101 protein-coding genes, 1 tRNA gene, 2 pseudogenes and 1 riboswitch (2 of these 105 only partly in view) are annotated in these 112717 nt (G+C 70.6%); of the genes and pseudogenes, 61 read left to right on the top strand and 43 right to left on the bottom strand.

Features of this window, described 5'->3' with window-relative positions; translation table 11 throughout:
* Together BLU02_RS09160 and BLU02_RS09155 are read left to right on the top strand one after the other, a co-directional pair.
* Window positions 1–75 carry the end of an HU family DNA-binding protein gene (locus BLU02_RS09160; protein WP_017203554.1) on the top strand. It extends 213 nt beyond the left edge of the window, so 75 of the gene's 288 nt are visible here — the last part of the coding sequence; its start codon lies beyond the left edge, outside the window; the stop codon is at window positions 73–75.
* Window positions 76–157: 82 nt separating this feature from the next.
* A complete protein-coding gene (locus BLU02_RS09155) occupies window positions 158–2170 on the top strand; it encodes a bifunctional copper resistance protein CopD/cytochrome c oxidase assembly protein (RefSeq protein ID WP_082750129.1) in 2013 nt (670 codons plus the stop codon).
* Between the two features lie 13 nt (window positions 2171–2183).
* Here the strand turns inward: BLU02_RS09155 and BLU02_RS09150 are convergent, their stop codons facing one another.
* Complete coding sequence (locus BLU02_RS09150; RefSeq protein ID WP_060922938.1) at window positions 2184–3254, bottom strand: hypothetical protein; 1071 nt, start codon at window positions 3252–3254, stop codon at window positions 2184–2186.
* 117 nt (window positions 3255–3371) lie between these two features.
* On the opposite strand from BLU02_RS09150, the gene BLU02_RS09145 reads away from it, so the two are divergent.
* Window positions 3372–4769, top strand: coding sequence for an ATP-dependent DNA helicase (locus tag BLU02_RS09145; RefSeq protein ID WP_060922937.1), 1398 nt, complete (start codon window positions 3372–3374; stop codon window positions 4767–4769).
* Between the two features lie 12 nt (window positions 4770–4781).
* Here the strand turns inward: BLU02_RS09145 and BLU02_RS09140 are convergent, their stop codons facing one another.
* The gene (locus BLU02_RS09140) at window positions 4782–5429 is read right to left on the bottom strand and encodes a biliverdin-producing heme oxygenase (RefSeq protein WP_060922936.1); all 648 of its coding nucleotides are present in this window, start codon (window positions 5427–5429) and stop codon (window positions 4782–4784) included.
* Window positions 5430–5486: 57 nt separating this feature from the next.
* Window positions 5487–5801: a DUF2470 domain-containing protein gene (locus tag BLU02_RS09135; RefSeq protein ID WP_060922935.1), complete on the bottom strand. Its 315-nt coding sequence runs from the start codon at window positions 5799–5801 to the stop codon at window positions 5487–5489.
* Window positions 5802–5886: 85 nt separating this feature from the next.
* On the opposite strand from BLU02_RS09135, the gene BLU02_RS09130 reads away from it, so the two are divergent.
* Together BLU02_RS09130 and corA are read left to right on the top strand one after the other, a co-directional pair.
* A complete protein-coding gene (locus BLU02_RS09130; protein WP_060922934.1) occupies window positions 5887–7167 on the top strand; it encodes a serine hydrolase domain-containing protein in 1281 nt (426 codons plus the stop codon).
* A 28-nt stretch (window positions 7168–7195) separates the two neighbouring features.
* Window positions 7196–8212, top strand: coding sequence for a magnesium/cobalt transporter CorA (gene corA / locus BLU02_RS09125; protein WP_060922933.1), 1017 nt, complete (start codon window positions 7196–7198; stop codon window positions 8210–8212).
* Between the two features lie 16 nt (window positions 8213–8228).
* Here corA and BLU02_RS09120 read toward each other — a convergent pair whose 3' ends face one another.
* Both BLU02_RS09120 and BLU02_RS09115 read right to left on the bottom strand, forming a co-directional pair.
* On the bottom strand, window positions 8229–8438 hold the full coding sequence (locus tag BLU02_RS09120; RefSeq protein ID WP_157547037.1) for a multidrug transporter: 210 nt from the start codon (window positions 8436–8438) through the stop codon (window positions 8229–8231).
* Window positions 8425–9780, bottom strand: coding sequence for an APC family permease (locus tag BLU02_RS09115; RefSeq protein ID WP_060922932.1), 1356 nt, complete (start codon window positions 9778–9780; stop codon window positions 8425–8427). Before BLU02_RS09115 ends, BLU02_RS09120 begins: the two co-directional genes overlap by 14 nt.
* 171 nt (window positions 9781–9951) lie before the next feature.
* Between BLU02_RS09115 and BLU02_RS09110 the strand changes: the two are divergent.
* Window positions 9952–10542 (top strand): annotated as a pseudogene (locus tag BLU02_RS09110) (MIP/aquaporin family protein); the annotation flags it as partial.
* A 116-nt stretch (window positions 10543–10658) separates the two neighbouring features.
* Here BLU02_RS09110 and BLU02_RS09105 read toward each other — a convergent pair.
* Complete coding sequence (locus BLU02_RS09105; protein ID WP_167627840.1) at window positions 10659–11684, bottom strand: FUSC family protein; 1026 nt, start codon at window positions 11682–11684, stop codon at window positions 10659–10661.
* Between the two features lie 50 nt (window positions 11685–11734).
* On the opposite strand from BLU02_RS09105, the gene BLU02_RS09100 reads away from it, so the two are divergent.
* The 5 genes from BLU02_RS09100 (at window position 11735) to BLU02_RS09085 (ending at window position 14941) form a co-directional block, all read left to right on the top strand.
* The gene (locus BLU02_RS09100) at window positions 11735–12544 is read left to right on the top strand and encodes a sugar nucleotide-binding protein (RefSeq protein WP_060923142.1); all 810 of its coding nucleotides are present in this window, start codon (window positions 11735–11737) and stop codon (window positions 12542–12544) included.
* Window positions 12545–12584: 40 nt separating this feature from the next.
* Window positions 12585–13199 (top strand): DUF1684 domain-containing protein, encoded by a 615-nt coding sequence (locus tag BLU02_RS09095; protein ID WP_060923143.1) that lies wholly within the window; start codon window positions 12585–12587, stop codon window positions 13197–13199.
* Window positions 13196–13768, top strand: coding sequence for a dihydrofolate reductase family protein (locus BLU02_RS09090; protein WP_060923144.1), 573 nt, complete (start codon window positions 13196–13198; stop codon window positions 13766–13768). Before BLU02_RS09095 ends, BLU02_RS09090 begins: the two co-directional genes overlap by 4 nt.
* Before the next feature lie 19 nt (window positions 13769–13787).
* Window positions 13788–13851: riboswitch (guanidine-III (ykkC-III) riboswitch) on the top strand.
* A gap of 86 nt (window positions 13852–13937) precedes the next feature.
* On the top strand, window positions 13938–14096 hold the full coding sequence (locus tag BLU02_RS17425) for a hypothetical protein (RefSeq protein WP_157547036.1): 159 nt from the start codon (window positions 13938–13940) through the stop codon (window positions 14094–14096).
* Window positions 14093–14941 carry a F510_1955 family glycosylhydrolase gene (locus tag BLU02_RS09085; RefSeq protein ID WP_060923145.1) on the top strand — a complete coding sequence of 283 codons (849 nt, stop codon included), beginning with the start codon at window positions 14093–14095 and terminating at the stop codon, window positions 14939–14941. Before BLU02_RS17425 ends, BLU02_RS09085 begins: the two co-directional genes overlap by 4 nt.
* Here the strand turns inward: BLU02_RS09085 and BLU02_RS09080 are convergent.
* A complete protein-coding gene (locus tag BLU02_RS09080) occupies window positions 14928–17006 on the bottom strand; it encodes an MMPL family transporter (protein ID WP_082750145.1) in 2079 nt (692 codons plus the stop codon). The two genes, BLU02_RS09085 and BLU02_RS09080, sit on opposite strands and share 14 nt — an antisense overlap.
* A gap of 135 nt (window positions 17007–17141) precedes the next feature.
* Window positions 17142–17215 (bottom strand) — tRNA-Gly (locus tag BLU02_RS09075).
* An 86-nt stretch (window positions 17216–17301) separates the two neighbouring features.
* Between BLU02_RS09075 and dcd the strand changes: the two genes are divergently transcribed.
* On the top strand, window positions 17302–17907 hold the full coding sequence (dcd, locus tag BLU02_RS09070) for a dCTP deaminase (RefSeq protein ID WP_025102697.1): 606 nt from the start codon (window positions 17302–17304) through the stop codon (window positions 17905–17907).
* A gap of 1 nt (window position 17908) precedes the next feature.
* Window positions 17909–18382: a hypothetical protein gene (locus BLU02_RS09065; protein WP_060923147.1), complete on the top strand. Its 474-nt coding sequence runs from the start codon at window positions 17909–17911 to the stop codon at window positions 18380–18382.
* On the opposite strand, the gene BLU02_RS09060 is transcribed toward BLU02_RS09065, so the two are convergent.
* Entirely contained in the window at window positions 18315–19316 is a 1002-nt protein-coding gene (locus BLU02_RS09060; RefSeq protein WP_060923148.1) for an alpha/beta fold hydrolase, read from the bottom strand. The two genes, BLU02_RS09065 and BLU02_RS09060, sit on opposite strands and share 68 nt — an antisense overlap.
* Before the next feature lie 72 nt (window positions 19317–19388).
* On the opposite strand from BLU02_RS09060, the gene BLU02_RS09055 reads away from it, so the two are divergent.
* Window positions 19389–20036, top strand: a complete 648-nt coding sequence (locus BLU02_RS09055) for a TetR/AcrR family transcriptional regulator (RefSeq protein WP_060923149.1) — start codon at window positions 19389–19391, stop codon at window positions 20034–20036.
* A gap of 589 nt (window positions 20037–20625) precedes the next feature.
* Here BLU02_RS09055 and BLU02_RS09050 read toward each other — a convergent pair.
* Window positions 20626–21336 (bottom strand): MarR family winged helix-turn-helix transcriptional regulator, encoded by a 711-nt coding sequence (locus BLU02_RS09050; RefSeq protein WP_060923150.1) that lies wholly within the window; start codon window positions 21334–21336, stop codon window positions 20626–20628.
* Between the two features lie 125 nt (window positions 21337–21461).
* Between BLU02_RS09050 and BLU02_RS09045 the strand changes: the two genes are divergently transcribed.
* Window positions 21462–22019, top strand: coding sequence for a MarR family winged helix-turn-helix transcriptional regulator (locus BLU02_RS09045; RefSeq protein WP_231919533.1), 558 nt, complete (start codon window positions 21462–21464; stop codon window positions 22017–22019).
* A gap of 6 nt (window positions 22020–22025) precedes the next feature.
* Here BLU02_RS09045 and BLU02_RS09040 read toward each other — a convergent pair whose 3' ends face one another.
* The 5 genes from BLU02_RS09040 to BLU02_RS09020 form a co-directional block, all read right to left on the bottom strand.
* Window positions 22026–22943 (bottom strand): cation diffusion facilitator family transporter, encoded by a 918-nt coding sequence (locus BLU02_RS09040; protein WP_060921574.1) that lies wholly within the window; start codon window positions 22941–22943, stop codon window positions 22026–22028.
* A 46-nt stretch (window positions 22944–22989) separates the two neighbouring features.
* On the bottom strand, window positions 22990–24396 hold the full coding sequence (locus BLU02_RS09035) for an MFS transporter (RefSeq protein WP_060921575.1): 1407 nt from the start codon (window positions 24394–24396) through the stop codon (window positions 22990–22992).
* A 70-nt stretch (window positions 24397–24466) separates the two neighbouring features.
* A complete protein-coding gene (locus BLU02_RS09030; protein ID WP_060921576.1) occupies window positions 24467–24955 on the bottom strand; it encodes a DUF3253 domain-containing protein in 489 nt (162 codons plus the stop codon).
* Between the two features lie 63 nt (window positions 24956–25018).
* Window positions 25019–26194, bottom strand: a complete 1176-nt coding sequence (locus BLU02_RS09025; RefSeq protein ID WP_060921577.1) for an exo-beta-N-acetylmuramidase NamZ family protein — start codon at window positions 26192–26194, stop codon at window positions 25019–25021.
* 2 nt (window positions 26195–26196) lie between these two features.
* Complete coding sequence (locus tag BLU02_RS09020) at window positions 26197–27063, bottom strand: MurR/RpiR family transcriptional regulator (protein WP_060921606.1); 867 nt, start codon at window positions 27061–27063, stop codon at window positions 26197–26199.
* 137 nt (window positions 27064–27200) lie between these two features.
* Here BLU02_RS09020 and BLU02_RS09015 point away from each other — a divergent pair, with 137 nt between their 5' ends.
* The 4 genes from BLU02_RS09015 to BLU02_RS09000 are packed head-to-tail and all read left to right on the top strand — an operon-like array spanning window position 27201 to window position 31410.
* On the top strand, window positions 27201–28484 hold the full coding sequence (locus BLU02_RS09015) for an ABC transporter substrate-binding protein (RefSeq protein ID WP_025102685.1): 1284 nt from the start codon (window positions 27201–27203) through the stop codon (window positions 28482–28484).
* A 55-nt stretch (window positions 28485–28539) separates the two neighbouring features.
* Window positions 28540–29496, top strand: a complete 957-nt coding sequence (locus BLU02_RS09010; protein WP_060921578.1) for a carbohydrate ABC transporter permease — start codon at window positions 28540–28542, stop codon at window positions 29494–29496.
* The gene (locus tag BLU02_RS09005) at window positions 29496–30413 is read left to right on the top strand and encodes a carbohydrate ABC transporter permease (RefSeq protein WP_060921579.1); all 918 of its coding nucleotides are present in this window, start codon (window positions 29496–29498) and stop codon (window positions 30411–30413) included. The genes BLU02_RS09010 and BLU02_RS09005 overlap by 1 nt, the downstream gene beginning before the upstream one ends.
* 16 nt (window positions 30414–30429) lie before the next feature.
* The gene (locus BLU02_RS09000; RefSeq protein WP_060921580.1) at window positions 30430–31410 is read left to right on the top strand and encodes a serine hydrolase domain-containing protein; all 981 of its coding nucleotides are present in this window, start codon (window positions 30430–30432) and stop codon (window positions 31408–31410) included.
* 341 nt (window positions 31411–31751) lie between these two features.
* Here the strand turns inward: BLU02_RS09000 and BLU02_RS08995 are convergent, their stop codons facing one another.
* On the bottom strand, window positions 31752–32648 hold the full coding sequence (locus tag BLU02_RS08995; protein WP_060921581.1) for an Lrp/AsnC family transcriptional regulator: 897 nt from the start codon (window positions 32646–32648) through the stop codon (window positions 31752–31754).
* A gap of 218 nt (window positions 32649–32866) precedes the next feature.
* On the opposite strand from BLU02_RS08995, the gene BLU02_RS08990 reads away from it, so the two are divergent.
* From BLU02_RS08990 to speB, 4 genes are read left to right on the top strand one after another with little or no spacing between them, the layout of a single operon-like run.
* Complete coding sequence (locus tag BLU02_RS08990; protein ID WP_060921582.1) at window positions 32867–34210, top strand: MFS transporter; 1344 nt, start codon at window positions 32867–32869, stop codon at window positions 34208–34210.
* A gap of 42 nt (window positions 34211–34252) precedes the next feature.
* On the top strand, window positions 34253–35920 hold the full coding sequence (locus BLU02_RS08985) for an amidohydrolase (RefSeq protein ID WP_060921583.1): 1668 nt from the start codon (window positions 34253–34255) through the stop codon (window positions 35918–35920).
* Between the two features lie 10 nt (window positions 35921–35930).
* A complete protein-coding gene (locus tag BLU02_RS08980) occupies window positions 35931–37547 on the top strand; it encodes a thiamine pyrophosphate-binding protein (RefSeq protein WP_060921584.1) in 1617 nt (538 codons plus the stop codon).
* Window positions 37548–37579: 32 nt separating this feature from the next.
* On the top strand, window positions 37580–38527 hold the full coding sequence (speB, locus tag BLU02_RS08975) for an agmatinase (protein ID WP_025102677.1): 948 nt from the start codon (window positions 37580–37582) through the stop codon (window positions 38525–38527).
* Between the two features lie 9 nt (window positions 38528–38536).
* Here speB and BLU02_RS08970 read toward each other — a convergent pair whose 3' ends face one another.
* Window positions 38537–39409, bottom strand: a complete 873-nt coding sequence (locus BLU02_RS08970) for a serine protein kinase RIO (protein WP_060921585.1) — start codon at window positions 39407–39409, stop codon at window positions 38537–38539.
* A 249-nt stretch (window positions 39410–39658) separates the two neighbouring features.
* Here BLU02_RS08970 and BLU02_RS08965 point away from each other — a divergent pair, with 249 nt between their 5' ends.
* Window positions 39659–40855, top strand: coding sequence for an MFS transporter (locus BLU02_RS08965; RefSeq protein ID WP_060921586.1), 1197 nt, complete (start codon window positions 39659–39661; stop codon window positions 40853–40855).
* Between the two features lie 127 nt (window positions 40856–40982).
* Here BLU02_RS08965 and BLU02_RS08960 read toward each other — a convergent pair whose 3' ends face one another.
* Entirely contained in the window at window positions 40983–41948 is a 966-nt protein-coding gene (locus tag BLU02_RS08960) for a helix-turn-helix transcriptional regulator (protein ID WP_231919532.1), read from the bottom strand.
* An 84-nt stretch (window positions 41949–42032) separates the two neighbouring features.
* On the opposite strand from BLU02_RS08960, the gene BLU02_RS08955 reads away from it, so the two are divergent.
* Complete coding sequence (locus BLU02_RS08955; RefSeq protein ID WP_060921588.1) at window positions 42033–42494, top strand: DUF3817 domain-containing protein; 462 nt, start codon at window positions 42033–42035, stop codon at window positions 42492–42494.
* A 33-nt stretch (window positions 42495–42527) separates the two neighbouring features.
* Here BLU02_RS08955 and BLU02_RS08950 read toward each other — a convergent pair whose 3' ends face one another.
* Complete coding sequence (locus BLU02_RS08950; protein WP_060921589.1) at window positions 42528–43331, bottom strand: MerR family transcriptional regulator; 804 nt, start codon at window positions 43329–43331, stop codon at window positions 42528–42530.
* Window positions 43332–43542: 211 nt separating this feature from the next.
* Here BLU02_RS08950 and dnaK point away from each other — a divergent pair, with 211 nt between their 5' ends.
* The 6 genes from dnaK to BLU02_RS08920 all read left to right on the top strand — a co-directional run bounded on the left by dnaK (window position 43543) and on the right by BLU02_RS08920 (window position 48828).
* Window positions 43543–45405: a molecular chaperone DnaK gene (gene dnaK, locus BLU02_RS08945; protein ID WP_060921590.1), complete on the top strand. Its 1863-nt coding sequence runs from the start codon at window positions 43543–43545 to the stop codon at window positions 45403–45405.
* Window positions 45406–45407: 2 nt separating this feature from the next.
* Window positions 45408–46052 (top strand): nucleotide exchange factor GrpE, encoded by a 645-nt coding sequence (grpE, locus tag BLU02_RS08940; RefSeq protein ID WP_060921591.1) that lies wholly within the window; start codon window positions 45408–45410, stop codon window positions 46050–46052.
* A gap of 7 nt (window positions 46053–46059) precedes the next feature.
* The gene (locus BLU02_RS08935) at window positions 46060–47043 is read left to right on the top strand and encodes a DnaJ C-terminal domain-containing protein (RefSeq protein WP_060921592.1); all 984 of its coding nucleotides are present in this window, start codon (window positions 46060–46062) and stop codon (window positions 47041–47043) included.
* A 94-nt stretch (window positions 47044–47137) separates the two neighbouring features.
* Window positions 47138–47551: a heat shock protein transcriptional repressor HspR gene (locus BLU02_RS08930; protein WP_060921593.1), complete on the top strand. Its 414-nt coding sequence runs from the start codon at window positions 47138–47140 to the stop codon at window positions 47549–47551.
* A gap of 47 nt (window positions 47552–47598) precedes the next feature.
* Window positions 47599–48258 carry a GntR family transcriptional regulator gene (locus tag BLU02_RS08925; protein WP_025102667.1) on the top strand — a complete coding sequence of 220 codons (660 nt, stop codon included), beginning with the start codon at window positions 47599–47601 and terminating at the stop codon, window positions 48256–48258.
* 126 nt (window positions 48259–48384) lie between these two features.
* The gene (locus tag BLU02_RS08920) at window positions 48385–48828 is read left to right on the top strand and encodes a DoxX family protein (protein WP_060921594.1); all 444 of its coding nucleotides are present in this window, start codon (window positions 48385–48387) and stop codon (window positions 48826–48828) included.
* Between the two features lie 4 nt (window positions 48829–48832).
* Here BLU02_RS08920 and BLU02_RS08915 read toward each other — a convergent pair whose 3' ends face one another.
* The 4 genes from BLU02_RS08915 to BLU02_RS08900 are packed head-to-tail and all read right to left on the bottom strand — an operon-like array spanning window position 48833 to window position 52685.
* Window positions 48833–49264 carry an ATP-binding protein gene (locus BLU02_RS08915; protein ID WP_060921595.1) on the bottom strand — a complete coding sequence of 144 codons (432 nt, stop codon included), beginning with the start codon at window positions 49262–49264 and terminating at the stop codon, window positions 48833–48835.
* Window positions 49254–49586: an STAS domain-containing protein gene (locus BLU02_RS08910; protein ID WP_025102664.1), complete on the bottom strand. Its 333-nt coding sequence runs from the start codon at window positions 49584–49586 to the stop codon at window positions 49254–49256. Before BLU02_RS08910 ends, BLU02_RS08915 begins: the two co-directional genes overlap by 11 nt.
* Window positions 49570–51534, bottom strand: a complete 1965-nt coding sequence (locus BLU02_RS08905) for a glycosyltransferase family 2 protein (protein WP_060921596.1) — start codon at window positions 51532–51534, stop codon at window positions 49570–49572. The genes BLU02_RS08910 and BLU02_RS08905 overlap by 17 nt, the downstream gene beginning before the upstream one ends.
* Window positions 51531–52685, bottom strand: a complete 1155-nt coding sequence (locus BLU02_RS08900) for a PP2C family protein-serine/threonine phosphatase (protein ID WP_082749981.1) — start codon at window positions 52683–52685, stop codon at window positions 51531–51533. The genes BLU02_RS08905 and BLU02_RS08900 overlap by 4 nt, the downstream gene beginning before the upstream one ends.
* A 199-nt stretch (window positions 52686–52884) precedes the next feature.
* Between BLU02_RS08900 and BLU02_RS08895 the strand changes: the two genes are divergently transcribed.
* The 16 genes from BLU02_RS08895 to BLU02_RS08820 all read left to right on the top strand — a co-directional run bounded on the left by BLU02_RS08895 (window position 52885) and on the right by BLU02_RS08820 (window position 69158).
* Window positions 52885–53805 (top strand): carbohydrate ABC transporter permease, encoded by a 921-nt coding sequence (locus BLU02_RS08895; protein WP_060921597.1) that lies wholly within the window; start codon window positions 52885–52887, stop codon window positions 53803–53805.
* Window positions 53805–54758: a carbohydrate ABC transporter permease gene (locus BLU02_RS08890; protein ID WP_060921598.1), complete on the top strand. Its 954-nt coding sequence runs from the start codon at window positions 53805–53807 to the stop codon at window positions 54756–54758. The genes BLU02_RS08895 and BLU02_RS08890 overlap by 1 nt, the downstream gene beginning before the upstream one ends.
* A gap of 26 nt (window positions 54759–54784) precedes the next feature.
* The gene (locus tag BLU02_RS08885; RefSeq protein ID WP_060921599.1) at window positions 54785–56149 is read left to right on the top strand and encodes an extracellular solute-binding protein; all 1365 of its coding nucleotides are present in this window, start codon (window positions 54785–54787) and stop codon (window positions 56147–56149) included.
* Between the two features lie 106 nt (window positions 56150–56255).
* Complete coding sequence (locus BLU02_RS08880) at window positions 56256–57041, top strand: class I SAM-dependent methyltransferase (protein ID WP_060921600.1); 786 nt, start codon at window positions 56256–56258, stop codon at window positions 57039–57041.
* 85 nt (window positions 57042–57126) lie between these two features.
* Entirely contained in the window at window positions 57127–58095 is a 969-nt protein-coding gene (locus tag BLU02_RS08875; protein ID WP_025102657.1) for a tripartite tricarboxylate transporter substrate binding protein, read from the top strand.
* A gap of 59 nt (window positions 58096–58154) precedes the next feature.
* Entirely contained in the window at window positions 58155–58694 is a 540-nt protein-coding gene (locus tag BLU02_RS08870; RefSeq protein ID WP_060921601.1) for a tripartite tricarboxylate transporter TctB family protein, read from the top strand.
* Window positions 58691–60361, top strand: a complete 1671-nt coding sequence (locus BLU02_RS08865; protein ID WP_060921602.1) for a tripartite tricarboxylate transporter permease — start codon at window positions 58691–58693, stop codon at window positions 60359–60361. Before BLU02_RS08870 ends, BLU02_RS08865 begins: the two co-directional genes overlap by 4 nt.
* Window positions 60358–61227, top strand: coding sequence for a dihydrodipicolinate synthase family protein (locus BLU02_RS08860; protein ID WP_060921603.1), 870 nt, complete (start codon window positions 60358–60360; stop codon window positions 61225–61227). The genes BLU02_RS08865 and BLU02_RS08860 overlap by 4 nt, the downstream gene beginning before the upstream one ends.
* A gap of 184 nt (window positions 61228–61411) precedes the next feature.
* Entirely contained in the window at window positions 61412–62128 is a 717-nt protein-coding gene (locus tag BLU02_RS08855) for a FadR/GntR family transcriptional regulator (protein WP_060921604.1), read from the top strand.
* Window positions 62129–62214: 86 nt separating this feature from the next.
* Window positions 62215–63462 carry an ABC transporter substrate-binding protein gene (locus BLU02_RS08850; RefSeq protein WP_060921605.1) on the top strand — a complete coding sequence of 416 codons (1248 nt, stop codon included), beginning with the start codon at window positions 62215–62217 and terminating at the stop codon, window positions 63460–63462.
* 8 nt (window positions 63463–63470) lie between these two features.
* The gene (locus tag BLU02_RS08845; RefSeq protein WP_083370946.1) at window positions 63471–64424 is read left to right on the top strand and encodes a carbohydrate ABC transporter permease; all 954 of its coding nucleotides are present in this window, start codon (window positions 63471–63473) and stop codon (window positions 64422–64424) included.
* The gene (locus BLU02_RS08840; RefSeq protein ID WP_060923454.1) at window positions 64421–65275 is read left to right on the top strand and encodes a carbohydrate ABC transporter permease; all 855 of its coding nucleotides are present in this window, start codon (window positions 64421–64423) and stop codon (window positions 65273–65275) included. The genes BLU02_RS08845 and BLU02_RS08840 overlap by 4 nt, the downstream gene beginning before the upstream one ends.
* A 39-nt stretch (window positions 65276–65314) precedes the next feature.
* Window positions 65315–66400 carry a mandelate racemase/muconate lactonizing enzyme family protein gene (locus BLU02_RS08835; RefSeq protein ID WP_060923453.1) on the top strand — a complete coding sequence of 362 codons (1086 nt, stop codon included), beginning with the start codon at window positions 65315–65317 and terminating at the stop codon, window positions 66398–66400.
* 14 nt (window positions 66401–66414) lie between these two features.
* Complete coding sequence (locus BLU02_RS08830; RefSeq protein WP_060923452.1) at window positions 66415–67242, top strand: SDR family oxidoreductase; 828 nt, start codon at window positions 66415–66417, stop codon at window positions 67240–67242.
* A complete protein-coding gene (locus BLU02_RS08825; protein WP_082750167.1) occupies window positions 67236–68147 on the top strand; it encodes a dihydrodipicolinate synthase family protein in 912 nt (303 codons plus the stop codon). Before BLU02_RS08830 ends, BLU02_RS08825 begins: the two co-directional genes overlap by 7 nt.
* Window positions 68148–68174: 27 nt before the next feature.
* Entirely contained in the window at window positions 68175–69158 is a 984-nt protein-coding gene (locus tag BLU02_RS08820; protein WP_060923450.1) for a LacI family DNA-binding transcriptional regulator, read from the top strand.
* Window positions 69159–69169: 11 nt separating this feature from the next.
* Here BLU02_RS08820 and BLU02_RS08815 read toward each other — a convergent pair whose 3' ends face one another.
* A complete protein-coding gene (locus BLU02_RS08815) occupies window positions 69170–69991 on the bottom strand; it encodes a DUF1640 domain-containing protein (RefSeq protein ID WP_083370945.1) in 822 nt (273 codons plus the stop codon).
* Window positions 69992–70194: 203 nt separating this feature from the next.
* Here BLU02_RS08815 and BLU02_RS08810 point away from each other — a divergent pair, with 203 nt between their 5' ends.
* On the top strand, window positions 70195–71712 hold the full coding sequence (locus BLU02_RS08810) for an FGGY-family carbohydrate kinase (protein ID WP_060922292.1): 1518 nt from the start codon (window positions 70195–70197) through the stop codon (window positions 71710–71712).
* Window positions 71709–73343 carry a fucose isomerase gene (locus tag BLU02_RS08805; protein ID WP_060922291.1) on the top strand — a complete coding sequence of 545 codons (1635 nt, stop codon included), beginning with the start codon at window positions 71709–71711 and terminating at the stop codon, window positions 73341–73343. The genes BLU02_RS08810 and BLU02_RS08805 overlap by 4 nt, the downstream gene beginning before the upstream one ends.
* A 13-nt stretch (window positions 73344–73356) precedes the next feature.
* On the opposite strand, the gene BLU02_RS08800 is transcribed toward BLU02_RS08805, so the two are convergent.
* Together BLU02_RS08800 and BLU02_RS08795 are read right to left on the bottom strand one after the other, a co-directional pair.
* Window positions 73357–73635 (bottom strand): hypothetical protein, encoded by a 279-nt coding sequence (locus BLU02_RS08800; protein WP_060922290.1) that lies wholly within the window; start codon window positions 73633–73635, stop codon window positions 73357–73359.
* Between the two features lie 31 nt (window positions 73636–73666).
* Window positions 73667–75535: a heavy metal translocating P-type ATPase gene (locus BLU02_RS08795; protein ID WP_060922296.1), complete on the bottom strand. Its 1869-nt coding sequence runs from the start codon at window positions 75533–75535 to the stop codon at window positions 73667–73669.
* 135 nt (window positions 75536–75670) lie between these two features.
* On the opposite strand from BLU02_RS08795, the gene BLU02_RS08790 reads away from it, so the two are divergent.
* Window positions 75671–76603, top strand: a complete 933-nt coding sequence (locus BLU02_RS08790; protein ID WP_060922289.1) for an endo-beta-N-acetylglucosaminidase H — start codon at window positions 75671–75673, stop codon at window positions 76601–76603.
* Window position 76604: 1 nt separating this feature from the next.
* On the opposite strand, the gene BLU02_RS08785 is transcribed toward BLU02_RS08790, so the two are convergent.
* The 4 genes from BLU02_RS08785 to BLU02_RS08770 are packed head-to-tail and all read right to left on the bottom strand — an operon-like array spanning window position 76605 to window position 82973.
* Window positions 76605–79817 (bottom strand): GH92 family glycosyl hydrolase, encoded by a 3213-nt coding sequence (locus BLU02_RS08785; RefSeq protein WP_060922288.1) that lies wholly within the window; start codon window positions 79815–79817, stop codon window positions 76605–76607.
* Window positions 79814–80746, bottom strand: coding sequence for a carbohydrate ABC transporter permease (locus tag BLU02_RS08780; RefSeq protein WP_060922287.1), 933 nt, complete (start codon window positions 80744–80746; stop codon window positions 79814–79816). Before BLU02_RS08780 ends, BLU02_RS08785 begins: the two co-directional genes overlap by 4 nt.
* A complete protein-coding gene (locus BLU02_RS08775; protein ID WP_060922295.1) occupies window positions 80743–81630 on the bottom strand; it encodes a carbohydrate ABC transporter permease in 888 nt (295 codons plus the stop codon). Before BLU02_RS08775 ends, BLU02_RS08780 begins: the two co-directional genes overlap by 4 nt.
* Window positions 81631–81671: 41 nt before the next feature.
* Entirely contained in the window at window positions 81672–82973 is a 1302-nt protein-coding gene (locus tag BLU02_RS08770) for an ABC transporter substrate-binding protein (RefSeq protein ID WP_060922286.1), read from the bottom strand.
* Window positions 82974–83151: 178 nt separating this feature from the next.
* Between BLU02_RS08770 and BLU02_RS08765 the strand changes: the two genes are divergently transcribed.
* Window positions 83152–84456 carry a glycoside hydrolase 5 family protein gene (locus BLU02_RS08765; RefSeq protein ID WP_060922285.1) on the top strand — a complete coding sequence of 435 codons (1305 nt, stop codon included), beginning with the start codon at window positions 83152–83154 and terminating at the stop codon, window positions 84454–84456.
* A gap of 78 nt (window positions 84457–84534) precedes the next feature.
* Here the strand turns inward: BLU02_RS08765 and BLU02_RS08760 are convergent, their stop codons facing one another.
* Entirely contained in the window at window positions 84535–85560 is a 1026-nt protein-coding gene (locus BLU02_RS08760) for a LacI family DNA-binding transcriptional regulator (RefSeq protein WP_060922284.1), read from the bottom strand.
* Between the two features lie 134 nt (window positions 85561–85694).
* Between BLU02_RS08760 and BLU02_RS08755 the strand changes: the two genes are divergently transcribed.
* Window positions 85695–88709 (top strand): alpha-mannosidase, encoded by a 3015-nt coding sequence (locus tag BLU02_RS08755; protein ID WP_060922283.1) that lies wholly within the window; start codon window positions 85695–85697, stop codon window positions 88707–88709.
* 77 nt (window positions 88710–88786) lie between these two features.
* Here the strand turns inward: BLU02_RS08755 and BLU02_RS08750 are convergent, their stop codons facing one another.
* Window positions 88787–89554: a hypothetical protein gene (locus BLU02_RS08750; RefSeq protein WP_157547035.1), complete on the bottom strand. Its 768-nt coding sequence runs from the start codon at window positions 89552–89554 to the stop codon at window positions 88787–88789.
* A gap of 18 nt (window positions 89555–89572) precedes the next feature.
* Complete coding sequence (locus BLU02_RS08745; RefSeq protein WP_025102630.1) at window positions 89573–90160, bottom strand: hypothetical protein; 588 nt, start codon at window positions 90158–90160, stop codon at window positions 89573–89575.
* 121 nt (window positions 90161–90281) lie between these two features.
* On the opposite strand from BLU02_RS08745, the gene BLU02_RS08740 reads away from it, so the two are divergent.
* Both BLU02_RS08740 and BLU02_RS08735 read left to right on the top strand, forming a co-directional pair.
* Window positions 90282–91511: a glycosyltransferase gene (locus BLU02_RS08740; protein WP_060922294.1), complete on the top strand. Its 1230-nt coding sequence runs from the start codon at window positions 90282–90284 to the stop codon at window positions 91509–91511.
* Between the two features lie 5 nt (window positions 91512–91516).
* Window positions 91517–92743, top strand: coding sequence for a glycosyltransferase (locus BLU02_RS08735; protein WP_083371077.1), 1227 nt, complete (start codon window positions 91517–91519; stop codon window positions 92741–92743).
* 4 nt (window positions 92744–92747) lie between these two features.
* On the opposite strand, the gene BLU02_RS08730 is transcribed toward BLU02_RS08735, so the two are convergent.
* Both BLU02_RS08730 and BLU02_RS17585 read right to left on the bottom strand, forming a co-directional pair.
* Window positions 92748–93338 (bottom strand): hypothetical protein, encoded by a 591-nt coding sequence (locus BLU02_RS08730; RefSeq protein WP_060923595.1) that lies wholly within the window; start codon window positions 93336–93338, stop codon window positions 92748–92750.
* Between the two features lie 37 nt (window positions 93339–93375).
* Window positions 93376–93537: a hypothetical protein gene (locus tag BLU02_RS17585; protein ID WP_167627839.1), complete on the bottom strand. Its 162-nt coding sequence runs from the start codon at window positions 93535–93537 to the stop codon at window positions 93376–93378.
* Between the two features lie 86 nt (window positions 93538–93623).
* Between BLU02_RS17585 and BLU02_RS08725 the strand changes: the two genes are divergently transcribed.
* Window positions 93624–94592 (top strand): GlxA family transcriptional regulator, encoded by a 969-nt coding sequence (locus tag BLU02_RS08725; RefSeq protein WP_060923594.1) that lies wholly within the window; start codon window positions 93624–93626, stop codon window positions 94590–94592.
* A 564-nt stretch (window positions 94593–95156) separates the two neighbouring features.
* Here the strand turns inward: BLU02_RS08725 and BLU02_RS08720 are convergent.
* Entirely contained in the window at window positions 95157–95855 is a 699-nt protein-coding gene (locus BLU02_RS08720) for an NRDE family protein (protein WP_060923593.1), read from the bottom strand.
* 87 nt (window positions 95856–95942) lie between these two features.
* Here BLU02_RS08720 and coaBC point away from each other — a divergent pair, with 87 nt between their 5' ends.
* On the top strand, window positions 95943–97142 hold the full coding sequence (gene coaBC, locus BLU02_RS08715) for a bifunctional phosphopantothenoylcysteine decarboxylase/phosphopantothenate--cysteine ligase CoaBC (RefSeq protein WP_083370944.1): 1200 nt from the start codon (window positions 95943–95945) through the stop codon (window positions 97140–97142).
* Window positions 97143–97227: 85 nt separating this feature from the next.
* On the top strand, window positions 97228–99441 hold the full coding sequence (locus BLU02_RS08710) for an ATP-dependent Clp protease ATP-binding subunit (RefSeq protein WP_082750120.1): 2214 nt from the start codon (window positions 97228–97230) through the stop codon (window positions 99439–99441).
* 68 nt (window positions 99442–99509) lie between these two features.
* On the opposite strand, the gene BLU02_RS08705 is transcribed toward BLU02_RS08710, so the two are convergent.
* Complete coding sequence (locus BLU02_RS08705) at window positions 99510–100097, bottom strand: nitroreductase family protein (protein ID WP_025104923.1); 588 nt, start codon at window positions 100095–100097, stop codon at window positions 99510–99512.
* 99 nt (window positions 100098–100196) lie between these two features.
* On the bottom strand, window positions 100197–101105 hold the full coding sequence (locus BLU02_RS08700) for a LysR substrate-binding domain-containing protein (protein ID WP_025104922.1): 909 nt from the start codon (window positions 101103–101105) through the stop codon (window positions 100197–100199).
* A gap of 137 nt (window positions 101106–101242) precedes the next feature.
* Here BLU02_RS08700 and BLU02_RS08695 point away from each other — a divergent pair, with 137 nt between their 5' ends.
* Entirely contained in the window at window positions 101243–104761 is a 3519-nt protein-coding gene (locus BLU02_RS08695) for a bifunctional proline dehydrogenase/L-glutamate gamma-semialdehyde dehydrogenase (protein WP_060922888.1), read from the top strand.
* An 84-nt stretch (window positions 104762–104845) separates the two neighbouring features.
* On the opposite strand, the gene BLU02_RS08690 is transcribed toward BLU02_RS08695, so the two are convergent.
* The 3 genes and pseudogenes from BLU02_RS08690 to BLU02_RS17955 all read right to left on the bottom strand — a co-directional run.
* Window positions 104846–105928: an ABC transporter permease gene (locus BLU02_RS08690; protein WP_060922887.1), complete on the bottom strand. Its 1083-nt coding sequence runs from the start codon at window positions 105926–105928 to the stop codon at window positions 104846–104848.
* Window positions 105925–106680, bottom strand: coding sequence for an ABC transporter ATP-binding protein (locus BLU02_RS08685; protein WP_231919677.1), 756 nt, complete (start codon window positions 106678–106680; stop codon window positions 105925–105927). Before BLU02_RS08685 ends, BLU02_RS08690 begins: the two co-directional genes overlap by 4 nt.
* A 46-nt stretch (window positions 106681–106726) precedes the next feature.
* Window positions 106727–107416 (bottom strand): annotated as a pseudogene (locus BLU02_RS17955) (histidine kinase dimerization/phosphoacceptor domain-containing protein); the annotation flags it as partial.
* Window positions 107417–107607: 191 nt separating this feature from the next.
* On the opposite strand from BLU02_RS17955, the gene BLU02_RS08675 reads away from it, so the two are divergent.
* Entirely contained in the window at window positions 107608–109620 is a 2013-nt protein-coding gene (locus tag BLU02_RS08675; protein WP_167627838.1) for a carboxypeptidase-like regulatory domain-containing protein, read from the top strand.
* Window positions 109621–109651: 31 nt separating this feature from the next.
* Window positions 109652–110839: an MFS transporter gene (locus BLU02_RS08670; RefSeq protein WP_060922885.1), complete on the top strand. Its 1188-nt coding sequence runs from the start codon at window positions 109652–109654 to the stop codon at window positions 110837–110839.
* 15 nt (window positions 110840–110854) lie between these two features.
* Here BLU02_RS08670 and BLU02_RS08665 read toward each other — a convergent pair whose 3' ends face one another.
* Together BLU02_RS08665 and BLU02_RS08660 are read right to left on the bottom strand one after the other, a co-directional pair.
* Window positions 110855–111721 carry an HAD family hydrolase gene (locus BLU02_RS08665; RefSeq protein ID WP_083370943.1) on the bottom strand — a complete coding sequence of 289 codons (867 nt, stop codon included), beginning with the start codon at window positions 111719–111721 and terminating at the stop codon, window positions 110855–110857.
* Window positions 111722–111768: 47 nt separating this feature from the next.
* On the bottom strand, window positions 111769–112614 hold the full coding sequence (locus BLU02_RS08660; protein WP_060923663.1) for an exodeoxyribonuclease III: 846 nt from the start codon (window positions 112612–112614) through the stop codon (window positions 111769–111771).
* A gap of 37 nt (window positions 112615–112651) precedes the next feature.
* Between BLU02_RS08660 and pyrE the strand changes: the two genes are divergently transcribed.
* Window positions 112652–112717: the start of an orotate phosphoribosyltransferase gene (gene pyrE, locus BLU02_RS08655; RefSeq protein ID WP_060923662.1), read on the top strand. The gene runs 495 nt beyond the window's last position; only the first 66 of its 561 coding nucleotides appear in the window; it begins with the start codon at window positions 112652–112654; its stop codon lies beyond the right edge, outside the window.

Raw genomic sequence — 112717 nt, 5'->3', positions numbered from 1 at the left:
GCCGAGATCAAGATCCCGGCCGGCAAGCGCGTCAAGGTGACCGCCGGTTCCAAGCTCAAGGCTGCCGTCAAGTAAGACCGCACCCTTTCGAAGGCCGCCCCCGCTCCGGGGGCGGCCTTCGTGCATCCTCCCTGCTGGGCGCGCCTAGGCTGGAGGGGTGAGTTCCCGCACCGAGACGCCGCGCTCGACGTCGGCGTACCGTCTCGCCGGCATCGTCATCCTCCTCGCCGCCGCCGGCGTCGCCCTCGTCTGGGCGCTGCTCGTCGGAGGAGGGGCGAACCCGCCGCTGCTGCAGGACCCCGGACCCGTGGTGCTGTGGGGCACACCGCTCGCGAAGCTCGTCATGAACCTCGCCGGCGCACTCATGCTCGGATCGCTGGTGCTCGCCCTGTTCGGACTGCGAGCGGGAGAGCGCACGTTCGACACGGCCCTGAACATCGCCTCGGTCGGCGCCGCCGTCTTCACGGTTGCCGCGGGACTCGCCGGGTTCTTCTCCTTCATGGCCGCCTTCAACCCGCAGCTCAGCATCGAGCGCGAGTTCGGCTCGCAGCTCGGGCGCTTCCTGCTCGAGCTCCCGCTGGGGCAGTCCTGGCTGATCACGACGATCCTGGGCGCGGTCATCACGGTGCTCGCGTTCGCCTGGCGCACCTGGACGCCCACGCTGCTCACCGCCCTGCTGGCCGCGGTGTCGTTCCTGCCGCTCGCGACGCAGGGGCACGCAGGCGACCTCGACGGGCACAACATGGCCGTCAACTCGATCCTCCTGCACACGATCGGCGCGGCGGTGTGGCTGGGCGGGCTGCTCCTCCTCGTGCTCCTCCGCGGGCAGCAGGGCCTCGATCTGCCCACGCTCGTCCGCCGGTACTCCTCCCTCGCGATCGCGGCCTTCGCGGTCGTCGCGGTCTCCGGCTTCACCCGGTCGATCGTTGCTGTCGGGAGCTGGGAGGCCGTGTGGACGACCCCCTACGGGCTCATCGTCGTCGTCAAGGCCATCCTGCTCGTCGGAATGGGGCTGCTCGGCGCCTGGTACCGCGCACGTCTCATTCCGAAGCTGAGCGGAGTGCGCGCGTCCCGCTGGTTCTGGGCCCTGGTCCTCGGCGAGGTGACGCTGATGGGACTCGCCTCCGGTGCCGCGGCCGCGCTCGCGCGCACGCCCCCGCCCACCGGCGAGGTCGCGGCGTTCGCGCAGACCCCGGCGCAGATCCTCACGGGATCGCTGCTGCCGCCCGAGCTCACGCTGGAGCGCTGGTTCACGGCCTGGGACATCGACGTGCTGTGGCTCGTCGCGGCGGGCTTCGGACTCTTCTTCTATCTCGCGGGTGTGCGCCGACTCCGGCTGCGCGGCGACCGCTGGCCGATCCACCGCACCGTTTTTTGGGTGCTCGGCCTGCTGCTGCTGGTGTGGGTGACCGGCGGTCCCATCAACGCGTACCAGGAGTACCTCTTCAGCGTGCACATGCTCGGGCACATGATGCTCTCGATGGCGATCCCGCTGCTGCTCGTCTCCGGGGCGCCGATCACCCTCGCCCTACGCGCCATCCACAAACGCGACGACGGCACGCGCGGCGGTCGCGAATGGATCATGTGGGCCGTCCACTCGCCGTTCGCGCGGGTGGTCACGCACCCGATCGTGGCGGCGGCGATCTTCATCCTCTCGCTCTGGGCGTTCTACTTCACCGACCTCGTGCGCTGGTCGATGTTCGAGCACCTCGGGCACGAGTGGATGGTCGCCCACTTCCTGATCTCGGGCTACCTGTTCGTGATGAGTCTGATCGGCGCCGACCCGGTGCCCTACCGTCTGCCGTATCCCGGCCGGCTCATCACCCTCATCGCCGTGATGGCCATGCACGCGTTCTTCGGGATGGCGATCATGATGCAGGAGGGGCTCATGGTCGCCGACTGGTTCGGCGCGATGGGTCGCGACTGGGGTGCCGACCCGATGACCGACCAGTACGTGGGCGGTGGCATCGCGTGGTCGATCGGAGAGATCCCGACCCTCATCCTGGCCATCACCGTCGCGATCCAGTGGAGCCGGAGCGACACCAAGCTCCAGCGACGCCGAGACCGGCACGCCGATCGCACCGGCGATGCCGAGCTGGAGGAGTACAACGCGCGGCTCGCCGACCTCGCCGCCCGGGATCAGCGCGCGGCGGAGCGCCAGCGCCGCTGACCCGCCCCCGGGCTCACTGCACCGGGTCGTCCGGGGAGCCGACCCGGATCGAGGCCGAGCCGTCCGGGAGGATGGCGATGGAGCCGTTGACCCGGAAGGGCACGTCTTCGGAGACCGGCTCCACGGACCCGTCGAAGAGAGACTGGATCTCGACCTCGACGTGCGCCATGGCTGCGGTGGTCGGGATCTGCCAGTGGCCGTCGTCGGACGGCGCGACCATGATCTCCGGCTGCTGGGCGATGGACCATCTCGGTGGCGCAGCGATCCTGTTCTCGACACGCAGGCCGAACGGACACGCGGTGGGCTGCAGGACCTCCTGCGTGGTGCACGCGGTGAGGAACTCCTCGACCCGCTCCTGGACGACGTCGACGAACTCCTCCGTCGGCTCGGCCTGCACATCGAGAGGGGTCACGGCGAGCGGCTCGTCGGCGAGCACGCCGTGCCCGGAGGATTCCGCGATCGCGGTGTCGACCGTGACGGAGTAGAGCCCGGGGGTGAAGACCAGCAGGGGCAGAGGTTCGAGGGGTTGCGCCGCGGCCCCGGCGGCGGAGATCTGGCGGCGGTCGACCTCGAACCCGTTCACGGCGAACCGGTCGGCCCCGCGCACCGTGAGCTCGACGACCGCGAGCGGGCTGGTCGTGAACCGCCAGTTCGGTGTGATGCCGGCCCAGCCGTCCTGCGCGACGTGGAAGGTGCTCGTGCCGGAGTGGCCGCCGGCGCGGTAGCTGACGGTCACCGCTGTGCCGTCGCCGGAGGGCTCCTCCGATTCGACCTCGACGTCGCTGAGCGGACCGAGGGCCGAGCGTCGCAGCATCGCCTCCGACGCGGCGGGGTCGATGCCCGCCTCATCAAGGGTCTCCCGGTCGATCGCGACGCCGGGCACGCGGAGGGCATCGGCGGCCCGCCCCTCAGCGAGCAGATCGAGATAACGGACCACGAACGCCGACGGGCCGTAGAACTGCCGGTAGAGGGTCGCACCTCCCGCGCCGATCGCGGCCAGGAGGAGGACGCCGATGAGCCCGAGGATCGCCAGATCGGCGCCCAGGCGCGACCGCCGGGGCGCGCGCGTCCCGGCCCGCTCCATGCCGGTCAGTCTAGGAGGGCGTCCTGGGGGGACGCCGAGCGTCGGCGGACCCGTGCCCGACGGGGCACGTAGCATGGGGGAGCATCCCGTGTCCGCCCCGCCAGCCCTGTGAGAACCGTGTCCCTTCCCGCCCTGTCCGAGGAGCAGCAGGAGCTGTTCCGGCTCATCGAGGACACCGCGGAGCACGTCTTCATCACCGGACGCGCGGGCACCGGCAAATCCACGCTGCTGCAGCATTTCGCCTGGAACACGAAGAAGCAGATCGCGATCTGCGCCCCTACCGGCGTGGCCGCGCTGAACGTGGAGGGGCAGACGATCCACTCCCTGTTCCGCCTCCCGATCGGGCTCATCGGGGACGGCGACATCGATCAGAACGACGCGACCCGCCGCATCCTCAACGCCATCGAGACTCTCGTCATCGATGAGATCTCGATGGTCAACGCCGACCTCATGGACGCCATCGACCGGTCGCTGCGCCAAGCGCGCGGGCGGCGGGGCGAGCCGTTCGGCGGCGTGCAGATCGTCATGTTCGGCGACCCGTACCAGCTGGCTCCGGTCCCTCCGCGCGGGGATGAGGCACGGTACGTGAAGGACCACTACCGGTCGTTCTGGTTCTTCGATGCGAAGGTGTGGGCAGGCCCTTCGACAGGCTCAGGGGCCCAAGGGGGCGAAGGGGCGCTGTTCGAGGTCGACACCCGGGCCGAGCTGCACGTGCGGGAGCTCGTGCAGATCCACCGCCAGTCGGACGACGGCTTCAAGTCCATGCTCAACGCCGTCCGCTATGGACGCGTCACGGCGGAGATCGCCGGGATCCTCAACGCTCAGGGCGCGCGCACCCCTCCGGACCCCGAGCCGGGCGAGGTGCCGATGATCACCCTCGCCACCCGCAACGACATCGTCAACAGCATCAACAGCCGGCATCTCGCCGCGCTTCCGGGCAAGGAGCAGACGGCACGCGCGGAGGTCAACGGCGACTTCGGCCGCGGCGAGGCCTCCCTTCCGGCCGAGTCCGAGCTGAAGCTCAAGGTGGGTGCGCAGGTGATGTTCCTGCGCAACGACACGGCGATGACCGGAGAGCCGCCGCGCTGGGTGAACGGCACCATCGGCACGGTGACCCGCATCCTCGGGGGGACAGTGCGCGTGGAGATCGACGGCGAGGAGGTCGACGTCGAGCCGGCCGTCTGGGAGCGGTTCCGGTACGCCTACGACCCGAACACGAAGAAGCTCTCCCGTGATGTCGTCGCCGAGTTCACCCAGTTCCCGCTGCGGCTGGCCTGGGCCGTGACGATCCACAAGTCGCAGGGCAAGACCTACGATCGAGCGGTGATCGACCTGGGCTCCGGGGCGTTCGCGCCGGGGCAGACCTACGTCGCGCTGAGCCGCCTCACGTCGCTGGACGGCTTGTACCTCTCGCGTCCGCTGCGGCCGAGCGACATCCGCGTGGACGAGGACGTGCGGCGGTTCATGCGCGATGCGTGGCTCGCCGCCTCGACGCCTGAGCTGCCGAGGGCCTGAGGTGCTACCGCGTCAGGCGGCGGCGCGGGCGCGGTCGAGGTCTTCGAACAGCTCGGTGTTGAAGCGGTACGCGAGGAGCACCTCGTCGATGACGCGCTCGCGTTCGGCCTCGTCCCACGGGGCGGCGTCGAGCTGCTCGCGATAGACGTCCTTGAAGGCGGAGGGGTCGGCGATGTCGTCGAACAGGTAGAAGCCGATGCCGTTCGTCTCGAAGCCGAAGCGCCGCGCCATCACCCGACCGATGAAGATGCCGCCGGAGAGGTCGCCGAGGTAGCGCGTGTAGTGGTGCGCCACGAAGCCGCCCGCCCAGGTCGCGCCGACCTGACGGATGCGGTCGACATAGCGCTGGGTGGTGGGCAGCGGGGCGATCCGCTCGCGCCACTCGGGCCCGAGGAGGAAGGCGAGGTCGGCCTCGAGCGCGGGGAGGCGCGTGAGCTTGTCGCTGAGGAACACGGAAGCCACCGGGTCCTGACGCATGCGCTCGCCGGCGCCCTCGAGCGCGTCGTAGATGAAATAGTGCTGCGCGACCAGCGCGATGTAGTCCTCGCGCGACCCCTCGCCCTTGAGGAGATCGGACATGAAGCCCGCCGTCTCGCTGCGGGAATGCGAACCGGAGGAGCGCTCGCGGAGGGCGGCGGAGAAGGACAGGATCTCGGGCATGGCTTCAGTGTAAGGGCAGCCTAACCTTCGATGGAAGCCCGAGCTCCGCAGGGCGACTCAGTCGTGCGGCCGCGGTTCGACGCCCAGACGCTCGCAGGCCGCGTCGTACAGCGCCACGACCTCGCGGCGCACTTCGCGGCGCTCGGTGATCGGGCCGCCGGGCCACGGGACACGGAGCTCTGACGTCATCCCGCCACGGGAGATCTCCCAGACCCCGACCTCTCCGTCGAAGCCGGTCATCACGGACGCGTTGATCGCCTCCGCGGACGGTCCGGCGAAGGCGCGCGCGATGAGGAGGTTGTCGTCGGTGTGGTCGCCGTTCATGTGGCGGAGGACGGCGGTAATCACATCGGCATCGAAATCATGGGGCACAGGGACACCCTACGATGCCGCGCGGGGCCGACTTTCAGCATCCGCGTTCTAGACTCAGGAGACACGTCTTCGGGGGTTCCCACACATGCAGCTTCTCTCGTCGCGCCGGTGGCGCGCCGCAGCGGCCACGGCGGCCGTTCTCGGTCTCGTCCTCACCGGATGCTCCTCCGAGGGCTCCTTCAGCTATACGCCGCCCGCGCAGGTCGACGCCACGCTTCCCGACGACACGGTCACGGCGCTGCAGGGCGCGGTCGACAACGCGCTCGCCGCCTCCGGGGCCAGCGGGGCGATCGTCGGGGTCTGGGTGCCGTGGAGCGGCACCTGGGTCGCCGCCACGGGCACGCAGGACAAGGCGGAGGGTGGCGAGCTCTCGACCGACATGTCCTTCCGCATCGCGGACATCACGCGACTGATGACCTGCGACGTCCTCTACTCGCTCGCGGATGAGGGCACCGTCGAGCTCGACGCGACGGTGCCGGAGTACGTCTCGGGTGTCGCCGACATGTCCGACGTCACCCTGCTCGACCTGTGCAACGGCACCAGTGGCGCCGGCTCCTCCGAGGCGACGGTCAAGAGCGCGTGGCTGAACACCCCGGAGCGGGTCTGGGCGCCCCTCGAACTCGCGGGTTACGGTCTCGGCCGCTCGCGCATCGCTCCGCAGACCACGTTCCGCGACTCCGACGCCGGTTACCTTCTCCTCGGCCTCGCGTTGGAACGCGCCTCGGGGATGAGTGCGCGCGAGCTGATCGCCGAGTACGTCACCGAGCCGCTGGAGCTCGCCGACACCTCGCTGCCGTCGCCCGCCGCGACGCCGCCGTCGGAGGGGTCGTCGCTCAGCGGGCACTACATGGGAGCGGTCGAGGGCGGCTTCAACTGCGCAGCGCCTGTCGACATCACGACGATGTCCTCCAGCACCGGGTTCACCGACTCGGGAGCGGTGTCGACGATCACCGACCTCGGCCGGTACATGCAGGCCGAGGCCAAGCAGGTGCTGCGCACCAAGGACGAGCCGGATCGATTCGGGGCGCCGCTGCCCGCCTACGACAAGGCGCCGTCGTGGTACCAGGCGACCGGTGGTGCCTACATCGTCGGTTCGATGATCGGTCAGCATGGCTGGACGCCCGGCTACGCGACGGCGGCATACTCGGACCCGACGACCGGTTTCACCGTGGCCGTCGTGCTGAACGACTCCACCGGTGGGTCGCGCTTCGCCCAGCATCTCGCCTGGGAGCTGGCGGCGATCGCGTCCAAGGCTCCCGCGGCATCCGGCGAGACGGCCCCGGAGTTCGGTCTGCCCTACACGGCCGAGCAGTATCACAAGGCCACCACGGACGCCGCGCTCGTGTGCGTCCCTCCGGCCGGCTGAGCGGAGCCCGGACGAGCAGGAGGGCCGTATGGCGATCGTGGACAACGCCGTCTACGTCGGCGGCGTGCGCGCCGACGATCCCGACAGCCTGAACGACACGTTCGAGCGGATCCGGGAGCGACAGGGCATGGGGTGGATCGGCCTCTACCGGCCGAGCGCCGAGGAGGTCAGGGCCGTGGCCGACGAGTTCGGCATCCACGAGCTTGTCGTCGAGGATGCACTCTCCGGGCATCAGCGCGCCAAGCTGGAGCGATACGGCGACATCCTGTTCATGGTCCTCCGGCCCGCCCGCTACCTCGACGAGCGCGAGGAGGTCGAGTTCGGCGAAGTGCACGTCCTGGTCGGTCCGGATTTCGTCGTGACGATCCGTCATGCGGAGTCACCCGACCTCGGCCGCGTGCGTCGCCGGCTGGAGGCCGATCCCGCTCTGCTCGCCCATGGCCCCGAGGCGGTGCTCTACGCGATCCTCGACGAGGTGGTCGATGAGTACTCCCCGGTCCTGGCCGGCCTCGAGAACGACATCGACGAGATCGAGGGTCAGCTCTTCGAGGAGGACGCCGACGCGACCCAGCGGATCTACGACCTCGGCCGCGAGGTGATCGACTTCCAACGGGCGACCCAGCCGCTGGCCGGCATGCTGGAGGCATTGCTGCGCGGATCCGAGAAGTACCGCGTGAGCGAGGAGCTCCAGCGGTACCTGCGGGATGTCCTCGACCACACGCTGCGCGTGAGCGACAAGGCGGCCACCTTCCGGTCCGTGCTCGACAACGCCCTCACGGTCGAGTCGACCATCGTCGCGCGGCGGCAGAACGACGAGATGCGCCGGATGACGGAGCTGAGCATCCGCCAGAACGACGAGGTGAAGAAGATTTCCGGCTGGGCGGCGATCCTGTTCGCCCCGACACTGGTCGGCACGGTCTACGGCATGAACTTCGACCACATGCCCGAGCTCCACTGGGCGTTCGGGTATCCGATGGCGGTGCTGCTCATGGTCGCGATGGGGGTCGGGCTGTACGCGGCCTTCAAGCGCAAGGGCTGGCTGTAGCGCCCGACGGCGACGGTCAGCCCTCGCCGTCGGCCTCGGGCATGCCGGGCCCGGGCCCCGGACGCACCTCGGCGTCGTCCCGGATGTCGATGCGCGTGTTGCCGTCGTGCTCCGAGACGTCCACGCGCGGCGCGGCGTCGGCCTTCGTGGCATCGGGTGCCGAGGTCAGCTGGTCGTGACGGTTCTCCTCGAACGTCTCGTCGGCGGTGTCGTCAGGCGTGCTCATGGCTCTCCTTCGTGTCGGCGGTCTTCGAGCGGTTGCGGGTCCACCGGGCGACAGCGTAGAGCACGCCGCCGACGGCGAGCAGGATGGCGCCGAACAGCCACACCTGCGGGCGCTGCTGGGTGAGCAGCAGGATGCACGACGCGATGCCGAGCACCGGGACGAACGTCCACACGCGGAAGTGGTCGTGCTCGACCTTGTCGCGGCGCAGGACCAGCACCGAGATGTTGACGCTGAGGAACACGACGAGCAGCAGCAGCACGACGGTCTCGGCGAGGGTCGCGAGGTCTCCGACCAGCGTGAGGCCCATCGCCACGAGTGTCGTGGTGAGGATCGCCACCCACGGGGTCTTCCGCTTCGGCAGCACGCGCCCGAGCACCGACGGGAGGAGGTTCTGCTCGGCCATGCCGTAGGTGAGGCGGCTGACCATGATCATCGTCAGCAGGGCTCCGTTGGCGACGGCGATGAGCGCGATGAGGCTGAACAGCCAGGACGGGACGCTGACCCCGGTGGCCTCGACGACCGCGAGCAGCGGACCGCTGGACTCCTGCAGCTCGGATGCCGGCAGGGCGACGGCGCTGGCGATGCCGACGAGCACGTACACGACACCGGCGGTGAGGAGCGCGCCGAACAATGCGCGCGGGTAGGTCCGCCGCGGGTTCTTGACCTCTTCGATCATGTTGGCTGAGGTCTCGAAGCCGACGAACGAGTAGTACGCGATCACCGCGCCGGAGAGCACCGCCAGGGCGACGTTGGCCCCCTCCGGCACCTGCGTCGCCCGGGACAGGTCGCCGCCCCCGCCGCCGACGAACACCGCGACGACGACGATCACGATGACGAGGCCGCTGAGCTCGATCGCCGTCATCACGAGGTTCGCGCCCATCGACTCGCGGATGCCGCGGGCGTTGAGCAGGCCGACGATCGCGAGGAAGACGATCGCGACCGGGATGGTCGGCAGGTCGATGAAGGTGCTGAGGTAGTCGCCCGCGAAGGCGATGGCCAGCCCGGCCGCGCTCGTCACGCCGGCCGCGAGCATGCTGAAGCCGACGAGGAAGGACACCAGCGGGCTGCGGAACGCCCGCTCGGCGAACACGGCGGCCCCGCCCGCGCGCGGGTACTTGGTGACGAGCTCGGCATACGACCCTGCGGTGAGCATGGCGAGGAGGAGCGCGAGGACGAGGGGCGCCCAGAGGAGGCCGCCCACGTCCTCCGACAGCACGCCCATCAGCGCGTAGATCCCCGCGCCGAGGACGTCGCCGAGGATGAACGCGAACAGCAGGGGGCCGGTGATGGCGCGGCGCAGCCGGGTGGGGGTCTCGGCGCGCGGCTCGGTCTGGACGGTCATCCTTGCACGGTAGGGGCCGGAACTCCGGCGGGCGACGGGCTTGACAGTTCCGCCGCCAATGAGCCAGCGAGAGCCGACCGCGCGCTATCCTCGGTGCCGCAAGGCGGGTCGTCGCCCGGGCCGTTCCGGGGAGACGGGGGGCCGCCTGCGATCCCACAGAAGGACACCATCATGATCGGTACACCTCGCAAGGCGCTCGCGGAAGCGGTCGCCACGTTCCTCTTCGTCCTCGCGATCATCGCGGCGGTGAACAGCGGAAGCCCGCTCACCCCGCTCGCGATCGGCTTCACACTGATGGTGCTCGTGTACTCCACGGGCCACATCTCGGGCGCCCACCTCAACCCGGCGGTCTCGCTGGGCGTGTTCCTGCGCGGCGGGCTCAGCGTCGCCGACTTCGTCTCCTACCTCGTCGCGCAGTTCGCCGGCGGGGCGCTCGCCGCTCTCGTGGCCCTCGCCGTGTGGCCGGCGGGGGAGAAGGCGATGGTCATCGAGGTCGGTCCGGCATTCCTCGTCGAGGCGCTGTTCACGCTGATCCTCGTCTGGGTCGTGCTGAACTCCGCCACCTCGAAGGACACGGCGGGCAACTCGTTCTACGGGCTCGCGATCGGTGCGACCGTCTTCGTCGGTGCGGCGACGGTCGGCTCCATCTCGGGCGGCGGATTCAACCCGGCGGTGGCCCTCGGCCTCTCGGTCAGCGGGCACTTCGCGTGGGGCTCGCTCTGGCTGTACATCGTGGCTCCCGCGGTCGGTGCCATTATCGCCGCTTTGCTGTTCCGGGTGCTCAACGCCGACGATGCGCGGAAGATCGCCGCGGACCGAGTAGAAGCCTCGCCTCGGAGCGCCGCATCCCTCCCGGGGTGCGGCGCTTCGTCGTCTCGTCAGCGGCGTCGGCTCCGTCGGCGCAGCGCCGCGGACGTGACGGCCACCACCGTTCCGACGATCACGCCGATGATCGTCTCCAGCACGCGGTCGGTCAGCAGGTCGGCGACCGGAGTCGGCGCGGCCAGGTGCACCATCAGGAGCGCGAGCGGGGTGACGAACACCATCGCGATGCCGTAGTTGCGGCCGATGAACAGTTCGGCCGTCCCCTGCAGGACCACCACGACGGCGATCACGGCGAGTGGCGGCATGTCGAGGGCGAGGATCCCGGCGGCGACCAGCACGCCGAGCAGCGTGCCGACGAGGCGCTGGATGCCGCGGATCACGCGGGCGTTGAGCTGCGCGCCGCTGACCGCCGCCACCGCGCCGACCGCCGCCCAGTACCAGTGGGTGCCGCCGAGGAGCAGGCCGACCACGCCCGCTCCGACGATCGCGGCGGCGACCGAGGCGGCCATCTCGGCGGCGACCGGCCCGACGGACGGGCGCGCCTTCGGCGCCGCCTCCGCCGTGGTCCGGGTGACGACGGCGACCAGGGCGGTGAGGGCGAGGCCGAAGAGCACGCTCGCCCCGCCGACGAGCAGGACCGCGCCGAAGGAGGCGCCGGTGGCGGGGATCGTCGCGCACGCCCCGGTCGCGAAGACCGTGAACAGCGGACCGGGCGGGTGCCACTGCAGGACGTAGGCCAGCAGCGTCACGGCCGCGGCGACGAGGGCGACGACGACGATGCTCAGCACGGCGGGTGCAGCGAGGACCGACAGGGCCGTGCCGATCAGCATCGCGCCGAGCAGCACGCCGCCGGCACTCGCCTGCATGCGGATCCGGTCGCGGAAGACGTCGTGCCGACCGTAGAGCGCGGCGAAGGCACCGAAGCTCGCATAGATGCTGAGGTCGAGCCGGCCGGCGGCCCACAGCACGAGGAGCGGGACGGCGACACTGACCGCGGCGCGCAGGGCGACCCGGTGATCCCCGCGGTGCGGGCCGACGCGGAGGACCCCCGTCCACACCCGTCCCTGCGATTCCGTCACCGATCAAGCCTACGTCCGTCGCCCGGCGGCGATGTGCGAGGGTGGGAGGGATGACCACTCCGCCTCCGCCGCGCCGCACCCTCCTGGTCGGCTTCGGGAAGCTCGGCGCCCGGCTCGCTCCGCTGCTCCTCGCGGACGGGGGTGAGGTCCTGGCGCTCCGCCGCACGGACGGACCCGTGCCGGACGGGGTGACGGCGCTCGCGGCCGATCTGACCGTTCCGCTCACCGCGCCGCTGCCCGAGGTCGACGCCGTCGTGGTGACGCTGCCACCCGGGCCCGACGTGTCGTCGTATCGCACGGCGCTCTCGCACCTCGCAGCGGCATTGCCGGCCCCGCCGACGCGGACGGTCTTCGTCTCGTCCACCGGGGTGTTCGACGGCGCCGGGAGTGCCGAGCCCGTGACCGAGCGGGTCGAGCCGGCGCCCACCACCGACCGGGGCCGCGGTCTGCGGGACGGCGAGAAGGCGGCCGTCGAGCTCTTCGACGCGGTGGTCGTGCGCCCCGCGGGCATCTACGGTCCCGGGCGCGAGTTCCTCCTCCGGAAGGTCAGGGAGGGCGCTCCCGTCACGCATCGCCGCCGCACGAACCGGATCCACGAGACCGATCTCGTCCGCATTCTCGACCTGCTGCTACGGATGCCGGAGCCCCCGGCGCTCGTGCACGCCGTCGACCAGGCGCCCGCTCCGCTGGGAGACGTCGTGACCTTCCTCGCCGACCGCCTCGGCCTGCCCGTGCCGCCGGACGACGGCGGTGCGCCGAGCGGCTTCGTCTACGACGGCTCGCTGGTGCGTGCGGTCCTCGGCAGGCTCGACTATCCGACGTACGAAAACGGCTACGTGGACATGATCGACCGGGACTGAGGGCATTCCAGGCGTCCGTCGTCCGGCGTACCGTGGGCGCATGACGAATGCGCAGACGGCCGTCGAGGTCGTCGACTGGCGGCGGCGGGTGTTCGCCCTGTACGAAGCGGTGCGACGGGCCGACTCCCCGGAGGAGGCGCACGAGCTGTGGCGGATCGAGCGCGACGAGCTGGTGCTGCGGCACCCGGCGACGCCCCTCCTTCCGGAGGACAGGGCACTGTTCGAGGGACTCCCGATCGCCTCGTACGACCCCGCCTGGCGGTTCGAGCTCCCGATCCTCGACACGGATCCGGCCACGTTCGAGTTCGCGACGGGGACGGACGGCATCGTGCCGTTCGAGCGCGTCGGCGTCGTGGAGATCCCTGACGTCGGGTCTCTCGACGTGTGGCGGCTCGCCTCCTACGGTGGCGGCCTGTTCGTGCCGGTGCGCGATGCCTCCGCCGGGAAGAGCGGGGGCACGTACGGCGGCGGACGGTATCTCATCGACACGATCAAGGGGGCCGACCTCGGGGCCGACCCGCGCCGTGGCACGCTCGTGCTCGACTTCAACTTCGCGTACAACCCATCCTGCGCCTACGACCCGGCGTGGGCGTGCCCGCTGGCGCCACCCGGCAACGTGCTGACGGTGCCGATCCCGGTCGGAGAGCTCCGATGAGGCCGCTGCGGTACGCGATCAACGTGACGCTCGACGGCTGCTGCCATCACGAAGCGGGACTCCCGCCCGACGAGGAGTCGATGCGCTTCTGGACCGCGGAGCTGCAGCGCGCCGACGCCGTGCTCTACGGCCGGGTGACGTACGACATGATGCGGGCCGCGTGGCGGCGTCCGGAATCCGGGGTCTGGCCGGACTGGATGGAGGAGTGGGAGACGCCCTTCGCCGAGACCATCGATCGCCTGCCGAAGCACGTGGTGTCGGCGACGCTCGATGCCGTCGACTGGAACGCGGACCTCGTGCGCGGCGATCTCTCGGAGAGGGTCCGGGGGCTGAAGGATCAGCCGGGGAAGGGCCTGTCGGTCGGCGGAGTGGCGCTGCCCGCGGCGCTCGCCGACCTCGGGTTGATCGACGAGTACCTGTTCGTCGTCCATCCGGTCGTCGCCGGGCATGGTCCCCGGCTGCTCGACGGCGTGCACGAACGTCTCCGGCTCGAACTCGTGGAGCGGCGGGAGTTCCGCTCCGGCGCCGTCGCGCAGCGGTACCGTCCGGTGGCACTGCTCTCCGCATAGGGTGCCCTGGTACTGTATGGGCAAGCCCGCAACCGGGCCTGCGGACGAGGGCGCAGTACCCGCTGAGCGACAAGACTGACCAAGAAGGGTCGTCGAGTGTCTCAGCGCGGGAACCGTGCGGTCGAGGTCCTTCTTGTGCGCCCTCCGCGCGAGCAGAGAAGGACAGCACATGAACACTCGTCCGGAACGCGGCCCCGAGCCGCTCGTCGATGAGGCCACGATCCATGCGATGGAACTGGTCTTCACCAGCCTGATCGTGGCCGCCGGGGTCGCGATCTCCTTCGTTGCCGTGGCCGTGCTCCGCGGCCTCTACCGGGGGCAGCGATGAATCGCGGAGCCCGCGCGTCGACGGCCGGCGCCCTCGGGGGGATGCTCGTGATCCTGACGGGCTGTGGGGCGGCGGAGGCGCCGGAGTCCGGCCCACCGGTGATCGAGCACGTCCACGCCGTGGCCGAGGCGCCCACGGGTGACGCGCTGCTCATCGCCACGCACAACGGTGTCTTCACCGTGCACGCGGACGGTGCCCTTGCGGGACCCGTCGGCGGCCATGACTTCGACGCGATGGGCTTCACGGTCGCAGGGCGGACCCTCTTCGCCTCCGGACACCCTGGGCCATCCACATCGCCCGACCTCGGTGAGGGGAACCTCGGCATCATCCGCAGCGACGACGGGGGCCAGACGTGGGCTCCGGTCGCCTTCACCGGGGTCGAGGACTTCCACGTGCTGACGGCCGGTCCGGACGGCACCCTCTACGGCATCGGGTCGAGCGGGCCGGAGCTGCTGACGAGCGTCGATGAGGGCGTCACCTGGAGCAGGGGGCTGCAGCTGGACGCGGTCGACCTCGCGGTGACGGATGCCGGGATCCACGCGGCGACCGAGTCGGGGCTCCTGCACAGCAGCGACGGGCGAGCGGGTTTCGAAGCACTCGCCGGGGCGCCGGTGCTGTACTCCGTCGACGCGCGGGCGGACGGGCGTCTCGTCGGGGTCGATGTGGAGGGTGTTCTGTGGGAGACGGACGCCGACGGGGCCTGGGTGACGGTGGGGGTCGCCGAGGGTCCTGTGCAGGCGCTGAGCGCGGTCGGCGCGGAGCGGATCGTGATCGTCGACGCGCGCGGCGTGGTCGACATCGCGCCGGGCGGGGAGACCGTGCTCGTGCCGCTCATCCGCGAGTGAGGTCGGGGGCGGCCCGCCGGGAGGCCGGTCGCCCCGGCCACCAGATGCGGTCGCCGACGAGGGCGAACAGCGCAGGGATGATCACGGTCCTGACCACCAGGGTGTCGACGATCACGCCGACCCCGACGATCAGCCCGAGCTGCCCGAGGGTGACCAGTGGCAGGACGCCGAGGGCCGCGAACACGGCGGCGAGGACGATCCCGGCGCTCGTGATGACCCCGCCGGTGTGGGCGACCGCTTCCACCATGCCGTCCCGGGTGCCCCGCAGCGCCGCCTCGGTCCGGGCGCGGTGGACGAGGAAGATCGTGTAGTCGATGCCGAGGGCGACCAGGAACAGGAAGGCCAGCAGCGGTACCGGGAGATCGAGCGCGTGCTGCCCGAACAGCACGCGACTGAGCCAGGCCCCGGCACCGATGGCGGCCACGGCGCTCGCCACGTTGACGGCGAGCAGCAGCAGCGGCGCGACCAGAGACCGCAGCAGGAACGCCAGTACCAGGAAGCTCACCGCCAGCACCAGCGGCACCACGACGCCGAGGTCCGCGAGGTTCCCGGCGCGGGCGTCGAGATCCGTCGCCACCGCGCCGCCGACGACAGCCCCCGCGCCGGGCACATCGTGCACGGCGTCCCGGAGTTCCGTGATCTGAGCCAGGCTCTCGTCGGTGCTGGGCGCATACTCGCTGGTCACCAGGATCTTCGTGAGCCTCTCATCGTCCGTGGTCCCGACCGGAGTGGCGCGGACGATGCCTTCCACGCCACGCGCAGCGGTGAGGACGGCTTCGGCTTCGCCGCTGTCCGTGACGATGAGGATCGGCTGCGCCTCTCCTGCCGGGAAGTGGTTCGAGAGCACCTCGAGACCCGTCGCGGACTCGGACGGGAGCCGGAACTTGTCGACCTGGTCGAGCCCGACGGTCGTCCCGACGAGGCCGACCGTCATCACGGCCAGCAGAGCCGCGCCCCCGAGGAGGCTCACGACCGGCCGGCTCACGACGCGCGTCGCGATCGACCGCCACACCCCGCCGCGCCGTGCGGCAGCTCCGGGACGAGGGACGAACGGCCAGAACACCTTCCGTCCGCACACCGCCAGCAGCGGAGGCAGCAGGAAGAGGACGGATGCGAGGGCGACCAGCAGCCCGATGGCGGACGAGACGCCGAGTCCGTGCGTGCCGGGGATCACCGCCAGGGCGAGTGTCAGGAGGGCGAGGACGACCGTGAGGTTGGAGGCGAGGATCGCCGGAGCGGTCCCGCGCCAGGCCGTGCTGAGCGCGCGGCGGTGGTCCGTCGTGGTGGTGAGTTCCTCCCGATATCTCGAGATCAGGAGCAGGGCGTAGTTGGTCCCGGCGCCGAAGACGAGGACGCTGATGATCCCGGCGTCGAACTGCAGGTCCCAGGCGGAACCGGCAGCCGCGGTCAATCGTCCGGCGAGTCCGTCGGCCAGGCCGACGGCGGCGAGCGGCAGCAGCCACAGCACCGGTGACCGGTACGTGACGATGAGGAGCACGGCGACGATCAGGACGGTCACGAGGAGCAGAGTGAAGTCGGCGCCTTCGAAGGAGGCGGCGATATCGGCGCCGAAGGCCGGTCCGCCGGTCACGAGCAGGGTCATCCCGTCCGGTGCGTGCTCGTCGATGTCGGCGCGGAGCGCCGCGATCACCGCGGCGGTGTCGGTACTCGTCTGGCCGACCGCGATCGGCGTCACGAGAACCGCGGCCTTCTCGTCCTCGCTCACGAGAGGCCCGGTCGGATCCGCGTCCGCGTGCGCGCCGAGCACCGGGAGGAGGCCTTGGAGCGCGTCGACGTCCGGTGCCGAGAGCGTCGCGCCGTCGTCGCGCGACGCGACCACGATCACGGACTGCCGATCCGCGTTCGGGAACTCCGCCAACAGGGCGCTCGTGCGCGCCGACTCCGACCCCGCGGGGGCCTGCTCGTTGGCGGCGGGTGCCTTCGCCGACCCGAACAGGCCGAAGAGAGTCGTCATGATCAGGAGGACCGCGCCGAGCGTGATCCATGCGCCGCCACGGGAGGTCATCCACTCGGGAAAGCGCCGAAGAGCGCGAGAATCTGCCATACCTGTCACTCCACCAGGAGCGTCGTGCGGCGACATCGTCAAGACGATGGAGGGAAGTCTCCCTCTTTCGATGGATGCCGGTAGGGCGGGGTCGGGCACGCCGAACCGGTCGCATCGAGGCGAGGATCAGAGAAGTGGAGGGGCTGACGGGAATCGAACCCGCGCTGTCTGCTTGGGAAGCAGAAGTTCTACCATTGAACTACAGCCCCGCACCCGCCCGAGAGCAGGTGGAGCAAGCCTACCTGTCGCGGGCCGGATGGCCAAAGCGCGGGGTGCTCATGACTAGGCTTGTGCCGTGCTTCTCAGCGATCGCGACATCAGAGCAGAACTCGCCTCCGGCCGCGTCGGCCTGGAACCGCATGCGCCGGAGATGATCCAGCCGTCGAGCATCGACGTGCGACTGGACCGCTACTTCCGCCTCTTCGACAATCACAAGTACCCGTTCATCGATCCCTCGGTCGACCAGCCTGAGCTCACGCGGCTGATCGAGGTCGACCCGGACGAGCCCTTCATCCTCCACCCCGGCGAGTTCGCGCTGGGGGCCACGTTCGAGCAGGTCACCCTGCCGGACGACATCGCCGCGCGGCTGGAGGGGAAATCGTCGCTCGGTCGCCTCGGGCTCATCACCCACTCGACCGCCGGCTTCATCGACCCGGGCTTCTCCGGGCATGTGACGCTGGAGCTCGCGAACGTGGCGACGCTGCCGATCAAGCTGTGGCCCGGCATGAAGATCGGCCAGCTCTGCTTCTTCCGGCTCACCTCGCCGGCGGAGAACCCGTACGGCTCCGGCCCCTACGGCAACCGCTACCAGGGTCAGCGGGGCCCGACGGCGTCCCGGTCGTTCCAGAACTTCCACCGCACCGACGTGGGAGTGACCGACATCGGAGCCGTCGGAGGCTGACATGAGCGACGCGAGCGGGACGGGTTCCGACGAGTCCGCGGTGCCCGGTGGGGTGGCACTGCCGGATGATCCGGGGCTGGAGGTCGCTCCCGCCGACGCGGTGATCCCGCCGGCCGACGCCGTGATCCCGCCTCCGCCGCCGGAGACGCCGATCCCGGAGGGGCTGCTGACGGCACCGGGCGCCGCAGGCGATGCGCTTCCGGCACCGACCCGTCGCTCGGAGCGATCCCGTCCGACGCCCGCGATCCTCCAGGGCGAGCAGCCCGCGGCGGCTGCGGACGACTGGGCGCAGCGATCGATCGCCCCGGAGGTCGCCGACACCGGCAGCTACCGCATGCTTGCGGTCGTCGTCTTCGTCGTGCTCTTCCTCCTGCTCGCGGCGGCCGTGGTGACGCTCGTCGTGCTGATCACCACTGTCGGGCTGCCGTTCGCGGCCGCCGACCCGAGCGCGGGCTTCCTGCCGACCCGGGTGTAGGGCTCCGAAGGGCCGCGGACGGGTCGGCCGGTGCGGCATCGATGGCGGCTCGTCCCGTCGCGGTGCCGAGCGCATCCACGGCCGCGAGCCCCCCGGTCGCGAGCGCGACCACGGCGTCAAGGGCCGGATCGGCCGACAGCACTCTCGTGTGACCGAGACCCACCGTACGGACGAGACGGGAGCGGCCGGGGTGGGCGGCATGCAGCCGGAGGGCGTTGTGATCGGGCATCCGGCGGTCGCCCCGGTCGTGCACGATGAGCAGTGCGGTGCCGGCGGGGAGTGGATGCGCGGCCGCGTCATACCGTTCGGCGGCGGTTGCGGGATCGAGCCGGAGGCGGCGGTGGAAGCGGGTGCGGAGTCGGTCTGCGGTGGCGGCGTCGAGCCGGAGGTCACCGACGAACTGGGCGAGGACCGCCTCAGGCGCGGCGGCCCCGGCGACGACGGCGACGGCGGGGACCGAGCCGGACGACCGGGCGACGGTCAGCGCCGCGAGCCCGCCGAAGGAGTGTCCGATGAGAGTGGAGAAGGGGCCGTGGGTGCGGTCCAGCTGCTCCGCGGCGTCGACCCAGTCGCGGATATCGGTGTGCCGCCCGCCGGAGGAGCCATGCGCCGGGGCATCGAAGGCGACGACCCGGAACCCCTCGGCGACGAGCTCCCGCACGAGCGGGGCGAACTGCGAGGCGCGGCCCCGCCAGCCGTGCAGGAGCAGCACGGTGCGCGGACCCGTGCCCCACGTGTAGGTCGTGACGGGGATGCCGCGCACGAGGAGGCTCCCGCGGCGGGCGTCGTCGTGGGTGGCGGCGTCGGCGGAGCGCACGGCCATCCGTGGGCGGGTGGAGAAGAACAGTCGGTAGGCGAGATCGCCGGCGAGGCGAGGGGAGAGGCGTCCCACAGTCGGGAGGTGGCGGACGAGGAGAGAGGACGCGGACGGCATGGAGGCTCCTTCACCGAACTATACGAACGATCATCCGTATACTAGGCGAACGGTCGTTCGTATACTAGAGGCATGGTGGATGGCGTGGTGCAGGACGGCCGGCGAGCACGCGGGGACGCCTCCCGCCGCATCGTGCTGGAGAGTGCGACCGACCTCGCCTCCGTCGAGGGTCTGGACGGCGTGACGATCGGACGCCTCGCCACTGCTTCGGGGTCGAGCAAGAGCAGCATCGCCACGCTGTTCCAGAGCAAAGAGGGCCTGCAGCTCGCGACGGTCGCCGCCGCTCGGGACATCTTCGTCGAGCGGATCATCGAGCCCGCCCGCGTCCAGCCGAGGGGAGTGCACCGCCTGGCCGCGCTCCTCCACAACGCCTTGGTCTACTCGAAGGACCGCGTCTTCACCGGCGGCTGCTTCTTCGCGGCGACCGCGGCGGACGTCGACTCCAAGCCCGGTCCCGTGAGCGACGCCGTGCGGGCGGCCCTCGTCGACTGGTACGGATACATCGAGGCCCAGCTGCGGTTCGCTGCCGCGGAGGGAGAGGTCGGCGCGGCCGACGTCGAGGTGCTGGCGTTCGAGCTCGTCGCCCTCAATGAGCAGGCCAACGCGCGGTCGCTCCTCCTGCGGAGCGACCGGCCGTATGCGCTCGCGGCGGCCGCGATGCGCTCACGCCTCCGTGACGCGGGCGCTCCCGACACCGCCCTCGCCCTCCTCGCCCTTTAGCTCCGTGCCGCGTCCGGGCCTCGCGGCCGCGTTCGCCTGCGAGCTCAGAAACGCACCGCACTCCCGCTTCGAAGGCCCGTTCCGGATCCCGCCCGACGGTCGGGCCCTGCCCTCCTTGCGTGCGGGATGGGAATCGGGCCGCGAGGTCCGTCGGAAGGGTCGTTTTCGATCCTGCGCGATGGAAGGGTCGTGCTTGATCCGCGCACCCGCCTTCCTGTCGCCTGCTACCTCGGGCGCTTGTGTTTCCACCGGGCGCCGCCCCCCCGCCTGGATGACCGTGCGGGATCGAAAACGTGCCGCTGGGGCGCTCAGGAGGGGCGATTCTGATCCCGTTCGGAGAGTGGTGTGCGCGTCGCCGCGGTGGGGGATCGAGAACGTGCCTTGGAACGGCTGGGGAGGCGCGACTCTGATCCTGCCTCGACTCGGGACGCTTCGCCCCGACCTCACCTCGGGTCGGGCTGGGGTGCGGGTGGCGGATCGGGAATGTGCCGCGGGGGCGCTCGGGAGGTGCGGAAGTGATCCCGGCTCGGGTTTCGCGAAGAGCAAAGCGCCTCACCCGGGATTCGGGCGAGGCGCTCGAGGGGGACGATCAGGCGGCGTGGCCGTGGCGGAATCCGGCGTCGAAGCCACGCTCGAATGCGCGCTCCGCCATCCGCTGCGCGCGGTGGCCGTGCCCGTGGCCGCGGTGTGCGTGACCGTGGTCGCGGTGGGGGTGGCCGTCGTGGTGACCGCGCCCGCGGTATCCGCCTTCCTCGTCTCCGTTGTGACGGTCGAAGCCGTGTCCGCGGTCGAAGCCGTGTTCGTGCCCGAAGCCGTGCCGGGGCTCGAAGTCCCCGCGCCCGAAGCCGTGCCGGGGGCCGAAGCCGAACCCGGGGCGCCGCTTCCGGGGGAGAGGTGTCTCCTCGTCCCACCCGAAGGCGCGGGCGATCTTCTCGAGCGCCGCGAGGGTCGTCGCCATCTCCTCGTCGGAGACCGCGCCGGCGATCTTCGCGCGGATGCCGTCGACGGTGGCGCCGAGGCGCTCCTTCGCCGCGCGGCCCTCGTCGGTCAGTGCCCACCCGTCGCCGTCCGCCTCGACCCAGCCGCGGTCGACGAGATCGTGCAGTTTGTGCGGGTGCAGCGGGCGGCGCACGGGGACCGTCCCGTCGACGACGTTCAGCAGCCGCCAGTCGCGGCGGGTCGCGCCCTCCGCGGCGAAAGCGGTGGCGAAGTCGTGTGCCATCAGACGGTCGACGGCCTTGAGCCAGAAACCGAACGGGCGGGAGGTGTTGTCAGAAGTGCTGTCTGCAGTGGTGTTCATGGTGATCCTTCGTGTCTGTGGTGCACCGATGACGGATGTCATCCGACATATCAATGTCACTGTGCATGTACATGCAGTGTGACATGGAAAGCAAACGCATGTCAAGCTGCATGTAAAATCGGGACATGGCCACCGATCCGATCGACCCCGCGTCCCCCGACGCCGCCGAAGCGATCGCGCAGGCGCTCTCCCGGCTGCGCGGACGCCGACCCGGACCCGGCGGCCGCGAGCACGGAGGGCCACGCGGTGCACACGGGCACGGGCCCCACGGCGACCCGCGCGAGCACTTCGCCCACCACCGCGGCCACCCGGGGATGCCGCCCTGGATGGTCGACGGCGGCCGCCTCGGCGGACCGGCCCGTCTCCGCATGCTCGAAGCCCTTGCCGCCGCGCCGGAACCCCTCAGCGTGAGTGCGCTCGGGCAGGCGATCGGCGTGGATCAGCCGCGGGCGTCGCGGCTCGTGCAGCAGGGTGTGCAGGCCGGATTCGTTCGGCGCGAGGCCGACCCGGACGACGCCCGCCGCACCCGCATCGCGCTGACCGACGAGGGTCGGCGACTGGCCCGCGGGATGCGGGGCGAACGCCGCGAGCTGCTCGGCCGCGCGCTCGAGTCGTTCACCGCGGAGGAGCGCACGGAGCTCGCGCGACTGCTCACCAAGCTCGCCGACAACTGGCGCGCCTGACCGGCCTCACACGCGGGCGAAGTCGAGCGAGGGCTCGTCGTCCACCGAGAGGGACAGCACGACGGTCTCCACCGCGTCGTGCGCCTCGATCCGCCGCTCCACCTCCCGCAGCCGCCGGGCGACGTCGTGCTCGCGCGCATCGCCCGCGAGGTCGACCTCGGCGACGAGGAACAGCCGGTTCGGCCCGACGTACTCGATGTGCAGGTAGGTGACCCGCTCGATGTCGTCCATCCCGAGGAGGGCAGTGCCCACCCGCGAGCGCAGCGCGGGGGACACCGACGTGCCGACGAGGAACGCGATGTTCCGTCCGATCAGGATCACGGCGACGACGCCCAGCAGGATCCCGACGAGGATCGACCCGATCGCATCCCACGCGGCGACACCGGTGAGCTGATGCAGGAGGATCGATCCGCCCGCCAGCACGAGGCCGATGAGGGCGGCGGAGTCCTCGAAGAACACCGCCCGGAGCGTGGTGTCGCTCGTCTCGAGCACGAAGTCCCACGTGGAGGATCCGCGCTCCCGGGCCAGCCGACGGGAGCGGACCATCGCCTGCGTGAACGACGCCCCCTCCAGGACGAAGGCGATGCCGAGCACGATGTAGGCGACGACCGGGCTCTCCACGGGGCCGGTGTCGGACAGCTCCTGGATGCCGTGCATGATCGACACGATCGAGCCGGCGGTGAAGATGCCGAACGCCGCGATGAGAGACCAGACGAACGCGTTGCGGCCGTAGCCGAGCGGATGCCGGGCGTCCTTGGTCTTCGCGCCCCGGCGGTCGGCGATGAGCAGGAAGACCTCGTTCCCCGCGTCCGCCCAGGAGTGCGCGGCCTCGGCCACCATCGACGCGGACGAGGTGATGACGGCGGCGACCGTCTTCGCGATCGCGACGAGGATGTTGGCGAGGAAGGCGAGGACGACGGTCACCGGGTCAGGCTACTCCCGCCCGATCCGTCCGGCGCCCGGAGCGGGTTCAGCGCGGCGCCTTCACCGGGAGCAGGAGGAGGAACCCGATGATGAGGACGATGACGATGCCGAGGATCCCGTAGGCGGTCTGGCTCGTCGCGACGATGAGCACGGTCCAGGCGGCCGAGGCCATCCAGCTCGCGGCCCTGCCCGTCGTGGCGTAGAGACCGAAGATCTCGCCCTCCCGGCCGGCCGGGGTGACGCGGGCGAGGAAGGAGCGCGCCGCCGCCTGAGCCGGACCGACGAAGGCGCAGAGCACGAGACCGCCGATCCAGAACACGAGCGACCCCGCATCCCGCAGCAGGAACACGGCGAGGCCGGCGACGATCATCGATCCGATCGAGCCGAGGATGATCCGCTTGGGGCCGAGGCGGTCGTCGAGGCGGCCCGCGATGATGGTCGAGACGCCGGCGACGAGGTTCGCGGCGATGCCGAAGACGATGATGTCCTGGGTGCCGAACCGGAACACCGCGGTGCCGATGATGGCGCCGAACGCGAAGACCCCGCCGAGGCCGTCGCGGAACACGGCACTGGCGAGCAGGTACCAGAACGTCGATCGGGTCTGCGGGTCGCGGTAGAGGCCGATCACGTCCTGCACGAGGAGGACGTAGGAGCGGAAGAACCCCACCTTGCGCTCCGGCCGCCCGAGCGACGGCTCCGGCACGTTGAGGAAGATCGGGATGCTGAAGACAATCGCCCAGACCGCGCACCCCACGGCGATGAGCCGGTACGCGAGGCCGTTGTCTGTGGACATGCCGAACCAGTCGAAGGTGTCGAGCAGGACGACGATGACGAGGGCGATGATGCCCCCGAGGTAGCCGAAGCCCCAGCCGAGTCCGGAGATGCGGCCGACGTTCTTCGGGTTCGCGATCCCGATGAGCATGGCGTTGGAATTCACCGCGGCGATCTCGCCGAAGACGGAACCGGCGGAGATCAGCGCGACGCCGAGCCAGAACAGGGCCGGCTGCGGCTCCACGAACCACAGTCCGAGCATGCAGAGGATGAGAGCGCCGGTGCCGATGCCCAGCCAGAGCTTCTGTCGTCCGGCGGCGTCGGCGCGCTGACCGAGGACGGGGGCGAGCAGCAGGATGCCCAGGGCGGCGATCGTGGAACCCAGTCCGAGACCGGAGGCGAGGTCGGCCTCGGCGGCGACGCGGACCGGGTCGCTCGGGTCGAGAGCAGCGATCTCCGGCGGCAGGAACGAGGCGCTGACGAGGTACAGCGCGGTGAAGACGAACGTGAGGATGACGGTGTTGAACGGCTGCGTCGCCCAATCCCACAGCGCCCAGGAGTACACCTGCTTCCGAGGCGCGGGGGTGTCTCCGCGCAGATCGAGGCCGACGACGGCCACGGCGCCGCTGTTCGCTGTCGCCACGGGCTCGGGGGCGCCCGCCGCGGGATCGGGTGAGGTCATGGTCGAAGTCTGGCCGCGGACGGTGAACGCCCGGTGACGGCGCGCCGTCGGTGTCGGGCGACCGGGGCGTTCAGAGGGCGGGGCCGCGGCGGATCCGGACGGGTCCGCGGGCGTCGGCGATCTGGACCTGCTCGCCCTTCTGCGTGACGACGACCACCTCGCGGGAGGCGAGATCCGCGGCGACGCGGCGCACGTCGGGCATCCGGTCGCGCCACTCCGCGCCGCCGACCGCGCGGGCGACGTCGCTCGGGCAGATCGACGAGTCCGCGCGTTTCCGGGTGAGGGCGCGCATCGTCGCAGCGATCCGCTCCTCGGCCTGCGCCGCGGAGGGCTCCTCCCACCACGGGGCACCCCGCTCGCCGAGGGCGGTCTTCGCATCCTGCACGCGACGGCGGGCGTCGGGCTCCGCCGCCTTGACCGCGCGCCGTGCGGCCATGAGCTCGTCGACGAGCTCCTGCCGCAGGTTCTCGGGGATCGACGGATCGGTGGCGCGCCACCGACGGCCGTTCACGACGATGTGGTGTCCGTCCGCGGTCTGCGCGGGGCCGTCGTCCGTCATACCGGCCATCCTGCGCGGCGGCCGCGCGCCCCGCCATCCCCTTGACGTCCGCGCGGCAGCCGGTCAGCGGTAGAGGAGGTCGGCGTCGACGAGCCCCGGCCAGTCCGGCACCGCGAGCGACTCCGGTTCGTCCCACTCGCCCGCCGTGATCCGGCGGAAGGCGCCCTCCACCCCGAACAGCTTCTCCAGAGGGGACCAGTCGGACTCCCCGGGCATCGGCACCAGCGCCCGCTCGGCCAGGGCCTCGGGGTAGAGGGTGGCGAGCAGGGACAGCAGGCGGACTCCGGTGTGCACCGGCTGGAAGGCGGCCGGGTCTGTCACGTGCAGGAGGAGCCCCTGGCAGGCCTCGCCGGCGTGATCCCGCACCAGGGGGGTGAAGCCGTAGGGGGAGGCGGTGACGCCGGGAAGGGCGAGCTCGACGAACGCGGTCGTGTACTCCTCGGCGTCGATGAACGGGGCGCCGACGACGCGGAAGGGCACGGCCGTGCTGCGCCCCTCGGAGACGTTCACGCCCTCGGCCAGACACGTGCCGGGGTACAGGAGGGTGGTCGCGGCGCTGGGCAGGTTCGGCGAGGGCGGCATCCAGGTCAGCTCCTGCCGGCCGAGGGCGGTCTGATCGCGCGTCCATCCCTGCACCTCGACGACGTGGAGCTCCACGTCGATCCCGCGCGTGCGCACCCAGTGCCGCGCGAGCTCGCCGATCGTCAGACCATGGCGGACGGGCATCGTCCACCGTCCGACGAGCGAGTTCGCCGCCTCGTCGAGCATCGGCCCCTCGGCCTGCTCCAGGCGTCCGCCGAGCGGATTCGGGCGGTCGAGCACCATCACGGCGACGCCCGCGTCGGCGCACGCCTCGAGCACATGGCTCATCGTCCAGATGTACGTGTAGAAACGCGCACCCACGTCGGGAAGGTCGACGAGCACGACGTCGAGGTCGGCGAGGTCGGCGGCTGCGGGACGCACGTCCGCGCCGTAGAGGCTGCGCACCGGGAGCCCGGTCAGCGTGTCGCGCAGATCCCCGATCAGCTCTCCCTCCCGGGCCCGGCCGTCCAGGCCGTGCTCGGGGCCGAAGAGGAGCGTGAGGGGGAAGCCGGCGTCGGCGAGGCCGGCGCGTCCACGGGCGAGGGTCGAGGTGAGGGCCAGGTCGTTCGTGACCATCCCGAGGCGGGCGCCCCGGAGGCGGTCCCGCTGCGGCTGCGACAGGTCGTCGTGGAGGAGGCGGTCGATTCCGAGCTGCATGATCAATCGATTCTGTGAGCGGTGACGGCGTCGTGCGTGCGCTGGAGGTTCGCGGAGATCCGGTCGTAGTCGGCCTGGGCGATGCGCGTGTAGAGGAAGTCGAGGACGGCGAGCTGGGCGATGCGGCTGGCCATCGCGCCGGAGCGGAAGGTCGACTCCGACACCGCCGTGACGAGGGTGTGCGCGCACGCGCGGGCGAGCGGCGAGCGCGGGTTGTTGGTGATGGCGATGGTGGTGGCGCCGGCGGCGGCGGCCACCTCGGCCGCCTGCACGATCTCCAGGGTGCGGCCGGAGTGCGAGATGGCGATCGCGGCGTCCCGATCGTCCAGGAGCGCGGCGCCGGTGAGAGCGAGGTGGTGGTCGGTCCGCGCCTGGGCGACGAGGCCGGCGCGATGGAGCTTCTGCTCGAGGTCCTGCGCGGCGAGTCCGCTGGAGGCCGCGCCGTAGATGTCGATGCGACGCGCGCCGCGGACCGCGGCGACGCACCGCTCCAGCTCGGCGATGTCGAGCTGGCGGGCGGTGCGCTCGATGGCCTCGGCCTCCGCGAAGGCGATCTTGCGCACCGTGGTCGCGGCGTCGTCGTGACGGCTCACATCGCCCGCGGACACCTGGAAGCGCTCGCGCTCGGACGCGCTCCGCGTGAGCTCTCCGGCCAGGGCGATCCGCAGGTCGGGGTACCCGGGGAACCCGAGGCTGCGGGTGAAGCGGGCGACGCTGGCGACCGACACCCCGCACTCCTCGGCGAGGCGGGTGATGGAGTTCTCCAGGACCGCCTGCGGTTCGGCGAGCACGCGTTCGGCGATGCGGCGTTCCGTGGGGGTGAGCGCGGAGAGGCGCTGATGGATGGCTGTCACGACACTGTTCGGCACGAGCCCATGATGGCAGGTCGGGTCCACACTCGGTAGGAATTTTCAGAAACGCTTGCATTTTTGTAAGAGATTGCCCACAGTGGCAGTGTCGGCATCGTCCCCGTGCCGCGACGAAGACGTCACCCGAGAGGAACACCATGCGAAACCGCCCCGTCCGCCTCGCTCTCACCGGAGGGATCCTGGTCGCCGGACTCGCCGTCGCCGGCTGCGCGCCCGCAGCCTCGAGCGGCGATGGTCAGGATGATGTCACCCTGACCATCTGGTCCTGGCAGGCCTCGTCGTCCCCGAAGTGGGAGGCCGTGTTCGACGCCTACGAAGAGTCCCACCCCGGCGTCACCATCGAGTTCGAGGGCTTCCAGCCCACCGAGTACAACCAGATCCTCGCCACCGGCCTCGAGGGCAGCGACGGTCCGGACATCGCGATGCTGCGCGCCTATGGCGGCGTGCAGTCGGCGATCCAGTCGGAGCAGATCGTGCCGATCGACGACATCGTCGACGGACTCGACCAGTTCGACCCCACGGTCCTGCGGGCGGCCCAGGGCAAGGACGATGGCAAGACCTACGGCGTCCCCTTCGCGTACCAGACCATGCAGATGTTCTACAACAAGACCATGTTCGACGAGATGGGCCTCGAGGAGCCCACCGACTGGGACGAGTTCATCGAGTTGCAGGAGACCCTCCTCAAGGAGGGCGTCACCCCCATGGCGCTCGGCGCCCGCGAGGACTGGGTCCTGCCGATGTTCCACGACATCGTCGGTTCGGCCCACTACGGCGGTGCGGACTTCGAGGAGAAGGTGCTCGCCGGCGACGTCGACTTCACCGACCCCGCCTACGTGTCCTCTCTGCAGATCGTGCAGGACATGCAGAAGTACCTCGACAAGAACGTCAACGCGATCGCCGTCGCCGACGCCGTCCTGCAGTTCACCTCGGGCCAGGCCGCGCAGTGGCCCGGCGGCTCGTTCGACCTGCCCACGTTCCAGAGCTCCGCGCCCGACACCGAGTGGGGCGTCTACGAGGTCCCGCCGTCCCCCGACAGCGCGCTCGACCACGCGGTCACCCCGGGCTACGCGGACGGCAGCTTCGGCATCAACGCGGCCAGCGAGAACCAGGAGGCGGCCACCGAGCTGCTCAACTGGATGACCACGAAGGAGTTCGGCCAGCTCGTCGCCGACGAGGTCGACCAGTTCTCCGCGCTCCCCGGGGTGGAGTACTCCGACCCGCTCATGCAGGAGATGAACGAGCAGTACACCGCCAACCCGGCTCCGTACCTGCTGCTCGTCGACTTCCGTTACGGCGACCCGACCGGCACCGCGGTGCTCGGCCCGGACATCCAGGCCATGTTCCTCGGTCAGAAGACCCCGGAGCAGCTGGGCGCCGACCTGCAGTCGGGCATCTCCACCTGGTTCACCCCCTCCTCCTGATCCGAGCGTGGTGGGGCGCCGCATCCGGCGCCCCACCACGAGCGAAGGACCCCCCATGGCTCTGACCCTCCCCGTGCGCCCGCCGAAGAGCCGGCGCCCCCGCACCGGCATCGCGCTGTCGACGCCGACGGCCGCGCTGTTCGTGCTCCCTGCCGCCGTGCTCTTCGCGGTGCTGATCCTCTACCCGATGCTCGCCGCGCTCAGCTACTCGTTCTTCGACTGGCAGGGCACCAAGCAGGGTGGATTCGCCGGTATCGGCAACTACCTCACGCTCCTCACCAAGGAGCCCTACGCCTCCGAGCTGTGGAACGCGTTCGGCCACAACCTGCTGCTCTTCGTCGGCGCCCTGGTCTTCCAGAACTCGCTCGGCCTCGGCATCGCCACCCTGCTGCACCGCCGCAAGCGCACCAAGCGGTTCTTCCAGACGATCTTCGCCCTGCCCTACCTCGTGAGCCCGATGGTCATCGGCTACCTGTGGTCGCTGATGCTGTCTCCGCTGTTCGGGCCGGTGAACGCGATCCTCCGCGGCGTCAGCCTCGAGAGCCTCGCGCTGCCGTGGCTCGGCGATCCGCAGCTCGCGATCTGGGTCATCGTGCTGGTCAGCGCCTGGCAGTGGATCGGATTCCCGATCCTGCTGTACGGCGCCGCCCTCGGCGGCATCCCCGAGGAGATCGAGGAGGCGGCGTCGCTCGACGGCGCCACGGCCGCGAAGCGCTTCCGCTACATCACGCTCCCCATGCTCACGCCGACGATCGGCATCATCACCGTGCTCACCTTCATCGGCAGCATGGAGGCGATGGCCATCCCGTTCGCGCTCGCCGGGTCGAACGGCGCTCCCGCCGGCTCCACCGACGTGATGATGCTGCTCTTCTACCGCACCGCGTTCGAGTCCGGGAACCCGAATTCCATCGGGGTCTCGTCGGCCCTCGCGACCGTCCTGTTCATCTTCATCATGGTCATCTCCGTCGTCATCACGACGACGATGCGCCGCGCCGAACGAAAGCTGTTCTGATGAGCACCGCCCTCGACACCCGTCAGGAACCGACCACGGAGGCGATCGTCTCCGGCCGGACATCCGCCCCGCGGCGCCGCTCCCGTCGCACGAACGACACCCCGTTCGTGGGCCGCCTCCTCGCCAACGTGTTCCTGTGGGGATACGCGCTGGTCGCGATCGGTCCGTTGCTGCTCATGGTCAACAACTCCCTGCGCACGCAGCAGCAGATCGCCACCGAGCCGCTCGGACTCCCCGTCCCCCCGACGTTCACGAGCTTCCAGAACGCGTGGATCACCGCCTCGTTCGACACGTACTTCGTCAACTCGATCACCGTCACGGTCGGGTCGGTCATCGTCACGACTGTCGTGTCGGTGCTGGCCGCCTACGCCTTCGCGCGGGCCAGGGCGAAGTTCTTCCGCGGGATCGAGGCCGTGTTCCTCTCGGGCCTCATGCTGCCGGTGCACCTGGCGATCCTGCCGCTGTTCTATCTGCTCGACGCGCTCAAGATGACGAGCAACGTCTTCAGCCTCATCCTCGTCTACGGCGCACTCGGCATCCCGTTCACCACGTTCGTGCTGACGGTGTTCTTCCGGGCGCTGCCGATCGAGCTGGAGGAGGCCGCGCGCATCGACGGCGCCGGACCGCTGCGCACGTTCCTGCAGATCCTGCTGCCGCTCGTGCGCCCGGCGCTCGCGACCGTGATCGTCTTCCGGTTCGTGCCGGTCTGGAACGACTTCTTCTACCCGCTGATCCTGCTGCGCGACCGCGACTCGTACACGCTCCCCGTGGGCCTGACCCGGTTCTTCGGGGAGTACTCGACCGATTGGCCGCAGCTGTTCGCCGGACTCACGATCGCCACCATCCCGCTCGTGGTGCTGTTCCTGCTGGCGACGAAGCAGATCATCAACGGCCTCACCTCCGGCATGAGTAAGTGACGGCCGCGGGCGGATCATGGTGAACGGAGCCCCGGGTTCGGCGTGGGCGTCGGTGCGGGCGGTCGCCGGGGGCGCGGAAGAGCTGCAACTCCTCGGGTCGCCGGCGCACGACGATCCCGCTCCGCTCACCGCCGCGCACCTCTTCGATCTCGCATCGCTGACGAAGGTCTTCACCGCCATCGCCGCCCTGCGGCTCGTCGACGCGGGGGTGATCGACCTCGATGAGCCCGTCGAGCGCGTCCTCACGGTGGGCAGCGGCACCGGAGCGGAGCGGATCACCCTCCGGCACCTCCTCACCCACACCTCCGGGCTGCCGGCGGAGGGGCGCGAGTGGCGGGAGGGCGTGCGCGGGGACGAACTGCGTGCCCGCGTCCAGCGTCGGGCGCTCGGTGCCGAGCCGGGCGCTCGCCATCTGTATTCCGACGTCGGGTACATCGCGGCCGGAGACTGTCTGGAACGGGTCTCCGGGCGGCCGCTCGCGGCGCTCTGGGCGGAGGTGGCCACGGGGATCGGCGCCGCGTCGCTGACCATGGCTCCGGAGCGGGAGCGTGCGGTCGCCACGGAGACGCAGCCGCACCGCGGGAACGTGCGCGGTGAGGTGCACGACGAGCTCGCCCATGCGCTCGGCCGTCCCGCCGGCCACGCGGGACTGTTCGGCACGGTGGCGGATGTCGCCGCTCTCGCCCGTCTCCTCCGCGATGAGGGCGAGGGGCCGCACGGGCGCGTGCTGTCACGGGAGTCCTTCCGCGGGATGACGACCCCCTCGATCCAGGCCGACGCCGGCTACGGCCAGGCGATCGGTCTGCGCGTGCGCGATGCCGCGTGGATGGGTGACCTCGATGCGGTCGGCCACACCGGCTTCACCGGCACGTGCTTCGCGGTCGTCCCCGAGACGGGCGCCTACGGCGTGCTGCTCCTCAACCGCGTGCACCCCACGCGCGAGGACGCCGACGTCGCCGCCATCCGCCGCGCCTTCCTCGCCCCCCTCACCCCCTGACCCCCCGCCCCTTCCCGATCCCGCCCCGATCCCGGGATCGATAAGGCCCCTCCCCGCGCCTCCCGAAGCTCCGCTTTCATCCCGCGTGGGGAACCCCTCCCGGCGGAAATGCGGAGGGCGCCGGATCAAAGAGGGTCCTCCACGCGCCTCCCGAAGCGCCGTATTCATCCCGCGTGGGGGACACCCCGCGGTAGGTGTGCAGAAACGTGCGGGGGATGGGTGAAAGAGGCGCGGTTTTGATCCCGGGCGGGACCGGAGGGGGCGCGGACGGGATGGGATGGGACGGGACGGGACGGGACCGGGCGGGAGGGGGCCGGACGGGTTCGGGGACGGGGGCGGACTCAGTCCGTGCGGAGGGGGCGGAGCGTGCGGGCGTAGTCCTCCTTGAGTACCGCGAGATGCAGCCACGCCTCGATCCGTGTCACTCCGGGGAGCGCGCGCAGCCGCTCGAGACTCGCGTACAGGGCTCCGGCGGAGGGCTCCACGAGGGTCGCGACGGCGTCGAACCGCCCGAGGGTCCGCGCCGCAAAGTCGACGCCACGACCCCGCCGCAGCTCGTCGATCACGGCCTCGTCGTCGTCTCCGAGCGTCATGCCCACGCCCATCGAGAGCTGCCGATGCGCGAGCCCTCGGGCCTCCACGGCGCTGATCTTGATGACACCGGCGTCGATGAGCCGCTGCACCCGGGTGGCGACCGCGCTGGGGGAGAGCCGCACCTGCTCGCCGAGGGCACGGAAGCTCATCCGCCCGTCGGACTGCAGGTGCTCGATGAGGGCTTCGTCGATGCCGTCGAGGGTCACGCCGCCGTGATACTCCGAGACGAAGAAGCCCTTGATCACGGTCGAGTAGATGATCGTGTTGATGTCGAGCACGCCGGCGCTCCCGCGGATGCGCGCGAGCAGGTCGTGGAGCTCCGACATCGAACCCACCCGCACCTCCGTCACGATGTCGTGGGCGCCGCCGACCGCCGACACCAGCACGGTCTCGGACATGTCGCGCAGGTGCTCGGCGACCACCTCGACGGCGCCGTCGGTCCGGATCGACACGTGGGCGAGCACGTGCTGGCCGAGGAAAACGGGGTCGACGGCCGCGACCACCCGCACCGTGCGGTCGCTGAGCAGCGCCCGCAGACGGGCCGCCACGACGGCGCGGGACTGGCCGACGCGCTCGGCGAGGGAGAGGATGCTGGCGCGGCCGTCCTCCTGCAGCGCCCGGATGAGTTCCGCGTCGAAGTCCATGTGCCGTCCGATTCCGTCGATTTCCCCGCAGTGCACGCTCGTCCCCGCAGAAAAGCAGTGTAGAGCGCCGTTCGACCGAGCGGAAGGCCTGGAGTGCGCGGTGCGTCCGACACAAATCCAGTGAATGACGCGTATCGCTGGAGTTCTGCCCTTGCCCGCGGCGCTCCACGTCCGTAGCATCCTTCGCTATCCGACACCATCCGCGAAGGAGCGGGTCCATGACCATTACCCCCACCCCCCGAAGCGGCGTCCACAGCCGCGCGCGCCGCGCCGGCTTCGCCGCCTTCGTCGGCACCACCATCGAGTGGTACGACTTCTACGTCTACGCCACGGCCGCCGCCCTCGTGTTCGGCCCGCTGTTCTTCCCGAGCGGCGACCGACTGGCCGAGACCGCCGCCGCCTTCGCGACGTTCGCGGTGGCCTTCCTCGTCCGCCCCCTCGGTGGCATCGTCTTCGGCCACATCGGCGACAAGCTCGGCCGGCGGGTCTCGCTCGTCATCACGCTGCTGCTGATGGGGGCCGCGACCGTCCTCGTCGGCTGCCTCCCGACCTACGAGAACATCGGCATCCTCGCGCCGATCCTCCTCATCCTGCTCCGCGCCGTCCAGGGCCTCGCGGTCGGCGGCGAATGGGGCGGCGCGGTGCTCATGAGCGTGGAGCATGCTCCCGAGAAGTCGAAGACGTTCTACGGCGGCTTCACCCAGCTCGGCAACCCGGCCGGCGCCCTCCTCGCCTCCGGCATCTTCGCGATCATGTCCCGCGGCGGCGACACGTTCATCATGGACGGCGGCTGGCGCATCCCGTTCCTGCTGTCGATCGTGCTGATCGGTGTGGGGCTGTGGGTCCGGTATCGCGTCGAGGAGTCGCCGGTCTTCGAGGAGAAGATCGAGGGCCGCAAGCAGTCCATGCCGCTCGCCTTCGCCCTCCGTGTCAACTGGAAGCCGATCCTCCTCGGCATCGGCATCCTGCCCATCTCCACCGGCGGCTACTACCTGGCCACCACCTTCGCCACCGCGTACGCGACCGGCGAGCCCATCGCGATCAGCGAGCAGGTGATCCTCGACGCGATGACCCTGGCGTCGTTCGTGGAGTTCGTCGTGACGCTGCCGGTCGCCTGGCTCGGTGACAAGTGGGGCCGGAAGAACGTGATGTACATCGGCCTGATCACCTCGGTGCTGACCTTCGCGCCCTTCCTCCTGCTGATGCCGGGCCGTGTCGAGCCGCTGATCTTCCTCTTCGCCTCGCTCGTGCGCATCGCGATGAGCGCGACCTACGCCCCGATCGCGGCGATCCTCGCCCAGATGTTCCGTCCGCAGGCGCGCTACACGTCCATCGCCCTGTCGTACGGCGTCGGCGCCGCCATCTGGGCCGGATTCTCGCCCTGGTTCGCGACGCAGCTCATCGCCTGGACCGGCAGTGTCTGGTCGGTCATCGCGATGTTCGTGGGCATGGCCGTCATCGCCGGGATCTGCACGCGTCTCGCGCCGCAGCACTCCGACGAGGCCCCGGTCACGGCGTCGTTCACCGCCCGGACCGACACCACGGCGAACCGCCTGCCCTGACCGGCACTATTCCCCCGCACGACACCACCGCGAACAGGCATCATGAGAAAGCTCACCCCCTTCGACCGCTCGGCCCAGGCCGCTCCCGTCCTCGTCACCGCGCGAGCCATCCACACGGCAGACGCGGCGGACACCACCGTCACGGCGATGCTGACCGACCGGGGGCGCATCGTCGCCCTCGGCACGGCGGCGGAGTGCGAGGACGTGGCGGCGCGGGCCGGACTCACCCCTGAGCGCGTCGATCTGGGGGATGCGGTGGTCGTGCCCGGCTTCGTGGACGCGCATGCGCATCCGCTGATGTTCGGGCAGATGATGACCTGGGTGGACTGCGGTCCGGAGAAGGCGGGGAGCATCCCGGAGATCGTGGCGCTGCTCAAGGCCGCCGCCGCGGATCTCCCCGCCGGACGCCCGGTGCGCGGCTACGGCTACGAGCAGCGGAACCTCGCCGAGAAGCGGCACCCCACGCGGTTCGAGCTCGACCAGGTGGCCGCCGACCGCGAGGTGTACCTCATGAACGCCTCCGGCCACGGCGGGGTGGTGAACTCGTACACGCTCGACCGCAACGGCGTGGACCGGGACACCCCGAACCCGGACGGCGGCGAGTTCTTCCGCGACGCCGACGGCGAGCTCACCGGCGAGCTGTCCGACGCCGCGTGCAACATCCTCACCGGCGTCCACGGGGTGAAGATCGGCCACCACGGTCCGAACTTCCACCTCGCGGACGAGCCGGAGGAGCACCTGCGCCAGCTCGACGCGGCGACGCAGCGGTTCCTCGCGGGCGGGGTCACCTCCATCGGCGACTGCCAGGTCACGCGCCGCGAGTTCGACATGTACCTGCGGCTCGCCGAGGCCGGGCGGCTGGAGCTGCGCGTGTCGATGTACCTGCTGTCGCACCTGCTCGACGAGGCGCTGGAGATGGGACTGGTCGGGCAGTTCGGCAACGCCCACCTCAGTTTCGCCGGCATCAAGTTCTACGCCGACGGCACCCTGGGCGGCTGGACCGCGTACTTCCCGGACGGCTACGTCGGCGACCCCTGCCGCACCGGCCAGCTCTACCACGAGCCCGGCGACTACGCGGAGCTCATCCGCAAGGCCCACGCGGCCGGGCTCCAGACCGCGACCCACGCCCAGTCGCCCACCGCGATCGAGATGGTGGTGTCGGCGATCGAGGCCGCGCTCGCGGAGCGTCCGGACGCGGATGCCCGGCACCGCATCGAGCACTGCGGACTGCCGACGCCCGCGCAGATCGAGCGGATGGCGGCCGCCGGCATCCGTCCCGTGAACCAGACGCAGCACTACTTCAACTGGGGCGAAGGCGTGGAGGAGGCCATCGGCACGCCCGGTGAGCGCTTCAACCCGCTGGGGGAGTTCGAGCGTGCGGGCGTACCCATCACGATCTCCTCGGACGCCCCGGTCGCCGAGCCCATCCCGCTGGAGGCGATCCAGACCGCGGTCACCCGGGTCACCCGGCGCGGGCACACGCTCGGCCCGGACGATCTGCGCATCTCCGCGACCGCGGCGCTGCGGGCGCACACGATCGAGGGCGCGGTCTCGATCGGCCGCGAGGACGACCTCGGCTCCCTGGAGCCGGGCAAGTACGCCGACTTCGCGGTGCTCTCGGACGACCCGCTCGCGGTGCCGGCCGAGGAGATCGCGGCGATCGAGGTCCGTGAGACCTGGGTCGACGGCGTCCGTCGGCACGCGATGTGAGGATGACACGATGAGCACCGACACCATCGGAGACGACCGGTACGCCGACACCGCGGGCCGTGCGGTCCTGGAGACCATCCGCGCCTACGGGGTGACCGCGATCTTCGGCATCCCCGGCACGCACAACCTGGAGCTCTACCGGCCCCTCGCCGACCTCGGCATCCGTGCCGTGACCAACCGCCACGAGCAGGGGTCGGGGTACGGTGCCGACGGCTGGGCGCAGCAGACCGGGCTCCCCGGCGTGGTGATCACGACCTCCGGCCCCGGGCTGCAGAACGCGATGAGCGCGATCGGCACCGCGTTCTGCGAGTCGCGACCCCTCATCGTGCTCTCGCCCGGCGTGCCGCTCGGGGCGGAGTTCGCCGACGTCGGCACGCTGCACGAGACCAAGGACGCGACGGCCATGGTCGGCGCGATCGCGGAGTGGTCGCGACGGGTGTCGACCGCGGCGGAGGCGGTGCAGGCCGTGCACGACGCGTTCCACCTCTTCCGCACCGGCCGCCCCCGTCCCGTGCACATCGAGATCCCGCTGGACGTGTTGGAGGCGCCCGCCGCCGTGCCCGCGGAGGACCGGAAGCCGCGCCCGATGCCCGACCGCGTCTCCGGGGATCCGATCGCGCTCGCCGAGGCCGCCCGGCTGCTGTCCGCCGCCCGCCGCCCGGTGATCGTGGCCGGTGGGGGTGCGGTGGACGCCGCGCACCAGATCGCCGCGGTGGCCGAACGGCTCGGAGCCCCCGTGCTCACGACCCTGAACGGCAAGGCGGTGCTCGACGAACGGCACCCGCTCTCCCTCGGCTCGAACCTGCGTCTCGCCGCCGCACGGGCCGTGGCCGAAGACGCCGACGTGCTGCTCGTGGTCGGCTCGAAGCTGGGCGAGGCGGAGCTCTGGGCTCCGCGGCTCGAGGCGCGCGGCGCCGTGATCCGTGTCGACATCTCTCCGGAGCAGCGGGACAAGAACCTCACCGCGACGGTCGGTCTCACGGGGGACGCCGCCGCGGTGACCGACGCCCTCCTGCCCCTGCTGCCGGACCCCGCCCGTCCCCCCCGCGACCTCACGGCCGAGCGGGCCGCGATCGAGGCCGAGTCGCGGGAGAACGCGGCGGACACCGTCGCGCTGGCCGAGATCATCGCCGCCGCCCTTCCCGCTGACGCGATCGTCGCCGGCGACTCCTCCCAGATCGTGTACATGGCGCTCGGCAGCGTGCTGCGGCAGGAGCAGCCGCATTCCCTCCTCTACACGCCGACCTACGCCACGCTCGGCTATGGCCTCCCCGCCGCGATCGGTGCGGCCGTCGCGCAGACCGAACGCCCGGTCGTCACCGTCATCGGCGACGGCGCCCTGATGTTCTGCGTGAACGAGCTCGTCACCGCCGTCGAGCAGCGCCTCGACGTCACCGTGGTGTGCGTCGACAACGGCGGATACGCGGAGATCCGCCAGAACGAGCTCGACCGGGGCATGACCCCGGTGGGCGTCGACCTCGTGCAGCCGGACTGGGCCGCGCTCGCCACCGCCTTCGGGGCGGCGGGGCGACGGGTGGCATCACGCGCCGACATCGCCCCGAGCATCCGCGCGGCCATCGCCGACGGCGGGGTGCAGCTCGTGCACATCCCGCAGCACGCCCTCTGAGACCCACACCTCCCGACGAACAGGAACGAGAAATGACCGACAACATCGGCCCCGTCGACGCCTCCGTGAACCCGCGGTACTCCGGCATCGCCACCTTCGCCCGCCTGCCCCGCATCGAGGACGTGCCGCGCGCCGACATCGCGGTGGTCGGCATCCCGTTCGACTCCGGCGTGAGCTACCGCCCCGGCACCCGCTTCGGCCCGTCGCACGTGCGCGAGTCGTCCCGGCTGCTGCGGCCCTACAACCCCGCGCAGGACGTGTCGCCGTTCCAGCTCGCCCAGGTGGTGGATGCCGGCGACATCCCGGTGAACCCGTTCGACCTCACCGAGGCGGTGACCGAGGTCGAGCGCGCGGCGCTGGCGCTCGGCGAGCAGGTGCAGCGCCTCGTCACGATCGGCGGCGACCACACCGTGGCCCTTCCTCTGCTGCGGGCGGTGGCCGCGAAGCACGGTCCCGTCGCGGTCCTCCACTTCGATGCGCACCTGGACACGTGGGACACCTACTTCGGCGCCCCCATCACGCACGGCACCCCCTTCCGCCGCGCGAGCGAGGAGGGGCTGATCGACCTCACCGCGAGCTGCCACGTCGGCACCCGCGGACCCCTGTACTCGAAGCAGGACCTCGAGGACGACGAGCGCCTCGGCTTCTCCATCGTCTCCAGCGAGTACATCGAGGAGCACGGGGTGGAGGCGGCGATCGACCGCATCCTCACCCGCATCGGCGACAAGCCGCTGTACGTCTCGATCGACATCGACGTGCTCGACCCCGCGCACGCGCCCGGCACCGGGACCCCCGAGGCGGGAGGGCTCACGAGCCGCGAGCTGCTGCGCATCCTCCGGGCGCTGCGCGACCGGGACATCGTCGGCGCCGACGTCGTGGAGGTGTCGCCCGCGTACGATCACGCCCAGATGACCGGGATCGCCGCGAGTCACGTCGTGTACGAGCTGGTGACCCTTCTCGCCGCCCGACTCGCCTCCTGACACCGGGAGTCAGAACAGGGTCCCGAGGAGGTCGGCGAACAGGGCCTCGGCGTCGCACTCCACCCGTCGCCGTGCGAACCAGTCGCACACGTTGACGCAGTCGCGGTGCAGGAGGTCGAGGCCCTGCGGATTCGCGATCACGTCGACGATCTGCGGCAGATCGATCACCCGGACCCGCCCGTCGTGCACGAGGAGGTTGTAGGCGGAGAGGTCCCCGTGCGCGAAGCCCGCGGCGGCGAAGACCCGCATGAGGTCGGCCACCTGCGTGAAGTACTCCTGCATCTCGGCCTTCGACCCGCGCACCTGGGCGAGCCGCGGTGCCGCGACGCCCTGGTCGTCGCCGAGGAACTCCATGAGCACCTCGGTGCCGCTGACCTGCACGGGATAGGGGACCGGGGCGCCGCGCTCCCACATCCGGCACAGGGCCTCGAACTCCGCGCGCGACCACTGGGCTGCGGCGACCTCCCGTCCGTGGGCGGTCTTCTTGGCGAGGGCGCGCGTATCGCGGGTGTTCCGCGTGCTGCGCCCCTCGGTGTAGACGGCGGAGCGCTGGAAGCTCCGGTTCTCGATGCCGCGGTAGCGCTTGGCGGCGAGGAGGGTGCGCTGCGTCGGGTCGTCAGGCACGGCGCGCTCCAGCAGGAACACGTCGGCCTCCTTGCCGGTCTTCAGGATGCCGAGCTCGGTGTCCAGGGCGCCGGCGGAGGTCACGACCCAGGCGGGGCGGGGTTCCGGTCCCCGCTCGGTGGGGGTGGACGAGGGCCAGGTCGTCCAGCGCTGGTTCGGGCCGGGCTCGACCTCGGCGAAGGAGAGGGCGGTCTCGAGGGAGTCGAAGGAGGTGGCGTCGAAGGACGCGGCTTCCGAGGAAGCGGGGGATTCGGTCACGGTGTGGCTCCGGGAAGGGAGGCCACGCGGCGATCAGGAGCGGGTGGCCTCGAAGGGAAGGTGGTCGGCGAAAGGCGCGACGACGACAGCGTTCATCTCATCGCCTCCTTCGCTCGGGCTTCCCGGGCGGATCCCGGTGCGTCGTCGAGCCTAGGGGCCCGGACGGAGGTTGTCCAGGGGCGGACGATCGGTCGGGTGCGGCGGACGACCGGTCGGGCGCAGACCCGTCCTCGTCGCGAGTCTGGAAGCATGACCACGACCGCCCCCGTCCCGACCCTGCCGACCACCCGCGGCGACCGCATCCGCTACGGAGGGCTCATCGCCCTCATGGTGATGGGGTTCCTGCTGGTGACCGCCGAGTTCCTCCCCAACGGAGTGCTCACCGAGATGGCGGACGGCCTCGGGGTGACCCCGGGCCAGGCCGGGCAGACCGTCACGGTCACGGCCCTCGTCGGGCTCTTCGTCGCCCCGACCGTCGGCCTCGTGTTCCCCCGTCTGGACCGCCGGTCGCTGCTGGTGTGGATGGCGCTCGCTGCCGCTGTGTCGAACCTCGTGGTCGCCATCGCGCCGAACCTCGTGGTCGTGCTGCTGGCGCGGTTCCTGCTGGGTGCCGCGATCAGCGCCTACTGGACCATGTCGATCACGGTCGCCGCGCGGCTCGCTGGGCCGGAGCACCTCGGTCGCGGGGTGATGTTCACCTCCGCCGGCGTCTCGCTCGCCACTGTCGCCGGCGTCCCGCTCGGAGTCATGCTGAGCGAGGTCGTCGACTGGCGCGCCGTGTTCGCGATCGCGGGAGTGCTCATGGTGGTGCTGGCCGTGGCCCTGCGGTGGGCGCTGCCGACCGTCCCGGCCGAGCGGGCGTCGAGCCTGCGTCTGCTCGTCGACACGGTGCGGCGTCCGGGCATCGGCCTCGGGATGGTCGGACACGTGCTCGTCGTGCTCGGGCACTTCCTCGCCTACACCTACGTCCGCCTCGCGCTGGAGCGCATCCCGGACGTGGACGCGTCGACGATCGTCGTGCTGCTGGCGCTGTTCGGTGTCGGGGGCCTCCTCGGCAACCTCTCCATCGGCCTCGTGATCGACCGCTCCTTCGCCTTCTTCGCGGTGTTCGCTCCGCTCGTGATCTCGGGCGCCGTGCTGTCGATGGTGCTCTTCTCCGGATCGATCATCGGCATCGGCGCGGTCGTGCTCCTCTGGGGCTTCTTCTTCTCGTCGTGGCTGATCGTCGTGAACACCTGGGTGGGCCACCGCATGCCGGACCGCCTGGAGGCCGGGGGGAGCCTCGTGGTCGTCGGGTTCCAGGGCGCGATCACGCTCGCGGCCGGCGTGGGCGGACTCCTCGTCGACACCCTGAGCGTCGAGCTCGTCTACACGATCGGTGCGGTCTCGCTCCTCGCCGGTGCCGTGCTCTTCGGACTCTCGAACTCCCGCAGCTCCCGCTCCTGACTCCCGGGCTCGCCCGGGCACGATTTCGGAGCAGGCCGACGAAACGCCGTCCCCGCGGGCTCGGGGCCGGCGTGTCGTCCTGTGGCTCCGAAGCCACGCCCGCCCGGGCTGGGGCGAGGTCGTGGGATCAGGCGGGGACGAGGGAGTGCGAGGCGCGCCAGGAGGACGGCGTCATCCCCGTCCGGCGGCGGAAGGCACGACTGAAGCCCTCGTCCGATGCGTAGCCGAGCTCGCGCGAGACGCTCGAGACGGACTGCCCCGCCTGGAGCATCCGCTTCGCGGCGTCGATCCGCACCTCGGTCACATAGTCGGCCGGGGAGCGACCCACTGTGAGACGGAACCGCTCCGCGAAGGCCGAGCGCGACATGGCCCCGACGGCGGCCAGGCGCTCGACGGTCCAGTCCCGTCCCGGCTGCTCGTGGATGGCGTCCACCACGCGGTCGAGGAAGGGGTCCTTCGACAACGAGGGCCACCCCGCGGGTGCACACCCGTTCGCCGCCCAGGCCCGGATGACCGAGAGCAGCACGGTGGTCGCCATCATCCGGCAGATCAGCGGGTCGCCCTGGCGCACCGGGCACGCGGCCGCGTCGACAACGCCCATGTTCTCGGCCAGGGCGGCGGCGGCCGGCTCCAGCGCGTCGAATCCGGTCACCGTGAGGAAGGGCGGCAGGAGCGCAGGGAGGGGAGAGGCGGTGTCCGCGAGCTCGATGTCGACGACGAGGAGCGCGGTGTCGGCATCGGCCTCCAGCGCGAAGGTGTCGCCGCGGAGCAGGAGGAAGGCGTCGCCGGTCACGAGTCGATCGCAGTGCCCTGGCTCTTCGACCGTGAGCTGCTGCGACGAGGGGTCCACGTCGAGGCGGCACCCCGTGCCCAGAGGCGGATGCCCGTGCACGGCGCCGTCGGCGATGTAGACGAGGGTGATGCGACCGGGCGGCAGCGGGAGGAGTCCTCCGGAGGTCAGCCGCACCCGGCGGGCGATCCCCACCCGCAGGTCCACCGTGCCGAGCACAGCGGACAGCGCATCCGCGTCCACCGTCACCATGCCTTCGGCAACGTCGGCTGCCGTCCCCCTATTCCCCTTCGAATCGCTCACCTTGCTCCATTTCGGCGGCGGATGGAGCAAAGTGGGCGATTCGAAGCGGGATACGCTGGAGGGGTACCCCACCCGAGGAGTTCCGTGTTCCGCACCCCTGGCCGCCTGTACCGTGTCCTCGCGATCGCGGAGGCGATCACCTGGACCCTCCTCATCGCCGCGATCATCGCCCGCGCCGTCGGTGCCCCGGGGGTCGTGGTGACGGTCGGCGGCGGTATCCACGGGTTCGTATTCCTCGCCTACGCCGCGACCGCCGTCCTCGTCGCGCTCAACCAGCGGTGGCATCCGGGCGTCGGTGTGCTGGCGGTCCTCAGCGCCGTCGTGCCGTACGCGACCATCCCGATGGAGATCTGGCTGCACCGCACGGGTCGTCTCCAGGGCGACTGGCGCCTCGACGCGACCGACGACCCGCGTGACCGCCGCTGGTACGACCGCCTGATGCGCTGGTTCCTCCGCCGCCCCTGGGTGCTCGCGGTGCTGCTGGTCGTGGGCATCGTCGCGCTGTACGTGATCCTGCTGCTGGTCGGCCCGCCCGGGGGCAAGTGATCGCCGCGTCGCCCCGTCTGCGCGGCCTCCGCGTCAGCGCCGCGCGACGGGCTGCTGGAGCTCGGTGACCCAGTCCGACTGGTCGTCCCCGACGGCGCGGACGTAGAGCTCCCGACACGGCCCGGCGTGCACGAGGCCGCGCGCGACCACCTCGGTGTGGATGGCGTGCCAGCTCTCCGCGATCCGCTCCATCGAGCCGAGGTGCACCCCGCAGACGGCGTCCTCCTCGGCGGGGAGTTCGATGATCTCGATCCCGTCGGCGGCGGGGCCGGAGTAGGAGTATCCGGCGATGACCTCCATCCCGTCCGGCAGCGTCCGGTACTGGGCGATCGGGGTGGTGAGGGTGCCGCATTCGTCACCGATGACCTCGGCCACGGCATCGAAGGAGGGGCCGACGACCTCGGCGACCGCCGGCTGCTCGGCGACGACGGTGCGCACGGCCGCCAGGCGCACGGCGGGGAGGGGCTTCTGGACGATCTCGATCTGCGACATGTGCTTCTCCTTCTCGATGAGGTGGAGGCGCCGCTCCACATCGACGAGTCGCGCGGCGGCGAGCCGGTGCTCCTGCTCCACCTCGGCGCGCCGGATGCGCAGCAGCGCCGCGATCCGGTCGGCGTCGACGCCCTGGGCGAGGATCGCCGAGATGTCGTCGAGGCCGAAGCCGAGCTGACGCAGGGCGACGATCCGGTGCAGGCGCTCGAGCTGCGACGGATCGTACGACCGGTAGCCGGTGAACTCGTCCACGTGGGCGGGGACGAGCAGCCCGGCCGTGTCCCAGTGCCGGAGCATCCGGTGGGTCACCTGGCCGATCTGCGCGAACGCTCCGATGGACAACATGTCTCTGTTCTCCCGTCTGACACCGTGTGAGAGTCAAGCATGGCGGCTCGCGGACATCTGACCGCCCGGCCGGAAAACTTGAGCCTGTTCATATCAAGTTCATTTGACAGCCTCCGGGGCTCGGCGTACACTTGAGCCATCGCGACTCAGGTTTCCCTGATCGCCGCAGGTTTCCAGACCACTACAGACTTCCCAACAAAGGAGAGAACACATGGCACGTGCTGTCGGTATCGACCTCGGAACCACCAACTCCGTCGTCAGCGTCCTCGAGGGTGGCGAGCCCAAGGTCATCGCCAACGCCGAGGGCTTCCGCACGACCCCTTCGGTCGTCGCCTTCACCAAGGACGGGGAGGTGCTCGTCGGTGAGACCGCGAAGCGCCAGGCCGTCACCAACGTCGACCGGACGATCGCCTCGGTCAAGCGCCACATGGGCACCGACTGGAGCTTCGACGTCGACGGCAAGAAGTGGACGCCGCAGGAGATCTCCGCGCGCATCCTCCAGAAGCTCAAGCGCGACGCCGAGTCCTACCTCGGAGACACTGTGACCGACGCCGTCATCACGGTTCCGGCGTACTTCAACGACGCCGAGCGTCAGGCCACCAAGGAGGCCGGTGAGATCGCGGGCCTCAACGTGCTCCGCATCATCAACGAGCCGACCGCGGCTGCCCTGGCCTACGGCCTCGACAAGGGCAAGGAGGACGAGCTCATCCTCGTCTTCGACCTCGGTGGCGGAACGTTCGACGTCTCCCTCCTCGAGGTGGGCAAGGACGACGACTTCTCCACGATCCAGGTGCGCGCCACCGCCGGTGACAACCGTCTCGGTGGAGACGACTGGGACCAGCGTCTCGTCGACTACCTGATCAAGCAGTTCAAGGAGACCACGGGTGTCGACGTCTCGGGCGACAAGATCGCCCTGCAGCGCCTCAAGGAGGCCGCGGAGCAGGCGAAGAAGGAGCTCTCCAGCTCCACGTCCACGAGCATCAACCTCCCGTACCTGTCGCTGACCGACTCGGGCCCCGTCTCGCTCTCCGAGACCGTGACCCGCGCCAAGTTCGAGGACCTCACGAAGGACCTGCTCGACCGCACCAAGAAGCCCTTCGAGGACGTCATCCGCGAGGCCGGCATCAAGGTGTCCGACATCGACCACATCGTCCTCGTGGGTGGTTCGACCCGTATGCCTGCCGTCGCCGAGCTCGTCAAGCGCGAGACCGGCAAGGAAGCCAACAAGGGTGTGAACCCGGACGAGGTCGTCGCCGTCGGCGCCGCGCTGCAGGCCGGTGTCCTCAAGGGCGAGCGCAAGGACGTCCTGCTCATCGACGTCACCCCGCTCTCCCTGGGCATCGAGACCAAGGGCGGCATGATGACCAAGCTCATCGAGCGCAACACGGCCATCCCGACCAAGCGGAGCGAGACCTTCACCACGGCCGACGACAACCAGCCGTCCGTCGCGATCCAGGTCTTCCAGGGCGAGCGTGACTTCACGCGCGACAACAAGCCGCTCGGCACGTTCGAGCTCACCGGCATCGCGCCGGCGCCCCGTGGCATCCCGCAGATCGAGGTCACCTTCGACATCGACGCCAACGGCATCGTCCACGTGTCCGCGAAGGACAAGGGCACCGGCACCGAGAAGTCGATCGTCATCTCCGGCGGTTCGTCGCTGTCGAAGGAGGACATCGAGCGCATGGTGCGCGAGGCCGAGGAGCACGCCGCCGAGGACAAGGCGCGTCGTGAGGCTGCGGAGACCCGCAACCAGGCCGAGACCCTCGCCTACTCCATCGAGAAGCTCATCTCCGAGAACGAGGACAAGCTCCCTGACGACGTGAAGACCGAGGTCAAGGCCGACGTCGATGCGCTCAAGACGGCACTGGCCGGCGACGACGACGAGGCCGTGAAGACCGCGTTCGAGAAGCTCAACCAGTCCCAGTCGAAGCTCGGCGAGGCGATCTACGCCTCCTCGCAGGCGGACGCCGCCGGCGCTTCGGCCGAGGGCGAGACCCCGACCGGTGACGCCCCCTCCTCCGACGAGGACGTCATCGACGCCGAGGTCGTCGACGACGAGGACGAGAAGAAGTAATCATGACGGACAAGAACTTCGACGAGAACGAGGTTCCGGAGGGGTCGGATGCTCAGGCATCCGGCCCCGTGCCGCAGAACCAGGACTCCCGCGAGGCGAAGGCCGCCGAGGGCTCGGACGAGACCCCGGTCGACGCGGCTGCCGAGGCGGAGGAAGGGCTGACGGTCGAGGACATCCTCGGTGCCGCGCAGACGGCGGATGCCGCCGCGGGCGACGCCGCGATCGCCGACGCCGAGAACGCCCTGCTGACCGACCTCAAGCGCCTGCAGGCCGAGTACGCGAACTACCGCCGCCGCACCGAGGAGCAGCGCCAGATCGAGATCGAGCGCGCGAAGGGCGAGGCCGCCAAGGGCCTCATCCCCGTGCTCGACGACCTGGCCCGCGCCGAGCAGCACGGTGATCTGGTCGAGGGCAGCCCCTTCGCCGTGATCGCCGAGAAGGTGCGCGCGGTCGTGGAGCGCCTCGGCGTGGTCGCCTACGGCGAGAAGGGCGAGGAGTTCGACCCCCAGCGTCACGAGGCGATCTTCCAGCAGCCGACCCCCGGCACCTCGAAGACCACGGTGCTCGAGGTCGTCGAGGTGGGCTACCGCCTCGGCGAGGTCGAGCTGCGTCCTGCGAAGGTCGTCGTCGCCGTCCCCGCGGAGTAGGTGATCGATGGCCAGCCAGGATTGGTTCGACAAGGACTTCTACAAGACCCTCGGGGTCTCGAAGGACGTCAGCGACGCTGACCTGAAGAAGACGTACCGCAAGCTCGCGCGCAAGTATCACCCCGACTCCAATCAGGGCGATGCGAAGGCCGAGGCCAAGTTCAAGGAGATCAGCGAGGCCTACTCGGTGCTCTCCGACGCCGAGCAGCGCAAGGAGTACGACGAGATCCGCGCCATGGGTTCGGGCGCTCGCTTCACGGCGAGCGGCTCGGGCGCCGGCGGGTTCGAAGACGTCTTCAGCCGGTTCGGACAGCAGGGGCGCGGCCAGACCGCCGACTTCGAGGACATCTTCGCGATGTTCAACCAGGGCCAGGGCAGCTCGTTCGGCGGTGGCCGGTTCGGGCAGCCGAGCGGCGGCTTCCGTGGCTTCGGTGGTCCGCAGCGCGGCGCCGACGTCACGGCCCGCACCACGCTGGACTTCAGCACCGCCGTGCAGGGCGAGACCATCACCCTGCAGGGCGAGGACGGCAAGCCGTTCAAGGTGAAGATCCCCGCAGGCGTCGCCGACGGGCAGAAGATCCGGCTGCGCGGCCGTGGTCGCCCCTCGCCGGACGGTGGGGAGAGCGGAGACATCGTGGTGCAGATCACGGTGCGTCCGCACCCGGTCTTCACGCGGGACGGCCTCAACCTCCGCCTCGTGGTCCCGGTGACCTTCACCGAGGCGACGCTGGGCGCGACCATCGAGGTCCCGACGCTCGGCGGCGACGTGGTGAAGCTGCGTGTGGCCCCCGGGACCCCGTCGGGCCGCGTGCTCCGCGTCAAGGGACGGGGTGTCGCGACCGCGAAGGGGACCGGTGACCTGCTCGCCGAGCTCCAGGTCGCGGTTCCGACGCACCTCGACGACGCGGCGCGCGAGGCTCTCGAGAGGTTCCAGGAGCTGGAGCCCCAGGAGAACCCGCGGGCCGAGCTCATGGCGAAAGCCCGCCGTTGACGAGCACAGGCTTTCGCGTCGGGTCAGGCGCTTCCGGAAGGGAGTTGCCTGACCTGGCGCGGCGGCCTGACGTGAAATCAGGAAGGAAGGCGTGATGGACGCGGACACCCCGGTCTTCGCGATCGCCGCAGCCGCCAAGCTCTCCGGCCTGCACCCCCAGACCCTCCGTCAGTACGACCGGATCGGCCTCGTGGTGCCGGGACGGACGCCCGGCGGCTCCCGTCGTTATTCTCACCGCAACATCGAGCAGCTGCGCGAGGTCGCCCAGCTCTCCTCCGAAGGGGTCAGTCTCCCCGCGATCGCCCGGCTCCTCGACCTGGAGGATGAGAACCGGATGCTGCGCGACCGTGTCATCGCGCTCGAGAGCGCTCTCCGCGCCGAGCGCGAGAACCGTCCCGGCGTGCGGGTGTTCGCCGCCGGAGCTGCGGGGGTCGTGCCCATGCCGACCGGTCGCCGCATCCGCCGTTCGACCGAGCTCGTGCTCTGGAGTCCGCGCTCCGGAGCCTGACCGCGTACCCCGGTGTGTATCCTGTCAACTGTTAACAGGAGGTCACCATGACGCAGACCGTCACGCGCGGGGAGTCGCTCGGAGCGCAGGTCGCGCGCGTGCTGCGCCAGCGCATCGTCCGAGGGGAGCTCGCACCGGGGGCTCGCCTCACCGAAGAGGCCCTCGCCGAGGAGTTCGCCGTCAGCCGCGGTCCCGTGCGCGACGCCCTGACCCAGCTCAGCTTCGAGAAGCTCGTCGAGGTGCAGCGCCCGCGCGGGGTCTACATCGTGGGCCTCACGAGCGACGACGTCGACCAGCTCTACAGCCTCCGGGGCGCATTGGAGCAGCTCGCCCTCTCGCGGGCGATGCGGGTCGACGACGACGACCGGTGGCAGCCGATGGCCGACGCCGTCCAGCGCATGGCCGAGGCCGCGGACGCCGGTGACCATGCGGCCTTCGTCACGGCCGACCTCGACTTCCACTCCCAGATCTACGCCCTCGCCGATCACCCGCGGCTGGAGGGCGCCTGGAACCAGTACCTCCCCACGTTCACGGCGCTGCTCGAGGTCACGATCAACCACGACGAAGACCTGCACGAGTCGTCGGACGACCACGTGAAGCTGCTCGACGTCATGCGCACGGGAGCCCCGGAGGATGCCGCCGCGGTGCTCTCGGCTCACCTCGACGGCGCCAGGGAGCGGATGCTCCACGAGGTCGGCTCCCGCTGAGGTCGCCGCGTCCGCGAACCCGAGGCGTTCAGCGGACGGAAAAGAACGGTTCCTACCGTGGGGGCCAGGGCAAGAGCCCTGGTCCGCGCCCGCGCGGGTGTCCTGCCACGAAGGAAGAACCTCCTCATGACGAACACCACAGCCTCCGCCTCCTCCGCCTCGTCGCTCGGACTCCTCGTCCTGCGCATCGTCGTCGGCGCGATCTTCGCCGCCCACGGCGCCCAGAAGATCTTCGAGTTCACGATCCCCGGGACCATCGGCAGCTTCGCCGGGATGGGGGTCCCGCTCGCCGAGATCGCCGCACCCGTCGTGGCCTTCCTCGAGCTCATCGGCGGGATCCTGCTGATCCTCGGACTGCTGACGCGTCCGGTCGGAATCCTCCTCGCCGTCGACATGCTGGTCGCCCTCGTGCTCGTGCACCTGCCCGCGGGCCTGTGGGTGACGGCCGGCGGCTACGAGTTCGTCGCCGTGCTCGGCGCCGCGGCTCTCGCGCTCGCCCTCACGGGGGCGGGGCGCTACTCCATCGACGCCGCCGCGCTCCGGGGACGCGCGCCGGCCTGGCTCGCCTGACGGGTCAGCCGCCCGCCTCGCGCGCGGGATCCACGCGCCGGACGAGCACCCAGGTGTTGCCGAGATCGGTGACCGTGTGGGTGAACTCGTCGAGCGCCGCCTGCGACAGCGCGAGTCCGCGTCCGCTCTCCGCCTCCTCGCCCGGCATCGTCACCGCGTCCCAGTCGATCGGTGCCGGCGGGGCGGTGTCGCGGATGTAGGCGCGCAGCTCCTCCGCCGTCACGCGGACGTCGATGCTCAGGACGACGTCCGCGTGCTCGTTGTGCTGCGCGACGTTGGTCGTGACCTCGCTCAACGCCAGGGTGAACAGCACCTGGTCCTGCGCCGGTACCTCCGGAGCCTGAGTCCAGAGTCGGTCGAGCTCGTCGAGGGCGCGGTCGACGAGGGCGAGCCCGGCGGGCCCGTCGATGTGGAAGGCCCGGGTGTCAGCGTCCATCGAACGCCGATTCCGGCGTCGGGTAGTCGCGGAGCACGCGATCCAGGTTGGTGAGGTGGAGGACGGTGCGCACGGCCTCGGGGACCGCGGCGATGCGCAGATCGCCCCCGGCCACCCGGGCGCTCTTGAGGCCGCCCACCAGGGCGCCGAGGCCCGAGGAGTCGACGAACTCGGTGCCGCTGAGGTCGATCGCGATGCGCGGCTGCCCGGCGGCGACGAGGTCGCTCACCGCGTTGCGCAGCAACGGCGCGCCCGAGGCGGTCAGGCGCCCCGTGATCGCGACGACGGCGTAGCCGTCCCTGGTGTCAGTGCTGACGTTCATTCGACTCCTTCTCGAGGACCTGTGCGGCGGGACCGCGATAGCGCGCCGCCTGGATGATGACGCTGAGGACGACCAGGTCGTACAGGACCCAGGCGGTGTTGACGAGGGTGCCGGTGCCGTCGCCGGTGCCGACGATGACCCGGGCGACCCCGATGACGAGAGCGATCACGAGCACGACCATCGCGGTCAGCTGCGGCCAGATCTCGCGCCACGGGACGCCGCGCGGGTCTCGGCCGTCCTTCCGCGTCACGGCGAAGGACAGCGGCCGGCCGAGCACCACGTTGGCGAAGGCCGTCCAGCACGCGCGGATCCACACGGGGAACAGTGCGAGCGAGTATTGCTGACCTCGCCAGGTCTTCACCCCCTTCGCGACCACGAGGAACAGCGCCTGGTTGACGAGGAAGTACGGCAGGAACCGCACGAAGAAGTCGACCGACCAGGCGGTGACGGGAAGCACCCCGAACACGAGATAGATCACCGGGGCGGCGAGGTAGACGATGGCCGCGAAGCCGGACAGGTAGCTCCACATCGTCGCGAAGTACATGAGGCGCTGCCCCACCGAGAGTCCGCGCTTGGCCAGGGGGTTGTCGCGCAGCATCACCTGCAGCGTCCCCTGCGCCCACCGCAGCCGCTGCGTGAGCATCGTCCGGAGGTCTTCCGGGGCGAGGCCGTGCGCCAGGATCTCGTGGTGGTAGACGCTCTTCCAGCCGAGGGCGTGCAGCTGCATCGCCGTCGCCATGTCCTCCGTCACCGAGATCGTGGCGAGCGGGAGGATGGGCTGCGCCTCATCGGCCCGGTCGAGGCGGAGCGCGTCGAGCAGTCCGCGGACGGCCTCGACGGCGGTGAGGGGGGAGAGGTCGGAGGCGGCCAGAGCGTCGAGCCCGGCCTCGTCCACGATCACCTGCCCGAGTTCCGCGTCGTGCTGCACCGGCAGGGACTCGATCACCGCGAGGTCGGCACGGATGCCCTCCAAGTCGTGCGCCACGAGGATCCGGGAGGCGTTGTCGACAGCTTCCCCCACGCGCGCGGCGACCTCGGCGACGGAGTCGCCGCCGGCGAGCTCCTTCCGCCCGCGGGCGATCGCGATGCGGAGCGCCCCGAGCTCGGTGGCGAGCGCGGGGTCGGTCGCGGCCTCGGCCTCGCGGGCGATCAGCGCCTCGGAGGTCTTGAGCGCCCGCGCGGCGGAGTCCGTCACGTTCCGCACGTAGCCCACGATGCCGAGCTGCATGAGCGCCTCGCGGCGGAGCACGGCGTTCGACCCGCAGAAGAAGGCCGCATTCCAGCCGTCCTTCCCCTGCTGGATCGGCCCGTAGAACAGCGGCGCCTGGCTGCCGAGCGGATCGGCCTCGTCGACGTTCACGAACCACTGCGGCGTCTGCACGAGGGCGACCTCCGGGTCATCCGCGAAGTAGCCGAGCGTGCGGTGCAGGATCAGCGGGTCCGGCACCTGGTCGGCGTCGAGGATGAGGAGGAACTCGCCGTCGGTCTGGAAGAGCGCGCTGTTGAGGTTGCCCGCCTTGGCATGCCGGGGCTTGCCGGTCCAGTCCTCGGAGCGGGTGAGGTAGCCGACGCCCGCGGCCCGGGCCTCGGCCTCGAGCTCGGGGCGGGAGCCGTCGTCGAGGATCCAGGTGGAGTGCGGATAGGCGATCCGCTTCGCCGCCCTGGCCGTCGTCATGACGAGCTCGATCGGCTCGTCGTAGGTCGTGATGAACACGTCGACGGTGCCCTGTGGCGGCGATACCGGCGCCGGACGCTCCTTCGCGCGCCACATCGTGAGGCAGAACAGGAAGGTGTCGATGAGGCTGTAGGTCTCGGCGATCACGAGCGGCACCGCGATCCACCAGGCCGACCAGTTCACCGACTCCAGCCATCGCCAGGCGACATAGTTCACGCCCAGCAGGACCGAGAGGAGGGCGAGGACGCGGATCGTCGCGAACCGCGCGGTCATGCGTCCCTCCGCACCACCACGACGGTGATGTCGTCGGTGGCGCGGTCATCGTTCGCGAGCCGCAGCGCCTCGCCGACAGCGCCACCGGGGCCCATCTCCGCGAGGACGCGCTCGACGTGGCCGAACGGGTCGTCCGGGTCGAGCACGTCGAGGAGTCCATCGCTGCAGCAGATGAACGCGTCGCCCGGTTCCAGACGGGTGGTCACCGGGACGCGGGGGTCGGCCAGGCCCATCCCCATGCCCAGCGGCAGGTTCGTGGAGCGCAGCGGCGTCCACGACCCGTCCGCCCGGACGACGAAAGCGAGGCTGTGACCGGCGTCGATGACCTCGAGGTCTCCCGTCTCCGGCCGCAGCTCGGCGACGACGGCCGTGACGAACATCGACGTGTCCGCGAGATCGTCCTCGAGCAGGCGGTCCACCTCGATCACGGCGTCGGACAGCGAGCGCTCCGGCGCCGTCCGCAGGGAGGCGCGCACCGTGGCCGCGACCAGCGCCGGTCCCGTGCCCTTGCCCATCGCGTCAGCCAGCGTCACGCGCAGGGCGTCGCCGTGTCGCGAGAAGTCGTAGTAGTCGCCGGCGAGCATGCCGCGTGGGGCGGCGCCGGCGGCGATCGTGTAGCCCTCGATCTCCGGATGCACCCGCGGGCGCAGCGCTCGCTGCACCACGGCGGCATGGTCGATGTCCGCGTCCTGTGCCAGCTCCGTCTGCACCCAGAACGCGAGGTCGCGCAGGAGGTCCTGCTGGGCGTCGGTGAAGGTGTGCGGCTCCGTGTCGAGCACGCACAGCGTCCCGACCGGCTCGCCGCCCGGCGCGTGCAGCGGATGGGCCGCATAGAAGCGGAGGTGCGGATCGCCGGTCACGAACGGGTTCTCGGCGAAGAGGTCGGTGGTGCTCGCGTCCTCCACCACCACGGTCCGGTCCTGCGACACGGTGTAGTCGCAGAACGAGTCCTGGCGCGGTGCCTCGTTCCCCCCGAGGCCGATCTGCGATTTGCGCCACTGTCGGTCGCGGTCGATCAGCGAGACGCTGACCATCGGCACGCCGAACATCTCCTTCGCCAGTCGTGCCACCCGATCCACCCGCTCATCGGGTGGTGTGTCAAGGATCCCCAGTTCCTCGAGCGCTGCCTGTCGCCGTCGCTCGTCGAACATTCCCCCGGCCCTCCTCCGTGTTTATTCCCCTCATCCTAGGGAGGAACCGCAGCCGGGGCACCAGGGCGCCCACGCGGCATTCAGGTGAACCACAGGAAACGGTTCTGCGCAAGCCCCGCGGAGAACCGCTTCTCCGGATCTACCATCGCGCCAGGACGGGAGTGTCGTGTCTGCACGTCCTCGGAAAGGAGGCAGGTGGATGCCGCTCAAGACCCGCCAGCGGGACCGGTACAACCGCCGGGAGGCCCTCGCCGGCTATCTCTTCATCTTGCCCTGGCTCATCGGATTCCTCATCTTCACGGCCGGCGCGATGGTCTACAGCCTGTACATCTCGTTCAGCAGCTACAACCTCGCCACGAACAGCGCCCGCCCGGTCGGCATCGACAACTACGCCAACCTCTTCGAGGACCCGCGGGTGGGCGTCTCGCTCGCGAACACGCTGTTCTACGTGGTGATGGCGGTGCCGCTGGAGATCGTGTTCGCGCTGATCCTCGCCCTGCTGCTCAACCGCGTCGGACGGGGTGCGGGTGCCTTCCGGGTGCTCTACTACCTGCCGAAGATGACGCCGGCCGTCGCGACCGCGGCGGTGTTCTTCCTCCTCCTGAACGGCAACTCCGGGGCGATCAACCAGTTCCTCCGGGTGTTCGGCATCCAGGGGCCGCAGTGGCTCGTCGACCCCGCATGGGTCAAGCCGAGCATCGTGATCATGACGCTGTGGACCGTCGCGGGGACCATGGTGATCTTCCTCGCGGCGCTGAAGAACGTGCCCGTCGAGCTGTACGAGGTGGCCTCGCTCGACGGGGCGGGACCGATCAGGAAGTTCTTCTCGATCACCCTCCCGATGATCTCGGGGGCCATGTTCTTCAACGTCATCGTGCTGTCGATCGCCGCGTTCCAGATCTTCGACCAGGCGTACCTGCTGTTCTGGCGGGATCAGAGCAATTCGTCACCGGAGGCATCCCTCTTCTACGCGATCTACCTGTTCCAGCAGGCCTTCCGGCAGTTCAACTTCGGCTTCGCGGCGGCGATGGCGTGGCTGCTCTTCGTCATCATCATGATCATCACGCTCATCCAGGTGAAGGTCGGCAACCGCTTCGTCTACTACGAGGGAGACCGCTGATGTCCCAGACCCTGCGTCAGGTCCCCGTCGAGGCGGAGCCCGAGAAGTCCCCTGGCACGTTCACGACCACCGTCGCCACCCGTTCGCGCTGGCGACGGCAGCTGCGGCAGCCGAAGAGCCTCATCGCCCGCATCGTGCTGAACGTCATCCTCGTGCTGTTCGCGCTGCTGTTCCTGTACCCCTTCGCGTGGCTCCTCGCGGCGAGCTTCAAGCCACGAGGGGAGGTGTTCGACAACGCCCTCATCCCGAAGACCTTCGTGCCGGAGAACTACGTGGAGGTGTGGAATCAGCTCCCGTTGCTGAACTGGATGGGCAACAGCATCGCCATCGCGCTGCTCGCCGCCGGTGCTGTCGCGATCTCCAGCTCGATCGTGGCGTTCGGGTTCGCCTACTTCCGCTTCCCGGGGCGCGGCCTGCTGTTCGGCCTCGTGCTCGCGACGATGATGCTTCCCGGCGCGGTGACGATGATCCCGATCTACCTCATCTGGAAGGAGACCGGACTCCTCGGCACCTGGGTGCCGCTGTGGGGGATGAACCTCTTCGGATCGGCCTTCTACATCTTCTTGCAGCGGCAGTTCTTCCTCGGCCTGCCGCGGGAGCTGTTCGAGGCGGCGCGGCTCGACGGGGCCAGCGCCTGGGGACTCTTCTGGCGGATCGCGATGCCGCTGTCGATCCCGTCGTTCGTCATCGTGTTCCTGTTCGAGTTCCAGGCGAGCTGGAACAACCTCCAGGCCGCCCTCATCTACCTCAACGCCGGGTCGGTGGACGAGTTCACCGCGCCGCTCGGCATCGCGTACGCCATGACCAAGTACAGCCCCACCGCGGGCGGTCACGGCGACTACCAGTACGTCATGGTCGCCTCCCTCCTGGTGACCCTCCCGATGCTCATCCTCTTCGCCTTCGGGCAGCGCGCCTTCATCGAGGGCGTCGCGACCCAGGGGCGTAAGGGATGACGAACCACAGATCGAAAGGAGCAGTCATGCGCACACGCATGCTGGGAATCACCGCGGTCGCCGCGGCATCCGTCCTCGTCCTCGCCGGGTGCGGCGGGGGAGGGGGAGACGACCAGGCGGCCGACGCCGACTTCGGGGCGGAGCCGAGCGGCACGCTGAAGGCGTGGGGCTTCGAGAACGCCGACGACGTCGGCACCTCGCGCATGGACTACGCCGCCGAGCAGCTGAAGGACGTCGAGGTCGACCTCGATGCGACGGCCTTCGACGCGCAGAAGTTCACCACCCGCATCGCGAGCGGCGACGTGCCCGACGTCGTGCAGATGGACCGCCGGTACGTGACCACGTACGCCGCGCAGGACCTCATCATGCCGCTCGACGAGTGCTTCGCGGCGCAGGACGTCTCGCCGCGGGACCACTGGTACCCCTTCGTCGTCGACGACGTCACCTACGACGACGCGGTGTGGGCGGTGCCGCAGTTCTACCAGCCGCCGGCGATCCTGCTGAACAAGGCCGTGCTCGACGAGGCGGGGGTGACGGCGGACGAGATCGACACCTCGAAGCCCGACGTGCTGCTCGGCGCGATCGAGAAGATGTACCAGGAGTCCGGCGGCGTACCCACGCGGCTCGGGTTCGATCCGGTCGCGACCGGTCAGGCCGGGCTGTGGATCCTCGGCATGGGCGGCCAGCTCAACGATGAGAAGGGGGCGCCCACCCTGGACGACCCCAGCAACGTGGCCGGCATCGAGATGCTCAAGCAGATCACCGACGCGCAGGGCGGCTTCGCAGCCGTCAAGAGCTTCACCGACTCGTTCGACGCCTTCGGCGACCAGAACCAGTTCGTCGCCCAGCAGGTGGGCGCGCAGGTGAACGCGCAGTGGTATCCGAACGTGCTCAGCCCCTACGCCGACCAGATCGACCTCGAGGCCGTGCCGTTCCGGAACGCCGACGGCGAGCCGTTCTCGGTCGCCTCCGGCACCGCGTTCGTGATCCCGGCCGGAGCGGAGAACCCCGCGGCGGCGTGCGCGTGGATGGTGAACCTCACCTCCGACGACGCGTGGAATGCGGCGGGCGAGGCACGTGCCGAGACCCTGAAGACCGACGGCGGGATCAACACCGGGCTGTTCACCGGGTCGCCGTCCGCCGACCAGTCGATCCGCCAGACCTTCGTCACCGACAGCGGCAACGCCGGCTTCGATCAGGTCATCTCCACCTACTACGACGTGGTGGACTACGGGCAGTCGTTCGGCTCTTCGCCGGCGGGTCAGGAGATCCAGAACGAGCTCAACAACGCCATCACGGCGGCGCTGCTCGGGGACAAGTCGCCGGAGGACGCGCTGAAGGAGGCGCAGGAGGCCGCGATGCGGGCGTACGAGAACGCTACGGCCGGCTAGAGCCGGTCAGACGCGGAGGGACGGCGCCAGGCGGACATCCCCGCCTGGCGCCGTCCCTCGCGCGGACGGGCGTGGATGATGGAGGCCTACCGATCGGAGGCCGACCATGGACCAGCGTGAGCTCGACGAGCGGATCCGCGACTACTACGAGGAGCAGTTCGACGAATCGGTGCGGTTGACGACCCGGTCGGCGCAGGGACCGCTCGAGCACCAGCGCATCCAGGAGCTGATCGCGGATCACCTCACCGAGGGTCGCGTGATCGATGTCGGAGGTGGGGCGGGTGTCCATGCGCGCTCGCTCCTGGACCGCGGGCATCGGGTCACCCTCGTCGACCCGGTGCCGGGTCATGTCCGGAGTGCGGCGCAGCTCGGGGTGGACGCACAGGTAGGCGACGCGCGCTCGCTGCGGTTCGCCGCGGACAGCTTCGATGCTGCGCTTCTCCTCGGTCCGCTGTACCACCTGGCCGATCGCACGGACCGCGTCCAGGCCCTCAGCGAGGCCGCACGGGTGGTGGGATCCGGCGGGTGGGTGTTCGCGGCAGGGCTCTCGCGCTTCGTCGGATTCGGTCAGCTCGCGCTGGGCGTGACCGACCTCCATCTCGACGAGGAACACGGCGCCCTGCTGGAACGCGGGACTCCCTCCTCGCGGGGTCGCTTCCCGGCGGGGCACTTCCATACGGCGGAGTCGCTCGCCGCGGAGGCCGTCTCCGCCGGACTCGAGGTTCTGGAGGTCCATGGCGTCGAAGGGCCCGGCGGGCTGTCGCTGGAGGGGATGCCCGCGGAGGAGACGGCGCTCACGCAGGCGGCCCTTCAGCTGGCGCGAGCCGGGAGCACCGTTCCCGGAATCCGGGAGCTGAGCCCGCACCTCCTGGCCGTGTGTCGCGTGCGGTGACTCGGTACCAGTGTTGACTGTTAACAGTCAACACTGGTAACCTCGCGGTGTCGACAACACGGTCGACCCACGTAGAGGAGCAAAGATGCCCCGCATGCGCATCACTCGGGCGGCCGCTGCCTTCGCCGCCCTCGCCGCCACCGCTCTGGTGCTGTCGGCCTGCACGAAGGTCGACGAGAGCGAGGGGGCCGCCTCGACCTATCCCGAGGACGACATCCGGCTTATCATCCAGGCCAACCCCGGTGGCGGCTCCGACCTGTCGTCCCGCGCGCTCGCGACCGAGCTCGAGAAGATCCTCGGCGTCAGCGTGATCCCGGAGAACATGCCCGGAGCCGCGGGAGCGCTCGCGATGGAGTACGTCGGCTCGCAGGACCCGGACGGCTACGTCATCGGGTTCGCCCCGGTCGAGATCGCGATGCTCAACACGACCCAGAGCGCCGACGTGCTGCCCGACGACTTCGACCTGCTCGGACAGATCATGCTCGCCCCCGGCGTCATCACGGTGGGCGCCAACAGCGGCATCGAGACCCTCGACGACCTCGTGACCCAGGCGAAGTCCGGCGCGGTCACGGTCGCGAACTCCGGCGCCGGCTCGATCTGGGAGGCCGCCACCCTCGGCCTCGGCAAGGCCACGGACGCCGACTTCACCCCCGTGCCCTATGACGGTGGCGCCACGGCGGTCGCGGCCGCCGCGTCCGGTGAGACCGTCGCCGCCGTCTCCGGACTCGGCGAGGCCCTCGCGCAGGGCGAGGCCGTCCGCATCCTCGCGGTCATGAACGACGAGCGTCACCCGGACGCGGAGGACGTCGAGACGGTCGAGGAGGCCATCGGCGAAGAGGTCGTCTTCGGCGGCTGGGGCGGCATCTACGCGCCGGCCGGCCTGCCCGACGACGTGCATGACGCCCTCGAGGCCGCCGTCAAGGAGGCTGTGGAGTCCGAGAGCTACCAGAAGTTCCAGGCGGACGCCGGCAACCTCGTGGTCTACCGCGACTCCGCGGAGTGGACCGGGTTCGTCGACGACCAGTTCGCCCTGTTCCAGGATCTCCTGGGCTGAACACCTCCGGTGGGGTCGGTACGCGCCGACCCCACCGCGTCCTCCGACGAAGGAGCACCATGACCAGCCCCGACACCGCGGCCGAGGCGGCCGCGCCGGGCGGCTACGAGGGGGCGACCGCCTCGCGACCCCTCGAGATCGCGTTCGCCGCCGTCGCCCTCGCGATCACCGCCGGCTATCTCTTCCTCGCCACGCAGATCCCACTGCGCCGCGAGGCCGCCCCCGGACAGATCGACGCCCGCTTCTGGCCGCTCGTCATCGGCGTCACCGGCGTCGTGATCGCGATCGCCCTGCTCGCCGTCGCGATCACCCGACCGGCACCCACACGCGAGGATCTCGAGCGCATCCAGCCGGGCGGCGTCCTCCGGGTGATCGCGACGATCGCGATCGCCGGTGCCTTCATCGCGCTCTGGTCCCTCGGCTCGGTCATCCTCTTCGGCTACCGGATCGAGGTCTTCCCGATCGCCTGCGCCCTGCTCATGGCCGCACTGATGCTCCTCTACGGCCACCGCCGCTGGCTGAGCCTCGTCATCTACTCCGCCGCCGTCACGGCGTTCGTCTACGTCGTCTTCGGCATGCTCCTGAGGATCCCCCTGTGAACGCGCTCCTGGAGGGGCTGAACTCGCTCCTCGACATCTCGATCCTGCTGTACATGGCGGTCGGCCTCGTCCTCGGCTTCATGGTCGGCGCCTTCCCCGGCATCACCGCGACCATGGCCGTCGCGCTCGCGGCCGGCTTCACCATGACCCTCGAACCCGTGCAGGGCCTCGCGGTGCTGCTGACGATCTACGTCGCGGCGAACTTCGGCGACCGGGTGCCGTCCATCCTCATCAACACCCCGGGGACTCCCGCCTCCATCGCCACCACCCTCGACGGCTATCCGATGGCGAAACAGGGCAGGGCCGGTCTCGCGTTGACGATCTCCGCGATCGTGTCGGCCGTCGGCATCCTCGCCTCGCTCGTGCTCTTCTCGGTCGCCGCCGTGCCGATCGCCAGCTTCGCCCGGGACTACTTCAAGTCGCCCGAGCTGTTCGCGCTCGTCGTCTTCGGCATCGCGATGATGATCGGCATCTCGTCCAAGTCGATGCTCAAGGGCATCCTCGCGGGCCTCTTCGGACTCATGCTCGGCAGTGTCGGAACGTACGCCGCCACGGCCGACCAGCGCTTCACGTTCGGTGTGCTGGAACTCGTCGAGGGCGTGAACTTCATCGCCGTCATCATCGGCCTCTTCGGCATCGCCGAGCTGTTCGACCAGCTCCTCACGCACCGGAAGTCGCACGTCCGACCGATCTCGAGCCTCGGGCGGTGGTGGCCGAACCGCGCGGAGCTGAAGCAGAGCGGACGGGCCACCGCGGTCGGCGGCGCGGTCGGCCTCGGTGTCGGCCTCATCCCCGCGGCCGGCGGCGACATCGCCGGGCTCATCGGCTGGGAGCGGGCGCGCAAGGCGTCGAAGCACCCGGAGATGTTCGGCAAGGGATCGATCGAGGGCGTCGCCGCGTCCGACACCGCCTCCAGCGCCACGCTCGGCGGCTCGCTGACCACCACGATGGCACTCGGCATCCCCGGGGACTCCGTGATGGCGGTGATGATCGGCTCGATGATCATCTGGGGCATCACCCCCGGCCCCACGCTGTTCACCAACCGCCCCGACCTCGTCGTCTCGATCGTCGGGATCATGCTCGTCGCGACCCTCCTGTCGCTCGCGCTGAGCCTCGTGCGGATGAAGGGCATGGTCAAGCTGCTCGACGTGCCGCAGCCGTATCTGTGGAGCGGCATCCTCATCTTCTGCATCATCGGCACGTACGCCACCTCGAATAGCCTGTCGACGGTCGTCACGATGCTCGTCTTCGGTGTGGTCGGCGTGCTGCTCAAGCGCATGCAGGTCCCGGCAGGACCCGTGGTGCTCGGTCTCCTGCTCGGTCCGCTCGCCGAGGAGAACCTCGCCCGCACGCTGGCGATCCTGCCGACGCGGCCGTTCTTCGAGGTCGTCAGCCCGATCGCCCTCGTTCTGCTCGCGCTCGCGGTGCTGTCGATCGTGATGCCCGCGATCCGCGCCGCCCGCACGCCCCGGGCAGAGCGGGCCTCGGTGGAGGACTCGATCCTCCACACCGACAGCATCGTGCAGATCGAGAAGGCACACGACGAGCTCGCGGCGCAGCCCGACCTGCTCACCTCCACCGTCCGCAACGTCGACGCCGGTGCGCGCCGGGGACGCGCCGACCGCAAGAACCGCAAGAGCACGACCCCCGAGGAGACCGAGAAGTGACCCGCTACGACATCCTGACCGCCGTCCCGACCGCGTTCCACCGCGACGGGACCCTCGACCTCGACGGGTCGCGTGCGATCTTCCGGTTCGTGGCCGACTCGGGGAACGAGGGCGCCTTCGTCCTCGGCACCACGGGCGAGTTCCCCGCCGTGGACGCGGACGAGTTCCGGGCGCTCGTGGGTGCCGCGCTGGAGGAGCTGGCGGACCGGATGCGCGTGATCGTGCACGTCGGACAGCCGAGCACCTTCGAGGCCGTGCGCCTGGTCGGCATCGCGAAGGAGCTGGGGGCCACGGAGTTCGCGGCCCTCACCCCCTACTACCTGCGTGCCTCGGACGACGCGATCCTCGACTACTACCGCGCGGTATCGGCAGCCGTGGGGGAGGGGCGCCTCTACGTCTACATCTATCCCGCGCGCAGCGGGAACCCCGTCTCGCCGGAGCTGCTCGTACGCATCGCCGCCCTGCCGAACGTGGTCGGGGCCAAGGTGAGCGAGCTCTCCCTCGACGACATCGCGGCGTACCGCGCGGTGGTGCCGGCCGACTTCGAGCTCTACACCGGCGCCGACCGCGACCTCATCGCGGCCGTCGAAGCGGGCGCGCAGGGCGTCGTCTCGGGTGTCTCCTCCGTGACGCCGAAGCCCTTCCGCGCCCTGGCCGACGCCGGACGCTCCGGCGACACGGACGCCATCGCCGCGGCACAGGCCGCCGTGGACGACGTCGTCGCGCTCATCGGCGGCGACATGGCGCGGATGAAGGAGGCGTACCGCGTGCTCGATGTCGTGGACACGCACTGCCGTATGGCCATCGCCGAACCCTCCGCCGATGAGCGGGCGGCCGTCGCGCAGGTGGTGGCCGCGCACCGCTGACGCGAATCCGGGGAGACGCACGCGACGGGATGCCGCGGCCTTCGGGTCGCGGCATCTCTGCGTGTGCCCGCGCTCGCTTGTCGGACAAGTGAACGTGGGTGAGAGGGCACTTGACGACAAGCGCAACGACTGTCTAGGCTCAGAACCAGGAATTCCGCCGATATCGCGAAGGGGCGAACGGAACATGTCAGACAAGATCGAGGTAACCGGGTCCGACTTGTCGGACGCGCTCGCCCGGCGTCTGGCTCAGCACCTGCAGCGTTCCGGCCTGGAGATCGGCGACCCGCTGCCCACAGAGGCGGAGCTCGGCGCCGTGCTGGAGGTGGGACGGCAGCGCATCCGCGAGGCCCTCAGCGTCCTCGAGGCGTTCGGCATCGTGGTGTCCCGGCAAGGGGCGCGCCGGGTCTGGCGAGGATTCCGCGCCGCCGATCTCGCCACCCGCTGGATCGGCTTCGTCGACGACCCGGAGGCCGCCACCCGCGAGCTCCTGGAAGTGCGTCACGCGCTGGAGACGTCTCTGCTGCCTCTGGTGATCCCGCGCCTGCAGCCGAGCGACCTGGCCCGTCTGCGGCTGCTCTCGGAGGAGATGGTGGAGCGCGCCCTGCGCAACGAGAGCTTCGCCGAGCTCGACCAGCAATTCCACCGCGGGCTGCTCGCGCCGATGGGCAATGCGTTCGTGGATCAGTTCCTGCAGTCCTTCTGGGTCGTCTTCGCCGCCGCGCGACGCGAGGAGCCCGTCGAGGAGGATCCGGCCATCGCCGCGATGCACGGTCGCATCATCGATGCGATCGAGGCCGGCGACACCCGCCGGGCCGTCCACGAGCTGGACGCCCACTTCTACGGTGTCCGCAACCGCTATCCGGACATCGACTTCGGCACCACGGCCCCGCTGCCGGTCTGACCCTCCCCGCACCGGCGCGTTCTGTCGCACCCGTCTTGAAATCGATTTCGCACGACCCTCATCTGATCGACGAAGGAGTACGCATCATGAGATCCACCCGAATCCTCCCCGCCCTGGCCGCCCTCGGCGTCGTCGCCCTCGCCACCGGCTGTGCCGGCAGCGCCCCGTCCGGGGAAGGGGACGGCCCCGTCGAGATCACCTACTGGCTCTGGCAGGACGACGCGACCGATCCCACCTGGACGGAACTCGCGGACGAGTTCAACGGCGCTCAGGACGACGTGAAGGTCGTGCTGGAGACGATCCCGCTCGACCAGTACCAGAACCAGCTCGTGTCCTCCGCGATGAACGGCACCGGGCCGGACGCCGCCCGCAGCAAGGACTGGTGGCTCGGGCAGTTCGCGCCCCAGGGCGCCATCGCCGACCTGACCTCGTACGTCGACGGCTGGGACGCCTCGGACGACGTCGTCGACTCGCTCTGGGCGACGGGTCAGCTGCCCGGCGAGGACGCGGTGTACATGCTGCCGCACCAGTACACGACGCTCTACCTCTACTACCGCACGGACTACTTCGAGGAGCTCGGGCTCGAGGCTCCGCGCACCCAGCAGGACCTCCTCGACGCGGCGGCCGCCCTCACCGGTGACGGCAGGTACGGCATCGACGTCCGCGGCGGTGCGGGCGGACAGGATCAGTGGCTCGCGTGGATGTACGCCGGCGGGGCGTCGGTCGTCGACGACTCCGGCGAGGTCGTCCTGGACGACGCGAAGGGCGTCGCGGTGAACGAGGACTACCTCCGCATCGTCACCGACCTGCAGGCGGCGCCCCCCGGATCGATCACGGCCGCCTTCGCCGACGTCAAGACGAACTTCGTCGAGGGCCTCACCGGCATGATGATCCACCACCCGGGTTCGCTGAAGGAGCTGCAGGGGGTCTTCGGCGACAAGCTCGGCGTCGTCCCGATCCCCACGGCCGACGGTAAGCCCGGCGCGACACTCGGCAGCATGAGCGGCAACGTCATCCTCGAGGGCTCCGACAAGAAGGACGCCGCCTGGGAGTGGATCTCCTGGCTGAGCGAGGAGGCGCAGATGGAGAAGATCTCCGCCTCGCCGCAGGGTCAGCTTCCGGTGCTCGAGTCGGTGATCGACACCGAGGCGTACTCGTCCGACCCGCAGCTCGCGGTCGCCGTCGACGCTATTCCCACCGCCAAGACGTGGCCGGCGCTGGAGGGGGTGGCCGAGCTCGCCGCGAAGGAGTGGAACCCGCTCATCCAGCAGGCGTTCCAGGGTGAGATCAGCAGCCAGGACGTGCTGACGAAGATGTCCGACGTGCTGCGCTGAGGACCGACATGGCAAGCTCCACCCTCACGGAAGCGGTCGTCACCGGCCGGCCGGCCCCGCGCCGGCCGGTGACCCGGCCGCGGCGACGCGCGCGCCGCGGCTCGGTCGCCCCCCTCGTCCTGCTCGCGCCGGCGATCGTGCTCGTCGCGGTCTTCGCCGGATATCCGCTCGTCCGCTCGATCTGGTTCTCGTTCAACGACGTGAGCGTCTTCACCGGCGTGCTCGAGTTCGTCGGGTTCCAGAACTTCGCCAGCGTCATCGGCACCGCGGAGTTCGCCCCCACGCTGGGCCGCACGGCGTTCTGGACCTTCGGTGCCGTCGCGCTCCAGCTGATCGGCGGGCTGTCGCTCGCGCTCATGCTGAACAACCGCTTCCCCCTGCGGGGCGTGTACCGCGGGCTCATCATGATCCCGTGGGCGACGCCGAGCGTCCTGGTGGCCCTGATGTGGAAGTGGATCCTCGACCCCAACAACGGCGCCCTCAACCAGTGGCTCCTGAACGCCGGCGTCATCGACGCCCCGATCGAGTTCCTCTCGCAGAACAGCACCGCGCTGCCGACGCTCGTGATGATCGACGTCTGGCAGGGCATCCCGCTCTTCGCGATCATGATCCTCGCGGCGCTGCAGAGCGTGTCCGGCGAGCTCAAGGAGTCCGCGCAGATCGACGGATGCGGCCCCGTCGGGGTCTTCCGCCACGTCGTGCTGCCCGCCATCCTCCCGACGATCCTCATCACGACGCTCCTGCGCCTGATCTGGACCTCGAATTGCGTCGACCTCATCTTCATCCTCACCGGCGGCGGGCCGGGCACGTCCTCGACGACCCTGGCGCTCGAGTCGTATCTCACGACCTACAAGGCCAGCGACTTCGGTGCCGGCGCGGCGTACGCCGTCATCCAGGCCCTGTTCCTCGCCGTCTTCATCGCGCTCTACGTGCGCCTCACCCGGAAGGACACCACGCGATGACCACGACGACCGCCCCCGTCCGCTTCGGCCGCCTCGCGGGAAGGACCGGCTTCGCGATCGCCCTCCTCGGCGTGCTCGCGATGGTGCTCGGGCCGTACATCGTCATGTTGCTGACGTCACTCACGCCCCGGGACCAGCTCGCCGGCGCCGGAGCGAACCTCATCCCCTCGGAGTTCACGACCGCCTCCTACGCCGAGCTGCTGTCGACGACGCCGTTCCTGACCTATCTGCGGAACAGCCTCACCGTGGCCGCGATCGCCGTCCCGGTGACCCTCGTGGTCTCCACCGGCGCCGCGATCGCGATGTCCCGGTTCGACTTCCGCGGTCGCGGTGCCGTCATGATCGGGCTGCTGCTCGCGCAGATGTTCCCCGCCGTGCTGCTCGTGATCTCGCTGCAGGGGCAGCTGCGCGGGATGGGGCTGATGGATACGACGCTCGGTCTCGCCCTCGTGCACGCCGCGTTCGCCACACCGTTCGCCACCTGGCTGCTCAAGGGGTTCGCGGACTCCATCCCCCGGGAGATCGAGGAGGCGGGTCAGATCGACGGGGCCTCGTCCGCGCAGATCGTCCGCATCCTGCTGCTGCCCCTGCTGCGGCCCGGGATGGTGGCGGCAGGAACCTACGCGTTCATCCTCACCTGGAACGAGTTCCTCTACGCCCTCACCTTCACCTCGCAGACGGCGACCCGCACGCTGCCGGTCGGGCTGCACCTGTTCATCGGCGAGTACCAGATCCGTTGGGACCTCCTCACCGCCGGCGGCGTGCTCTCGGTGCTCCCCGTCGTCGTCGGCTTCCTCCTCGTGCAGAAGCGCCTCGTCGCCGGTCTCGCCGCCGGCGCCGTCAAAGGCTGAAGCTCCCGTCCCCTCCTCGTCGTCCCGGAAGGACCACGCATGAAAATCGAATCGATCGACCTCCAGCTCTCCCGCATCCCCCTCCCCAAGGGACCGTGGGGAGACCAGATCCATCGGGTGACCCACATCGAGATCATCCTCGCCGACATCACCACCGACACCGGGCTGGTCGGCACCGGCTTCAGCCACACGTCCGGTGTCGGCGGCCAGATGATGGTGGCGGCGCTGCGCGAGCTCATCCCCACGCTCATCGGCCGCGAGGTCAATCCGCGGGCCGTCTGGCAGCACTCCTGGCAGCACCTGCGCGACAACGGCCCCGGCGGGACCACGACGCTCGCCCTCGCCGCGATCGATGTGGCGCTGTGGGACCTGCTGGGGCTGCACTACCAGCAGCCGCTCGCGAAGCTCCTCGGCCAGGTGCGCGACCGGGTCGCACTGTACGGCAGCGGCATCAACCTGAACCTGTCCGCCGAGGAGGTCGTCGAGCAGGTCAAGGAGTGGAAGGCCGACGGGTACGCCGCCGGGAAGGTCAAGGTCGGCAAGCCGGACCTCGAAGAGGACGTCTACCGGCTCACCAAGATCCGCGAGGCGGCGGGCGAGTATCCGCTCATGGTCGATGCGAACCAGGGATGGACCTACGGGGAGGCGGTCCGGGCGGTCACCCGGTTCCGCGACCTCAACCTCTACTGGGTGGAGGAGCCGCTGCGCGTGGACGACGTCGCCTCGCACGCCCGCCTCCGGGCCCGCTCGCCGATCCCGATCGGGCTGGGCGAGAACGTCTACACGCTCCAGCAGTTCAACCAGTACCTCCTCGCCGACGCGTGCGACTTCATCCAGGCCGACGTCGGTCGCGTGGGCGGTATCACGCCCTACATGGACATCGCTGCCCTGGGCCGGGCGTACAACGCTCCGATGACGCCGCACTTCGTGATGGAGCTCACGGCCAACGTGCTCTGCGCGGTGCCCAACGCCCTGTTCGGCGAGATGACGGACGGCGGCACGCTCAGCGATCTCGGTGTCATCGTGCCGCAGCGGCCGCAGAACGGGTTCTTCGTGCCGACCGGAGCGCCGGGGAACGGCCTGGAGTACGACCGCGAGAACCTCGCGCGGCACGCGGTGAGCTGAGGGAGACGAACGACATGGCGGACATCTTCGACCTCACCGACCGCATCATCCTGGTCACCGGCGGCCTCGGCCAGATCGGATCGGCCTTCGTCCGGGAGCTCCACGGACGCGGCGCCCGGGTGGCCGTGGCATCGCGCACGGTCGACGCCGCGCGCCTGCAGGAGACGTTCCCCGAGATCGCCGACAGCCCGCGCCTCTTCGGCGTCTCCATGGACATCGTCTCGAAGGACAGCGTCGAGGCCGGCCTCGACGCGATCGTCGATGTATGGGGTGCGGCGCCGGACGGCGTGATCAACAACGCCGGTCTGGACACCCAGCCGAGCGCGCCACCCGAGGTCTCCGGTCCCTTCGAGGACTTCCCCCTCGACGTGTTCCGCGAGGTGGTCGACGTGAACCTCGTCGGCACCTTCCTCGTCACGCAGGCGACCGGTGCTCGGATGCGCGCCGCCGGGAAGCCGGGCTCAATCATCAACGTCGGCTCGATCTACGGGATGGTGTCGCCGGTGCAGGACATCTACGCCTACAAGGAGGAGCAGACCGGGGTGCCGTTCGTGAAGCCGGTGGCCTACTCGGCGGCGAAGTCGGGGCTATACAACCTCACCCGGTACTGCGCGACGTACTGGGGTCGGCAGGGCATCAGGGTCAACACCCTCACGCCCTCCGGCGTCGGTCGGGACTCGCAGGACGCGACCTTCCGGCAGAACTACACGGCGCGCATCCCGATCGGACGCATGGCGGAGGCGACCGACTTCAACGGGGCCGCGGTCTTCCTGCTCTCGGACGCCTCGCGCTACATGACCGGAGCGAACCTCGTCGTGGACGGGGGGTGGACCGCATGGTGACCACGGCGGCGGACCTCGGGGTGCTGATGGCCGCGATCGCCACCCCCTACGACGCGGAGGGGGCGGTCGACACGCGGCTGCTCTCGACGCTCGTGGAGGACTACGTCTCCCGCGGCGTCGAGGGGATCTACTGCTGCGGGTCGTCGGGGGAGGGTCTCCTCCTGTCGGCGGATGAACGGACCGCGGTGGTGGAGACCGCCGTGCGCGCCGCCGAGGGGCGCATCCCCGTCGTCGCCCACGTCGGCGCGCTGTCGACGCGGGAGGCGATCGAACTCGGACGGCGGGCGCAGCGCGCCGGCGCATCCGCCCTCTCGATGATCCCGCCGATCTACTACTCCTTCGGCATCGAGGCCGTCCTCGACCACTACCGCGCGGTGCTGGACGCCGTGGACCTCCCGCTCATCGTCTACAACATCCCGCAGTTCACGGGGACCGAGTTCACGCTCGAGACGGCCGGAGAACTCCTGGGCGACGATCGCGTGATCGGTCTCAAGCAGACCGCGCACAACATGTACGCCCTCGAGCGCATGAAGGCGGCGTTCCCCGACAAGGCCTACATCAACGGGTTCGACGAGGTGTTCGTGCCCGCGCTCGCCGCCGGTGCTCGCGGGACGATCGGCACGACCGTGGGGCTCCAGGTCGAGCTCTTCCAGGCGGCGCGGCGCCTCCTCGACGCCGGCGACCTGGTCGGAGCGCAGCGGGTGCAGAGCCGGATCAACCATGTCATCGCCGAGCTCGTCGCGATCGACGTCTTCCCCGCGGCGAAATACCTCTCCGGTCGCAGTGCGGGAGGTGCCGGAGCGCTGGGGGACTGTCGTCGTCCGTTCCGACCGCTCTCGGGTGCGGCTCGGACCCGGCTCGATGCTCTCGGAACGACTCTCGATCGATTCCTCGCGGAGAGCTGAGGCTGAAACCGGTTACAGTGGGTGCCCATGGCCACGATCTACGACGTCGCGCGGCGGGCCGGCGTCTCCCCGGCCACGGTCTCGCGCGTCTTCAACGGCACGAGCGTGTCGGAGGAGAAGGCGGCGGCGGTGCGGGCGGCGGCCGAGGAACTGCGCTTCACCCCGAACCGGACGGCGCGTACGCTGCGGACCCAGAGCTCCGAAGTCATCGCCCTGGTGATCCCGGACATCGAGAACCCGTACTTCACCGAGATGGCGCGCGGCGTGGAGGATGCGGCGTCCGAAGCGGGGTACTCCGTCGTGCTGTGCAACTCCGACGCACAGGCTGAGAAGGAGGCGACGTACCTCCGGATCGCGATCGCCGAGAACATGTCGGGCGTCATCATCGCGACGGCGGACGAGCACTCGGATCTGGGGCCGGTGCGGGCGACGGGACGGCCGGTCGTCGCGGTGGACCGTCGCACGGACGCCGACATCGACGGTGTGGTCATGGCCAACCGGGAGGCGGGCGCCGCAGCGACGCAGAGCCTTCTCGACGCCGGGTATCGGCGCATCGCGTACATCGGTGGCCCCGCGCACATCGACACTGCGGCGGAGCGTGCGGAAGGCTGGCGGGAAGCGCTCTCGGTGATGGATTCCGATCATGACCTCTCCTCGCTCCAGCGCTTCGCCACGTTCCGCGTCGAGGGCGGGCGCGCGGCAATGGAGGAGCTCCTCGCGCTGCCGGAGCCGCCGGACGCGGTGGTCGCCGGGAACAACCTCATCGGTGTCGGCGCGATCCAGGTCCTCACGGAGCGCGGACTCACCCCGCCGCAGCTCGGCGTCGCGGTGATCGGGTCGCTGCCCTTCACGACGCTGTCGCCGTCCGCCGTCACCGTCGTCAGGCTCCCCGCGCGCCTCATGGGTGTGACAGCGGCGCGGATGCTGCTGGATCGGATCAAGGGCGACGAGCAACCGGCCCGGACGATCGTCCTCTCCGGCGAGGTGCAGCGCGCGGCCGCGCGCGCCTGAACGCAGCGTCGCTACTGCGAGCGCCAGAATCGCGCCGCGAGGTTCGTCATCTCCTTGTCGAGATCGTCGACCTTCACCTCCAATCGGTCGAGGCGGTGATCGAGGCCGTCGAGCCGTGCGGTCATCTCGCCACGCAGGCCGATCATCTCGCCACGCAGCCCGATCATCGCTCCGTGCAGCGCACCCATCGCCGCGCGCAGCCCTCCGACCTCGCGCATCATCGCCGCGTGCAGCGCCGCCAACGCCCCATGGAGTCCGCTGACCTCGTTCGTCGTATCGGTGCGGAGGCCCGCGGTCTCGGTGGTCATGTCGGTGCGGAGGGTGCCGATCTCGGTGGTCATCTCGGTGCGGAGGCCGGCGATCTCGGTGGTCATGTCGGTGCGGAGGGTGCCGATCTCACTACGTAGTCGTGTGGTCTCGGTGGTCATTTCGGTGCGGAGGCCGGCGATCTCGGTGGTCATATCAGTGCGGAGGGTGCCGATCTCACTGCGTAGTCGTGTGGTCTCGGTGGTCATGTCGGTGCGGAGGGTGCCGATCTCGGTGGTCATCTCGGTGCGGAGGCCGGCGATCTCGGTGGTCATGTCGGTGCGGAGGGTGCCGATCTCACTGCGTAGTCGTGTGGTCTCGGTGGTCATTTCGGTGCGGAGGCCGGCGATCTCGGTGGTCATATCAGTGCGGAGGGTGCCGATCTCGCCGGTCATCTCTCCCCGCAGTCCGCCGATCTCCGCACGGAGCACGCGACCGAACTGCGTCGTCATGAGGGTCATGCCGCCGAGCATCGTCGTCACGAAGATGCCGATCAGCGTCCATACCTGCGGGTCGTTCAAGGGCATGCCTCCAGTCTCGATCGGAGGGGTCAGGATGTCACGGTATTCCGGTGCTGAACCGGCGTTTTTTCCGGCCGGAGGCGAAGATCGTGGAGACTCTCGATATCGGTCCTCGTGGTGCAGAAGCAGTCAGCTCCTTGCATCGTGAAATCGATTTCGCGTAGCCTGGGTGCAGGCCTGCACGGACCGTCGGTATCGAAGGAGAGACCATGCGCTGCACCCTCGGGGTGGACATCGGCACGTCCAGCAGCAAGGGCGTCCTCGTGGATCCCGCCGGCACGATCCTCGCGACCGCGACCCGCGCGCACGACGTCTCCCGTCCGCAGTCCGGATGGGTCGAGATGGACGGCCGGATCTGGTGGGACGAGTTCGTCGAGCTGGCCGCGGACCTTCTCGCCGCGGTGCCCGACGCGGAGGTCGTGGGCGTCGGCGTGAGCGGCATGGGTCCGTGCATCCTGCTCGCCGACGAGGACGACGAGCCCGTGCGCCCCGCGATCCTCTACGGCGTGGACACCCGATCCACCGCTCAGATCGAGCGCATGACGGCGGAGCTCGGCGTCGAGGAGATCACCCGCGTCGGCTGCTCGACCCTCACCTCGCAGGCCGGTGGGCCCAAGATCGCCTGGGTCGCCGAGGAGGAGCCGGGAGCCTGGCAGCGCGCGCGGCGGCTCTACATGCCCGCCTCCTGGCTGGCCCGCAAGCTCACCGGCGCCTACGTCCTCGACCACCAGTCCGCCAGCCAGGTCTCGCCGCTGTACGACATCGAGGGTGAGCGCTGGCACGAGCCCTGGTGGCAGCGGTTCGCCGGGACGGTCGAGCAGCCGCCGCTGCGCTGGGCGGGGGAGATCGCGGGCATCGTGACCGCCGCTGCGGCGGCCCTGACCGGCCTGCCCGAGGGGACCCCGGTCATCACCGGCACGATCGACGCCTGGACCGAGGCGGTGAGCGTCGGCGCCCACGAGGTCGGCGACCTCATGCTGATGTACGGCACGACGATGTTCCTCGTCGCGACCGGGGAGCAGACCCTCCGCACACCCTCGATGTGGACGACGGCCGGCGCCTTCGAGGGCACGCGCAACCTCGCCGGCGGGCTGTCCACATCCGGAGCGCTCACCGCGTGGCTGAAGGACCTCTCCGGCGCCGACTACCCGGCGCTGCTCGCCGAGGCCGAGGAGTCGGGGCCCGGCGCGAACGGCCTGCTGATGCTGCCGTACTTCGCCGGTGAGCGCACCCCGATCCAGGATCCCGACGCCCGCGGGGTCATCGCCGGACTCACCCTCCGGCACACCCGAGGAGACCTCTATCGCGCGGCCCTCGAGGCCACGGCGCTGGGCGTACGTCACAACGTCGAGACCATGCGAGCCGCCGGCGCCGACATCCGCCGCATCGTGGCGGTCGGCGGCGGCACGCAGGGACGGCTGTGGCTGCAGATCGTCTCGGACATCACCGGGCTCGTGCAGGAGGTGCCGCAGACCACGATCGGTGCGAGCTACGGCGCCGCCTTCCTCGCGGCGACGGCCACGGCCGCCGACGGTGCCACGCCCGCGATCACCGACTGGAACCCCATCGCCGACACCGTCCGCCCGGACGAGGCGCTGTGTCCCTTCGCCGACGCCCTCTTCGACCGCTACGTGCGCCTTTACGACGGCTCGAAGGACGTCGTCCATGAACTCGCCGCCGCCCAGCGCGGCGGATCCCCCACCCCCTCGACCCCGGAGAACTCATGACCGCCTACACCCTGCCCACCCCGGCATCCCGTCCCACCGCTGCGCCGAAGACCGCGTACCTGATCGCCTCCGGCGACCTCCGAGAGTCGGCCAACACAGCCGGCTGGCCCACCCAGGTCGAGCTCGAGGCCGGGGTCACCGGCGTGCTGAACGACCTCGGCTGGACGGTCGTCCGCGCCAACGAGGTCGACCCGGAGACCGGTCACGGCTTCATCTCCAGCCAGCGCATGGGGCTCGAGGTGTTCAAGAACATCCCCGTCGACGCGCCGCTCATCGTCGCCGAGGCCGTCTGGCAGTACTCGCACCACGTGCTGGCGGGCCTCCGCACGCACGAGGGCCCGATCCTCACGGTGGCGAACTTCGCGGGCGACTGGCCCGGCCTCGTCGGCCTCCTCGGCCTCAACGCGGGCCTGACGAAGATGGACAAGCCGTACGCGACGATCTGGTCGGTCGACTTCACCGACGACTGGTTCCGCGACGGCATCCGCGAGTGGACGGAGACCGGCGCCATCACCCACGACGCCTCCCACGTGCGTCCGCTCCCCGCACTGCCCGACAGCCCGGAGAAGCAGCTCGGCGAGGCGCTCGCCGCGGAGCTGCGCGCCGAGAAGGCCATCATCGGCGTCTTCGACGAGGGCTGCATGGGCATGTACAACGCCATCTTCGACGACGAGCTCCTCAACCAGACCGGCATCTACAAGGAGCGCCTGTCGCAGTCGGCCCTCTACGCGGAGATGCTGAACGTGACCGAGGAGGAGGCCGACGCCGCCTACGACTGGCTGATCGAGCGCGGCATGACCTTCCGCTACGGCGAGGACGCCGCGACCGAGCTCACCCGCGAGCAGGTGCAGTGGCAGCTGAAGATGTACATCGCCGCCCTCCGCATCGCCGACGACTTCGGCCTCGACGCGGTCGGCATCCAGTACCAGCAGGGCTTGAAGGACCTCGTTCCGGCGTCGGACCTGGCGGAGGGCATCCTGAACTCCACCGAGCGCCCGCCGGTGACCTCGCGCGACGGCTCCCGCGTGCTGCATGAGGGGCGCGCGTTCCCGCACTTCAACGAGGCCGACGAGGGCGTCGCCGTCGATGCACTCGTGACCGACCGCGTCTGGCGGGCGATGGGGCTCGTCCCCGACAACACTCTCCACGACGTCCGTTGGGGCGATGACTACGACGGGCAGTTCGTATGGGTGTACGAGATCTCCGGCTCGGTGCCGGCCTCCCATCTCGGCGGCTGGCAGAACGCGGAGGGGTGGCGCCAGGGTCACGTGTTCTTCCCCGCCGGCGGCGCCACGATCAACGGCGTCTCGAAGCCCGGCGAGGTCGTGCTCTCCCGGGTGTTCATCGCCGAGGGCGTCCTGCAGGCGGACATCTTCCGGGCGTCGGTCGTCGAGCTGCCGGCGGAGGAGACGCAGCGCCGGAAGGACGCCACGAACCCGGAGTGGCCGATCGCCCATGTGGTGCTGCACGGCATCTCGCGCGACCAGTTCATGGCGCGGCACAAGGCGAACCACGCGCAGCTCGTCTACGCGCCCGACGCCGAGACCGCGGACAAGGCGCTGATCGCGAAGGCCGCGATGTTCGACGGCATGGGCATCAAGGTCAACCTCGTCGGCGACGTCTCGATCTGAGGCCGCGGGCTCGTCACTGCGAGCGCCAGAATCGCGTCGCGAGGTTCGTGAGCTCCCTGTCGAGATCGTCGACCTTCGTCTCGATCCGTCCCAGCCGGGCGTCGAGGCCGTCGATCCGTGCGGAGAGGGTGCCGTCGATGCGGTCGATCCGTGCGGAGAGGGTTCCGTCGATGCGGTCCACCTCCGCGCGGATCACGCGGCTGAGCTGCGACGTCATGAGCGTCATGCCGCCGAGCATCACGGCGGCGAAGACGCCGATCAGAGTCCATACCTGCGGGTCGTCCACGGTCATGCCTCCAGTCTGAGTCCGGGGTCTCAGGCTGTCACGGTATTCCGGAGGGGCGGAGGTCGCTCGGCGGGCCGCTCAGCGCGCGCAGGGCGTAGAGGATCGTCGCGAGGTCGACGAGCTCCTGCACCAGAGCGCCGACGACCGCGGGGATGACGCCGGTCATCGCGACGACCATCAGCCCCACGCTCAGCCCGATCCCGATCCAGATCGCGGTGAGGGCGACGCGGAGGGTGTGCCGTCCGATCGCGACGGCGTCGACGACCTTGGCGAGCGAATCCACGAGGATGACGACGTCGGCGGCGTCCCCGGCGGCCGTCGCTCCCTTCGCGCCCATCGCGATGCCGATGTCGGCCGCTGCCAGCACCGGGGCGTCGTTCACACCGTCGCCGACCATCAGCACGGGCCGCGGTTGCATCTCGGCGGCCAGACGCACCTTCTCGGGCGGCAGGAGCTCGGCGTGGATCTCGTCGATCCCGACCTGCCGTCCGATCGACGCCGCGGTGGTCTCCACGTCCCCGGTCAGCATCGCGAGCCGGTCGACCTCATGCGTCCGCAGCCACGAGATCACGGCCGGCGCCTCCGGGCGAGCGGCATCGGCGAGGACCAGGACCCCCGCGAACCGTCCGTCCACGGCGACATAGGCGGCGGCCTGTCCCGGCGCGAGCTCCGCCCGCACGGTGTCCGGGGCGAGGGACGCCACATACGCCGGCTTGCCGACGACCACCGCGCGGCCGCCGATCGTCGCGGACACCCCGTTCGTCGCGGTCTCGCTCGCCTCCGTCGCCCCGTGCAGCGCCAGGCCTCGGGCGGAGGCGGCGCGACGGATGCCGTCGGCGAGCACGTGCGAGGAGTACTGCTCGGCCGAGGCGGCGAGTCGCAGGATCTCCTCCGCATCGAAGCCCTGTGCCGGACGCACGTCGACGAGCTCCGGCCTCCCCTGGGTGAGCGTCCCGGTCTTGTCGAACGCCGCAGAGCGCACGCGCGCGATCTGCTCGATCACCGCACCGCTCTTCATGATGACGCCCGACTTCGCCGCCCGGGAGAGTCCGCCGAGGAAGGCGACGGGAGCGGCGATCAGCAGGGGGCAGGGCGTCGCCAGCACGAGCACTTCGGCGAACCGCGTGGCGTCGCCGGAGAGCGCCCAGGCCGTCCCCGCGAGCACGAGCGCGACGGCGGTGAACGGGATCGCGAACCGGTCGGCGAGACGCACGATGGGCGCGTGGGAGGACTCGGCCTGGGCGACCAGGGCGACGATCTGCTGGTACTGGCTGTCGGCGCCGGTGCGGAGGGCGCGGAGGTGGATGGCCCGGCTGCCGTTGATCGCGCCGGACAGCACCTCGTCGCCTGCACCGCGCGTCACGGGCAGGCTCTCGCCCGTGAGCGAGGATTCGTCGAACGACGCGCTGTCCGTGAGCAGTTCACCGTCCACGGGGATGATCTCCGCCGGGCGCACGAGGAGGACGTCGCCCACGGCCACATCGTCGACGGGCACCTCCCTCGCCGCGTCCGAGTCCGCATCCTCGGGATGTGTCAGCACATGGGCGCTGCGCGGCGAGCGATCCAGCAGAGCGGAGAGGTCGCGCTTGGCCCGGCGGCCCGCGAAGTCCTCCAGCGCCTCGCCCCCGGAGAGCATGAGGACGATGATGAGCGCCGCGATGTACTCGCCCACCGCGAGTGTCGCCACCATGGCGACGACGGCGAGGATGTCGAGTCCGACGTGGCCGCGGAGCACGTCGCGGACCATGCCGATGAGCGTCCACACGACCACCGCAGCCACGAAGATCGTCGCGACCCATCGGCCGATGGTCTCCTCCCCGGCGGCGTGGAGCGCCCCGACCACGGCGAAGACCAGGACCGTGAGCGTGATGACCGGGTACCGCCAGAGGAGTCGGAGGGCGCGCATGCGTCCAGCATCGTCGGAATCGGTGCGCACCGCCAGCATCCCCTTCCGACGCAGGTGCTTAAGCGATATAGTCGGCCGCGAGTCGCGACGTCGCGACCCGATCTCGACAACGACGCCGAAGGAGAAGATCCCGTCATGAGTTCCTCACCCGCACGATCGTCCCGCCTGAGAAGAGGTATCGCGGCAGCAGCGGCGTTCGCAGCCGCTGGAGCCGCCGCCCTCGCCGCCTCGACCACAGCGGTCGCCGATACCGCCGCTGCCGACCCGAAGCTCGCCGTCTACGTCGAGGTCAACTCGAACGATTTAGCGAACGTCGCGGACTACACGCTCGCCGAGTCGGGCCGCCCAGCGGTCGATCTGGCCATGATCTTCGCCGCGAACATCAACTACGACGGGGAGCAGGCGGTCCTCCACCTCAACGACCGGGTCACCGAGACGCTGCAGGATGCGCAGAACCAGATCCGCCCGCTGCAGGCCCAGGGCACCAAGGTGCTGCTGTCGGTCCTCGGAAACCACCAGGGTGCCGGCTTCGCGAACTTCACGTCGTACGCGGATGCCGACGCCTTCGCCGCGCAGCTCGCAGACACCGTGACCGCCTACGGCCTCGACGGCATCGACTTCGACGACGAGTGGAGCAACTACGGGGCGAACGGCACCCCGCAGCCGAACCCGCAGTCCTTCGGCTGGCTGGCCTCCGCGTTGCGCGACCGGCTCGGGCCGGACAAGCTCATCACGCTGTATGCCATCGGCCCGTCCTACACGACCACGGACTTCGGCCTCTTCGACGCCGGCAGCGTGCTCGATCACGCCTGGAACCCGTACTACCCGACCTACGATGCTCCCACCGTGCCGGGCCTGGACGACCGCGCTCGGCTCGGCGCCGCGGCCATCGACCTCGCGAACACGAGCGCCACGACGGCCGCGGACTTCGCTCAGCGCACGGTGGCTGACGGGTACGGCGTCTATGTCGCGTACAACCTCACGGCGACGAACCAGTCGTCCTATCTCTCCGGCATCACCGAGGCGCTGAAGGGCGAGGCGACCGTCTACCGCGCAGCGGCGCGGTGAGTCAGTCCAGATCGAAGAGCTCGATCTGACGGAGCGTGACCTCGGCGTCCGCGCGGATGCGGACGGCCGAGGTCACGACCCGCGTCTCCAGAGCGAACGGCGTCGTGCGATCGGGCGCCAGCCCTTCGAGGTGCGTCGTGGTGAGCGGGTGCCAGCGACCGTCGGCCCCCTCCACCTCCCCGCGCAGCACACCGGCCGCGACGGGCCCGCGGCTCGTGACGGTGATGTCGGTGAGTCCGCGGGGTGAGGGGAATCGCCAGCCCACCCACGAGCCTTCCGGCAGCCTGACGCCTTCGTCACCCTGCGGGTCGCCGTCGTCGAACAGGCGCCGCGCCTCGCGGACATCCGCGGAGGCGACGGCCTCTCCCTCTCCGCCCGTGAGGTCGCGGTGCCACGGCTCCGCGTCGAGCGCGTCCTCCCCGCTCTCCAACGCGCGCGCCGGGTCCGTGCCGAACACGAGCTCGAGCACCGTATCTCGCTGGAGTGCGTCGATCGGGAGGTCGGCGGTGGGCAGCCGGCGTCCGTCCAGGCGTGCTTCCTCCAGCACGTGGGCTTCGGGGGAGCTCCGTCGCGAGCGGATGCGCAGCGACGAGCCGTCTCCGCGCGCGACCCGGATGTCGTCCGAGAGCGGCGACCCGATCCGCAGAGACCCCGCAGCGAGCTCCAGGGGATACAGGCCGAGCGCAGCCCAGAGCCACCAAGCGCTCATCTCTCCGTTGTCCTCGTCGCCCGGGAAGCCCTGGCCGATGTGCGCACCGGCGAAGAGGCGGCGCGCGAGGCCGTGCACGAGGCCCGCGCTGTGCCACGGCCGGTCGCTGAAGGCGTACATGAAGGGGATGTGGTGGGCCGGCTGGTTCGACAGGGCGCACATGCCCGACCGCTGGGCGCGGGCTTCGCGCTGCTCGTGGATGACCGTGCCGTACGCACCGCCGAAGCGCTCGTCGGCGGTCTCCGGCTCCGCGAAGAGGGCGTCGAGGTGCCGGCCGAGTCCGGTCCGCCCGCCGTGCAGCGCCGCGAGTCCCGGCCCGTCGTGCACCATGCCGACCGACATGCCCCAGGCGTTCGTCTCGACGTTGTCGCCACCCCAGACCCGAGGATCGAAATCCGGCGCGAACGACCCGTCCGCCGCGCGACCGCGGAAGAATTTGGACGCCGGGTCGAAGAGCACGCGCGCCGCGCGGGAGCGATTCGCGAAGTACCGCGCGAAGGCCCGATAGCGCGCGGCCTGGTCCGCCGCCGCTGATGCCGCGAGTCGGGCGGCGAACCGGCCGAGGGCGGCGTCGCTCACGGCGTTCTCGATGCTCCAGCTCATCCCCTCCGGCACGTCGGACGGGATGAAGCCGAGGAAGCGCCCGCGGCCGATGCCCTTGCGACCCCGTCGCGGATCGGGTCCCGGCTCGCACGCGTGGCGCCACCCGCTCTCGAACGCCGCCTCCCGGTCGAAGGGCACGTCCCAGCGTTCCGCGTCGGCGAAGATCTGGTCGCTCGAGGTGCCGACCATGCTGTCGACGTACCCGGGGGCGCTCCAGCGGGCCATCCAGCCGCCGCGGCGATACTGGGCGAGCTGCCCGTCCAGCAGGCGCCCGGCCAGCGCGGGGTCGAGGAGTGCGAGCGCGGGCCACTCGGTGCGGTACGTGTCCCAGTAGCCGTTGTTGACGACGAGCTCGCCCTCCACGACCGGCGCCCCCGTTGCCGACTCGCCGAAGGCGGTCCGCGCGGCGAACACGTCGGCGAAGCGCCACTCCGGCGCGTCCGCGGTGCCCGCGTTCTCCGCCGCCGTGTTCGGATACAGGTGCATCCGGTGGAGTGCGGCGGCGATCCGGGCGCGCTGCTCCTCGTCGGCCAGGCCGCGGAACGGGCGCTCGGCCTCGGGGAGCGGGGGGATCGTCACGCGCCCGAGCAGGCGGTTCCACGCGGTGGCCGCGCGGGCGCGGAGCTCGTCGAAGGGGGCGGCGGGAGGGGCCTCGAGGGCGAGGCTGTGCCGAGCCTGCGCGACGGAGAGGAACGAGACCCCGACCCGCACCTCGACGGCGCCCCCGGCGCGGACGAAGCCCGCGACCCTGGCACGCCCGTCGTCGTCCAGGGCGCCCTTCGCGACGTCCGATGCGCTGTGCACGGTCCCGGCGAAGTAGCAGCGCGGCGCGTTCCCCCAGCCCTCAGGCCCCTCGGGGATCCAGCCCTCGAAGCCGGCGTCCGTGAAGGTGAGTCGGCCGTCGTCCGTGAGCTGGTCGATCACGAACCCCACGGCGGCGTGCGGGTCCTCGCACCGCACGCGGAACGCCGCGGCGTGCGAGGTCGCGGTCATCTCGACCTGCAGCCCATCGCCGAGGTCCGCGGCGTACTCGTGCGGGCGGGCGCGCTCGCTCTCGGGGACGATCCAGCGACGCCGGGCCGCCCTGTCCGACGTCGGCGTCCCCCGGAACGGCATGAACTGGAGCACCGCGCGATCGCCGATCCACGGGCTGGGCTGGTGCGAGAACTGCAGGGCTTCGAGACGCCGTCCCTGCGGATCGTCGTGCACGAACGGACGATAGGGCCAGCGCGGGTCCGCCGCGTCGGTCGCGGGCGTGACGAAGGTGAAGCCGTGGGGCACGGCGACCGCTGGGATCGTGTTCCCGCGGGAGAAGCGGGAGCCGGAGTGGGAGCCGCGCCGGGTGTCGACCCGCTCGACGGGTGGGAGATCGTCGGGGGCAGGGCGCTCCTCGACGCGGACCTGGACGAAGCCGCTGACCTCGGCGGGCACATCCGGCGTGCTCGCCAGCTCGGCCGTGCCGAGGACGAGCTCGACCGTGCCCGTCCCGGTGCCCCTCCCGACGGCGAGGGGCGCGAGGGCGACGCTGTCGGCGTTCCACTGCTCGGGCATGCTCCACCGGGCGGCGAACTGCCCCTCGGCCGTGAGCGGGAAGTCGTAGCGGTCGCGGACGGCGGTGATGTCGCTCAGCCGGCTGCCGTCGGGGGTCCGCACGTCGACGGCGACCGCGAGCCCGGCCCACGGCGCGAGGGTCGCCGCAGGGCCGTCGGCGTAGAACGCCCAGTGCAGCACGGTGTCCGGGGTGAGGACGATGCCGTCGAGGCCGGGGACGTCGATCCGCTGCGCCCCGCGGGAGGGGTCGAACGTGTACGCGAAGATGACTCCGGGGAGCACTCCGGCGTGCGGGCGCGACGACGGAGGATCCGCGGGACCGGAGGCCGGGCGGAGCAGCGGCGCGTTCACCCCTTCAGCGCACCCTCCTGCACGCCCTTGAAGAAGAAGCGCTGCGTGAACGAGAACATGATCACGATGGGCACGAGCGCGATCATGGTGCCGGCGGCGATGAGTCGCGGATCGACCGAGAAGCTGCTGTTGAGGTAGGCCATGCCCACGGTCAGGGTGTACTTCGCCGGGTCGGACAGCACGATGAGCGGCCAGAGGTAGTCGTCCCACGCGCCGATGAAGGCGAAGATCGCCACCACCGAGACCATGCCGCGGATGTTCGGCCACACGATGTGCCGGATGCGCTGCCACGTGGTCGCACCGTCGACGGTGGCCGCGTCGAGCACGTCCTTCGGGATCATGCGGCACGCGGTGGCGACGAGCAGCACGTTCATGGCGCTGATCGCTCCCGGGAGGAACACGCCCCACAGGGTATCGGCGAGCCCGAGCGCGCGGATGGTGAGGAAGTTGCTGGTGACCGTGACCTCGCCGGGGAACAGCAGCGTGGACAGCAGGATGCCCATGACGATCCACTTCCCGCGGAAGCGCATGCAGCCCAGGGCGTAGCCGGCGAACGTGGCCAGGATCACGTTGCTGAGCACGGTGCCGAGCGAGACGAGCAGCGAGTGCCAGGCGTAGAGGTAGACGGGGACGATGTCGGCGACCCTCGTGTAGTTCTGCAGCGTCGGATCGCGGGGGATGAGCTCGGGTGGGAAGGAGTAGATGTTCTCCTGCGGTCCCTTGAACGACGTGGAGAGCTGCCAGACGAAGGGGCCGATGACGAGGAAGAGGACGAACAGCAGCAGCGCGTATCGGCCGATGAGTCCGCCGAGCGTGGGCTTGCTGAAGTCTCCGGAGCCGCGGCGGCGGAAGATGCGTTCGCGGCCGGGCCGCGGTGCCTCCTCCACGGGCGGAGTGCTCTCCACCGGGGGCGTCGTCAGAGTCGTCATGCGGAGACCTTCGCCTTCTTCTCGCGGTTCATGAACGCGATCGCCGCGAGCGGCACGAGCGTGAGGAGGAACAGCGCCACGCTGATCGCGGATGCGTAGCCGATGTTGCCGTTCAGGCCCGAGCCCACCTGGCGGATGAGCATCACGAGCGACATGTCGTAGCCGCCGGGGCCGCCCGTGCTCTTGGAGAGCACGTCGAGCTCGGCGAACACGCGCATGGCGGACACCGCGATCAGCACCGCGATGAGGAGCATCGCCCCGCGCACGGACGGGATCGTGACGGAGAGGAAGCGGCGGAAGGAGCTCGCACCGTCGAGCATCGCGGCCTCGTGCAGTTCCTTGCCCACGTTCCCCAGGGCGGCGAGGTACACCACCATGTAGTACCCGAGTCCTTTCCACACCGTGAGCAGGATCGCGCAGCCGAGCAGCAGCCAGCGGTCGACGAGGAAGGCCATCGGCTGATCGATGAGGCCGAGGAACTCCAGTGTCTGGTTGATGATGCCCCGGCTGTCGAACAGCCAGGTCCAGATGAGGGCGACGACGACGACCGAGGCGATGACGGGGAAGTAGAACGTGGTGCGGAAGAACGAGATGCCGGGGAGCTTCTTCTGCACGAGGAGGGCGAGGAGCAGCGGGAGGACCGTGAGCAGCGGCACGCACACGACCACGTAGATGAGGCAGGTGGTCAGCGCGTTCCAGAACATCTCGTCGCCGAACATGCGCTCGTAGTTCGCGCCGCCGACGAACTCCGGGGTCCGCAGGGGGCGGGCGTCCGTGAAGCTGAGGACGACGGTGTTCAGGAACGGCCAGAGCGCGAACACCAGCACCCAGATCACGGCGGGGGCGAGGAGCAGCCACGGGGTGAACCACTTGTGGGATCTCATCGTCGACCTCCGCTTCCGGGTGCCGGTGTCCGCGCGCATGCTCACTGGTCCACGCGGTTCGCGTTGGCGTACTCGACGATCTTGTCGAGCTGCGTCTTGGCGTCGGCCTCGCCGTTCACGGCGAGAGCGATCTGCTGGGTCATGTAGGTGGCCATGTCCGAGGTCCACTGGAACGGCAGCGCCTTGGCGTCCTTCATCGCGCCGAACACGGTGTCGATCGCGGCGAGCTGCTTCTCGTCCGTGACCGAGGAGGCGATGTTCTCGACGACCTGGTCGCCGCCGTCGGCCGTGCCCGGGGCAGTGCCGACCGCGAGGGAGGAGAACGCGACCTGGTTCTCCTCGTTCGTCGCGAACTCGGCGAACGCGAGGGCCGCTTCCTTGTTGTCGGAGTCGGCGGAGACGTTGAGGCCCTGCACGTAGAGCGGGGCGACACCGAGGCGCGGGGTGGCGACGGTGTTCTCCAGCAGTGCCGGGGCGTCCTTCTGCAGATCGGTCGTGAAGCCGGTGCCGCCGGTCGTGAAGGCGACCTTCTCCTGGATGTACGCCTCCGCGTTCCCGCCGTAGTCACCGGTCAGTGCCTCCGCGGGCATCGCGCCCGCCGCGTAGGCGTCGGCGTACTGCTCGATGATCGCGGCGGCCTCGTCGGTGTTGAAGTCGAACTCGCCCTCCTCGTTGATGACCTCCATGCCGGCGGCGGTGAAGGTGTCGAGCGCCGGGATCGAGGAGAGGAGCTGGACCTTGCCGCCGGACTCCGTGGCGACGTCCTTCGCGAGTGTGAGCAGCTCGTCGACCGTCGTCGGGAGGTTCTCCTCGGTGACGCCGTACGGGGCGAGCTGGGCGAGGTTCCACCAGGACGCGTCACTGGAGAGGTACCAGGGCAGGCCGTAGGTGCCCTCGACGCCGGGGTACTGGCTGTACGCGTCCCAGGCCCCGGCGTTGTACGCCGCCTTCAGGTCCGGATCCGCGGTGTCCAGATCGACGAGCTTCCCCGCCGCGACGAGGGGGTAGGCGATGTCCGGCGGCAGGTTGAGCACGTCGGGCAGCGTGTCGGCGTTCGCCTGGCTCAGGATCTTCTCCTGGTAGCCGTCGCCGGGCTGGTCGAGCCACTCGACGGTCACGTCCGGGTGCTCTTCCTCGAAGGCGGCGATGAGGTCTTCGAAGTACGGCGTGAACTTCTCGTTCTTCAGCGACCAGGTCTGGAACTGGATGGTTCCGCTGAGCTCGCCGGAGGTGTCGATGGGGCCGGCGTCGTCGGAGGCGGCGCCCCCTCCGGTGCAGCTCACGAGCGCCAGGGCGCCGATCGTGAAGGTTGCCAGAGCGACAATGCGTGCGGGAACTTTCATCGTGCTTCTTCCTCGAGGCGGGCGATTCGGCGTGGTCCGACGAAGGGACTACAGCGCTTTAGCAGATGAAACCATCCGATCCGGCCGGTGTCAAGGCGTGGCCTATCGAGGCTGATGCTCAAGCGTTATAGTGGTGCGACATGTCCTCGCGGGAGGGCACGGTCCGAAAGGTGCACACATGACGCAGCGCGGCGCTCTCGACGCCCCACTTCGCTTCGGGGCGAACTACACGCCGTCGACGGACTGGATGCACTCCTGGCTCGACTTCACCCCGGACGACGTGCGTCGCGACTTCGCGGCCCTCGCCGCACTCGGCCTCGACCACGTGCGCGTGTTCCCGCTCTGGACCGTCCTGCAGCCCAACCGCACCCTCATCCGGGCGAAGGCGATCGACGACGTGCGCACCATGGTCGACATCGCCGCCGAGTTCGGCCTGGACGCGAGCGTCGATGTCATCCAGGGGCATCTGTCGAGCTTCGACTTCGTCCCGTCCTGGCTGTACACCTGGCACGACCGGAACATGTTCACCGATCCGAGCGCCCTGGACGGCCAGGCGCAGCTCGTGGAGCGGCTGGCCGGCGCGCTGCGGGACGCCCCGAACTTCCTCGGGCTCACGCTCGGCAACGAGACGAATCAGTTCTCGGCGCACACCCATCCCTCGCCGTGGCCGGTCACGACGGATGAGGCCGGCGGGTGGATCGAGGCCCTGCTCGCCGCCGCGGACCGGGGAGCTCCCGGGCTGCCGCACGTGCACAGCGAGTACGACGCGGTCTGGTACATGGACGATCACGGGTTCACGCCGGCGCATGCCTCCCGGCTCGGCGCGATGACGACCATCCACTCCTGGATCTTCAACGGCACCGCCCAGCGCTACGGCGGGCGCTCGATCGCCGCCGACCGCCACGCGGAGTACCTCATCGAGCTGTCCCGCGCGTTCGCGACGGATCCCGCCCGGCCCATCTGGTTGCAGGAGGTGGGTGCCCCCTCGAACTGTCTCGACGAGAGCGAGATGCCCGGGTTCCTCGAGGCCACCGTGCGCTCGGCTCTCCGCACCGAGAACCTCTGGGGTGTGACCTGGTGGTGTTCGCACGACGTGAGCCGGGAGCTCGCCGACTTCCCGGAGCTGGAGTACTCCCTCGGGCTGATCGACCAGGAGGGGGCGGCGAAGCCCCTCGGCCGCCGGTTCGCGGAGCTCATCCCTGAGCTGCGCACCCGCACCGCGGCTCCGGCTCGTCCGACGGCGATCGTGGTGGACGTCGACGAACAGGAGGTGCCGGTGAGCCGGGCGGCCCTGAGCCCCGGCGGCGCGGTCTTCCAGGCCTGGGTCGATGCCTGCGCCGCGGGCGAGGATCCCTCTCTGGTGACCTCCCGCACCGCACAGGATCCCGCGGCGCTGGAGGCACGCAGCATCCACCGTCTCATCCACCCCGCCCCGTCCGCGTCCGACGTGACGCGCTACGCCTCCGTCAACACCGTCGTCTGAGGCCGAGACCCCGGGTTGTCGTCGACACCCCGGGGTGCGTGCGTCGAGAGCCCGGGGTGTGGGCGGGGAGGCGGGGTCTCAGCGGGGTGGTGGCGCGGTGCTCTCGCGAGCGGTGAGCACCGGGGTCGGGCCCTGGACGCTCGGCAGCGTGGTGCCGGCCTCGATCTGCTGCAGCAGAAGCGTGGCGGCCTGCTCGCCGAGCTCGAACGTGTCGCGGGTCATCGCGGTGATCGACGGGTTGATGAGACCCGCGATGACCGAGTCGTCGAACGACGCGAGGGAGACGTCGCGGGGAACCGCCCGGCCCATCTCCTGGGCGACCCGGAGGCCGGCGACGGCCATCACGTCGTTGTCGTACACGATCGCGGTCGGGCGCTGCCGGCCGGAGAGCAGCGCGCGCGTCACGGCGGAGGCGCGGGCGGGGGAGAAGTCGGTCGTGATGACCTCACCGGAGACGCCGTCCGCCGCCATCCGCTCCAGCACCTCGGCGCGCAGACGGGTGTGCTCCAGTTCAGCCGGACCGGCGACGTAGGCGATGCGCGTGTGACCGAGGGCGGCGAGGTAGGAGAACAGGGTCTCCGCGACGGTGTCGTCGCCGATCCACACGCTGGGCACCGCGCCGTCCGGGGAGGGCTTCGAGCCGATCATGACGGCGCGGGCGTCCAGGGCCGTGATGCGCGCGCCGCGCGGGTCGTCGTCGCGCGGGTCGATGAGGATGATGCCGTCGACCTGATTCGACGACCGCCACTGCCGATGCACCTCCATCTCCTCGTCGATGTCGGCGACGAGGCGGAGTTGCAGACCGACCTTGCTCTCGGAGAGCCGGGACTCGATGCCGGCGATGAGGTCGGTGAAGAAGGCCTCGGAGCCGAGGGAGCGCGCCGGGCGGGCGAGGGCGAACCCGACCGCGTTGGCCCGGGCGCCGACGAGGGCGCGCGCGGCGGAGCTCGGCTGCCAGTGGTGCTCCTCGATGATCGAGAGGATGCGCTGCCGCGTCTCCTCGCTCACGCCGGGACGACCGTTGAGGGCGAACGATACGGCGCCGGGGGAGACGCCGGCCATGCGCGCGATATCCGCGATGGTTACGCGTTTCCCCGGGGTCATAGGCATCACCCTACTTGATCGGTTTAGCCTCTCGAAAGCAGCGGAGAACGTGCCGTAGACTCCCGTGCTAGATCGTTTTAGTAACGACACGCATCGAACCCAGTCCCTCACCGTCGAGCCCGGAGAACCCCACCATGCATGACGACACCTCGCTCACCGTCGGCCGCGTCAAGCGGGTCCTCGAAGAGCGCATCCGCCCGGCGATCCACTCGGCCGCGATCCCCCTCACGGTCGAGGCGCACCAGCTCCCCGGAGAGCCCGTCGCCCCGGCGGAGGGCCTGGCGCTCTCGTTCACCCCCGCCGCGGTCGGCGAGCTGTGGGGCCCGGCGTGGGGGACGACGTGGTTCAAGCTCACCGGTCGAGTGCCCGCGGAATGGGCAGGCCGCCGGGTCGAGGCGCTGATCGATCTGGGCTTCGACGTGAACATGACGGGGTTCCAGTGCGAGGCCCTCGCCTACCGGCCGGACGGCACGCCGATCAAGAGCATCAACCCGCGCAACCAGTGGGTCCCGATCGCCGAGACCGCCGCGGGTGACGAGGCCGTCGAGCTCTACCTGGAGGGCGCGTCCAACCCCGTCCTCCTCGACTACCACCCCTTCCTGCCGACGCAGGAGGGCGACATCCTCACCTCCTCGAAGGAGCCGCTGTACCGGCTGCGCCGCCTCGACCTCGCGGTGTTCGAGCCCGAGGTGTTCGATCTGTCCCTCGACCTCGAGGTGCTGTTCGAGCTGCAGGCGGAGCTCCCCGCCACGTCGCCGCGCCGCATGCGCATCCTGCAGGCGCTGGACGACGCGCTCGACGTGCTCGACCTGCAGCACATCGTGGAGACCGCCGCCGACGCGCGGGCCCGGCTCGCGGATGTCCTCGCCGCTCCGGCCGAAGCGAGTGCGCACCGGATCTCGGCCGTCGGCCACGCGCACATCGACTCCGCCTGGCTGTGGCCGGTGCGCGAGACGATCCGCAAGGTCGCGCGCACCACCTCGTCCATGACCACGCTCATCGAGGAGCAGCCCGAGTTCCAGTACGGCATGTCGAGCGCGCAGCAGTACGCCTGGATCAAGGAGCACCGTCCCGAGGTGTGGGAGCGGGTCAAGGCCGCGGTCGCCGCCGGACGCTTCCTGCCGCTGGGCGGCATGTGGGTGGAGTCCGACACCGTCATGCCGACGGGAGAGTCGCTCGTGCGGCAGTTCTCGCACGGGCAGCGCTTCTTCGAGCGCGAGTTCGGCCTCCGGTCGAAGGGCGTATGGCTGCCGGACAGCTTCGGCTACTCGCCGGCCCTTCCGCAGCTGATGCGCCGTGCCGGGTTCGAGTGGTTCTTCACGCAGAAGATCTCGTGGAACCAGCAGAACGTCTTCCCGCACCACTCCTTCCTCTGGGAGGGCATCGACGGCTCGCAGGTGTTCACGCACTTCCCGTCCATGGACACCTACAACTCGCAGCTGAGCGGCATGGAGGTCGCGAAGGCCTCGCGGCAGTTCAAGGAGAACCGCCGCAGCTCGCGGTCGATCGCCCCGGTCGGCTGGGGTGACGGCGGCGGCGGCACGACGCGCGAGATGACGGGCAAGGCCGAGCGGCTGCGCGACCTCGAGGGCAGCGCGCAGGTGGTGTGGGAGCACCCGGACGTGTTCTTCGACGCCGCCAAGGCCGAGCTGCCGAACCCGGCCGTGTGGGTCGGCGAGCTCTACCTCGAGCTGCACCGCGGCACGCTCACGAGCCAGCACGCCACGAAGGCGCTGCACCGGTGGGCCGAGCACGCGCTCGTGGAGGCCGAGCTGTGGGCCGCGACCGACGCCGTGCGCACCGGCGCCGCGTACCCGCAGGCCGAGCTCGACCGGCTCTGGCAGGCCGTGCTGCTGCACGAGTTCCACGACATCCTGCCCGGCACCTCGATCGCGTGGGTGCACCGCGAGGCCGTCGCCGTGCTGTCCGACGTGCTCTCGGATGCGCGCGACATCGCTGACGCCGCGCGCCGGTCGCTCGCCGGCGATGGCGACCGCGAGCTGCTGTTCGAGCCGACGTCGGTCGGTCGGGGGCGCGCACTCGGCGCCTCGTGGGTCCCGGAGCCCGTCGAAGGGCCGGTCTCGCTCGTCGAGGACGCTTCGGCAGGCTCAGCGACCCACCCGGGATGGCGGATCGAGAACGATCTCGTGTCCGTGCTCGTCTCGGGCGAGGGCCTGATCGTCTCCGCCGTCGACAAGGCCACGGGGCGGGAGACGGTCGCCGCAGGCAAGGCCGCGAACCTGTTCCAGCTGCACCAGGACTTCCCGAACATGTGGGACGCGTGGGACATCGACCGCTACTACCGCAACAGCGTCGACGACCTCACGGCGGTCTCGTCGATCGAAGCGTCGCTCGTGGACGGTGTCGCGCAGATCGTCGTCGTGCGTCCGTTCTCGGAGTCGACCATCACGCAGACGATCCTTCTCGCGCCCGGCTCGCGCACGGTGCTGCTTCGCAACGAGGTCGACTGGCACGAGACCGAGAAGCTGCTCAAGCTCGCCTTCCCGCTCGACATCCAGGCGTCGCACACCGAAGCCGAGACGCAGTTCGGCTACCAGGCGCGCGTCACCCACACGAACACGAGCTGGGAGGCGGCGAAGTTCGAGACCTCGATGCACCGCTACGTGCTGGTACGGGAGCAGGACTTCGGTGCGGCTCTCGTGAACGACTCGATCTACGGGTACGACACGACGCGCGAGGTCGGCGAGGACGGCGTCACCACGACCGTGCGGCTCTCCCTGTTGCGGGCGCCGCGCTTCCCCGACCCGGACACGGATCACGGGCTCCACGAGATCGAGGTCGGCCTCGTGATCGGGGCCGACGCCGCGATCGCCACGGCCGAGGGCATCCGCCTCAACAGCACGCCCACGGTGATCCGCGGGGCGCGCGAGGTCGAGCCGCTGGTGGAGGTGTCGGGCGAGGGGATCGTCGTCTCCGCCGTGAAGCTCGCCGACGACGGTTCCGGCGACGTCATCGTGCGGGTGTACGAGGCGCTCGGGCGCCGGGCGGTCGGCGAGCTGTCGGTCGGCTTCGAGCACCGCGAGGTGCGCGAGGTGAGCCTGATCGACGACGAGATCGAGGCGCCCCGCCTCGGCGGCGGGTTCCACCTCCGCCCCTTCGAGGTCCGCACGCTCCGCATCGTCCGCTGAGCCCCTCGCCTCCGCGTCGCCGGGCGCTCCGCGCCGGATCAGAAACGCGCCTCCCCGCCCTTGGGGAGGCGCGTTTCTCATCCCGCCGGGCGGGATCGGTGCGCGTGCTCGACGGTGCGCATCGCCGCGACGCCGTCGACCAGCGCAGGTCGCTGATCGGGGGCGTCGCGGAAGAAGGAGACGACGGAGGCCACTGCTGCCGGGTCAGACCCCAGGTGATGCGCATCGAGGATCACGGGGGCGCGTCCGGCGACCGAGATCGCCAGCTTCGGCCCGTGTGGGCCGACAGGCGTGGTGGTGCCGATCTCCTCCCAGGAGGCTTCGACCCGGGCGGATCTGCGGACTCCGTGCAGGCCCCTCTCGTCGAGTACGAGACCCAGCGGGTGGCCTTGCGCGAGGACTTCCCGACCGAGGCCGACGAGCGAGACGACGGCGAGCACGTACGGGCCCCATTCGAGAAGCCGACCGCCCATCGTCGGAAGGCCCAGGGTGTGAACGAGGAAGGCCGCCGCTGCGGGAAGCAGGCCCGTCACGGGAACGAGCCACGAGGAGATGCGGACGCCCGTGGACGGCGTGAATCGCAGCGGGCCGCTTGCCTCGATTCGGATCAGGCGTTCGCGCAAGGACCGCACCCAGACCCAGAGCGCGACCGCGAGCATCGCGGCGTAGAGAGCGAGTGCGATCAGGATGAGGCGGAAGCCTGGACGGGTATCCATGATCGCCAGCAGCAGGGGCAGCAGAGGAAGGATGCCGACGAGCCCGAGCGCCGCAGACGGGAAGCGGCCGTTCGGGTGGACCGATCGTGAGCCGTCGACGATGCGCGGGGACCGCGCGACAGTGTTCATCGGCATCCGCATCCGGTGTCAGGCGGGCGGGAGGCGGAGGACGTCGGGCGACTCGCCGCCGGTGAGGTCGTCGGCGATGCGGAGGCTGCGGGCCAGCTCGTCCAGCGCGCCGATGAGCGTGCCGAAGCGTTCCCGGTCGCTGCAGACGGCGGTCAGGGTCACCAGGTGCGTACCGGTGTCCCATGTGTAGGTCGCGAAGGGCGGCGCCGAAGGCGAGGGCGGGGTCGGGACCACGAGTTTCTCGCCGACGCCGAGCCGGGTCGGGAAGGAGGTCGTGTCGTCGTACTCCATCGGCATCGACGCGCGGGCGATCCGGATGTCGGGGGTCAGCGCCTGCACCGTCGCCATCGCCACGACGAGGTCCGGCTCCGCCTTCCACGTCCACGCGAGCACCCGGCCGTCGGCCTTCTTCATGAGCATCGGCGCGGCCTGGCTCATCGCCCAGGCTCCGAACCGCGAACCGGGGCGCTCCGTCGCGCCGACCGCGGCGTTCACCTGGCCGAGCAGCATCCGGATCGCGGCCTTGCGATGCCGGCGTCCCCTCCACCCGAGCGAGTCCGTCACGGGGATCCACAGCTGGGGGTCGGCGTCGGCGTGCAGTCGCATGGCTTCACGGTATCGGCCGAGGCTGAAGGATGCCGGTATGGCTCGGCGTCGGGGACAGGGCCCTCGGGTAGAGTTGCCACCGCCCGACCAGGGCTTCTCCTTGGCCGCCACCCCGTTAGGCATCTCTGTGACCTCCTCCGACGATCCGATCGATGCGTCGCGCGACGCCACCGCCGCACAGCCCCGTCCGCTGAAGATCCTCCTCGGCTGCGACACGTTCGCGCCCGACATCAACGGCGCCGCCCGCTTCGCGGAGCGTCTCGCCGCCGGGCTCGTGCAGCGCGGGCACGAGGTGCACGTCGTCGCCCCCAACCAGGCCTACCGTCGCACCGCGCCCCGCACCGAGGTCATCGAGGGGGAGCCGATGACGCTCCACCGCCTGCCCTCCGTGCGCTGGGCCCCGCACGACTGGCTGCGCTTCGTGTGGCCGTGGCGCTCCAAGCACTACGCCCGGAAGGTGCTCGACGCCGTGCAGCCCGACGTCGTGCACATCCAGTCCCACATCGTGATCGGGCGCGGACTCGCGCGCATCGCGAAGCAGCGCGGCATTCCGGTCATCGCGACGAACCACGTCATGGCCGAGAACATCCTCGACCACACGACCATGCCGAAGTTCGTCGACGACCTGGTGCTCAAGTTCGCTTGGGCCGACGCGAAGCGCACCTTCGACCTGACGCGGGCGATCACCACGCCGACGCGTCGGGCCGCCGACTTCCTGGAGAAGACGGTCGAGGTGCGCGGCGTCATCCCGGTGAGCTGCGGCATCGACCGCTCCCAGTACACCCCGGTCATCGCCCCGCGCGAGGAGAACCGGCTCGTGTTCGTGGGCCGGCTGACGGCGGAGAAGCAGGTCGAGGTCATCCTCAAGGCGATGACCAAGCTCGACCCGGCGCTGCACACGACGTTCGACATCGTCGGCGGCGGAGACCAGCGCAAGCAGCTCGAGCACCTGACGGCACAGCTCGGGCTGTCGGACCGGGTCACCTTCCACGGCCGGACCACCGACGAGGAGCTGCGGGCGCTGTTGTCCCGTGCGAGCCTCTTCGTCATCGCGTCGATCGCCGAGCTACAGTCCATCGCGACGATGGAGGCGATGGCATCGGCGTTGCCGATCGTCGCCGCGGACGCCGTCGCCCTGCCGCACCTCGTGCACGACGGCGAGAACGGCCACCTCTTCACGCCGGGAGACGTCGACGACCTCGCCGCGAAGCTCACCGCCGTGCTGACCGCCTCCCCCGGCGAGTACGAGCGGATGCAGAAGGCGTCCCTCGACGGTGTGGCCATCCACGACATCAACCGCACGCTCGACACCTTCGAGGCGCTGTACCGCGACGAGCCGCTGCCCGAGTGACGCGGATGCACGTCGTCTTCTTCGCCGATCAGCACCTCGACTCCCTCGGCGGGGCGCAGGTGTCGATGCGGCTGCAGCGGACGTTCCTGGAGCGCGCCGGGCACACCGTGACAGTCGTCGCGCCCCGTATGCACGCACGGCGCGACGACGCCGCACCATCCGAGGGGAACGTCGACCTTCCGTCGCTGCCGATCACCCTCGATCGGGAGTACGCGATGACCTGGCCGGGGCGGGCGACCGATCGGACTCTCGACCGGGCCATGGCGCACCGCCCGCCCGTCGACCTCGTCCACGTGCAGGCCGACTTCTGGGGCGCCTTCATCGGCCACCGCTTCGCCGCCCGGCACGGAATCCCGGTCGTGCACACGATGCACAACCGCGTCGATGTCGGGCTCGCCGCAGTCACCCCGCTGCACCGGCCCGTGCTCGCCGTGCTCAACCTCTGGCGCCGCGCTGCCCTCCGCGGCATCGGCATGCCGGTCGGCGGCAGCGACGGGTGGTCGTACCTCCGCGGTCTCGCGGCGAGCGCCGCCGCCGTCACGGCCCCGTCAGGGCACTTCGCGCGACGCCTGGAGCAGAACGGCGTCGCCCGCGTCGTCGACGTCGTGTGGAACGGCATCGACGACGACGTCCGTGCGCAGACCCTCGCAGCGGCACCCGCGGAACGGACGCCGGGGCGCCCGCGCTTCGTCTGGCTCGGGCGGATGAGTCCGGAGAAGCGCCTGCTCCCGTTCCTCCAGGCCTGGGTCGACGCGGGCATCGACGCCGAGCTCGAGGTGATCGGCGGCGGCGGACAGCGCGCCGCGGCCGAACGCATCGTCGCGGGGCGTGCGGACGTGCGGTTCGCCGGCCGGCTCTCGTATGCGCAGACGCTGGAGCGGATCGCCGCCGCCGATGCGCTCGTGCAGACGTCCATCGGGTTCGAGACCCAGGGCATGACGCCGTTCGAGGCGGCCACCCTCGGCACGCCCTCCGTCGTGTGCGACCCCGACATCGCCGCGGAGCTCCAGGGCGGGCTCTGGGCGGTGCCGACGACGGATCCGCACGCTCGCGGACGAGCCGTCGAGGCGCAACGGATCGAGGCCCTCGCCGCGACGCTGCGGCAGGCGGCCGCGGACATCGCGGACGGGATCGCGCCGCGGCCGGTGCCCGCCGTGGCGGACGCCTTCCGGCAGTCGTCGCGGACGGCCGCCATGATCGAGGTCTACGAGCGGGTGCTCCCGCGATCCTGAGCGGTCACAGGAACCCGTAGAAGGTCGACGAGAGCCAGCTCAGCACGATCGTCAGCAGACCGGCGCCCGAGATGCCGATGGCGATCCCGGCGAGCAGCCGCGGACCCGGGCGTCGCGCCGCGATGAGGCCGAGCACGAGCGCAGCCCCGTAGCCGAGGAAGGTGAGGATGCCCGACGCTCCCTCGATCAGGCCGATCAGGCTGTAGGTCCGGTCCGACATGTAGACGAACGGCCGCGCGAGGATCAGGAACACGTCGATCGCGAGGGTCACCAGCGCGACGATGAACGCCGCGCGGCCGAGGCCGTTGCCGGATGTGCTCGGGGCCGGTGCGCCATAGGGCGGGATGCCGGCGGATCCGGGGACGAATCCCGGTGCGGTCGGTGACGGCTGCGGTATCGCGGTGGGGGAGGCCTGCGGGGTGGCGGTGGGGAAGACATGACCCCCGCCGAGGCCGGGGGCGTACGGCGCTCCCGGTGCGGGGGCCTGCGCGCCGGGGTACTGCGGCTCCGCCGGGAGCGACGGAGGGGTCGGGGTCGCGGCCGGGTCGACGGCGCCGTCGCGCGAGGGCTGTCCGGGCTGCTGGGGGTCGCTCATGACCCGAGCGTAGCCCTCCTCGCGGATTGTCGGCAGGTCAGCGGTAGACGTGGCCGGGGTCGGCCTGCGACAGGGCGTCCTGACCGGCGACGCGGCTCCAGTCGGTGGGGGTCGGGCGGTAGCCGTCGCGCCGCAGTTCGACGAAGGTGGCGACGACCGCCCAGATGACGAGGGCGAGGAGGAGGATGGGGAGTACCATGGCAGAAAAGCTACGCTCGGTGTGATGCTGCCACGAGTGGCGGATCGGGCACTGTGCGTAGGAAAACTGCCATTCCGGGAGCTGTGATGAAGACCGTCGCGTGCGTGGTGCAGGACGGCTTCGCGCCGTTCGAGTTCGGGGTCGCCTGCGAGGCGTTCGGCCTCGACCGATCGGCCGACGGGGTGCCGAACTTCGACTTCCGCATCGTCGCCCCGCGGCCCGGGGTCGTGCGCTCCAAGATCGGCTTCTCCATCAACGTGGAACATGATCTGTCCTTCGCCGCGGAGGCCGACCTCGTCGTGTTCTGCCCGGTGCCGCGCGAGGTCTGGGGCGACATCGACCCGCTCCTCGTCGACCTGGCCCGCGAGGCCGTGGCGCGCGGCGCCTGGGTCATGAGCGTGTGCAGCGGGTCGTTCATCCTCGCCGCGGCCGGAGTGCTGGACGGGCGGCGGGCGACGACGCACTGGATGTACGCGCACACGATGGCCGACATGTACCCCGCCGTCGACATTGATCCGGACGTGCTCTTCGTCCAGGACGGCCGCATCATCACCAGCGCGGGCACCGCCGCGGGCATCGACGCCTGCCTGCACCTGCTGCGACAGGAGCTCGGGGCGGAGATCACCAACCGGATCGCGCGTCGGATGGTCGTGCCGCCGCAACGGGACGGGGGTCAGGCGCAGTTCATCGATCGCCCCATCCCGGTCGCGCCCACGGATTCGCTCGCCGTGGTGGCCGACTGGGCGGTGGAGAACCTCCGCGAAGACCTGACGGTCGACCAGCTCGCAGCGCGGGCACTCATGTCGCCGCGGACCTTCGCGCGCCGCTTCAAGGCCGAGTACGGGGCGACCCCTGCGGCGTGGCTCGGCCGGCAGCGGATCATCCAGGCCCAGCGCCTCCTCGAGCGCACCGATCTTCCGCTCGAACACATCGCGACGGACTGCGGCTTCGGTTCCGCGGCCGTCCTCCGGCAGAACTTCGCCCGCGTGCTGGGCGTGACTCCCACCGCCTACCGCGCCCGCTTCTCCTGCGCCGACGCCCTCCCCGCCGCCTGACCCCGCCCCTTCCGCCCCGTCCCGCCCTTCCTTCGGCGGTGCGGGATCAATTTCGTGCCCCGTTTCCACGCATCCGGGCCACTTTCCGTCCCGCCACGGTCCCCCTACCCGCCCCCGCAGTCGTGCGGGATCGAAAACGCGCGTGAATGCCCCGCGTCCGGGGCGTTTTCCGTCCCGCTTCTGCCCGTCGGCCTCGCGACCGTCCCCCGCTGTCGTGCGGGACCAAAAACGCGCGGCACCGAGCCGGATCCGGAGCGTTGACCGTCCCGCATCAGGCCGAACGGTCCCGCGACAGGCCGCGGCATTCTGGTCCAGCCCCGCCCGGCGGGCATCGCCCCCCAAGCTCCGCAGCGGATCTCGTCGAACCGAGAGTCGGTCGCCCGCATCGGTGCGGGATCAGAAAGGCCCCGCGGGATGGACGGCTAGATGCGTTTTCGATCCTGCGCGGGAAGCGGCGGGCCGGGCGGGATCAGAAAGGGGCCGCGGGCGGAGGGCGGGGGCGCGGTTTTGATCCCGCGGCGCGAGCGGTGGAGGGGTGGAGAGGTGGAGAGGGAAAGAGGGGGGTCAGTGCCAGTGGGCGGGGGAGGGGAGGGTGACGTCGCGGACGTCGACCCCGGCGGGCGTGACCGTGGCGACCGCATAGAGGAGGGACTGTGTCGGGTACCCGTGCGGGCGGTTGTCGCGGATGATGGCGCGGTCGTCTTCCGGGGGCAGGTCCGCGGAGGCTCCGAGGAGCGCGGTCCACTCGGCCGCCCAGTCGGCGCTCGCCGCGGCGGGCCCCAGAGCGCGGAACTCCGGGAGCCACGCGGCGATGCGCGGGGTCTCCTCGTCGTCGAGGTCGTCGTGGGCGATCATGTGCGTCCCGGGCTCGATCGGAGTCTCCCGCAGCTCGGCACCGTCCCAGGAGAGCACTCGGGCGCCTTCCGGACCGACGTCGAGCAGATTGAAGCCGTGCATCGGCGGGGCGTCCTGCGGGGAGCGCCCGGTGACCGCGGCGAGCGGGAGGGCGCCGCGGGAGACGGCCGTGGTCGTGGAGAGGTCCTGCACATCGGCACGATTGAGGAGCACGGCGAGGCGTCGTTCGGCGGGGTTCACGGCGAGCCAGGCGCCACCGGCCCGCCGATCGCGGATGCCGATCACCCCCGGATACTCCTCGGGCCACCACGCGCCCAGGGCATCCCACTCCCGAGCCGGGTCCTCGTCGCGGACGGCCAGCAGCCGCGCGGAACCCGCGGCCTCGACATCGATCACCACCGTGCACACGCCTCCGAGTCTAGGTCGGCCGGGACGGCCAGGGACGGATCCGCCCGCGACGACCCGGGCGTCCGAACCCTGAGGCAGAATCGAGGCGTGAACATCGTCGTCGGAGTCACAGGCGGCATCGCCGCGTACAAGACGGTGCACCTCGTGCGCCTGCTCACCAAGACCGGGCATGACGTGACCGTCGTGCCCACGGAGGATGCGCTGCGCTTCGTGGGCCTGCCGACCTGGGAGGCGCTGAGCCGGCACCCGGTGACGACGAGCGTGCACGAGGATGTCGCCCGCGTGCGGCACGTCGCGCTGGGGCAGGGGGTGGACCTCGTCGTGGTCGCCCCGGCGACGGCGAACTCCCTCGCGAAGATGGCCGCGGGCCTCGCCGACGACCTCCTCGGCACGACGCTGCTCGCGACCGAGGCGCCCGTGCTCGTCGCCCCCGCGATGCACGCGGAGATGTGGCGGAACCCCGCCACGCAGGCGAACATGGCCACGCTCCGGGACCGCGGCGTGCACGTGGTCGGCCCCGCCGACGGCGAACTGGCCGGCGGCGACAGCGGCCCCGGTCGCATGGTCGAGCCGGAGGAGATCCTCGCCGCCGTCCAGGCGCTGCTGGCCCCGGGCGACCTCGCAGGCGTGCGGGTCGTCGTCTCGGCGGGCGGCACGCGAGAGCCCATCGATCCGGTGCGCTTCCTCGGCAACCGGAGCAGCGGCCGCCAGGGGGTCGCGCTCGCGGCGGAGGCGGCGGGGCGCGGCGCGGAGGTGGTGCTCGTCGCGGCGAACGTCTCCGGGGACGTGCTCGCGGAGGCCCGCCACCCGCACATCCGGATCGTGCGGGTCGGCACAGCCGCCGAGCTGTCCGCGGCGATGAAGGAGGAGGCGGCGACGGCCGACGTCGTGTTGATGGCGGCGGCGGTGGCCGACTACCGTCCGGTCGAGGTCTCCGCCCGCAAGCTCACCAAGGACCGTGGCGGCGTCGGCACGATCGAACTCGTCGAGAACGAGGACATCGTCGCCGCGCTCGTCGACATCCGGCGGGAAGGGCAGCTCATCGTCGCGTTCGCGGCGGAGACCCCGGAGGACGAGGCCGAACTGCTCGCCCGTGCCCGCGGCAAGCAGGAGCGCAAGGGGGTCGACCTGCTGGTGGTGAACGAGGTCGGCTGGGAGCAGGGTTTCGAGCGTGGCGAGAACGCCGTGCACATCCTCGGTCGCGGAGGAGCCCTGGCACGGACCGCGGCCGGGACCAAGCGCGAGGTGGCGGCGGCCGTCTGGGACGAGGTCGCCCGCGAGAGGTGAGAGGTGGTGGAGCCGCGCACCGCCGAATGCTAAACTTGAGTCAACCAAACTCAACTTTCAGAAGGAGCATCTCCAGGAGGAGCGCATGACCACCCCGCAGACCGGATCCCCGAACCAGGAACAGCAGTCCGCCCTCGAGCAGTTCGGCATCAACCTGACTGACCGTGCCCGCGAGGGCAAGCTCGACCCCGTCATCGGACGGGACAGTGAGATCCGGCGCGTCAGCCAGGTGCTCACCCGCCGTACCAAGAACAACCCGGTGCTGATCGGTGAGCCCGGCGTCGGCAAGACCGCGGTGGTCGAAGGCCTCGCGCAGCGCATCGTCGCGGGCGACGTCGCCGAGTCCCTCAAGGACAAGGAGCTCGTCTCGCTCGACATCTCCGCGCTCGTCGCGGGTGCGATGTACCGCGGCCAGTTCGAGGAGCGCCTGAAGCAGGTGCTCAAGGAGATCACCGAGTCGGACGGCCAGGTCATCACGTTCATCGACGAGCTGCACGTGCTCATGGGCGCGGGCGGCGGCGAGGGCTCGGTCGCGGCCTCGAACATGCTCAAGCCGATGCTGGCCCGCGGCGAGCTGCGGCTCATCGGCGCCACCACGCTCAACGAGTACCGCGAGTTCATCGAGAAGGACGCCGCCCTCGAGCGACGCTTCCAGCAGGTGTACGTGGGCGAGCCGACGGTCGAGGACACGATCGCGATCCTCCGCGGGCTCAAGGGGCGTTATGAGGCGCACCACGGGGTGACCATCTCCGACAGCGCGCTCGTGGCCGCGGCCTCCCTCTCCAACCGCTACCTGCCCGCGCGGCAGCTGCCGGACAAGGCCATCGACCTGATCGACGAGTCGATGTCTCGTCTGAAGATGGAGATCGACTCCTCTCCCGTCGAGATCGACCAGCTCAAGCGTCAGGTCGACCGGCTGAAGCTGGAGGAGCTCGCGCTCAAGCGGGAGAAGGACGCCGCGTCCAAGGAGCGTCTCGGCACCCTCCGCGAGCACCTCGTCGAACTCGAGAAGGAGCTGGCCGGACTCGAGGCCCGCTGGGCGCGGGAGCGGCAGGGCCTGAACCGGGTCGGAGAGCTGAAGAAGCAGCTCGACGACGCGATCACCCAGCGCGACCTCGCCATGCGCAACGCCGACTACACGAAGGCGTCGAAGCTCGAGTACGAGACGATCAAGCGCCTGGAGCGCGACATCGCCGAAGCCGAGCAGGCCGAGGCCACGGCCTCGAGCGAACCGCGCATGGTGAACGAGCAGGTCACCGAGGAGGACATCGCGGCCGTGATCGCGGCCTGGACCGGCATTCCCGTCGGGCGGCTGCTGCAGGGGGAGAGCGAGAAGCTCCTGCACCTGGAGAACGAGCTCGGCAAGCGCCTCATCGGCCAGAAGGACGCCGTCAAGGCCGTGTCCGACGCGGTGCGCCGCTCGCGCGCGGGCATCAGCGATCCCGGTCGCCCCACCGGCTCGTTCCTGTTCCTCGGCCCGACCGGTGTCGGGAAGACCGAGCTGGCCAAGGCGCTCGCGCAGTTCCTCTTCGACGACGAGCACGCCATGGTGCGCATCGACATGTCGGAGTACGGCGAGAAGCACTCGGTCTCCCGGCTCGTCGGCGCCCCTCCCGGGTACGTCGGCTACGAGCAGGGCGGTCAGCTGACCGAGGCCGTGCGCCGTCGTCCGTACAGCGTGATCCTGCTCGACGAGGTCGAGAAGGCGCACCCCGAGGTGTTCGACGTGCTGCTGCAGGTGCTCGACGACGGACGGCTGACGGACGGGCAGGGGCGCACGGTCGACTTCTCGAACGTGATCCTCATCCTGACCTCCAACCTGGGCTCGCCGATCCTCATCGACCCCGTGCTCTCCGTGGAGGAGAAGCGGGAGCAGGTGATGGCCCTCGTGCGCCAGGCGTTCCGGCCGGAGTTCCTCAACCGTCTCGACGACATCGTGATGTTCCAGGCGCTCACCGAAGACGATCTCGCGCAGATCGTGGAGCTGTCGGTCGACCAGCTGCACGACCGGCTGCGCGACCGTCGCCTCACGCTCGCGGTCACTCCCGGGGCGCGGTCGTGGCTGGCCGAGCGCGGGTACGACCCGGTGTTCGGCGCCCGCCCGCTGCGTCGCCTCATCCAGACCGAGGTGCAGAACAAGCTGGCGACCGCCCTCCTCTCGGGCGGCGTGCACGACGGCGACACCGTCCGGGTGGACGTGGCGGCCGACGGCACGGGCCTCGTGCTCACCGCGACGACGCCGGAGCCGGAGCCCGAGGACGAGGACGACGTGATCGAGGCCGAGCTGCTCGACGACTGAGCGGCCTCGGCGCACCGCGAAAAGGCCCGGTATGCATCACGCATACCGGGCCTTTCGTGTGTCGATGCTCAGGCGCTGAGGACGACCGTCTCCGCGATCGGACGGCGCACCCGCGGGGCGACCTCGCGCTCCTGCAGCACCTCCGGCAAAGCCTCGATGTCGCCGAACTCGCCGACGGCGATGACGGTGGCGGGGGTGAAGCGGGGCTCGAGGTCGGCGAACTCGCGGACGACCTCGGGGTCGAAGCCGCTCATCTGGTGCACGACGAGGCCGTCGTGGTGGGCCTGCACGGAGAAGTGCGCCACGGCCTGGCCGAGGTCGTAGAACGCGTGGCTGATCGGCGTGCCGTCGGCGGTCGCGGTCTCGGCGATCGCGACGACGAGGACGGCCGCGTTGCCGGCCCAGGCCTGGTTGAAGCCCATGAGCGCGTCGACGATCTGGGCGTGCAGGGCGGTGCCGCGGCGGGCGACGATGAAGCGCCAGGGCTGGATGTTGTTGGCGGAGGGGCTCCAGCGGGCGGCCTCGAGGGCGGTGGCGAGCTTGGCCTCGTCGATCGGGTGCTGCGCGTCGTACGCGCGGGGGCTCCAGCGGCCGGCGAGGACGTCGAGGACGGGGTGCTCGGTCGGGGCGGTGCGGTCGATGACGGGAGTGCTCACGGAAGTGCCTTTCGGACGGAGGGGATCGGACGCCGTCGTCCGGGTACACGGGGGATGAACCGATGCATGTGCATGCATATTCCCGGAAGTCGGTTCGCGTCAGTCCAGGAGGTTGCGGGAGGCGGCGTCGGCGAGCGCGGCGCGGACGGCGCGGATCGACGGGGCGTCCGCGGAGACCCGGCGCGCGGAGGAGAAGATCTCCCGGCGCGGCTCCTGCGGGAGCGGGGCGAGGTCGACCGTCGGGGTGTCGCCGGCCCACACGAGCTCGGGGAGCAGCCCGACCGCGAGTCCCGCGTGGATGAGCCGGACGTGCGCGGTGAGGTCGGCCAGCTCGAAGCGCACGTCGGGCTCGAACCCGGCGGTGCGGCAGAGCTGCTCGGCCCACGCGCGGGAGGCGGTCCCGGCGGGTTCGAGCACCCACGGCTCGGCGCGGGTCGCCCACAGGGCAGCGACGGGATCGGCGGATTCCGACGCTCCCGGACGCCGGGCGAGGGCGATGGCGTCGTGGGCGAGCACCACGCGGTCGAGGTCGGCGTGGATGGGACGCGTATGGCCCGGATACTGCTCCGCGAGGATGAGGTCGTAGTCGCGGCTCGAGACGCCCACCAGCCCGGACTCCGGATCCCGCTCGGTCACCTCGACGCGCAGGGCGGGGTGGCGCGCGCCGAGGGCTGCGAGGGCGCGGGGCAGCAGGGAGTGCGCGGTGGACTGGAACACCGCGAGGCGCACGGTGCCGGTCACCTCGGTGAGCGATTCGGCGACGGCGACCTGGGCGTGCTCGAGCTGATCGAGGATGCCGATGGCCTCGGCCACCAGGACGTTCCCCTGCGGCGTGAACTGCACGCCGCGACCGACCCGACGCAGCAGCGGCACCCCGACATCACGCTCCAGCGCGGCGAGCTGCTGCGACACGGAGGCCTTGCTGTAGGACAGCGCATCGGCCACGGCAGAGAGCGTGCCGCGGCGTGACAGCTCCACCAACAGACGCAGGCGATGGACGTCGAGCACGGCGGTTCCGATCGTTCGGGAGGAGTGAACAGAATCCACTCGAATCGGTTGATAGACGGAGCCTACCGAGCGGCTGGACAATGATCCAGCCGCACACGACACCCGGGTGTGCGAGGCCGAGGAAGGTACCCCGCTTCATGACCGTCATCGACGACACCACCCCCCGCACCGAAGAGGTCGCCGCGCTCGTGCAGCGCTGGCTCGCCGAGAGCGAGACCCACCCGGTCGAGCCCGCCGCCCAGCGCCTGTCCGAAGTGCTCAAGGACCCGAACGGCCTCGCCTTCACGGTCGGCTTCGTCGACGGCGTCATGCGTCCGGAGGATCTGCGGGTTGCCGGCCGCAAGCTCGCCGAGCTCTCCGACATCACGCCCACGCTGCTGCCCGGCTACCTGCGGGCCGCCATCAAGGCCGGCGGGTTCTGGGCGCCGAAGCTCCCGAACGTCGTCGTGCCGATCTCGCGGCGCGTGCTGCGGGCCATGGTCGGGCACCTCGTGCTCGACGCCACGCCGTCCAAGCTCGGTCCCGCGATCGCCAAGCTCCGCAAGACCGGCAACCGTCTGAACCTCAACCTCCTCGGCGAGGCCGTGCTCGGGGAGCGCGAGGCGGGCCGCCGACTGCAGGGCACGTACGACTTCCTCGCCCGTCCGGACGTCGACTACGTCTCGATCAAGGTCTCGAGCGTCGTCAGCCAGCTCTCCATGTGGTCGTTCGACGAGGCCGTCGCCGACGTCGTCGAGAAGCTCACCCCGCTGTACCGGCTCGCGGCGAAGGCCGAGGCGAAGGGTGCCCGCACCGGGACCCAGAAGTTCATCAACCTCGACATGGAGGAGTACCGCGATCTCGACCTCACGATCGCGGCCTTCACGAGCATCCTCGACCAGCCCGGCCTGGAGGACCTCGAGGCCGGCATCGTGCTGCAGGCGTACCTGCCGGACGCGCTCGGTGCCATGCAGCGGCTCCAGGAGTGGGCGGCCGCCCGCCGCGCCAAGGGCGGAGCGCCGATCAAGGTGCGCGTGGTCAAGGGCGCGAACCTCGCGATGGAGGAGGTCGATGCGAAGGTGCACGGCTGGCCGCTCGCGACGTACGGCACCAAGCAGGATTCCGACACGAACTACAAGCGCGTGCTCGACTGGGCGATGACCCCCGAGCGGCTCGATGCCGTGCGCATCGGCGTCGCCGGGCACAACCTCTTCGACATCGCCTACACCTGGCTGCTCGCGAAGGCCCGGGGCGTGACCGACCCTTCGACAGGCTCAGGGACCCAGGGGGGCGCGGCCTCAGGGACCCAGGGGCTGAAGGGCGCCCTCGTGGAGTACGAGATGCTGCTCGGCATGGCGACCGGGCAGGCCGAGGCCGTCCGCAAGGACGTCGGCCGCCTCCTCCTCTACACGCCGGTCGTGAACCCGGCGGAGTTCGATGTCGCGATCGCGTACCTCGTGCGGCGCCTCGAGGAGAACGCGAGCCCTGAGAACTTCATGTCCGCCGTGTTCGAGCTGGCCTCGAACCCGACCCTGCTCACCCGCGAGCGGGAGCGCTTCGAGCGCTCCCTCGCCGCGCTCGTCGCGGACCCGTCGGTACCCGGCCCGAACCGCACCCAGGACCGCACGGCTCCGCGCCCCGCGAACACCACGGACGGCTTCGCGAACGAGCCCGACACCGATCCCGCGCTCGCCGCGAACCGCGCGTGGGGTCGGGAGATCCTGCAGCGCTCGGTGTCGTCGACGCTCGGCCGGGACGCCATCGCCGCCGCGCGCATCGAGACCGACGCCGAGCTGGACGCCGTGTTCGCCGCCGCCACCTCCGCCGCCGAGAAATGGGCGGCGCTCCCCGCCGCCGAGCGCGCCGCCGTCCTGCACCGCGCGGGCGATGAACTGGCCGCCCGCCGCGGCGAGCTTCTGGAGATCATGGCGCACGAGGCCGGCAAGACCATCGCGGAAGCCGATCCCGAGGTCAGCGAGGCGATCGACTTCGCGCACTACTACGCCGAGCGGGCGAAGGACCTCGAGGCCATCCCCGGCGCCGAGTTCGTGCCGTCGAAGGTGACCGTGGTCACGCCGCCGTGGAACTTCCCCGTGGCGATCCCCGCCGGCGGAGTCCTCGCCGGCCTCGCCTCCGGATCCGGCGTGATCATCAAGCCCGCGAAGCTCACGCAGCGGTGCGGCGCCGTGATGGTCGAGGCGCTGTGGGCCGCAGGTGTCCCGCGCGATCTGCTCGCTCTCGTCGACCTCGCCTCCCGCGACCTCGGCACCCGCCTGGTCGCGAGTCCCCAGGTCGACCGGGTCATCCTCACCGGGGCCTACGAGACCGCGCAGCTGTTCCGCTCCTTCCGGGCCGACCTGCCGCTGCTGGCCGAGACCAGCGGCAAGAACGCCATCATCGTGACGCCGTCGGCCGACCTCGACCTCGCGGCCGCCGACGTCGCCCGCAGCGCGTTCGGCCACGCCGGGCAGAAGTGCTCGGCCGCGTCGCTGGCGATCCTCGTCGGGTCGGTGGCCGACTCGAAGCGCTTCGAGCGGCAGCTCGTGGACGCGGTCACCTCGATGCGCGTCGGGCTTCCCGACGACCCCGCCACGCAGATGGGGCCGATCATCGAGCCCGCGAACGGCAAGCTCCTCACCGCGCTCACCACGCTCGACAAGGGCGAGCGCTGGCTCGTGGAGCCCCGGAAGCTCGACGACGAGGGGAAGCAGTGGACGCCGGGGGTAAAGACCGGCGTGCGCGAGGGCTCGTACTTCCACCTGACCGAGTTCTTCGGACCCGTGCTCGGCATCATGCACGCGAAGGACCTCGACGAGGCCATCCGGCTGCAGAACGCCGTCGACTACGGCCTCACCGCGGGGCTGCACTCGCTGGACTCCGCCGAGGTCGCGACCTGGCTGGACCGCGTCGAGGCCGGCAACCTGTACGTGAACCGGGGCATCACCGGCGCCATCGTGCAGCGCCAGCCGTTCGGCGGCTGGAAGCGCTCGGCCGTGGGCGCCGGAGCCAAGGCCGGCGGCCCGAACTACCTCTTCGGTCTCGGTGAGTGGCGTGCGGGCGAGCTGCCCGCCGCGGCTCCGGGTGCGGCGGTGACCCCGGCCGTGACCGGGCTGCTGGAGGCGGCTGCGCCTGAGCTCGACCCCGTGGGCATCGAGTGGCTGCACCGCGCGGCGGCCGCCGATGAGCGCGCGTGGATCGACGAGTTCGGCGCCGTGAGCGACAAGTCCGGACTCGGCGTCGAGCGCAACGTGTTCCGGTACCGTCCGGTGGCGGTCGACGTGCGTATCGCCGAGGACGCGCCGTTGGCCGAGGGAGTCCGCGTGCTCGCCGCGGCACTGCGCAGCGGCAGCCCCTTCACCGTGTCGGCCGCGTCGCTGCCGTCCCGCGTGGAGAAGGCGCTCAAGGCCCAGGGCGTGACCGTGAAGACCGAGTCCGATGCCGCGTGGACGAAGCGCTACGCGAAGGGCGCCCGGTCGTGGCAGCGGGTGCGGCTCGTCGGTGGCGATGCCGCCGCGCTGCACACGGCCCTCGACGGCAGCCCCGACGTCGCGGTGTGGTCCCACGCCGTGACCGGAGCGGGCCGGGTCGAGATGCTCCCGTTCCTGCACGAGCAGGCCGTGTCGATCACCAACCACCGCTTCGGCAACCCCACCACCCTCTCCGACGGCCTCCTCTGACACCGAGACCCCGGGTACACGCCGAGACCCCCTGCTGCACACGCGTGCAGCAGGGGGTCTCGACGCGAAGGCGGGGTCCCGGGATCAGCCGCGCAGAGCCTCGGCGAGCTTCACGCGCGAGCCCATCCGGAGCAGGGAGTTCTCGTAGATCTTCGCGCCGACGACGATCGCCGCGACGCAGCTCGCCAGGAGGATCGCGAGGCTCAGGAGCGGCTCCCACCACTGCGCTTCGCCGACGAACAAGCGCATCGGCATGCCGACCGGAGCCGAGAACGGCACGTACGACATGATCGTCAGCACCAGCGGGTTGTCGTTGAACACGATCACCAGCACGTACGGCGCCATGATGAGCATCGTGATGGGGGTCGTCGTCGATCCGATGTCCTCCTGCCGGGAGACCATGGAGGCCGCCGCCGCGAACATCGCCGCGAGCAGGATGAACCCGAACAGGAAGAACACCGCGAACCAGATGATGGGGGCGCCCAGGGTGGTCAGCACCTCGCGCTGACCCGTCACGATGAGCCCTATGGTGGCGACGGCTGCGAGGGCGAGGATCTGCCCCATCGCGAGCACCGTGTTGCCGATCACCTTGCCGGCGAGCAGCGTGCGCGCCGGGATCGCCGACAGCAGCACCTCCACGACCCGGGTCTGCTTCTCCTCGACCACACTCTGAGCGATGGTGCCGCCGAAGGTCGCCGCGGCCATCATGAAGACGAGACCGAAGGCGATCGCGATGAAGTAGCGCAGCAGCGGGTTGGTGGTGACCGGTTCGAGGATCACGACCTCGGGGGACAGCGACAGCGCGGACACGAGCGATCCGGGGGCGTCCTCCAGCGCGACGATCGTGTAGCCCGCGGCGTTGTCCCCCGCGAGCACCGCCGCATCGACGTCCCCCTCGCGGACCAGCTCCTCGGCGTCGGCGCGAGAGGCGACCTCGGTCACCTCGACGTCGGGCAGTGCGGACACGGCGGTCGCGGTCTCCGAGGTCACGGCCACCGGCATGGCGTCGTTGTTCTGACTGGCGAAGCCGCCGAACAGCACGCCGGCGAGGGCGATGAGCAGCAGGATGCCGGTCGAGATCAGGAACGCCTTGCTGCGGAGCTTGGAGCCGATCTCCCGCTCGGCGACCAGCCAGATTCGGTTCCGTGCGGGGGTCGAGGCATTCACTGGATGACCTCCTTGAAGATCTGGGCGAGGGAGGGGTGCTTGGGCGCGAAGCTCGCGACGTCGCCGCGCGCGACCGCCGACTGCAGCACGCGCTGGGCGGTGTCGGGGCCGTCCGCGTCGAAGAGCGCGTAGCCGCCCTCGAAGTCGACGAGCGTGACCCCGGGCTCGGTGCGCAGCCACCCGGCGTCGCCCGCGGAGATGAGCTCGTACCGGTCGCGGGCGTGCTCGGCGCGGAGGCCGTCCCGGGAACCGGCGGCACGGATGGTGCCCCCGGCGAGGATGACGAGGTCGTCGCAGAGGCGCTCGACCACGTCCAGCTGATGGGAGGAGAAGAGGATCGAGGCGCCGCGGGCCGCGCTGGCCTGCAGGACTCCGGCGACAACGTCCACCGCGAGGGGGTCCAGGCCGGAGAAGGGCTCGTCGAGGATCAGCACCTCGGGGTCGTGCACGAGCGACGCGGCGATCTGCGCCCGCTGCTGGTTGCCCAGCGACAGCGATTCGATCGTGTCGTCGAGGCGCTCGCCGAGTCCGAGCTCCGTGAGCAGCGCGGTCGCCCGCTCCGTCGCCTCCGGCTTGCTGAACCCGTGGAGGCGCGCGAGGTAGACGATCTGCTCCAGGACCTTCATCTTCGGGTACAGGCCGCGCTCCTCGGGCATGTACCCGAAGCGGCGGCGGTCGGCGGTGGTGAGGGGCGTCCCGTCGAGGTCGACTCGTCCGCCGTCCGACGACAGCAGTCCGAGGATGATGCGCATGGGCCGGATCGTTCTCGAGCACGAGGCGCGCGGCGCCCGCCTGCACCCCCATGACCGACACGTGGTGGGCGACGACGTCGTGCAGCTCCCGGGCGATCCGCACCCGGTCGAGGGCCACCGCCTGCGCCGCCGTGACCTCGCGCTCGCGCTCCAGTTCGCGGGTGCGCTCCTCCAGCACGGTGCGCTGCTCGGCCGCCGCCCAGGAGCGCTCGCCGAAGTAGTAGGCGCCGCCGAAGTACAGGACGTTGAGGAGGATCTGTATGAGCATGAAGGCCACATAGGGCGACATGGCGCCGGCGACGACGTCCGCCTTGTCCGCCTCGCTGATCGCGTCGCGGTACATGGTGATGAGGAGCCACACGAACATGCCGACGATGATCGCGACACGGACGACCAGGGCCTTCCGGCGGTCGTTCATCCAGGCGCCGACCGTGTAGAGCGCGATGAACATCGCGATGTTGCCGACGTAGATCTCCGGGACCCGGATCGTCACCGCGGTGAAGTAGGCGAGCGACACCACGACGGCCACGGTGCCGGGCCAGCGCCGGCGGAAACCGAGCGGCGCCGCCACCACGACGGCGTAGACGAGGGCGGTCCACAGCGGAGCCTGTTCGTCGCCGTAGACCTGGGCGATGGAGGAGAGCGCCGCGCTGAGGATCGCGCCGACGAAGAGGACGAGCGCGAGGAGGAGGTCGCCGCGCTGGTCGCGCAGGGTCGGCGTCCGGGTGAAGGCCATCCCTCCACCGTAGGGCGGGGGCCGTCGCGCGGCATCCCCCGCGCGGCGGAGGCGCCCTCCTGTGATCTGCCTATTCCTTTCCGATGCGTCGATCGTCTACCTTCGGAGAAGGCATTGCCGCGGGATCGGCAGCGCTCGAGGTCGACCGTGACAGCATCGGGCTGCGCCGGCCTCCTCCGGAGGGTGGGGACATGGCGCGACGACGCGCGTTCTTTCGGTCGATCATGGGTGGGGCCGCGGCCCTCGCACTCGCACTGGGCGGCGCGACCGCAGCCGGTGCCGCGTCAAGAGGATCGCTGGCGGGGACGGTGACGGCGGAGGCGGACGGTTCGCCTCTCGCGGGCGTCACCGTCTCGGTGTCGACCGACGACGCGTCGGTCTTCGAATCCACGATGACCGATGCCACGGGTGCGTACCTCGTGCCGGACCTTCCGGCGGGGGAGTACGTCGTGGCCTTCGACGCCTCCGGGACGGACTTCATCCCCGAGTTCTGGGACGATGCGTCGTCGCGTGCGGCCGCGCAGCGTCTCATCGTCGCCGAAGGGGATTCCGTCGTGGGAGTGGACGCGGCCCTCGCACTCGGCGGGGCGATCGCCGGCATCGTGAGGCATCAGGCGGACGGCTCTCCACTCGAAGGCGTGACCGTACGGGCGGAGTCCGCCGACTATTCCGTGTCGGCGTTCGCGTCGACGGACGCGGACGGTGCCTACCGGCTCGCCGCTCTCCCCGCGGGTGACTACCGCGTCCGCTTCGAACCGGCGGACCCGACGCTCTCCGCCGAGTTCTGGGAGGATGCCTACGACGAGAGCAGGGCGAAAGCGGTCCATGTCACCGCGGGGCAGAGCACCGAGCGAGTGGATGCCTACCTCGCCGAGCTCGGTGTCATCCAGGGCACGATGACGTTGGCGGCCGACGACTCGCCCGTTCCCGGATGGGTGACCGCCAGCGACGCCACGACGGGGCTCACGCTGCAGGCGGACGTCGCGCCGGACGGGTCCTACTCCCTCACCGTCCCGCCAGGGCGGTACGTCGTTGCGTTCGTCCCCGACGGCGGACGGGGTATCCGCGAGTACTGGAAGAACGCGCGGCGAGAGGAAGATGCGACGACCATCGCCGTCGCCCAGGGGCAGATCGTCTCGGACATCGACGCGACCCTCGACTCGAGCGGGATGATCACCGGCGTGGTGCGCACGTCCGGCGCGCTGTCCGGCGACGCGATCGTGGAGGCGTACAGCGGGGACACCCTTGTCGGCATGGCCTACACGCAGCCCGACGGCTCGTACCGCCTGGCCGTCCCCGCCGGGACCTACATCGTGCGGGCCACGGCGAACGTGTACGACATGATTTTCGCCCCGCAGTTCTTCGACGGCGTCGCGACCCGGGCCGAGGCGACCCCTGTCGTGCTCGCCGCGGGCGGCGATCGCGCGGGAGTGGACTTCGACCTCGCGACGGGCGGCGCGATCGGCGGGAACGTCTCGACCGCGGACGGCGCTGCGGTCTCCGGGGCGACGGTCACGGCCCTGCTGTGGACGGCGTCCGGATGGCAGGAGGTTGCGGCCCTCGACACGGAAGGATCCTTCGTCTTGGGTGCGGGATCCACCCCCGAGACTCCGGGTGGCTCGCTGCCCGCGGGGGTCTACACGCTGCGGGTGGAGATGGCAGGCTACTGCACCGCGTACTTCGGCGGTGCGGAGTCGCTCCTCGGGGCGGGCACGTTCCGTCTGGAGTCCGGCGCGGTCCTGTCGGCACGGGATGTGATGTTGTCCTCGGAGTGCACGGCACCGCAATCGCCCCCCGCGCTGGCCCTGTCACAGGAGTCGATCCTCGCCGGGGAAGTACTGAAGATCTCGGGGTCCGGTTTCGCGCCCGGAGAGGCCGTCGTGATCGAACTCCGCTCGGAGCCGACCGAACTCGGAGAGCTCGTAGCGGGGATCGACGGCGCGTTCTCGGACGACTTCCGCATTCCCGCGGGGTTCCCGGCGGGAAGTCACACCGTGGTCGCGCTGAATGCGCAAGGGGATGTGGTGGCGAGCGCGGCCCTGAACGTCGTGGCAGGAGCCTCGGGTGGAGCGTCGACGCCACCGCAGGGTCAGGACGACCTCGCAGCCACCGGGGGAGAGCTCCCGTCGTTCGCCGTGACCATGGCCGCGGGGCTCCTCCTCGCAGGAGCCATGCTCCTCCGACGCCGTCGGCAGCAGGGCTGAAAGGTCCGTCGCAGGTCTGCCAGGATCAGGTGTGACCTCCTCGACGCGCCCGCGCCTGGCACCGCTCTACCTCGCCGGCTTCACCACCGCGTTCGGCGCGCACGGCATCGCAGCCGCCCTGGGCGCCGAGACCGAGGACATCGGCTGGACGCTGCTGGCGTTCGGCTTCACGCTCGCGCTGTACGACCTTGCGGAGGTGCTGCTCAAGCCGCTCTTCGGGGCGCTCAGCGACCGGGTCGGGGTGCGTCCCGTGATCCTCGGCGGGCTGCTGGCCTTCGCCGCGTTCTCGGTGGTCGGAGCGGTGGCCCCGGGAATGATCGGCCTCGTGATCGCACGCTTCGGCCAGGGGGCGGCGGCCTCGGCGTTCTCGCCGGCCTCCTCCGCCGCGGTGGCGCGGTTGACGGACGAGGCGTCGCGTGGCCGGTACTTCGGCCGCTACGGCTCCTGGAAGAGTCTCGGATATGCGCTCGGCCCCCTGCTCGGTGCGCTCCTCGTGGTGGCGGGCGGGATCCCGGCGCTGTTCTGGGCCCTGGCCGTGCTCGGGCTGGCCGCGGCCGGATGGGTGCTGGTCGCCGTCCCGGTCGTGCCCGTGCTGCCCCGGAAACGGGTGACCCTCGTCGACCTCGGCCGGGAGATCCTCGCCCCGGGATTCCTCGTCCCGACGCTGGTGCTGGCGGCGACGACCGGCGCGCTCGCCGTGGCCGTCGGCTTCCTCCCCCTGCTCGGCCGGGAGGCCGGACTCGGCACCGTGGGCAGCATGGCGATCGTCACGGTACTGGCGGTCGTGTCGAGCATCGTGCAGCCACTGGTCGGGGTGGCGCACGACCGTGGCCGGCTCTCGGTCCGCCTCGGGGCGGTCGGCGGGCTGCTTCTCGTCGGCGTCGGCATCGCTCTCTCGGCGCTGTGGGTGACGCCTGTCGTGTTGTGCCTCACGGGTGTGCTGGTCGGCGCGGGGGTGGGGCTGGCCACCCCGGTGGCGTTCTCGCACCTCGCGGCATCGACGCCCGCCGAACGCATGGGACGCACGATGGGTAGTGCGGAACTGGGCAGGGAGCTGGGCGACGCGGGCGGTCCGCTCGTCGCCGGAGCCGTGGCGACGGCGACGGTGCCGGCGGTCGGGATCGGCGTCATCGCGGCGCTCACGGCGGGGGCGGGCGCCCTGGCTCTCCTCGGGCTGCGACCGCCGAGTGCCGAGGCGCGTCCGAACGGGGCGGACTGACCGCGGTGGCCCGGTTCAGGGGCCGAGCAGGCGCTCGATCACGCGGGCCACACCGTCTTCGTCGTTGGTCGCCGTGGTCTCGTCGGCGGCTTCCTGCACGACGGGTTCCGCGTGCGCCATGGCTACGCCGTGACCGGCCCAGCGGAGCATCTCGACGTCGTTGAGGGCGTCTCCGAACGCCACGACGCCGGAGCGATCGATGCCGAGGTGCGTGCAGAGGCGCGCGAGTCCCGTGGCCTTCGTGACGCCCTGCGCCATGACCTCGACGAACGGGGCACCGGACAGCGTGGCCTCGAAGCCGGTGAGCCCGAGGGACCGCAGGGTCTCGAAGAGTGCGGCGGGCGCGAGCTCGGGGTGCCGGATCACGAGCTTGAGCGTCGGCGCCGCGAGCACCTCGTCCAGCGGCACGCCGCCCATCGTCGCGGGGTCGCGTTTGTGGTCGGACAGCTGCGCGATGGCCGCATAGCCGTGCTGTGCGACGAACGTCTCGCCGCCCTCCCGCACGCTCGCGAAGAGCAGGCCGGGGACGCTGGCGCGCAGCGCGTCGGCGAGAGTGCGCAGCGTCGCGGGCGGCAGCTCCTCGGCGAACAGCATGCGGCCCTCGGTGAGATGTGTCGCGTACGCGCCGTTGCCGCACAGCGCCCACCCGTCGAAGCCGGCGTCGGCGGCGATCACGCGCAGGCCGATCGGCTGGCGGGCGGTGACGGGCACCACTGCGACGCCCGCGTCCCGCGCGGCGTCGAGCGCCGCACGGGTGCGCGGCGACACCGCGGACGAGCTGTCGAGCAGCGTGCCGTCGAGGTCGGTCGCGATCAGCCGCACGGGGTAGGTCCCTGAGCTTGTCGAAGGGGCTGAGCCTGTCGACGGGACTGAGCGTGTCATGAGGATGGGTCCCTGAGCCTGTCGAAGGGCCTGAGCCTGTCGAAGGGTCAGGAGAAGATCATCGGCAGGTCGTCGTCGGCGTCGTCGCCGCCGAAGTCCACGTCGACCACCACGGGCACGTGATCGCTGGGCTGCTCACCCTTGCGCTCGTTGCGGTGGATCGACGCGCCGGTGACGGCATCGGCGAACGTCTTCGAGCCGAGGATGAAGTCGATGCGGATGCCCTCGTTGCGCGGGAACTTCAACCGCTGGTAGTCCCAGTAGGTGTAGCCCTCGGGGAGCAGCGGGCGCACGACGTCGGTCACGCCCGCGTCGGTCAGCGCGAAGAACGCGTCGCGCTCGGCGGGGGAGACGTGGGTGGAGCGGCCGACCACGATGTCGGGATCGCCGTTGTCATGGTCGAACGGGATGATGTTGAAGTCGCCGACGAGGGCGAGCGGGAGGTCGGGGTTCGCCGACAGCTCGGCCGCCGTGGACTGCTTGAGCTGCTCGAGCCAGTGCAGCTTGTAGACATAGTGCGGGTCGTCGAGCGAGCGGCCGTTGGGCACGTACAGGCTCCAGACGCGCACGCCGTCGACCATGACGCCCAGAGCGCGCGCCTCCTGCGGGGCGTCGGGGCCCTCGTGGCCCTTCGCGAACCCTGGCATGCCGTCGAAGGCGGTGCGGACATCGGTGATGGGCAGCCGGCTCGCGATCGCGACGCCGTTCCACTGATTGAGGCCGTGCACCTCGACGTGGTAGCCGGCCTCCTCGAACGGTGCATACGGGAACTGCTCCGGCTTGCACTTCACCTCCTGCATCGCGAGCACGTCGATGTCTTCACGGACGGCGAACTCGACGGTGCGGGTGACGCGGGTGCGGATGGAGTTGACGTTCCAGGTGGCCAAGCGCATGCGTCCAGCCTAGGGTGTGCCTCCTACACTGGATGCCGTGACCGCACTCGACGCAGACCGCCAGACCCTCCTCGCCCTCATCACGGACGAGGCGGTGTTCCAC

The organism is Microbacterium paraoxydans, assembly GCF_900105335.1.
Taxonomy (GTDB): Bacteria; Actinomycetota; Actinomycetes; order Actinomycetales; family Microbacteriaceae; genus Microbacterium; species Microbacterium paraoxydans.
Note: the sequence above shows the minus strand (reverse complement) of the source record. Positions and strands in the feature narration are given on the sequence as shown.

What these genes read in the sequence shown, in the direction of transcription:
- BLU02_RS09150 (WP_060922938.1), bottom strand. Translation starts at nt 3,254, where the DNA reads ATGGAGCGGGCCGGGACGCGCGCGCCCCGGCGGTCGCGCCTGGGCGCC.
- BLU02_RS09140 (WP_060922936.1), bottom strand. Translation starts at nt 5,429, where the DNA reads ATGCCCGAGATCCTGTCCTTCTCCGCCGCCCTCCGCGAGCGCTCCTCC.
- BLU02_RS09130 (WP_060922934.1), top strand. Translation starts at nt 5,887, where the DNA reads ATGCAGCTTCTCTCGTCGCGCCGGTGGCGCGCCGCAGCGGCCACGGCG.
- corA (WP_060922933.1), top strand. Translation starts at nt 7,196, where the DNA reads ATGGCGATCGTGGACAACGCCGTCTACGTCGGCGGCGTGCGCGCCGAC.
- BLU02_RS09120 (WP_157547037.1), bottom strand. Translation starts at nt 8,438, where the DNA reads ATGAGCACGCCTGACGACACCGCCGACGAGACGTTCGAGGAGAACCGT.
- BLU02_RS09115 (WP_060922932.1), bottom strand. Translation starts at nt 9,780, where the DNA reads ATGACCGTCCAGACCGAGCCGCGCGCCGAGACCCCCACCCGGCTGCGC.
- BLU02_RS09100 (WP_060923142.1), top strand. Translation starts at nt 11,735, where the DNA reads ATGACCACTCCGCCTCCGCCGCGCCGCACCCTCCTGGTCGGCTTCGGG.
- BLU02_RS09095 (WP_060923143.1), top strand. Translation starts at nt 12,585, where the DNA reads ATGACGAATGCGCAGACGGCCGTCGAGGTCGTCGACTGGCGGCGGCGG.
- BLU02_RS09090 (WP_060923144.1), top strand. Translation starts at nt 13,196, where the DNA reads ATGAGGCCGCTGCGGTACGCGATCAACGTGACGCTCGACGGCTGCTGC.
- BLU02_RS17425 (WP_157547036.1), top strand. Translation starts at nt 13,938, where the DNA reads ATGAACACTCGTCCGGAACGCGGCCCCGAGCCGCTCGTCGATGAGGCC.
- BLU02_RS09085 (WP_060923145.1), top strand. Translation starts at nt 14,093, where the DNA reads ATGAATCGCGGAGCCCGCGCGTCGACGGCCGGCGCCCTCGGGGGGATG.
- BLU02_RS09080 (WP_082750145.1), bottom strand. Translation starts at nt 17,006, where the DNA reads ATGGCAGATTCTCGCGCTCTTCGGCGCTTTCCCGAGTGGATGACCTCC.
- BLU02_RS09065 (WP_060923147.1), top strand. Translation starts at nt 17,909, where the DNA reads ATGAGCGACGCGAGCGGGACGGGTTCCGACGAGTCCGCGGTGCCCGGT.
- BLU02_RS09060 (WP_060923148.1), bottom strand. Translation starts at nt 19,316, where the DNA reads ATGCCGTCCGCGTCCTCTCTCCTCGTCCGCCACCTCCCGACTGTGGGA.
- BLU02_RS09055 (WP_060923149.1), top strand. Translation starts at nt 19,389, where the DNA reads ATGGTGGATGGCGTGGTGCAGGACGGCCGGCGAGCACGCGGGGACGCC.
- BLU02_RS09050 (WP_060923150.1), bottom strand. Translation starts at nt 21,336, where the DNA reads ATGAACACCACTGCAGACAGCACTTCTGACAACACCTCCCGCCCGTTC.
- BLU02_RS09045 (WP_231919533.1), top strand. Translation starts at nt 21,462, where the DNA reads ATGGCCACCGATCCGATCGACCCCGCGTCCCCCGACGCCGCCGAAGCG.
- BLU02_RS09035 (WP_060921575.1), bottom strand. Translation starts at nt 24,396, where the DNA reads ATGACCTCACCCGATCCCGCGGCGGGCGCCCCCGAGCCCGTGGCGACA.
- BLU02_RS09030 (WP_060921576.1), bottom strand. Translation starts at nt 24,955, where the DNA reads ATGACGGACGACGGCCCCGCGCAGACCGCGGACGGACACCACATCGTC.
- BLU02_RS09025 (WP_060921577.1), bottom strand. Translation starts at nt 26,194, where the DNA reads ATGCAGCTCGGAATCGACCGCCTCCTCCACGACGACCTGTCGCAGCCG.
- BLU02_RS09015 (WP_025102685.1), top strand. Translation starts at nt 27,201, where the DNA reads ATGCGAAACCGCCCCGTCCGCCTCGCTCTCACCGGAGGGATCCTGGTC.
- BLU02_RS09010 (WP_060921578.1), top strand. Translation starts at nt 28,540, where the DNA reads ATGGCTCTGACCCTCCCCGTGCGCCCGCCGAAGAGCCGGCGCCCCCGC.
- BLU02_RS09005 (WP_060921579.1), top strand. Translation starts at nt 29,496, where the DNA reads ATGAGCACCGCCCTCGACACCCGTCAGGAACCGACCACGGAGGCGATC.
- BLU02_RS09000 (WP_060921580.1), top strand. Translation starts at nt 30,430, where the DNA reads ATGGTGAACGGAGCCCCGGGTTCGGCGTGGGCGTCGGTGCGGGCGGTC.
- BLU02_RS08995 (WP_060921581.1), bottom strand. Translation starts at nt 32,648, where the DNA reads ATGGACTTCGACGCGGAACTCATCCGGGCGCTGCAGGAGGACGGCCGC.
- BLU02_RS08990 (WP_060921582.1), top strand. Translation starts at nt 32,867, where the DNA reads ATGACCATTACCCCCACCCCCCGAAGCGGCGTCCACAGCCGCGCGCGC.
- BLU02_RS08985 (WP_060921583.1), top strand. Translation starts at nt 34,253, where the DNA reads ATGAGAAAGCTCACCCCCTTCGACCGCTCGGCCCAGGCCGCTCCCGTC.
- BLU02_RS08980 (WP_060921584.1), top strand. Translation starts at nt 35,931, where the DNA reads ATGAGCACCGACACCATCGGAGACGACCGGTACGCCGACACCGCGGGC.
- speB (WP_025102677.1), top strand. Translation starts at nt 37,580, where the DNA reads ATGACCGACAACATCGGCCCCGTCGACGCCTCCGTGAACCCGCGGTAC.
- BLU02_RS08965 (WP_060921586.1), top strand. Translation starts at nt 39,659, where the DNA reads ATGACCACGACCGCCCCCGTCCCGACCCTGCCGACCACCCGCGGCGAC.
- BLU02_RS08950 (WP_060921589.1), bottom strand. Translation starts at nt 43,331, where the DNA reads ATGTTGTCCATCGGAGCGTTCGCGCAGATCGGCCAGGTGACCCACCGG.
- dnaK (WP_060921590.1), top strand. Translation starts at nt 43,543, where the DNA reads ATGGCACGTGCTGTCGGTATCGACCTCGGAACCACCAACTCCGTCGTC.
- grpE (WP_060921591.1), top strand. Translation starts at nt 45,408, where the DNA reads ATGACGGACAAGAACTTCGACGAGAACGAGGTTCCGGAGGGGTCGGAT.
- BLU02_RS08935 (WP_060921592.1), top strand. Translation starts at nt 46,060, where the DNA reads ATGGCCAGCCAGGATTGGTTCGACAAGGACTTCTACAAGACCCTCGGG.
- BLU02_RS08930 (WP_060921593.1), top strand. Translation starts at nt 47,138, where the DNA reads ATGGACGCGGACACCCCGGTCTTCGCGATCGCCGCAGCCGCCAAGCTC.
- BLU02_RS08925 (WP_025102667.1), top strand. Translation starts at nt 47,599, where the DNA reads ATGACGCAGACCGTCACGCGCGGGGAGTCGCTCGGAGCGCAGGTCGCG.
- BLU02_RS08920 (WP_060921594.1), top strand. Translation starts at nt 48,385, where the DNA reads ATGACGAACACCACAGCCTCCGCCTCCTCCGCCTCGTCGCTCGGACTC.
- BLU02_RS08915 (WP_060921595.1), bottom strand. Translation starts at nt 49,264, where the DNA reads ATGGACGCTGACACCCGGGCCTTCCACATCGACGGGCCCGCCGGGCTC.
- BLU02_RS08910 (WP_025102664.1), bottom strand. Translation starts at nt 49,586, where the DNA reads ATGAACGTCAGCACTGACACCAGGGACGGCTACGCCGTCGTCGCGATC.
- BLU02_RS08905 (WP_060921596.1), bottom strand. Translation starts at nt 51,534, where the DNA reads ATGACCGCGCGGTTCGCGACGATCCGCGTCCTCGCCCTCCTCTCGGTC.
- BLU02_RS08900 (WP_082749981.1), bottom strand. Translation starts at nt 52,685, where the DNA reads ATGTTCGACGAGCGACGGCGACAGGCAGCGCTCGAGGAACTGGGGATC.
- BLU02_RS08895 (WP_060921597.1), top strand. Translation starts at nt 52,885, where the DNA reads ATGCCGCTCAAGACCCGCCAGCGGGACCGGTACAACCGCCGGGAGGCC.
- BLU02_RS08890 (WP_060921598.1), top strand. Translation starts at nt 53,805, where the DNA reads ATGTCCCAGACCCTGCGTCAGGTCCCCGTCGAGGCGGAGCCCGAGAAG.
- BLU02_RS08885 (WP_060921599.1), top strand. Translation starts at nt 54,785, where the DNA reads ATGCGCACACGCATGCTGGGAATCACCGCGGTCGCCGCGGCATCCGTC.
- BLU02_RS08880 (WP_060921600.1), top strand. Translation starts at nt 56,256, where the DNA reads ATGGACCAGCGTGAGCTCGACGAGCGGATCCGCGACTACTACGAGGAG.
- BLU02_RS08875 (WP_025102657.1), top strand. Translation starts at nt 57,127, where the DNA reads ATGCCCCGCATGCGCATCACTCGGGCGGCCGCTGCCTTCGCCGCCCTC.
- BLU02_RS08870 (WP_060921601.1), top strand. Translation starts at nt 58,155, where the DNA reads ATGACCAGCCCCGACACCGCGGCCGAGGCGGCCGCGCCGGGCGGCTAC.
- BLU02_RS08855 (WP_060921604.1), top strand. Translation starts at nt 61,412, where the DNA reads ATGTCAGACAAGATCGAGGTAACCGGGTCCGACTTGTCGGACGCGCTC.
- BLU02_RS08850 (WP_060921605.1), top strand. Translation starts at nt 62,215, where the DNA reads ATGAGATCCACCCGAATCCTCCCCGCCCTGGCCGCCCTCGGCGTCGTC.
- BLU02_RS08845 (WP_083370946.1), top strand. Translation starts at nt 63,471, where the DNA reads ATGGCAAGCTCCACCCTCACGGAAGCGGTCGTCACCGGCCGGCCGGCC.
- BLU02_RS08840 (WP_060923454.1), top strand. Translation starts at nt 64,421, where the DNA reads ATGACCACGACGACCGCCCCCGTCCGCTTCGGCCGCCTCGCGGGAAGG.
- BLU02_RS08835 (WP_060923453.1), top strand. Translation starts at nt 65,315, where the DNA reads ATGAAAATCGAATCGATCGACCTCCAGCTCTCCCGCATCCCCCTCCCC.
- BLU02_RS08830 (WP_060923452.1), top strand. Translation starts at nt 66,415, where the DNA reads ATGGCGGACATCTTCGACCTCACCGACCGCATCATCCTGGTCACCGGC.
- BLU02_RS08825 (WP_082750167.1), top strand. Translation starts at nt 67,236, where the DNA reads ATGGTGACCACGGCGGCGGACCTCGGGGTGCTGATGGCCGCGATCGCC.
- BLU02_RS08820 (WP_060923450.1), top strand. Translation starts at nt 68,175, where the DNA reads ATGGCCACGATCTACGACGTCGCGCGGCGGGCCGGCGTCTCCCCGGCC.
- BLU02_RS08815 (WP_083370945.1), bottom strand. Translation starts at nt 69,991, where the DNA reads ATGCCCTTGAACGACCCGCAGGTATGGACGCTGATCGGCATCTTCGTG.
- BLU02_RS08810 (WP_060922292.1), top strand. Translation starts at nt 70,195, where the DNA reads ATGCGCTGCACCCTCGGGGTGGACATCGGCACGTCCAGCAGCAAGGGC.
- BLU02_RS08805 (WP_060922291.1), top strand. Translation starts at nt 71,709, where the DNA reads ATGACCGCCTACACCCTGCCCACCCCGGCATCCCGTCCCACCGCTGCG.
- BLU02_RS08800 (WP_060922290.1), bottom strand. Translation starts at nt 73,635, where the DNA reads ATGACCGTGGACGACCCGCAGGTATGGACTCTGATCGGCGTCTTCGCC.
- BLU02_RS08795 (WP_060922296.1), bottom strand. Translation starts at nt 75,535, where the DNA reads ATGCGCGCCCTCCGACTCCTCTGGCGGTACCCGGTCATCACGCTCACG.
- BLU02_RS08790 (WP_060922289.1), top strand. Translation starts at nt 75,671, where the DNA reads ATGAGTTCCTCACCCGCACGATCGTCCCGCCTGAGAAGAGGTATCGCG.
- BLU02_RS08780 (WP_060922287.1), bottom strand. Translation starts at nt 80,746, where the DNA reads ATGACGACTCTGACGACGCCCCCGGTGGAGAGCACTCCGCCCGTGGAG.
- BLU02_RS08775 (WP_060922295.1), bottom strand. Translation starts at nt 81,630, where the DNA reads ATGAGATCCCACAAGTGGTTCACCCCGTGGCTGCTCCTCGCCCCCGCC.
- BLU02_RS08770 (WP_060922286.1), bottom strand. Translation starts at nt 82,973, where the DNA reads ATGAAAGTTCCCGCACGCATTGTCGCTCTGGCAACCTTCACGATCGGC.
- BLU02_RS08765 (WP_060922285.1), top strand. Translation starts at nt 83,152, where the DNA reads ATGACGCAGCGCGGCGCTCTCGACGCCCCACTTCGCTTCGGGGCGAAC.
- BLU02_RS08760 (WP_060922284.1), bottom strand. Translation starts at nt 85,560, where the DNA reads ATGACCCCGGGGAAACGCGTAACCATCGCGGATATCGCGCGCATGGCC.
- BLU02_RS08755 (WP_060922283.1), top strand. Translation starts at nt 85,695, where the DNA reads ATGCATGACGACACCTCGCTCACCGTCGGCCGCGTCAAGCGGGTCCTC.
- BLU02_RS08750 (WP_157547035.1), bottom strand. Translation starts at nt 89,554, where the DNA reads ATGAACACTGTCGCGCGGTCCCCGCGCATCGTCGACGGCTCACGATCG.
- BLU02_RS08745 (WP_025102630.1), bottom strand. Translation starts at nt 90,160, where the DNA reads ATGCGACTGCACGCCGACGCCGACCCCCAGCTGTGGATCCCCGTGACG.
- BLU02_RS08735 (WP_083371077.1), top strand. Translation starts at nt 91,517, where the DNA reads ATGCACGTCGTCTTCTTCGCCGATCAGCACCTCGACTCCCTCGGCGGG.
- BLU02_RS08730 (WP_060923595.1), bottom strand. Translation starts at nt 93,338, where the DNA reads ATGAGCGACCCCCAGCAGCCCGGACAGCCCTCGCGCGACGGCGCCGTC.
- BLU02_RS17585 (WP_167627839.1), bottom strand. Translation starts at nt 93,537, where the DNA reads ATGGTACTCCCCATCCTCCTCCTCGCCCTCGTCATCTGGGCGGTCGTC.
- BLU02_RS08725 (WP_060923594.1), top strand. Translation starts at nt 93,624, where the DNA reads ATGAAGACCGTCGCGTGCGTGGTGCAGGACGGCTTCGCGCCGTTCGAG.
- BLU02_RS08710 (WP_082750120.1), top strand. Translation starts at nt 97,228, where the DNA reads ATGACCACCCCGCAGACCGGATCCCCGAACCAGGAACAGCAGTCCGCC.
- BLU02_RS08695 (WP_060922888.1), top strand. Translation starts at nt 101,243, where the DNA reads ATGACCGTCATCGACGACACCACCCCCCGCACCGAAGAGGTCGCCGCG.
- BLU02_RS08685 (WP_231919677.1), bottom strand. Translation starts at nt 106,680, where the DNA reads ATGCGCATCATCCTCGGACTGCTGTCGTCGGACGGCGGACGAGTCGAC.
- BLU02_RS08675 (WP_167627838.1), top strand. Translation starts at nt 107,608, where the DNA reads ATGGCGCGACGACGCGCGTTCTTTCGGTCGATCATGGGTGGGGCCGCG.
- BLU02_RS08665 (WP_083370943.1), bottom strand. Translation starts at nt 111,721, where the DNA reads ATGACACGCTCAGTCCCGTCGACAGGCTCAGCCCCTTCGACAAGCTCA.
- BLU02_RS08660 (WP_060923663.1), bottom strand. Translation starts at nt 112,614, where the DNA reads ATGCGCTTGGCCACCTGGAACGTCAACTCCATCCGCACCCGCGTCACC.